The following is a 115,343-nucleotide window of genomic DNA, read 5'->3' as shown; positions in this document are numbered from 1 at the left end:
GCACTGAGAGTACAGTTTGAACCGGGTGTGGTGCTACCGGCACACTACCATACCGGCAATGTGCACTTCTGGACTCTGTCGGGTAAATGGTATTACAAAGAGTACCCGGACCAGCCGCAAACGGCAGGTTGCTACCTGTACGAACCGGGCAGCTCAATTCATCAGTTCATCACACCTGAAACGAATACAGAACTGACCGAAGCACTCATGATTATTCAGGGAGCCAACATCAACTTTGACGATGAAGGAAACTATCTGGGCATGCTGGATGCTAACTTTATCGTTGCCACTCTGGAAAAGCACATCGCTGACAATGGATTGGATCCGGCCAAGTATATCCGTCCACCGCAAACGGATTACTCCACGAAGTAATCTCCCCTCTATCGTTTTGATCAAAGGCCGGTTTTGAGCCGGCCTTGTTGACTCTCCGAGGAATCATCGATGAGCAAAAACATTTTTATTACGGGTGGAGCAAGCGGTATAGGTCTTCAACTGGCGAAGCATTACCTGAAAAGTGGCCATAACGTTGCGTTGTTTGATCTGTCATTTTCAGAATCTGTGCTGGAAGAGCTGTATCCGTATCAGGGGGCTTCGCAAAACCTTGTTAGCTTGCAGGCTGATGTTTGTGACATGGCATCACTGAGTGGGCAGGTGGAAGCTGCGGTTAATACCCTGGGCAGCCCGGATCTGGTTATCAACTGCGCCGGAATCTTACGGGCAGGACGATTTACTGAGCTGCCACAATCTGAATTTGAGCAAGTGGTCGCGATCAATCTGTTCGGCACCCGTAATTTTATCTGTGCGGTATTGCCGTTCATGAAAAAGGGGGCGCATGTCTCCATGATTTCTTCAATGGCAGGCGTTAGCGGGGTGTATACCTATGCGGCGTATTGTGCATCAAAGTTTGGTGTGATGGGGCTGGCGAAAGTGTTGCGACAGGAGTTGAAGCCACGTGGCATCGATGTTTCAGTGATCTGTCCGCCGGAAGTATCCACACCTATGGTGGTAAAAGAGCACCAGACCATTGACCCTATTTGCCTTGAACAAAAAATGGTGGCCGGGGTGCTGACGGTAGAAGAGGCCGTTTCGAAAATTGCCGCGGGCTTAGCCACCCGAAAACACGTGGTGGTTCCGGGGGGCAGGGCGAAGATCATTTACCTGATTAACCGCTTTGCGCCGGACAGCATCATGTTCGGAATTGTTGACAGAATCATTGCGAAAGGGCTGGCTCGACAGTCTCAGACACCTCAAACTGACATTTAACCGGCCTTATTGTCCGACGGGAGGGCGTTAAGCGCTCTCCTGAACCTCGTGACTCTTTGCTGCAACATGCTCAATGCAACATGTTGTTATTCCACTTTTAATCAAAGGGCAATACTGCTGTCACTTTGGCACTTCAGGATTAGCGCGTTTAAAAACAACCACTAAACTAAAGACAGCCAAGGATAGTCAATGAGCAAGGCAATTTTTAACCCGACTCGTTTTAATAAAAGTGACAACGCGACCTTCGATGATGTACTGGATGCATTTGTTTCCCGCCGCAAGATTCTGAAAGGGGGCATGGGCCTCAGCGCTATGGCGGCCATGGGAGCGTTTGGACTGACCGGCTGTAACTCCGATTCCGGCAATACCACAACCGACACGCCGGACGCGCTGACACGCGTATCACTGAAATTTGAGTCGATTCCGGGCTCGCTGACGGATGCCGTCAGTGTCGCAGAAGGCTATACCGCTCAGGTATTGGCGCCTTGGGGAACCCCGTTGAATGCCATTGCTCAGGACTGGAAAAATGATGGCAGCAACACCGCGATTGATCAGGCGAATGCCGTGGGCATGAACCATGACGGGCTACATTTCTTCCCATTGAATGACAGCGCGACTGAAGGCCTGCTTTGCGTCAATCACGAATATATTGAGACCGCTGAGCTGCATCCTGATTTCGATGCGACGTTTAACGCCGAAGGTGACCGTATTGATGTTGACGCGGTACGAAAAGAGATTTTTGCCCATGGTGTCAGCGTTATTCATATCGCACTGGAAAACGGCAACTGGGTGGTGAAAGAGGATGCCCGCAACCGCCGCTATACCGGGGCAACGGCAATGGATATCGCCGGACCGCTGGCGAACAGTTCGCATCTGGTAACTCCTTATTCACCTGACGGCAGCCAGGCGCGCGGTACCCTGAACAACTGTGGCAACGGCTACACCCCATGGGGGACGTACCTGACCTGCGAAGAAAACTGGCCGGGATATTTTGTGAATCAGGGAACGGCGGCGGCCGATCAGGAACGTATCGGTATCACACTTGGTGCGGATGCAACGGGTCGTTATCGTTGGGAAACCCTGGCCGGACACGCGGACGAGCAAATGGACGAATTCCGTCGCTTTGATATCACGCCAACCGGCAGCAGTGCACTGAGCGATTACCGTCATGAAGCCAATGGCCATGGTTACATCGTCGAGATTGATCCGTACACAGCCAACTCCCGCGCGGTAAAACGTACGGCGCTGGGGCGCTTCCGTCACGAAGGTTGTACTTTCGGGAAACTGGAAGAAGGCAAGCCGCTGACGTTTTACTCGGGCCATGACTCGCGATTCGAGTACCTGTACAAATTTGTCTCGAAAGCGGTTTGGGATGCGGCAGATGCAACCCCTGCAGACCGTCTGGCTACCGGTGATAAGTACATGAACGACGGGACGCTGTATGTTGCCCGTTTTGATGCCGACGGTAAGGGCGTATGGCTGCCGCTGACACTGGATGCCTTGACCAAAGACGGCGGTGTGCTGGCCGATCATTTCGCGACGTTGGCGGACATCATCCTGAACACTGCAGGTGCCGCAGATTGGGTGGGGGCAACACCGATGGATCGCCCGGAGTGGTGTGCGGTGGATCCGATCACCGGCTCTGTGTACCTGACACTGACCAACAACACCAAGCGTACAGAAGAGACCGGCACTAACCCGGCCAACCCACGATTGCTGAACAAGTTCGGCCACGTCATTCGCTGGGATGAAACTGAAAACCACACAGATTTCAGCTGGGATATCTTTGTCTTTGGCTCATCTGCCGACGCAACTGCGGATGTGAACCTGTCAGGATTGGATGAAATGAACCAGTTTGCCAGCCCTGATGGCCTGGCTTTCGATCAGCGCGGTATTTTGTGGATTCAGACTGACAACGGCGCCAAAGAAGTCACCAGTTATACCAATGACCAGATGCTGGCTGTGGTTCCATCCAACCTGATGGATGAAGCCGGTAATCAGCAAACTATTGGCAGCGGCAATCAGGGGGAACTCAAACGATTCTTTGTCGGCCCGAATGGCTGCGAAGTCACTGGTTTTACCATCAGCCCTGATTACCGTTCGATGTTTGTATCAATCCAGCATCCAGGCAACTGGCCGTACAGCGACAATGCCGCTGAAGCCGCCCCCGAGGGCACCACAGTCCGTGCTCGCGCATCGATTGTCGTCATTCGTCGTCAGGACGGTGGTGAACTGGCGGTATAACGCTGCGCTTTAAACGTTGAACACCCTTAACCCTCAACGTTTATTCTCAAACTACTAAACTAAAACCCGCCAATGTCTGCGCATTGGCGGGTTTTATTTTTCCGCCTGCAACCTCAGCACCTCTCTTAATAACTCACCGTCAACTTCGGGCAGGGTGTCACTGAGCCGGATGGCTTCGCCAGGGACAAAAGAGAGCATCACGTTTTTCAGGGTGGCATCCGGGTTCTGCTGATTTTGGGTGTGGAAGTTGACCAGTTGTTCGTACAGTTGTCCTTCCATTTTGCGGATTTGCTCGTCGGTCAGTTTAATCCGGGCCATGCAAATGGCGGGGCGTTGCTGATGCCGGTCCTGGCTGGTTTTGAAACGCGCCACAAATAGCTTGTCTAAGGGGCTGTTTTCTTCCGTAATAAAACGTTTTTGAGGGTTAAGTTTTACCCGGGTTTTTTCGATCGTCTCCACATAGCCCATCATTTCCAGCGCCCGCAGGTAGTGGATGATGGACTGTTCTGACAGGGTAAAGTGTGTCTGAATATCCTCGACCGACCAGCCTAACGATGTCAGCAGGTAAATGAAATCGTACAGATACGGGTGTTTTGCGAAGATGGCATTATTATTCGGCGAGATGGCTTTAATGTCCCGTTGCTGAATACGGTTTGCCAGCTCCGACAGTTTCACTAAATCGGTGTCCAGGTAACTGGCATAAAACGTGATTTTATCAATGCCCAGGCTCGGATTATGAAACTGGCGCTTCAGACTGCTGACTGGCACGCTGCAGTATTCTGATAACTGCGCGTAACTGATATTGCGTACCTTCAGTGTTTCCCGCAAAGCCGCCAGTAAATACTGGGCTGATACCGTCATGGTTCCCTCCATGTCTTACATCTTTCATTACCAAATGGTGTCGCTGTCACGAGTCGCTGAGCCATGAGTCGCTGAGAAGACGGCCAGTTTGTTCTCTCAAAGGTGCCTAAGGTACCTAAGTTGTCACGCTGACTCGTTCAGGAAGTATAACGATCAAAATTGTATATTGTATGCGAACTGCATTTGTCGTTGTGGTTTCTTGAGAAACCTCGCACTTCAGAGCGGCGCATGAACAGTCGCCAGTCAGTGAAGAATGGTATAAATAGAGCAATTAATGGCTACGGCAATGAATGGCGTGGCTAGGGCTGGCGGTAAAGATTCTGACAAGGCGATTCGCCAAACGGCGGATGACAGGGGGAAACATGCTCAACCGGTTACGACAATTCTTCCATTTTCTGACAAAAACCAATCCGAATATTGAGCAGGAGGTGGATGACGTAATAGCTGCTCTCGGCGGGCTGGACAATATTCTTCAGTCGGGAGCCTGCGCGACCCGGTTGAGAATGCACCTTAACGATACCGGGCGTGTGGACAGTGAAGCCCTGAAACAGTTGGGCGCATTCGGTGTCGTGCGTCTGGATAAGCAGAATGTACAGGTTATTTTTGGCCTCAAAGCAAACAGCTACTCACAGCTGATCGAGCAAAAGTTGCAGCAGCTAAAATAGGAACAATTGCTTTTCATTCCTGACCTCATTTTTCTGATAGCGGTTGGGATAGGATGGGGCCAGTTGGTAACTTAACAGGCAGGATAGCGTCATGACGACACATGCTGAGACAACATTTCCAAAGCACTTTTTATGGGGCGGCGCCATTGCGGCCAATCAGGTGGAAGGCGCCTACGATCTTGACGGCAAGGGGCTGTCAACGTCAGACATGCTGCCTAAGGGGATTCTGAGCCCGCATCAGCCACGTAATGAACGTACACCGGGGATCAAGGATCTGGCGATCGATTTTTATCATCGTTACCCGGAGGATATTGCGCTGTTCAAGGAAATGGGGTTTACCTGCCTGCGGTTGTCGATCGCCTGGACTCGGATTTTCCCGAATGGCGATGAATCAGAGCCGAATGAAGCGGGGTTGGCGTACTACGATAAGATTTTTGATGAGCTGGTCAAGCATGGTATGCAGCCATTCGTGACCCTCTCGCACTATGAAATGCCGTTTACTCTGACCGAAAAATACGGAGGCTGGGGCAGCCGTAAACTGATCGATTTCTTTGCCCGTTATGCGCGTACGGTGTTCGAGCGCTATAAAGACAAAGTCAAACTGTGGCTGACATTCAATGAAATTAATATGTCGCTTCATGCGCCGTTTACCGGCGTTGGTCTGCCTGAAGAGGCATCGGAGCAGGAAATCTATCAGGCCATCCACCATCAGCTGGTGGCTAATGCCAAGGCCGTAAAACTGTGTCATGAAATTATTCCGGATGCCCGAATCGGTAATATGCTGCTGGGTGCGATGAACTACCCGTATACCTGTCACCCTGATGATGTGTTGGCGGCCATGCATGAAAACAACAAATGGCTGTTTTTCGGCGATGTGCAGACTCGCGGTAAATACCCGGGTTACATGTTGCGTTATTTTCGTGAGAAAGGCATTGAAATAGCCATGGCCGCGGGGGATCTGGAAGAGATTGCCGGTGCCAGCGTTGATTTTGTGTCTTTCAGCTATTATGCCAGCGGGTGTGCCAGTGCAGATCCGAAGCAGAAAGAAGTGGGTAACATCATCGACAGCGTGCCAAACCCGTATCTGGAAAAAAGCCAGTGGGGCTGGCTGATTGATCCGAAGGGGCTGCGTATTTTGCTGAACTTCCTGTATGACCGTTACCAGAAGCCACTTTTCATTGTCGAAAATGGCCTTGGTGCCCGTGATGAGCCGGATGAAAACGGCGAGATTCAGGATGATTATCGCATCGCTTACCTGAATGGTCACCTGGTACAGGCGCATGAAGCGGTCAAAGATGGCGTTGAACTGATGGGGTTCACCAGCTGGGGGCCGATTGATCTGGTGGCAAACTCGACGGCAGAAATGAGCAAGCGTTACGGCTTTATCTATGTGGATCGCCATGATGATGGCAGCGGTACGCTGGCACGTAAGCGCAAGAAGAGCTTTTACTGGTATCAGGATGTGATTCGGACACAGGGGGCATCGTTAACCCGGTAGTGAAGCTGTGTAAATTTACTCTCAACAAAGGGCGCATAGGCGCCCTTTTCTGTTTTTCATGTTCTGCGGATAACGCAATGAACGGATAAAATTTATAAAACCGAATGCACATTAAATCTGTGTAGCGCTGAAACCTCTCGCTTTGTAACTGAATACGGTTCTCATTTCCATCACCGCCTTTTACTTTCCGGGATTGTATGTTTGCATATTGTATACAATATACCAGTATTACCTTCTGTCACCCTGGTGATTGCATTTACACATCCTGTTTGAAGTCGTTGAAGGATGAAAACATTAACTTCAAGAGAAGAAAAAGATGGAACTTAAAGCACTTGCGTTAACGGTATCAGCCCTGCTTGTGGGTCAGTCGGTGTATGCATCTGAGGTGTTTTCTCACCCGGGCATGCCGGTTCAACAAAAGTTGCAGCCAAATTTGCTGCAGCAAAGTACCAGGCTTCAGCCAGAGCAACATATCCACGGGCTTGAACGCACGGATCGGCAATATCGGCCGACAGATGCTACTCAGCAGCCGGAACCGCCAACGTTACTGAAACGTCAGGTATCGGTTCAGCAGGATGCGGTTGAACAGTGTGATCTCAGCCAGTTTCAGACGACCAGCAGTAACCAGTTGATGGCCGCGATTCGCCAGCAGGGCGCCAGTTGTGTCAATGCCTTGTTTAGTGCTGACACGGGAGTACAGGAAGCCGCGTTTTCGTCCAACCACATGTATAACGTCGCACAATATACCCGAACACTGGCGCAGCAATATGCGGGCGGGGGCAGTGATGAGCTGGAAGCCTTGTATCTGTATCTTCGGGCGGGGTATTACGCTGAGTTTTATAACAGCAATATCACGTTTCTGTCGTGGGTGACGCCGGCAGTGAAAGGTGCCGTGGATGCGTTTGTCCAGAATGCCCATTTTTATGACAACGGCGACGCTCATGGCAAGGTGCTGAACGAGGTGATCATCACGATGGACAGTGCTGGGCTACAGCATGCCTATCTCGATGTAGTGACGCAGTGGCTGACCCGTTGGAATGCGCAATATGCCGAGCACTGGTATATGCGAAACGCGGTCAATGGTGTCTTTACTATTTTGTTTGGCGGGCAGTGGAACAATCAGTACACCAGCCTGATTGGCGAGCAGACTGCGTTGGTGACGGCCTTACAGGCATTTGCGCTGGACCGTACGAAAGTGAATTCGCCAACGGAGTTTATGGCGGCCAATGCGGCCAGAGAACTGGGGCGGTTAGCTCGCTACACGGACGCGACCATTGCGCCTAAAGTCACGGAAGGATTAACCGCGATCTTCGGCCAGTATCCGTCCTATGGCGATGGAGATGCTATCTGGCTGGGGGCGGCGGATACGGCCTCTTATTATGCTGATTGCAGCCAGTTCAACATCTGTGGCTTTGAAGACGCGCTGCGTGATGCGGCGCTGAACCAGACTTTTATCTGTAGTGATACGATTAAAATTCGCTCACAGGATATGTCGCAGGCACAGCATCTCGCGGCTTGCGACAAAATGGCTTATGAAGAGTCATTTTTCCACACCACGCTTGAAACCGGTAATCAGCCGGTGGCTGATGATCATAATACGCAGCTGCAGGTGAATATTTTTAATTCCGATACCGATTACGGTAAATATGCCGGTCCGATATTTGGGATTGATACCAACAACGGCGGTATGTACCTCGAGGGGAATCCGGCCAATGTGGGCAATATTCCCAATTTCATCGCGTATGAAGCCAGCTATGCCAACCCGGACCATTTTGTCTGGAATCTTGAGCACGAGTACGTCCACTATTTGGATGGGCGGTTCAATATGTATGGCGATTTTGGTACGCCTACCGAGCTTGTGGTCTGGTGGAGCGAAGGGGTGGCCGAGTATGTGTCGCGGGTAAATGATAATCCTCAGGCGATTGCCACCATTCAGGATGGCAGCACGTACACTCTGGCGCAGGTGTTTGACACGACGTATGACGGTTTTGATGTGGATCGTATTTACCGATGGGGATATCTGGCGGTGCGATTCATGTTTGAGCGTCATCCTGATGAAGTTCAACGTATGCTGAGTGCCACCCGACAGGGACGCTGGGCTGAATACAAGGCGATCATTAGCGGTTGGGCAAATCAGTATCAGTCAGAATTTGCCCAATGGACCGAGGCGCTGGCGAAGGGCGACAGTGGCGCTGGGAACGGTGAGGGGACAGGCTCCGGTAATGAAGGGGGCGGTGAATCTGGTGGTAATACCGGCTTGCCGGAAAACTGCGTAGTACTGCCAAAAATCAGTGATGGGCGTTTAGCACTGGATGAAGCGGCCTGTCTGGCCGACACGGCTTCAGCGTCTGACGTATTGTGGTTCAGTATTCCGGCTGTCAGTGAATATCAGACCACTGCCATTACGGCGGGCAACGGGACTGGCGACCTGACGCTGGAATACAGCAACCTGAATTGGCCAGATGGTACCAATGTGCAGGCATCATCGGCAAATATGGGTAACAGTGAATGCATTATTCTGGAACATCAGGCGAATTATTGGGGATATCTGAAAGTCTCGGGTTCCTTTGAAAATGCAGCGTTATTGGTGGAGGCTGGCAGTAACCAGTGTCGTCAGTAACCCGTTTCAGCGGTGCTTCTCGCAGCCCGGCTTTTGCCGGGCTTTTTTACTACTGAATGCGATGTATGATTCCAGGCCGGTGAAAGAGCGGCGAAAAGTGGCAGGGCTACGGGCTGTCGTGCCGCGTTACCTATGTATACCTCACACAAAACCGATAATGCTCCGAATAATGGAAAAGGTCCGAATAATGGGGCTCGCCACCAAGTTTGTTCGCTATAGATCGTCCTAAAACGAACGTCCTGAAACAAAGTCCTTCAAACTCTGATTGCTTAAAGCCAGGGCACTTGAAATTAGCGACATCAAAGCCATCAACTTGAAAACAAACCATTTCAAGACTAGCCACTTCAAATCCAGTTACTTCAAAACCAGTCACTTCAAAATCAGCTACCTCAATGCCTCCAGAACAATGCCTACAGATCAATGTTAGCCGCGGCATAAAGACCCTGAATATCTTGGCTATAGCGTTAAAAGGTCAGTTGGTTGGCGTCTCAGAAGGGCTCACAGCGTGAACGGCAGCGAGTTTAAGTCTCTGTTTAAGTCACTGATCATGGCATGACATGGTGAGGGGGGAGATTAACATCTTGGGGCGATGAAAAAAAAGCCGGCTCCAGGGCCGGCAAAACATAACAGAAGCAAGGAAAGTGAGGGCCAGCCTTAAACGATGGCAGTGGCTGGTAATGAGGGACACAAAGGATATAGGTAAACGCCATCGCTTCCGGAGACAAACCCGGTGGCTATGCGTTGACTACACTCACCGCGCTTACACCGGTGCGGTCGCCGTTTGAAGCCAGTTTCGTTCTTGCAGCGTCAACGCCTCATTGAGCACGGCATATACCTGTGCGTGATAGGTGTTCAGCCATTGTTTCTCTGTGTTGTCCAGCATCTCCAGGTCCAGAGCCTGCGTGGCAATCGGCGCGAGAGTCAGGGTTTCGAAACCATAAAACGCACCAAATTCTGTTTCTTCACATTCCACAACCTGCATGATGTTTTCGATACGTACGCCGTATTCACCTTCACGATAAACGCCCGGCTCGTTAGTGATCACCATGTTAGGTTCCAGTGCTACTTCTTTGTGAGACTGAGAAAAGTTTTGCGGTCCTTCATGCACGTTCAGGCACAGGCCAACGCCATGGCCGGTACCGCACTTGTAGTCAATACCATGCTGCCAGAGTACCCCTCGCGCCATAATGTCCAGGTTGGCCCCGGTTGAACCCTTCAAAAATCGGGTCTGGGTCAGGCGAATAACCGCTTTTAGCACCAAGGTGTAATCGGTGCGTTGTTGCTCACTGAGCTGACCAAAGCTGAAAGTACGGGTGATGTCGGTCGTGCCGCCAAGGTACTGGCCACCGGAGTCGACCAGGAAAAAGTTAGGTTCATCGACGTTGGCATTGCTTTCGATGTCGGCGGCATAGTGCATTTTGGCTCCGTGTGCGGCAAAACCGGCAATGGTCCGGAAACTGTCGCCGATATATGTCGGTTGTTGGGAGCGAAATGCCTGCAACTGCTGCTCAGCATTCAGCTCGGTCACGCTGCCCCCAGGCACTTGCTGATCCAGCCAGTGCATGAACTTCACCATTGCGATGCCATCCAGACGTAAGCTTTCTTTCATATTGCACAGCTCAGTCTCGTTTTTGATGGCTTTGAGCTCAGTGAAATAACTTAATCGGTGGCTGAGTGTGACGGTGTCAGGCAATTTGCTGACCAGCAGAGCATCCGTGTGAAGGTCACAACAGCGGAAATGGCGACCGGCAGCCAGACCGGAAAGGGCGGTGGCAATCTCCTCATACGGCTGGCATGTCACCCCCTGGGTTTCAAGGTGGGCGGCAACGTCTGTCGGCAGTTTTTGCAGGTCAATAAACAGTGTCGCGTGAGTCTCTGACAGCAGCAGGTACGATTCCGAAATCGGGCTGTACAGGGTATCACCACCACGAATATTGAGTGCCCACATCACATCATCCAGCGTGGAAACCAGCAGTTCGTCGACGCTGTCCTGAGACATCAGTTGGCGTACCTGCGACAGTTTCTGGGCCGTTGTCAGTCCTGCATATTTAAGTGGGTGATTAAATACCGGCGTGGCCGGACGCGCTGGGCGATCAGCCCAGACTGCGCCGATCAAATCGTGAGTGAGGACAATATCGATCCCTTTGCCAGCCACCGCCGCCTGCAGGGACAGATAAAAATGATAGCTGATGGTGCGTCCATCTACCCCAATGCGACTTTGGGACGGCAGGGTATCAGCCAGCCATTGCGGAATACTCGGCGTTTCCGGCAGGCGGGCCTTAAACAGGTCTAGTCCACTGCCGCTTAACTGCTCTTCGGCCTGAATGTAGTAACGGCCATCGGTCCATAAACCGCCGCCTTCCGGCAGAATCACCGCTTCGCCAGCAGAACCGGTGAATCCTGTGATCCACTGGCGGGCCAGCCAGTGAGCAGCTGAATACTCGCTGGCGTGCGGGTCATAGTTGGTCGCAATATAGGCATCTAACCGGTGCTCTGCCATTTGGGACCGCAGCTGAGCAAGGCGTTGCGAAACAGTCGGTTGGTTCATGGGTTTTTCCTTAAACATCAAGTTGTGAACAGAAAATATGGTGGCCGGTTTTACCGGTCAGTGGCGGACGTTGCTCGGCGCAGTCCTCTGTTGCTTGCGGACAGCGGGTACGAAACACGCAGCCCGATGGCGGATTCAGCGGTGACGGTAGGTCGCCCGGCAGCAGCTGAATATCCCGGGTTCTGGCCAATTGTGGGTTGGCAACAGGCACCGCGGACAGCAGCGCCTGAGTGTAAGGGTGACGGGCATCGTCAAACACGTCCCGGAAATGGCCGATTTCCATGGGGCGACCCAAATACATCACCATGACCCGATCGCTGATGTGGCGTACTACGCTCAGGTCGTGGGCAATCATGACCATGGTCAGCCCCATCTCCTTTTGCAGGTCGCTAAGAAGGTTGATGACCTGCGCCTGAATTGACACATCGAGTGCACTGACGGGTTCGTCACACACGATCAGTTTGGGATTGAGGATCAGCGCGCGGGCGATGCCAACCCGCTGGCACTGTCCGCCGGAAAATTCATGGGGATAACGGTTTCTCTGGCTGGGTAGCAGACCCACTTTGTCCATCATCTGGAACACGCGTTGCTCGCGGTCGCGACGGGAAAGCTGGGGTTCATGGGTAAGCAGCGGCTCTGCGATACATTCTGAGATGGTCAGGCGCGGGTTCAGACTCGCGGAGGGATCCTGAAAAATCATCTGAAAGTCACGCCTTTTGCGGGTCAGCGTCGATTTGTTGTACGCCCGCATGTCCTCTCCCTGCCAGTGCAGGCTGCCATCTGTCGGTTCAATCAGACGCAGCAGGGCGCGTGCCAGGGTCGATTTGCCGCAGCCGGACTCACCGACAATCCCCAGGGTTTCTCCCTGATAGATGTCTAAATCAATGCCGTCCACCGCTTTCACCTCGGGACGATGCGACGACAGCCAGCGTGGCAGAATTGTTTGACCTGTGCGGAAATGGACTTTCAATCCGCGTGCCGACAGCAAGGTTGGTTGGTGTTCCATGGTGTTTTCCTCAGGCTGATTTCACGACAGGGTTTTGAACGGCGTTGTACGATGACAGGGATGCCGCACCAGCAAGGTGAGAAGCCTGTTCCTTGAGATGACAAGCGAGTGCTTGCGTCGCAGACAGTCGGGTAAAATCCGGTATTTGCTGGTGGCAGACGGATTCAGCTAGACTGCAGCGATTCTTAAACGGACAGCCCTGATGATTGATCAGCGCGCTGGGCGGGTTACCCGGGATGGTCGGCAACCGATCCATGTCTTCATGAATGGACGGAATCGCTTGCAGCAGTCCTTGCGTATAAGGGTGCGCCGGACGCTCGAACAGCGTGAAGGTCTCTGCTTCTTCCATTTTACGTCCGCCGTACATGACCAGCACCCGGTCACACATTTCGGCGACCACCCCCATGTCGTGGGTGATCAGAATGATGGCGGTGTTAAATTCGGTTTGCAGATCCCGTAGCAGCGCCAGGATCTGCGCCTGTACCGTCACATCGAGAGCGGTAGTCGGTTCATCGGCAATCAGCAGTTCAGGTTTGCACAGCAGGGCCATGGCAATCATCACCCGCTGGCGCATACCGCCGGAGAGCTCATGTGGATACTGGTTCATCCGCGTTGCTGCGGAAGGAATACGCACCGCATCCAGCATGGCAATCGCCGTAAGGTTGGCCTCTTTTCGGCTCATGCCTTTATGGATGCACAGCACTTCAGCCAGCTGTTTACCGATTTTGACGAACGGGTTGAGCGAGGTCATCGGATCCTGAAAGATCATCCCGATTTTTTCCGCGCGGATATGGTTGAGCTCACGAGCAGACAGGCCAAGTAAATTGGTGCCGTGGAAGTTTGCCTGGCCTTCTGTGATGCCGTTGTCTGCGGTCAGCCCCATCAGGGCAAAAACCGACTGGCTTTTGCCTGAGCCGGATTCGCCGACAATGCCCAGGGTTTCGCCGGCGCTGACGGAATACGACAGATCACTGACCGCCTGCACCAGCCCGTCAGGGGTGCGAAAGCGCACATTCATGTTTTCTACAGATAAAATCGTCATTGCTTATCCTTGCGAACTTTTCCTTGTGAGCAGCGCTTTCACGCGCTGCGCGGATTAACGGTCTTTCGGGTCCAGTGCGTCACGCAGGCCGTCGCCGATGAAGTTAAAACAGAACAGCGTGGCAACCAGAAACAGAGACGGAAATAGCAGCTGCCAGATGGCAACATCGATGGTTTTCGCACCTTCTGAGATCAGGACGCCCCAACTGGTATCCGGCGGCTGCACGCCAAGCCCAAGGAAGCTGAGAAACGATTCAAACATGATGAAACCGGGCACCATCAGCGAGGAATACACCATCACAATGCCCAGGACATTCGGCAGAATATGGCGGCGGACAATGGTCAGTCTCGATACCCCGATCGAATGCGCGGCTTCGATGAACTCGCGTTTTTTCAGGCTGAATGTGACGCCCCGTACCACCCGAGCAATACCGAGCCAGGACACCATGCCAATGACAATAAAAATCAGATAGATATTGTTGCCAAACAGGGTCACAAACATGATGACCATGAACATAAAGGGTACCGAGTCCAGCACCTCAATCACCCGCATCATGGCGCTGTCGACGACTCCTCCGACAAAGCCGGATATGCTGCCCCATAGGGTGCCGATTACCACGGCCACCAGTGCGCCGAGGAAGCCAACCATGATCGACAGCCGACCGCCCTGCATGGTGCGGGCAAACAGATCCTGTCCCAGATCGTCGGTGCCGAAATAGTGGCCGGAGCTCAGGGACGGACGGCCCAGCTCATGGGGCTCTGCCACTACGCTCCAGTCAATTTCATCGTGGGCGAACGATGACAGAGATGGGCCAAAGGAGATGCACAGGACGATCAGCAGTAGTACACCTACTGAACCCATGGCTGCTTTGTTCTGCCGGAATCGCCCCCAGGCGTCCTGCCATAGACTGCGGCCTTCTACCGCATCGGGAGTTTGGGTCAGTGATTCAGTGAGTGCCTGCGTGTCGAGTTTTTTCGTTAACATGCTCGGGTTCCTACATACGAATGCGAGGGTCGATGACGGTATAGAGAATGTCGACCACGAGGTTAAACAGGATGGTGAGCGTGGCCACGATAAGGGTAATTCCCATCACCAGGCCGTAATCCCGGTTCAGTGCGCCAGAGACAAAGTGCTGACCCATACCACCGGTACCAAAGAAAATATCAATGATGACTGAGCCCGTAACCACGGCGACAAAACTGGGACCCAGCATGGCAATGATGGGGATCAGTGAGGGGCGTAGCGCATGTTGAATCAGGATATAGCGGGTTGAGAGCCCCTTGGCCTTGGCGGTACGGATGTAAGGCTGGTTCAGGGTTTCGATCATCGCCCCGCGCATGACCCGGGCAATGCTGGCGATGGAGCCGATGGCCAGACTCAGTACCGGCAGCACCAGAAATGCGGGTTTGCCGCCTTCCCAGCCACCGGCAGGCAGCCAGCCCAGGTGTACAGAAAACACCGTTACTAACACCGGAGCCAGTACGAATGCCGGAATCACGATGCCTGTCATCGACAGGGACATCAGCAGGTAATCCAGTCGGCTGTTGCGATTCAGAGCCGCCACCGTGCCGAGAAACATGCCGGTCGGGACAGCAATTACAAACGACAGCAATCCCAGAATGGCGGAAACCGGCCAGGACTGGGCGACCAACTGGGTGACGGTAAAGTCCTGATAAACAAAACTCGGCCCCAGATCACCCTGAACAAAGTTTGAGATATAGATGAAAAACTGCACTAAAAAAGGCTCGTTCAGGTGAAACTTGGCCTCGATATTGGCGCGAACGATCTCCGGCATTGGCCGTTCCATATCAAATGGACCACCGGGTGCAATGTGCATAAGCCAGAACGACACCAGTGCGATAAACAGCAGAGTCGGAATGGCGATTAACATACGACGAAAAATATAGAGAAACATTAGGTCACCTTATTGACCGATTTGAACGATGTCGGCTTCCTTGAAGCGCATAATCAACATCAACCTCTCAACCAGCTGAAGAGCCCAGCCAGTGGAAGTCTGACCATAACGCTTGCAGAAAATGGCATAGCGGGCAGCGCGGTCAGGGTGCCGGCTGCGTCGCCATGCCAAGTTCAATACCGGGTTATAAACCGAGAAACGTGCCGGAATTCAAGCCGGCAGAGGCATTAGTGCGCCTTGACGTAGACGTTCTTGCGATAGAATGCCGACTCTGGATTTGTGCGTTCATAGCCGCCGATATAAGGCTGGCGCAGGTACTGATCATCGCCCGGGCGGAACATCGGAATGACGGCCATATCGGCGATCAACTGTTTTTCAGCCTGCATGTAGATTGCGGCGGGATCGGAAAGGGACTTGGACTCCTGCATCCATTCATCATATTGCGGGTTGTTGTAGCGGGAATCGTTGTACTCGCCGTTGGAAACAAAGATATCCAGCCAGGTTGAGGCTTCGTTGTAATCAGCCGTCCAGCCGCCGCGGCTGATGTTGCCCGGTTCTTTCAACGCATAGAACACCTTGGGTTCCAGCTGTTTGATTTCCACCTGAGCACCCAGCACGCTTTTCCACATGCCGGCCATCGCCGTGGCGATTTTGACGTCAGTAGAGAACGTTGGAATGGTGAAAGTCAGCTTAAGAGGATTTGCTGCGCCGTAACCGGCGTCCGTCAGCAGTTGCTTGGCTTTCTGGTTGCGGACTTTTTGTGTCCAGGTGGCAAAGTCCGGGATAAAACTCTGGAACCCGTCTGTTTGCGGCGGCACCAGGGTATACATTGGCACCCCGCCGTTTTTCACCACAGCTTGGGTCATGATGTCGCGGTCAATGGCGTAGGCCAGAGCCTGACGCACGCGCAAATCCTGGGTCGCACCGGATTGCGTGTTCAGGTAATAGAATGTCGAACCCAGTGACGCACCGGTATTGGCGACCTTCTCCGGGAACTGTTTCAGAATGCGGTTCTTTTGTGCTGCCGGGATCGACAGGGCTTCATCAATCTCACCAGCCAGGAAGCGGTTCAGTGACACGTTGGCATCCCCAATTGGCAGCCAAGTGATTTTATCCAGCACCACCTCATCGGCGTTCCAGTAGTGGGCATTTTTCACCATCACCATTTTTTCATTCACCTTCCATTCGGCAACGGTGAAAGCGCCATTGGTCACGATATGTGCAGGTTGGGTCCAGGCACTGCCATGCTGTTCAACGATTTCACGCGGCACCGGTGCCAGCACCGGATGGCTCAGCAATTTGACGAAAAACGGCACAGGCTTCTCCAGCGTGACCTCAAACGTCAGATCATCAATGGCTTTCACGCCAAGGGTGGCGGGATCAGCTTGGCCGTTCATGATGGCCTTCGAATTAACAATACCGGGAATGGCGGCAAACCAGGCATACGGCGAGGCGGTTTCAGGATTGATCAGACGTTGCCAGCTGTACACGAAATCCTGTGCAGTCAGTGGCTTACCGTTTGACCAACGGGAAGGGCGCAGATGAAAGGTATACACCGTATTGTCGTCGTTAACCTCCCAGCGGGTCGCGATACCCGGAATGGTTTTACCGGTTTTATCCTGCGTAGTGAGCCCTTCAAATAAGTCGCGTCCCAGATTAAATGCCGGCTCAGCAGCTTGCTTGGCCGGATCGATGGACGTGACTTCTGCGCCATTATTAAGGGTAATTTCCTGTTTATTGGCCAGTTGGGTTCCCGCCGGATAGGGGGCGGCCATTACCGCCGGGCTAAGCAAACTCGCTATCAGGGTACTGAGCTGTACGATCTTCTTGGCTTTCATCATATCCGTTTACTTCCGTGTGAGTGGGTCTGATAGAAAATGTATATTGTATACAAAATGCTCACAACAAAAGGTTACATCTCATTAACAAAGGGCCGTTATTTGAGACTGGCAGGATTAAAAAGTGAGACTCTCAGTGTGCTACCCGATTTAGCATACAGGGTTAAATGACGAGTGCTTCAAGGGGCGAGCTGAGAACAGAGGACTGACAGTAGAGAAAAACAATTGAGAAAAGAAGCAGAGAAAAGAAAACAGAGAGGGGAGTGGAGAAACCCCGTACGAACAAGTCACAGTAAGCGGCTCGCATTTCAAACAACGTCCTGTTTTCTTCGAGTGCAAGTGTTACAACAAGGTAGTTGGATGCTCATCGGGTAAGGGCTGGCAACATTGCCAAGCCTTTCCTGTATATAGCTCCAATATCTTCAATCTAGCATCGTAGCTGATCACCGAAATTCTGGTGGGTCATCCTGGTCTTAGCGGGTTGACCAGGTGCGCTGTTTATTTTTCTCTTCTTTCTGGCGAAAGGCATGTTCAAGGTTTATGTCATAGCGGTTTGCCAGTGAGCAGAGGTAAATAAACACATCAGCCAGCTCATCACCAATGTCGCCGACTGTTGAGTGAGGATCGGTGGCGATTCCTTCTGCTTTGCGAATGGCTTTAAACAGTTCGCCGACTTCTTCACCCATTAACAGGCATTTTGCTAGCACCGGTTGCTGGGCAAAATTGCGTTCGATTTCCAATTCCGCGACATAGTGCTGGAAGTCACTCATGGTTGGTTGGGGAGTAAGGGTAGGCATCACGTCTCCTGATTAACTGAATATTCCTGACATCTGACGGTATTATGCGTGAAAAATCGCCGGTAAAATGATCGGAAAGGCGACAAAATCCATGTTATCGCTGCAACATTAATCACTTGGTTCGGTGTGGGTAATTTTGGCCTTTACAAGCTACCGCGGGATTCGTAATATTCACCGTACTTACGGAGAGATGGCTGAGTGGTTGAAAGCACCGGTCTTGAAAACCGGCATACGTTAATAGCGTATCTAGGGTTCAAATCCCTATCTCTCCGCCACATTCTAAACCCCAGCAGAGATGCTGGGGTTTTTCGTATCTGGCGACAGGTAACCACTGCTTGGGATGTAACCAGAGAGGCCAGTGCCGCTCATTTCCCTAAAGCAATCTTCCAGTCCATCCCACTTTCCCCCTGATTTCCTGCTTTCTGGTGGGCAAAAGACAATTTTTGGTTGCTACACCGCCGTGAAAACCTCAGAATGTCGGACTTTTCGTCACTATCGTTGGCGACGAATGTTTATATCAACAACAATTGAGAATCAAATATGGGTTTTACCTCGTTAGGTCTTTCTGCACCAATCCTTAAAGCTGTTCAGGAAAAAGGATACGATACCCCTTCACCTATTCAGGCGCAGGCGATTCCTGCCGTGCTGGAAGGCAAAGATGTCATGGCTGCAGCTCAGACTGGGACAGGTAAAACCGCAGGCTTCACGCTGCCGATTCTGGATCGCCTGGCTAATGGCCCGCGAGTCAAGGGCAATCACATCCGTGCCCTTATCCTGACGCCAACCCGCGAACTGGCGGCTCAGGTACAGGAAAACGTGTACACCTACAGCCGTCACCTGCCGCTGAACAGTGCGGTGGTTTTTGGTGGCGTGAAGATTAATCCGCAAATGTTGCGTCTGCGCAAAGGGGCTGATGTACTGGTGGCTACGCCGGGTCGTTTGATGGATCTGTATCAGCAGAAAGCGGTGAAGTTTGATCAACTGGAAGTGCTGGTTCTGGATGAAGCAGACCGCATGCTGGATATGGGCTTTATTCGCGATATCCGGAAAATTCTTGATTTGCTGCCAGCGAAGCGCCAGAACCTGCTGTTCTCTGCCACGTTTTCTGATGAAATCCGAGCGCTGGCCAAGGGGCTGGTGAACAATCCGGTTGAGATTTCGGTTAACCCGGCAAACTCGACAGCCAGAACGGTTGAGCAGTGCATTTATCCGGCGGACGTGAAAAAGAAAGCGCCGATGCTGGTTAAGCTGATTAAAGACGGTGACTGGCAGCAGGTGTTGGTCTTTACCCGTACCAAGCACGGCGCAAACCGCCTGGCTGCATTCCTGACTGAAGAAGGTCTGGCGGCTGCAGCAATTCACGGCAACAAGAGCCAGGGGGCTCGTACCAAAGCACTGGCCAACTTTAAGTCAGGTGAGCTTCGGGTGCTGGTGGCGACGGATATCGCTGCTCGCGGGATTGATATTCCTCAGTTGCCTCAGGTGGTGAACTTTGAACTGCCAAAAGTGGCGGAAGATTATGTACACCGTATCGGGCGTACCGGCCGTGCGGGAGAAACCGGTAAGGCCATTTCTTTGGTCTCTGCCATAGAAGCGCCAGAACTGTTCGCGATTGAGCGTTTGATTCAGGAACTGCTTCCGCGTGTTGAACTGGACGGCTATAAGGCAACCAATACCGTACCGGAATCGAAACTGGATACGCGTCCAATTAAACCGAAGAAGCCGAAAAAACCAAAAACGCCAGGTGCTGCAAATGCTGAGGGTAAGGAATCTAAAGCCGGACAGCAACCAAAACGTCGCACCAATGGTGGCGCTGGCCGAGGGGCTGCGAAAGGCCCAGTGAAAAACGGTGCCGCTAAAGGCAATAGCAAACCAAAAGGGCAAGCGCGAGATGCCGCTGGTGCCAAACCAGGTTCATCGCGTTCGGGTGCTGCCAAACCGGGTAAACCTGCGGGCAAAAAGCCAGGCGGTAATCCGCAAGCAGCAAAGCGTCGTCAGCCGCGTCCGCAGTCGGCGTAACATTACCTGACGGGCTTGGGCCGGACAGACAGTAACAGAAACAAAAAACCGCTGTGATGACAGCGGTTTTTTTATACCGGCTTTTGTGGTCGGCAGTCATGCTCTTCGAAGTGCTGCCCGCTAGGTTTTTTTGTATTTATGCAAAAGATCAAACGGGATGTGGCAATAGCTGTGATCTTCAGGGTGAAGGGTCAATCTGTCCTGATGCTCATCGTCACTTTTGACATAGTTGTGCAGCGGTAACACCTCTACAGCGATCAAACGCGCATCATCTCGGGCAAGGATGTAATTTTGCACTTTTTCTAAGTGTGCCGGATGGCGACTGTAAACACCGGTGCGGTATTTTTCTCCCACATCCTGTCCTTGTTTGTTCACGCTGTAGGGATCGATGATCTCGAAAAAATAGTCCATCAGCTGCTCAACCGATATCACGCTTGGGTCGAACTGGGTGCGAACACACTCGGCATAGCCGTCATACTCGCCTTGGGTCGTGTTCGTTGTGCCGTTGGCTCGGCCCGCTTCGGTGCTTATGACGCCGGGCAGGTGCTTCATGAACTCCTGAACGCCCCACAAACAGCCACCGGCAAAAAAGATTTCTTCCATTTCAGATGATTAGCATAAACAGAGTCAAAGATAGGAAAAACTGTAACAAACTTGGTTGCAGAGATGAACGCAAAACTGGTTCAACCTCACGGAACCTGGCCGTATCGAAGGATGATCAGCGGTTGATCACAGAAATTTCGCTGGGTTGTTTGATTTCCGTGATCGCTCGCTTTTTATGCCAAAAAGCCGGTTGGGTATCAGGCGGGGACGTAATAGAATCCGTGTTGCTCATTCATGAGCGTATAACGAACAATCACAATTCAGACATGTGGTGTTTTCACCCTGTCATTATTGCAGTCAGGCTTGTCCTGACTTCTTTTTTGCCCTTTTTTGGGAACGGTTCCAATTTGTTCTATTCCCGAAAACGGTGTCACTGGCTTCGTGCATGTATCATGCCCCTGCTTTTAAGCTGGCTGGATATTGGCTAACCAGAGCCCGCTGAATCCCCAAAAACTATTACCCAAAAACTATTACCCAATATCTATCACCCAATATTTATCACCGAATATCTATCACCGAAAATCTAAGACCGACTAATATCTAATGCTTGCTACCAGCTGGCGTCGGGGGCGTCTGCCAGTCTGGTTGCGGATTTACTTCAGGTACTGGGTGACGGTTGCCCGTCCGTTATCGACAGCCACTTCGGCAAGTGCCCCGTTAAACAGGGTCAGGTTCGGTGGCAAGTGACCGATATCTGCATCGTACACTACAGGAATATCGATATCGTCAAGGGCTGACAGCAGGGCTTCTTCTGAGGTCATGGCCTCATTGGCGTCGGCGGCCATAGAATCAGAGATAAACGCGTTGCGGCCAAAGATCACGGCGTTGACTTTGCTGAAGACCCCCCGGTATTTCAGGCTAAGCAGGGCGCGGTATAGATCGGTTGGTGACATCTCTGCATTTTCGAGATAGAGAATAATACCGTCACCTTGAAAGCGCCGATCCAATGCGTTGAGATCCAAATATTCTGTGCCGACAAGGTGGTGCAGGATATCAAAGCACCCTCCAATGAGTCTCCCGCGAAAAGCGGCACTACGCTGTTTGCCAAGCAGTTTCCAATAGGTCGGCTCGCAAGGCTTGAGGATCGTATCCGGATTGACAGCAAACGATTCGCCATGAATCTGATAGGCGGTGGAGGATTGCTGATGCAGGCTGGCCCCGGCTTCTTGTTTCAAATAGGGGATCACGCTGGTTACGAATGCGCAGCCCTCATCAGGATGCATCTCCATCAGGTTGGCCGTGTGAATGGTAGCCCAGCCCAGCTTGGTGGTCATGGCGGTCAATACGGTGCTGACATCGGAAAACCCAACCAGCCATTTGGGACGCACGGTGCGGAGACGGTCGTAATCAAGCAGGGGCAGGATATCCATTGCCAGCTCGCCGCCCCAGGGAGGCATCACGGCATCAATGGAATCGTCACACAGGAACCGCATCAGCTCCTGTGCGCGTTGTGCTTTGCTGGCGCTGGCGTGCTTAATGTTTTGTCGCAGACACTGGCCTTCAATGACGTCAAATCCTTGTGCTTTGAGGTTCGCCAGCACTTTGTTCAACCTCGGATGACACTCTGCTTCTACGCCGGAGGAAAAAGCCGTCACGGCAATTTTGCTGCCAGCCGCTAAGGGGCGGGGGTATAACGTGTGGCGCGGTATGAAGTTTGTCTCTGTCATGCTTATCCCTGAAGCTGTCATTGTCGGATCCATTGAGGCTGCAGCGCACGAGGTGCTACTCAACGATAGATATGATTTGGTTCCGGTCTCGCTCCCGTCAGGCAATTCTGGTTGTGGCCTGTTTAATGGGTGATTTATCCATGTCGTTTTTACTGCGATGCGAACGTTTTTCTGAAGCGGATAGAATGACAATATGCAACGTCTTGTTTTTAAAAGCAACGGCATCAGAATAGGTATAACTGGGTTTGGTAAAATGCAACAGCCCCTTCCATCTTAGGAAGGGGCTGCATGACTAACTCGCCAGAAGTGACGGCGACATTAATCGATAGCCAGAGCGGCTGGGCTGGCTTCCGCCAGGCGCTCTTCTTTCGATAACGTCTTCTCGTACTGGCTGTATTTCCACCACGCGTAGCCAAGGAAAATCACAATCCCACCGACGTTGTAGAAGATGATGGTCATGATGTCGGCACCGGTCGGGAATGTCGATGCCAGGAAACCGACGGTGAAAATACCAATCAGGATAGAGACCGCCACAATCCCGGTCATTCTTGAGCCCATTTTGAAGTCACGTTCCAAATGATCCAGCTTCAGACGCAGGTTCAGGTAGGCCAGCATGATAAACAGTGGTGGCAGCATAGAAGCCGCAGCAGTCATGTTGATCACTGTGTTCATCAGATCCTGTGCAGTGTTGGAACCCAGACTAGGGATAATCATTAGCGGCAGAACAATCAGATACTGGATCCAGGCTGCGCGAGCCGGTACGCCGTTTTCGTTCAGCGCGACAGTTTTCTCACCAAAAATGCCGGACGGGATTTCAGAGAAGAAAATTTTCACGGGTGTAGCTGTCCACATTAATAGCGAGCCAAACATGGCGGTGAAAGAAACCAGTCCGACAAAGCGGTTCATCAGAATTTCAGGCAGGCCAAAATGGGTTGCCAGGCCTTCAAATACCTGAACTGAGCCGCCCGTGAATTTGAGGTCGTCACTGACCACAAACACATTGATCAGCACAGAAGCGACCGAATACAGCACCCCGATAAAGATACCGGCCAGAATGATCACTTTGACGAAAGATTTAGAGCCGCCTTTTACGTCATTGACATACACGGCAACAGATTCTGCGCCACCGGCAGCCATAAAAATCCAGGTTGTAATGCCAAGAAATGCCCAGCTGAAATCAGGGATCATCGCCTCTACCGTAATAGGGTCAGCAGGCTCGACACCACCCAGCAGCGCTGCGCCGGACAGCAGAATGTAAGACAGTGTCAGTAGCAGCATGAGTGAGGAAGTGACCGACGTAATCGGCCCCAGCATTTTGGCTCCGTTGGTTGAAACATAGGTGGCAAAGGCAAAAAGCAGCATGCTGAGGAAAGTGGTCGCAAACGGGGTAAGCACGTACTCGTAGCCAAGGAACGCATAAGAGGCATACGCAATAACGCGCGGCAGCAGCGAGGTAAAAAAGAACAGGTTCACGAACCAATAGGTGTAGGCGGAAATGAATGCCCAGCGTCCGCCTAGAGAGCTTTTGACCCAGGCATACACACCGGCTTCCGAATTTTTGTTCAGGGAAACGAACTCCGCCACGATCAGGCAGAACGGAATAAAGTAAAAAATGGTTGCCAGAAAGAACATCGGCGCCGAAGCCAGACCGATTTCGATGTTGTTGTTAATGACATTGTTAAAGCTGAAAACGGCGGCAAAAGTCATCGACAATAAGCCGAATTTGCCGAGCGTATTACGTTTGGATTCAGACATAGGGTTCTCCAGTGAATCACGTCGGTATTGTAGGGAAGGAGGGACTGGGTAACTGTGATACCTGTCCCTCTCTGTTTTTTTGTTTCGTTCCCGGACCACCGAGGCAGATGCCGCGCCGGGTGCTTTTCGGTTAAATCACTACGGTTAAATCGCTACGGTTCAGGGGCTACAGTTCGGTAGCTATATTTCAGTAGCGATATTCAGTAGCGATATTCAGTAGCGATAGCTTTCGGTGTTGCTGGTATCTCAGAACTTGTTATTTATTCAGGAAATAGCCGTCTTCAATGGTGACTTTGAGGACGACTTTCCGTACCGGATGCCCCTCAGATGCGCCACAGAATCGGTAAGCTTTGGTGTTATCGAAAATGGCGATTTGTCCGGCGCTGACATGGCGCATTTCAGGTTTTTCATCTGTTTCGCCTTTCTCTCCATCACAAGCCAGCCATTCGCGATCGGTTTCATCCTGATAGGCTTCAAGCGTCCTTAACGCTGATTTATCCGCAACTTCAAAGGTTTCACTGCCGCTCAGGTAGTAATGCACATCCAGATAGCGGCGGTGACCCAGAAAAGCGTCTGATACCGGCTCGGCACTTTCCTGAACCATGTACACCAGTGAATCGCCCACCGAGTGCATAACGCCCGGACGAAGCTGGTGGCTGTTGGCGATGGCTTCCAGGCAGCGTTGCCATTTCCGGCCTTTGTGGTAGATGGCCTGAAATTGCGTCAGGTTGTCTAAAACGATCATGGTTATGCCTCCACGGTGGCAGCAGTGAGCTGCGCTTTCTGAACTGAGCGTGTATCGCTGCCGGATTTACCCTGCGGCGGTACATCGATGGCAGTGAAAAAGTCACGGCCGAAGTCGAACGCCGCCAGGGTTTGAGCACGGCAATTGCCGGTATTAACAGGAGCAAGCGTCAGACCGAACCGGAAATCCTCAAGGTAGACCCGGTATGAGTCCAGCACCTCACTGCCCCAGGAGTTCGAGCCTAAACCCAGCACTTTGTGGTCAATATTCAGGGTAATAAAGCCACTTTCCTGCAATTCATGGGTATGCTGTGCCTGATGAAGTTGCTCGCTGGTATACAGCCAGGCGCTGAGGTGAATAGGCTGTTGGGGTTTAACCAGTAATCCGCTGCCATGGCGGTCAGTAAGCGCGGCCCAGCGCACGTCCTGACGGTTACCGTTGTTTTGCGGGAACGGGTAGTTCTCAAATAAACCAGCAACCGTGCTCTGGTACACATCAATCAGGTTTGCCTGGCGGCTGTCGGGATAGTTTTCTTCCGGACCGCGACCGTAATACTGCACCTGATCAAACTGGCGACTGATGCCCAGATCCAAACCGATGGCTGGAATCACATGCGGATAGTCACCGTATTTTTCTCCACTCAGTTCGAGATTGAGCTGACCTGCCGCCGTGATTTGGTAGTGATAGGTACAGCGCATACCGAAATCAAAGACCGGTGGGGCAATAATGCTGGTGACCGCCACGATGACGCTATCATCGTGCTGAACGACATCCAGAGTGCGGAAATGCTCCTGCATGATCTGCAGATGTGCCGGGTGCCACAGCCCTTCGTATTCCTGCTTGTGGTTATCGATCATCGGCTTGAAGAAATGCAGTTTTGGCTCTGCAGCAATAAGCTGCTCCCCATTGACAATCCATGAAGTCAGTTTGCCGTTGAGCTTGGAGAAGCACAGTGTAAAGTGCTGACCGGTGATCTCGACGGTAAGGCGATTGTGCGTAACCTGAAGCCCTGTTTGCGCTGGCTGACAGAGTGTTTTGCGTGGCGCGGTGCTGGCTTTCAGCGGGAACTGGTAAACCGCGACAGGATGGTTGGGCTCGCTGTAGCGGGTGCGGCTGTCTTTACGAATAGTGAAGTTAATGAATGCTTCGCGCTCATCCAGCCAGCTATTCTGTAAATAGGGCTTCTCCCCGGTGCTGTCATTCGAACTGCTGTCAGCCGAATTGCTTACTTGGCCAGTCATCAGCAGGGACTGGCTATTGAGCACAACCATGGCATCTTCTGCCAGTTCCGGCAGGGTAATGTCGCGGCTGCTATTCGCTGCCAAGGCTTCCACTTTGAAACTGAACGTTTTCAGCGTCTCGCCTTCGGCGCGGATTTCGGCCGTGATGGTGTGATCATCCAAAGTTGAGAACCAGAATTTGTTCTCTACCGTAAAGATGCCCCGGCGAATGTCTTTCACGCGGATTTTAACCGGCGCAATAACCTGCTTGTATTCTTTCAGACCCGGCCCCGGTGTCTGATCCGGATACACCAGCCCGTCCATGCAGAAGTTGTAGTTGTTAGGGTAATCCCCATAGTCACCGCCGTAGCGATAGTACTCTTTGCCATTTTCATCACAGGCCAGAATGCCGTGATCGCACCATTCCCAAACGTAGTGCCCTTGAATGTGGTCATGGCGGTAAAACACGTTTTGGTATTCAGCCAGTCCGCCAGGCCCGTTGCCCATAGCATGGGCGTACTCGCAGATAATACGCGGTTTGTGATGCGGGTATTCGCCAAAGTAGTTCATTTGCTGAACCCGGGAGTACATGGTGGAAATCACGTCAACGACCTCGGCATCGCGGTCTTCTTCGTAATGCACCAAACGGGTGTCATCAATGGCTTTAGTGGCATGGTACATGGCGCGGATATTACAGCCATAGCCCGATTCATTGCCCAGTGACCACATGATGATCGACGGGTGGTTCTTTTGGGCATGAACATGACGTACGGCGCGATCCACGAATACAGCTTCCCACTCGGGATCGTCGGTGATCCGGCTGAGATCGCCGATATTGGCAAAGCCGTGCGTTTCCACATCGGTTTCGGCCATCACAAACAGCCCGTAAATATCACACAGTTCATAGAAACGGGGATCGTTCGGGTAGTGCGCGGTTCGGACAGAATTGATGTTGTGTTGTTTCATCAGGATCAGATCTTTCTCGACCCGGTCCATGCCGACAGCACGGCCTTTGCGGTGGTCGTTGTCGTGTCGGTTGACCCCGTGCAGCATCACATAGTGGTTATTGACGTAAAACAGGCCATCACGCACTTTGATATCTCGAAAGCCCACGCGTTGAGGCACGATTTCCAGCACATTGCCCTGAGGATCTTTCAGGGTCAGTAGCAGGTGGTACAGGTAAGGGGTTTCAGCGCTCCAGTGGGTTGGGTTTTCCACTGCGATCTTAAACTGAGCATGGCCATGAGGTGTCGGACACACGTTGTTGAGGTTGCCTTCAGCCAGGCAATGCTGCTGGTCAAACAGGGCATAATTCAGGGTGTAGCCGGTCGTTGGTTCGGCGAGCAGACTTTCAAGCGTCAATGCACAGCTGAGAGTGGCACTGTGGTAATCGTCGGCAAAATCGGTACGAACAAAAAAATCCTGAATATGGACGGGATGTTTACCGATCAGGTAGACATCTCGGAAGATCCCGGCTGTCCACCACATGTCCTGATCTTCAATGTAGGTAGAGTCTGCCCATTGCATGACCCGCACGGACAGCAGGTTGTCACCGATCGTTACAAAGTCAGAAATATCAAACTCGGCGGTCAGGCGGCTGCCTTTACTGAAGCCGACATAGCGACCGTTTACATACACTTCAAAGTAGGTTTCCACCCCATCGAATTTGATAATGGTCTGCTGGCCCTGCCAGTTGCTATCGAGGGTAAAAGTACGCTGGTAGGCACCGGTCGGGTTATCAGACGGGACGAACGGGACATCGATCGGAAACGGGAAGCCTTCATCGGTGTACTGCAGATGTCCGTGGCCTTCCATTTGCCACATGTTAGGAACGGTGATGTGGCCCCAGTTTTCCATCTCCTGAGAATAGAAATCTTCCGGTATCAGCAGCGGGTGGGAGAAATAGCGGAATTGCCACTGACCGCTTAATGAAATAAAGCGCTGACTCAGCTCGCGCTGAAAGGTACGGGCAGTGTCCTGCGAATCATACGAGAAGAAATAGGCGCGAGGTGCTATTCGGTTCTCATGCAGTAAATGGAAGTTTTCCCAGTTGTTCACGTGGCCTCCTGATTATTATGCCTACGGTATGGCTAGGTGTTGTTATTGGTATGGATGTCATTGGGCTGTTAAAAGACAGGCATTCCTGCCGGGAGCTTTGATCAGGCACCCTGGAAAATATATTAGTAAAACTTTTACTAAATAGAATTGGTGAAAACGTTTTACTTTAACTTGATCACGATTTAATGAGTGATTTATCGAGAGGGTGTGATCCGGTTAAAGAAAAACCGGGCTGCTGGTTTTTTGGTGCGGTTGTCCTTCGGTACTGTGCAGACGCCGCCTTGTTTTACGACCCTTGAAAAACCGAAAAACAGGCGCGGCTAAGCGCTCAACGCAACAACAGCTGGTGCAATAAACCGAGTGACGAGCTGGGCGACAAGTTGAGCGACAAGATAAGCAAACAGTAAGTGGAGAGTTGAATGTTAAGGCGAACGGTCAGGTAACGTACCGTGAGGTCAGCAGAAAAAGGGGCATTAAAAGGGCGTGGGAAAGCGTATAAGTACGATTTTTATCAATGCGTTACATGGTGTTTTTGTGGTTTGTTCAGGCGTGTTTAAAGGCGTACAGGGTACGCCTTAATCACTTACCGTATTGGTTTACTGACGTGTTGTATCGCGCAGTTTCAGCTGGCTCGGCACATAGACCTGCAAGGGTAATGTCCGGCCATCACGGTTTTTCTCGACAAGCAGATTGACCCCCTGAATTCCCATCATCTCGGAGTGGATACGCACTGTTGAGAGGGAAGGGTAGGTAAACTTGGCGGTTGGGATATCATTGACGCTAATCAGCGCAATATCGTCGGGAATCGCCAGACCGTGCTCGTGAATTGCACGCAACACGCCGATGGCAATTGAGTCGGAAGCGATAAACAGCGCTTGCGGCCAGTGTCCTTTCTCCAGCATGGTTTTTGCCAGATCGTAACCAGAGGCACTGGAAAAATCACCGCGATAAATATCGTCTGGGCTGACCACCCCTTTCAGCACACCGTACTCAGCAAATGCTATTTCCCGGATATCTGGGGTGTTTGGCGCATCTTCGCCACCAATAAAGCCAATTCGGTCATAGCCTTGTGCGATAAAAAAGTCGGTGATTTCTTTGCTGATACGCGCCAGGTCAATATCGACGGAGTCGTAAATGCAGTCGAGATCCGTGCAATCAATAAAACAGATATTGTCGGTTAGCTTCTTGGCTTGTTTGAGGACGGCAGGTTTGTTTCTGCCGATTAGGAGAACGCCTGACACCTTGTGCGGCGCGTTATCCATTACCCCGTCATAACAGTTTGTCAGGGTGATCCCCAGTTTGTCGCACTGGGTTTCAATACCGTGGCGGATCGACAGGTAGTACGGATCATTCACTTCCGCAGCTTGCGGGTAATGGTAAATGGCCAGAAAGTGGTGCTGCTGGTGTTTGCCTTGCACATTTTTCTTGGCGCTGATGGTTTTGTATTCCAGTTTTTCAGCAATTTCGAAAATACGGTGCTTGGTTTCTGCTTTGACATTCAGGGTGGGATCGTCATTGAGCACCCTGGAAACGGTGGCCAGCGATACCCCCGCCTCAGTCGCAATATCTTTCAGTGTTGCCATTGTTACTCTTTCCTGTTGGCAAGCTTCTTATCGGAAGTCGTCATGAATCTACCGTCCCCATTGTAAACAATCCGATCCCGGATGCACGATTTTTTAGTAAACCGGTGGAAACTGACCGCAAAATGCCGCTGTTTGTGGCCGGAGGTCGTTGCCTGTCGTCGGGTATGGCCTGGTAGTCCTTGTGGTTAGCGTACCGCTTCAGGCGAACGGCTGTTCTGGGGTAATGCACCTCTTTCACTAAAGCGATGATCTCTGATGGCTTAGTGATGACATTTGATTGAATTTGTGGAAACGTTTACACTATGCGTGTTTGATCACGGATCGATCCTATAACGGCTTGCTAGACTTTCGTCATATCGCGAATAAACGGCAATCGGAAGAGGTGAGGCGTGAAAGTATTAGTGACCGGCGGCATGGGGTATATCGGCAGCCACACATGTGTGCAGTTAGCGGAAGCGGGGATAACGCCAGTGATCGTCGATAACCTGAGTAATGCAAAAGCTGAGGTGCTGGCACGGATTGAAGCGCTGACAGGTATCCAACCTGATTTTCATTTGGGTGATATCCGGGACGAGGCTTTTCTGGATTCGGTGTTTGCAGCTCACGACATTCAAGCGGTGATTCACTTTGCCGGACTGAAAGCGGTGGGAGAGTCGGTGGTTAAGCCACTGGAATACTACGACAACAATGTAAACGGCACGTTGGTGCTGGCGCGCAGCATGCGAAAAGCCGGGGTGAAATCGCTGGTCTTCAGCTCATCAGCGACGGTATACGGCGATCCTGACTGTGTTCCGATCACCGAAGATTCACCGACCGGCGCAACCACGAACCCGTATGGCCGCAGTAAATATATGGTCGAGCAGTGCCTGTCGGATCTGTATGACGCTGAAAATGACTGGAGCATTACATTGCTGCGCTATTTCAACCCGGTTGGCGCGCACGCCTCTGGCACGATGGGAGAAGATCCGCAGGGTATCCCCAATAACCTGATGCCGTTTATTGCGCAGGTGGCGGTCGGGCGTCGGGATCACCTTTCAATTTTTGGCAACGACTACCCGACCCCAGACGGAACCGGAGTGCGGGATTACATCCATGTGATGGATCTGGCTGATGGTCATCTCGCCGCACTCAGAGTTGTCGGCAAGCAACCCGGTTTGCATATCTACAACCTTGGCACGGGGAAAGGATCCAGCGTGCTGGAGATGGTCAAGGCATTTCGCCTTGCTTCGCAGCAGCCGATTCCCTACGAAATCTGTCCGCGTCGTCCTGGGGATATCGCAGAGTGCTGGGCAGATACAGGCAAAGCCGAACGTGAACTGGGCTGGAAGGCCACCCGGACGGTAGCCCAGATGGCGGCAGATACCTGGCACTGGCAGTCACAAAACCCACAAGGGTACTGATCGATTTCTTTGCCGTTTTTTCCTGATGAATTGGCTTCCCAGCTCTTTATTGAATCGCCTAGCCTGAGAGAAACCCGAAATGACACACACTGAGTTTAACCCTGTTGATCATCCGCATCGTCGCTATAACCCGCTGACCGGGCAATGGGTGCTGGTCTCCCCTCACCGGGCCAAACGCCCCTGGAGTGGCCAGGATGAAAAACCGTCCACAGAAGCTCTACCGGCTTACGATAGCGGCTGTTTTCTGTGCCCGACCAATACCCGGGTATCGGGGGATGTGAATCCGGACTATGCCGGAACCTATGTGTTTAACAACGACTTTGCCGCCCTGATGACGGACTCGCCGGATGCTCCGCCATCCGACAATCCGCTGTTTAAGACACAAGGGGTACGCGGCCTGAGCCGGGTTATCTGTTTTTCACCCGATCACAGTAAAACCCTGCCGGAACTGTCACTGGAAAGCCTGCGTGGCGTGATTGATACCTGGGATACCCAGATTGAAGAGCTGGGTAAAGAGTATGTTTGGGTACAGGCGTTTGAAAATAAAGGGGAGGCGATGGGCTGCTCTCAACCTCACCCGCACGGTCAAATTTGGGCAAACAGCTTTCTGCCGAACGAAATTGAGCGTAAAGACCATAACCTGAAAACGTACTATCAGGCACACGGCACCAACCTGCTGCTTGATTACGTTCAGGCCGAAATGCAGGACGGCGCCCGGACTGTGGTCGAAACGGAGCACTGGCTGGCGGTGGTACCGTATTGGGCTGCCTGGCCATTTGAAACCCTGTTACTGCCTAAAACGCACATTCGCCGCATGAGTGAGCTGAATGCCGCACAGCGTGATGATCTGGCTCTGGCGCTCAAGAAACTGACCAGCCGTTATGACAACTTATTTCAGTGTGCTTTTCCATATTCCATGGGGTGGCATTATGCCCCGTTTTTTGAAGCCAATGACCCGGAAGGCAAGCCGAATACGCACAACACAGACCACTGGCAGTTGCATGCCCTGTTTTATCCGCCGTTGCTACGCAGTGCAACGATCAGAAAATTTATGGTGGGCTACGAGATGCTGGCTGAAACTCAGCGCGATCTGACGGCTGAGCAGGCCGCCCAGCGATTGCGAGATGTGTCCGATGTGCATTACAAGGCCGTTGACGCGGATAACCGCTGAACGACCGCACTCTTGTTATTCATGCTTTTGATGTAAAGCACTTTTGTTTTTAAGCAATGTTGTTTCAACACATTTTTTGATTTCAGCCCGTCAGATTTTACGACGATGTAGCAGAGAACTTTTGTATGACTGATCTTATTCACACAGTAAATAACGCGTTTTCTCAGGTTCTGGGTTATGCCCCTACACATTGGGTGCAGGCGCCGGGGCGGGTCAACCTGATTGGTGAGCATACTGATTATAATGACGGTTTTGTGCTTCCTTGCGCGATCAATTACCAGACCGTTGTGGCCGCCGCCAAACGCGATGACAACCGGGTTCGGGTGGTGGCGGTTGACTATGGAAACGACACGGATGAATTTGACCTGACTCAGGATATTTCCTTTCAGCCTGAAAAAATGTGGGCGAACTATATCCGTGGCGTAGTCAAATGCCTGCTGGGACGTGGTTTTCAGCTTGGCGGTGTCGATATCGCGGTCAGCGGAAATGTGCCGCAAGGAGCCGGGTTGAGTTCCTCTGCGGCGCTCGAAGTGGTGATCGGCCAGACCTTCAAAGTGCTGTATAACCTTGAGATCAGCCAAGCTGAGATAGCGCTCAATGGCCAGCAGGCTGAAAACGAATTTGTGGGGTGTAACTGCGGCATTATGGATCAGCTGATCTCGGCGGAAGGGCAGGACAATTATGCCCTTCTGATTGACTGTCGCAGCCTGGAAACCACACCGGTTCCAATGCCGGAAGACATGGCGGTGGTGATCATTAACTCCAACAAACAACGCGGACTGGTCGACAGTGAATACAACACTCGCCGGGCACAGTGCGAGGCCGCCGCCAAGATTTTCGGAGTGAAAGCCCTGCGCGATGTTTCTCTTGCGCAGTTTGAGGCGTGGCTTGAGTCTCAGAAAGCGGCGCAGGCAGAGGTGGATCCACTGGTGGTCAAACGGGCGCGACACGTGATCACGGAAAATGCCCGTACGCTCGAAGCGGCGCAGGCTCTGAGTCATGGCGACCGAGTTCGAATGGCGCAGCTGATGGCGGAGTCTCACGCGTCTATGCGTGATGATTTTGAGATCACAGTGAAGGAAATTGACGCCTTGGTCGACATTGTTAAAGCCGTGATTGGTGAAGAGGGCGGTGTGCGTATGACAGGTGGCGGTTTTGGCGGCTGTGTGGTTGCGTTGATGCCGCCGGCGCGGGTGGATGATGTGATAGCTGCAGTTAGCACTCGCTACCCGCAAGAAACCGGCCTGAAGGCTTCCGTGTATGTCTGCCAGGCTAAAAATGGCGCAGGGGAATGTGTGAACCTTGAATCCGCGGCTGATACGGCGCGTGTATCCGCCTCTGATTCAGTGGCAGCGGCACAGGAGTAACGCGATGCAGGTTTCATTATCAACATCTTTATTGACGTCAGGCTCAACTTCCGGCTCGGCCTCTGAATTCACCACGACCTCAAGCTATCTGGTTGCCGTGGAGCAAGCGATGATCCGCTCGCCTGCTGCTGACGGGCAACCTGCCCGGGTGGTTCATCTCACTAACCCAAACGGCATGACCGTATCACTGATGGATATCGGGGCGACTTGGCTGAGCTGCACGCTGCCCGTCAATGGCGAGTGCCGAGAAGTGCTGCTTCGCTCGCCGGACATGGCGGCGCACTTGCAGCAGAGTGCCTACTTTGGTGCGATTGTCGGCCGTTATGCGAACCGTATCGGCGGCAGCCAGTTTCGTCTGAACGGTGTGCTGTTCAGGATCAGCGCCAATGAAGGGGGAAATTCACTGCATGGTGGGCAGCTCGGATTCGATAAGCGGCGTTGGGATATTACCGGGCAGAGCGCGCAAGCCGTGACGTTCCGGTTGTATTCTGAAAACGGTGATCAGGGGTATCCCGGTAATCTTGAGGTCGCCGTTACCTACCGGTTGACCGACGACAATGCAGTAGAGATTTCTTATCAGGCTGAAGGCGATCAGGATTGTCCCGTCAACCTGACCAACCATGCTTATTTCAATTTGGCCGGAGCGGGCTCTGGGGCTAAAAGTCTGGATCATGAACTGCAACTGCACGCCAGCTATTACCTGCCGACACGACCTGATTTGATCCCGACGGGAGCGCATCTGGCGGTTCAGGGAACCAGTTTTGATTTCACGCAGCGAAAAACCATCGGGCGGGATTTTCTCTCAGAGCCGGATCAGGTCACCGCTGGCGGGTATGATCATGCCTGGCTGTTTGATGCCGCGCGCTGCGATGGTCAGGCTGTTGTCGCTACGCTGATTTCACCGGATCAGCGAGTGACTATGCAGATGGCGACGACAAAACCGGCTGTGCAGTTTTACGCTGGCAACTTTTTGGCGGGCACGCCGGGAGCGCTTCCTCAGAACAGCGCGGCGGTGCATGACGCTGCAGCAGCTGATTTAGAGGACGATATTGAGACTGACAAAGAGAAAATGGCCGTTCAGCATTATGAGTATCAGCAACATGACGGGTTGGCGCTGGAAACGCAGTACCTGCCGGACGGACCTAACCATCCGGAATGGGGCAGTTGCAGCGGTATTTTGCTTGCGGGTGAACCTTATCAGCACCGTACCGTTTACCGATTTATCTATTAGTCGTTGCGGTTGAGCCGCTGAAGCTTAGTCGCCGAAGCTTAGCCGCCGATAGTGAGTCGTTACAAAATACAGAAACGCCCGGTGTAAGTAAACGCTTACGCCGGGCGTTTGTTTTACTCAGATTTTGAGGGCATGGCCGTCGGCCGCTGTGAAGAGCGGCGGATGATAAGCTCGCCTTCCACTTTTCGTCTATGCGACAGAATGGGCTGCTGATTGAGCAGCGCCAGCAGCGTTTCCACCGCCTGTTTGCCCATGTCGGCATAAGGGAGTTCGACGGTGGATAACGCCGGAAAACTCTCAGAAGCTATTTGCTGGTTGTCATAACCCACCACTGCAATATCCGTCGGAATTTTCAGTCCTTTTTCTGCAATGGCCTGATAGCACCCCATGGCCATGTAATCACTGCTGCAGAAAATAGCCTCAGGCGGGGTATCCAGCTCAAGCAGCTCGATTGTCTGCTCGTACGCTTCTTTCAACGACCAGTTCGCTTCCCGTATATAACGTGCGTTGGGCATGATGTCAGCATCAATCAGCGCCTGACGGTAGCCGTCGATGCGCTGTATCGCCGCCTGCATCCAACTTTCACCGGCCAGCATCGCGATTTTCCGGTAACCCTGATGGGTCAGGTGTTGCACGGCTTTGTAAGCCCCGATCATATCGGCCGGCAGAATGGCCGGTGTGGTGTCATGATTCTCACTCACGCAGTTCAGCAAGACCGTCGGAATCGTGGCCTGTACCCGCTGGTGTTCAAGGTGCCGGGTCATACTGGAGGCATAGATAAGCCCGGCATAATCGCCACTGTTCACTTCGGATTCGATCTGAGACGCCAGCACTTCATCATGGCTGTAGTTAAAGGTGACCAGTACATAATCATTCTCCCAGGCTTCTTCCCGTGCACCATTAATGGCATCGATGAAAGGGTCGTAGCTGGTGAGCCCGTTGAGGACAAAAGCAATTTTCTTCGGCCGTCCCATTGCGTGGGCAACTTTCTTGTTTTGGTAACCGAGTGTCTTCGCGGCCTGCAACACCCGTTGTTTGGTGGCCTCTGCAATTTTGACTGACTGCGAATGATTGAGTACGAGCGACACGGTTGACTGAGACACGCCCGCCTCGGTCGCAATGTCACTCATGGTGACTTTCTTGTTTCTGTTCATGATGACGGTACTGGGTAATATCTTGACTAAAGATATTAGCTAATTGTGGTACAGATTGCACTCTCTCCCCGCCTTGCTTCCTTACTGTTCTGAATCCTGTCCGACAAGGATCACAGATTGATCTTTATGGTGGCTGATCAATGTGACTGATCGCACAAGCCGCTTCTTTGACACTGGTGGTCAGCGGGTTAATAAATATATTAGCTAATAATATTAGCTAATATATTTATTGGTTGATTCATTCGTTTGATCGCATCGTGAAAGAGGTAATGAAATGCAAAAGTGGTCTGAAGAACGCGCATGGCAATGGCAGGCTCAGCATGGTTGGCTGAGAGGATTTAATTACTTGCCGCGTACGGCCGTGAACTGGACGGAAATGTGGCAAGCCGAGAGTTTCGACCCGGCTGTTATGGAGCAGGAACTGCGTTGGGCATCGGATGTGGGCTACAACACACTGCGTACCAATTTACCTTTTATTGTCTGGCAGGTTGACCAGGATGGACTCCATCAGCGCATTGATCATTTCCTCGATATCTGTGAACGCAACCAGATCAAAGTGATGCTGACCCTGATGGATGACTGCGGTTTTTCCGGAGACCATCCGTATCTGGGAGAACAGAAAGCCCCGGTACCGGAGTTGCACAACAGTCAGGCGGCCGCCAGCCCTGGCCGGAATATTGTGATGGATATGGCACGTTGGGATGAAGTGGAGCACTACGTCCGGGACATTATTTCGGTCTACCAGAACGATTCCCGCATCGTCATTTGGGATCTCTATAACGAGCCAACCAACCGGATGATTTTTACCACCGACGGTGAGGTGGCATTCGATGAAGAAATGGAACGCTTCAGCCATGCGCTGATGGAAAAAGCCTTCGAGTGGGCACGAGATATCAACCCGACTCAACCGCTGACCGTCGGTGCGTGGCATGCCCCGAGTATTTTGGATCGTCACCTGCCGGTCTACGAACATCCGACTGATCGCCGTGCCTTGGAGCTGTCAGACATCATCACGTTTCATGCCTATCTGCCACTGGACCTGTTCCATCGGGCGGTCGATGTCGTGAAAGCGTATCAGCGCCCGATGATGTGCACTGAGTGGCTCGCGCGTCATGCGGAGTCTCACCTGCATGAACAGCTCCCGCTTTTCAAAGACATGGGGATTGGCTGCTATCAGTGGGGGCTGGTGAAAGGGAAAACACAAACGCACCTGCCGTGGCCTGAAATTAAGCGTAATGACAGTAATTATGCCCGTTGCTGGTTCCACGATTTACTGGACGAAAACGGGCAGCCTTATGACGAATCGGAAGTGACATTGATAAAAACACTCGCAGAAGTGGAATAACAGGGTGTGAGCCGGTCCTGCGTAACGGGTCGGCTGACAAAATATAATGCACAAAACAGAGACGTGAAGATGACAACTGTACCCAATACACTGACCCACCGGGAGCTGATGTCCTATTTTGGATATGGCGTCGGTCAATGCTTCAGCTTTGGCCTGGTCGGCTCCTTTATTCTGTATTTTTACACCGATATTCTCGGTATATCGCCGATTGCCGCCAGTACCATTTTCCTGATTGCCCGGGTGTGGGATGCGGTCAATGATCCGCTAATCGCTGGCTACATGGATACGCTGGAATCACGCTTTGGCAAATTCCGCCCCTACATGCTGTTTACGCCTTTCCTGATTGTGTTGGTGACGGTCGCATCGTTTTACAATATTGATGCCGATACCTCGACCAAGGTGATGTATGCCGGTATTACCTATATTTTGTGGGGAACCTTATACACCATCTCGGATGTGCCATTCTGGTCAATGTCCGCAGTCATGACCGATGAACCGCAGGAGCGTGCCAAAGCGGCGACCTGTGCCATGCTGGGGGTGAATGCCGGGATTGGCGCGACACTGGTGATTTTTCCTAAGCTGAGTGCATATTTTGCCGATGGCCGTACTGATCAGGGCTATCTTCCGGCAGTGCTTGTCCTGATGCTGGCGGGGCTGCTGTTTATGCTGAACGGTTTTTACAATACCCGAGAAAGGGTCAAAACATCCGGTTGCGAAAAAGTCACCCTCAAGCAGACTTTCCAGGCGGTTCGCAAGAACAAACCGTTGTTTATCATTTTGGCCGCCTTCTTCATGAACGTGTTCTTTAACATGGTCAACGGGCTGTATGTCTTCTTCTTTACCTACAACCTGGGTGATGCCGGACTGGTTTCCCTGATAGGTACGATCACTCTGGTCAGCGCGATTGCCTGTCTGGCGACGCCGATGCTGACCAAGCGTTTCAGAAAGCGGGATATTTTTATCGCTTTGTGTGTTCTGGAGATTGTGGCGCGGATCGGTTTCTATCTGTCAGGCTACGATAATCCAACGGTCGTGATGGTCTGGCTGTCTGTGATTACCGCCATCTTCATGATGACGAACCCGCTGATCTCCGCCATGATTGCCGACACTGTGGAATATTCTTACTATCACAGCGGGAAGCGCACGGCGGCTATTACTTTCTCGGGACAAACCTTCACCGGTAAGCTGTCGGTGGCGGTAGCAGGCGGGTTAACCGGTATTGTGCTGACGATGATTAACTATGTTCCCAATGCTCAGCAGACGGAGACGGCATTAAACGGCTTGTTCTTCTGTATTGCGCTGTTACCGGCGTTGGGCGCGCTGATACGCATTTTTATCATGTCGCGTTACACCTTCACAGAAGATCAGCATGCCATTTTGCGGGATAAGCTGAGTCGCGGAGAATTTGCTGAAGGGGTAAGGGTTGAATCCCGTCCGATGAAAGAAGTGACCAGCTGATCGCCTGAGTCACAGAGTGAGGGGGATATCGATGATGTTCTCCTCACTGTTTTTGCCACGCGGCTTATTTCCTGCTGTTTAATGATTTACTGCTTAATGATTTACTGTTTAGTGATTTGTTGTTTAATTATTTGCTGTTTATTTCTTGTTTGTCATTCCTCACTAGTCCTCACACCCTTCGCGACTCTAGGCTTCTCTGAGTTTTACACCGCGGTATTTTTTATCGCCCAAAGCTCATTGCCAAAGAGTTCTTTGCACATAAAATTACCCCCCCCAAAAAAAATAAACCAGCCAGCCTGCGATGAACGCTGCTTAGCAGGGCGGCTTGTTTCTGTCTTGGTGATTTCTGTCTTGGTTATTTCTATTTTTGGGGAGGTATCTTCGAAGCCTTAATCGTATGGCCTGTGAGAAGTCCGGTGCGGTGACTTACCCCACCCGGGTAACTGAATCACGCCGTACCACGGTCGGGGTAAACCGCATGGTTGCGCCAGCGGGCTGAGGGGCGTCTTTCGCCAGTTGCAGTGCCAGCGTGGCGGCATGCTCGGCCATCATTTCAATCGGGTAGCGGATGGTGGTCAGGCGAGGGGAGAGATAGCGGGCGATTAAACCGTCATCGAACCCGACAATAGACAGTTTGTCGGGGACCGGTATTCCGTTTTCCTGCGCGACGGAAATGACCCCGGCAGCCATGTTGTCGTTGTATGTTACCAGCCCCGTCATTGTGACTGACTTGGTCAGTAGCTCGGTCATTGCCGCTTCACCCCCTTCACTGTCCGGCGTTCCGCGTGCGATATAGGTTTCAGGCAGATGGATATCATGTGCGAGCAGTGCTGCCCGGTAGCCCTGAATGCGCGCATCGGCATCTTCAATATCATGGTTAGAGCTGATGCAGGCGATGTGGCGGTGGCCGTGGCGGATCAAAAACTCCGTGGCCAGATACGCCCCTTTAAAGTTATCCAGAGAAATACAACGATCGGCGATTTGCTCGATGTGGCGGTTGATCAGTACCAACCCTTTCACTTCCTGCGCATAGCTGCACAGCTCTTCATCCGATAAGCCTTTGGCGTGCACGACCAGTGCATCACAGCGGTTGTTGATCAGCAACTCCAGAGCCTGACATTCATCCTGTGCGTTGTGATAGCCATGGCCAATCAGAATATGTTTGCCGTTTTGCCGGGCGACATTGTCCACGGCTTTGACCATAGTGCCGAAAAAAGGATCGGACACATCACCAACCAGGACGCCGACGGTATTGCTACTTTGGCTGACCAGGGCTCTGGCGGTGGCATTCGGGCGATATCCCAGCTTTTTCATCGCCTTGGTAACCGCTTCAATGGATGATTTGCCCGCTTTAGGGGACTGATTGATCACCCTTGAGACGGTGGCGACTGAAACCCCGGCCTCGCGGGCAACATCTTTGATCGTTGCCATGTTTTACCTCTGCCATGCTGTTGGCAGCAATTAAACACCCTATGTGTAACTATGGCAATGAGGGATCAGAGTAATTGGTATAAATGCGATCTTTACCACTTATGAAATCTACAGTTTCTGCTAATGTAAACGTTATCTTTTACTAAACTTTACTTTTTGTTTTACTTTGTCAGGAGCAAGCCAATGGAAAAGATTGCGTATTCAGATTTTGCCAAACTCGATATCCGTGTCGGTAAGATCATTGAAGTGGCCCGCCATGCCAATGCCGACAAGCTCTATATAGTCCAGATTGATGTGGGTGAGCAAACCCTACAGACCGTTACCAGCCTGGTACCGTACTACACCGAGGACGAGTTAATGGGCAAACAGGTTGTCGTGCTGTGTAATCTGCAAAAAGCCAAGATGCGAGGCGAAACGTCTGAGTGCATGCTGCTGTGTGCAGAAACTGATGATGAATCGGAAAGTGTTTTGCTGACCCCTGAGCGCGCTATGCCTGCCGGTGTGAAAATTGTGTAATGGTAACCTGATGTTGAGGGGTGTTGCTGCTAAGGGCACATGCCCTTAGCAGTTGTGAGTGTTTTATTAACCCTTTTCTATCAACCAGTTATCTATCAACCAGTTTTCTATCAATTAGTGTTTTATAAACTAGGGCTTTTTAAGTCTGCTGATTTTCCTATGTATTGTCGGCATGTCTTTTTCAGTAATGCCCTTTTAAGTCGTCTCTTTTCATTAATTCCCTCAACATCCGTCCCCTGTTCATCATCGGCCTTTTTGACCGTGTTCTTTTTGTGAGTGCTCTGTTAGCACATGATCTTTATGGCCAGCGTTACTCTCGCTAGGCTGTGCTGCTCATCGTGCTCGTAGTACCCATCTTGTCCATTGTACCTAAAGCTTAACGGGTGTTTGATCTCTCCCGCTGACTTGGTTTATGTCTCGACTGTCTTATGGCTCGACTGTTTCATGGCTCCTGCGTTGAGTTCTTTCTCTGGTGATCTCCCGATTTTTTCCTGTATTTGTCCCAAACAGTGTCTGGTTTTGCAAATTAAACTAAAAAATCATACTTTGTGAATTTTTATTCTCATGGGTTGGTGTGCTAGTCTTGTCTTTAATGTGAAAATTTTGTACTGAATGTGATTTATTACTAACCACAATATGCTGATTTGGTATTGGCTTGGTGGGTTCGAGTTGGTGGTTTATTGTTCGATTGTGTTTGAGTTAACGGGATTTTATTTGTTATAACCAAGCAAGTATCAGCGTGATACATTGCAATTGGACTCATAAGAAGGATACAAGGATGTCTGTACGTAAATTTGTAAATGGTATGGTTGCCACTTGTGCATTAATAAGCGCTTCTGCATCGGTTTCGGCCGGCCCGATTCTGGATGATATTGCTAAATCAGGCGAGCTGCGTGTGTGTTTCGATGCCGGTTATATGCCGTTTGAAATGAAGAGTAAAAATGGCTCTTACGTCGGGTTTGATATCGATCTTGGCAAGATGATGGCTCGTCAGATGGGAGTGAAATATGTACCGGTGAACACCGCGTGGGACGGAATTATTCCGACGCTGCTGACTGGCAAGTGCCATATGATCAACGCAGGGATGACCATCAACGCCCAGCGTAACATGCGGGTGAACTTTGCTGATCCGTACATCGTGATTGGTCAGAGCATCCTGCTGAATCCTAAGCTGGAAGGCAAAGTGACCAGCTATAAAGATTTGAATAACGGCCAGTACACCGTGGTGACCAAACTGGGGACGACAGGCGAGCAGGCGACCAAACGTATGCTCAGCAAAGCCAAGCTGAATGTGTTTGAAACGCAGGCCGATGCTGCGCTGGAAGTGGCCAACGGTAAAGCCGATGCACTGATTTATGACATGCCGTTTAACGCCATTTACGCGGCTCAGAATAAGGGCAAAGTGGTGCACCTTGAGCAGCCTTTTACTTATGAGCCTCTCGGCTGGGCAATTGCGCAGGGCGATTCTGACATGCTCAACTTCCTCAATAACTTCCTGCGTCAAATCAAAGGCGACGGTACTTACGACCGTATCTATGACAAGTGGTTTAAAGACGACAGCTGGCTGAGCCAGGTGCAGTAAGACCACGGCGGCTGGCTTTGGTCAGCCGCTCCCCGTCAGTGTTCTGTTCTCCCAACGCCTAAGGAAGATGTATATGATTAGGACGACCAACCGCTGGCTCTGGCACCTTGTTTCAGTAGTCATCGTCGGTGCACTGATGCTCGGTATTTACCAGGCATCACAAAGCATAAATTACAACTGGCAATGGCAACGGGTGCTGCCGTTCATTGTCGATACAACCCCGCAGGAATATCGGGCACAGGGTGACGGCACCGCAGTGATCAACCCGGATAATTCCATCACCATTAATTTTGACTACAGCGACGATGCCCAGCACATCGCAAAATATGATGAGCGGCTGGTTCAGCAGGGGGATCTGGTTTTTGAAGGTGACGTGCTGGCACGCAGTGACCAGTGGACGATTGGCCCGGTCACACTGGGGTTATGGGTCACGCTGAAAATATCGGTGCTGTCGCTGTTTTTTGCCATTATTCTCGGGCTGGTGGCCGGGCTAATGCGCATTTCTCATAATCCAGTGAGCAAAAATCTGGCATTTCTGTACGTCGAAATTATACGGGGTACGCCGCTGCTGGTGCAGATATTCATTGTGTACTTTTTCCTTGGCACCATCTTTGAGCTGGAGCGGTTCACCGCGGGTGTCGTTGCCCTGTCGATTTTCACTGGCGCCTATATCGCCGAGATTATCCGCTCCGGGATCCAATCCATTCCGCCGGGGCAGATGGAAGCCGCCCGCTCGCTGGGGATGAGCTATCCCAAGGCGATGCTGTATGTGATTTTGCCACAGGCTTTTAAGCGGACTCTGCCACCAATGGCCGGCCAGCTTATTACGCTGATTAAGGACTCCTCGCTGGTGTCGGTGATCTCCATTACCGACCTGACGAAAGCCGGGCGGGAAGTGATCAGCGGTAGCTTCGCCACGTTTGAAGTCTGGTTTGTGGTGGCGGGACTGTATCTGGTGCTGACAACCAGTTTGTCGTGGGGTGTTCAACGGATTGAAAAGAGGCTGGCAAGCAGTGACTAGAAATTATCAAGGCGATGACATGATCGTCGCGACGAACGTGAACAAGATTTATCCCAACCAGTGCCATGCTCTGAAAGATGTCAGTGCGACCATCAAGCGCGGTGAAGTCGTGGTCATTATCGGGCCATCCGGCTCAGGGAAATCAACGTTTTTGCGCACACTGAACCAACTGGAAGTGATCTCGTCCGGCGCGATTCAGGTGGATGGGATGGACATGTATGCCAAAACCACCAACATCAATGATCTGCGTGCGAATGTCGGTATGGTGTTCCAGTCGTTCAATTTGTTCCCTCACAAAACGGTGAAAGGCAACGTCATGCTGGCGCCGGAAAAAGTGCTGGGGCGAAAAAAGGCGGAGGTTGAGCTTGAAGCAGAAAAGCTGCTGAAGCGAGTGGGGCTGGGCGATAAAATGAATGTATTTCCGTCACAACTCTCCGGTGGTCAGCAGCAGCGGGTAGCGATTGCCCGGGCGCTGGCAATGAAGCCGGATGTGATGTTGTTTGATGAGCCAACGTCGGCACTCGACCCGGAAATGGTCGGTGAAGTGCTGGATGTGATGAAAGATCTGGCCTCAGACGGGATGACCATGGTGGTCGTTACCCATGAAATGGGCTTCGCCCGTGAAGTGGCTGATCGGGTGTTGTTTATGGAAGACGGCGAACTGCTGGTCGGGGATACCCCGGAGCATATTTTTGATACGCCTAAGCACCCACGCCTACAGCAGTTTTTATCCAAGCTTCTGTAAGCCAGTTTTCTGCTGGCCTGCGAAGCGCTTCAATATGACACCCTCCTGAAAAACCAAGGGCGGACAGCACTGTGTCTGTCCGCCCTTGTCTACTGACTTGTCAGTCATCACCGCTATAAAGAAACGTGAAAAAATTCAGAAAGAAGCGCAGAGCTGTATGAAATTCGTCCGTTTTATTTCCAAGATGCGACTAGATTTGGCAGGCCGCTCTAGATTAGTTTTTACCCCAAAACGTGTTGGCAACTAGTAAGGAATCCATATTGGACTAATTCAGAGCCAAGTAGGCACTTCCTCGGTCTTAACTGACCAAAGGTTCTCCAAGAGAACGTCATTACTGTCTGGTTTGCTGTTATCGCTTAACTCATCCACTTGGATCAGCATAGGCAAATCAAACGAAGTACCAGTGATAATACAAGAGCCTCTTGATAGGTTTGGAATCAATGAGCGAGAAACAGAATCTAATGTACTGATGGTGTTATCCAGCAAGAACAAGTCACGGTCATTAACTAAACGATGGATAAAGAAATTGTGCAACTGAGACATGATTGTTGCTGATATATCCGCAGGTCGTTGGCTTGATAATGTAAGGAAAATACCGAACTTACGACCTTCCTTAATCAATTCCTCAAACAACTCTAAACGATAGTCTTTCCAGTTAGCCTGTTCACGCACTGATTGCTGAGAAAGGATGTTATGTGCTTCATCGATGATTAGGTGCAGCGTCTTTTCTGGTGGGCTTTGCTTAACCTGTTTTTTGTGAGAATTGTAATAGTGCTTCGTGACAAGAAGGGGAATGATTTTCTTGACGTCTTGGTTGCAATTACGCAGTGAAATGACGGTTAGTGCTTTATCATCAGTCGCAACACTTGTTTCCACTTTAATCACCTTAGACAACCCTCCTAGTGAGGATTCAGCACGCTTTAATAGAGGTTGTATGTGATCGAATTGAACGAAGTTGTACATCAAATCATTAATTAACTTCAATTTGCACAGGATTTTAAATTCCTGAAATGCATCAAGGACATTAATCTGAATACTATCAACAGTATTTTTTAGGTGGATGTCGTATTCAGATTCACCATTAAAAAACACTTCATTTCGGTTGTTTAACAAGAGTTTATATTTGCTTCCGTGCCAACATACCTTATCGAGTAATTTTGCATTGTTGGTGTTTTTGAGGACACTTTTTATGAGGTCGAGCACTTCGGGTTTTTGAGATGATGAAGTAAAGCAGAACTTAATAGTGTACTTTAAGTAACTTAGAGCACTCGCCTTACCTGCACCGTACTTTGAACGCCCTTGCAGAACTCGATTAATGAAAGGTTTCTGTGTATTGGTGGTGGCTTGGAAAAGAATTGAAAGCGTCTCTGCATTCCAGAATTCATCTTCTGCCAACGGGAATTGATCGACTGCTGTATTCGTATTCAGATCGATTGCGTTTTTCTTATCCAACGATACGATTTGATCTTTGATGTACTCACCGTTGAAATCAAGTAAAACAAACTTACTGATAGGTTTGATTTGATCATGTTTTTCATCAAATAGGGTAGTGAATAGTTTCGTCAGAGTATTCGATTTACCGCTACCAGTGTTACCGAAAATACCAATATGGGTATTAAAGAGTTTCTGCCAAGGTAGTGATATTTCAATTCCTTCTTTTAACAATGAACCAATGCAGAAATTTGATTCAGCACTAGATGAGTAAACCGTTTTTAAGACTTGCTCAGGCAACAGGAATGCAGGATCACGGATTAACGGTAAGAACTTGATACCTTCGAAGAACTTTCCATTTTCAATGTAGCCAATAGGGCGAACATGCACTTTTCGGACATACTCGATTTTATCTGTGTTCTCTTGGAAGCGTCTTTCATCTAAGTACTCACCCTCAACGATACACACAATGTCACGGAAACCACGCTGAATTGAAACGTATTCTCTGATAGAGATACCTTTGTATCGCTGACCTTCATAGAAAATTGTGTCTTTGTTTGATGTCTCATCAACAGTCAACGTAATTTGAATACCATTTACTGCTGTAACCTCACCAATAAAGATGCTCATGCGTCATCCTCACCAAGTGTTAAGACATGAGAATTGAAGTAAGTGAAATCTAATGCTTCGCCTTCTTCATGGACAACGTACTTGATGTTATTGAAGTCAGAAAAATACTTCTGTAACTCAGGGATTATGGTTTCTCTGTAGCAACAGATGTATACCTGTAGAGTAGGGTTCGTTAGGGAACGCTTAATCAAGTTCCTGATGTGCTCATCTGCAAAAGAGAACCCGAAGGCAATCAATACGCTATTAGGTTTCTCTAACTCGTAACTGAGATGACGCAGCATTTGGTAATAGTGTTCTTCAAATACTGTTTCGTGGAACTTCCATTTTGTAGGGTTCACGATAGGTAACTTTTTATATTCCCTGTAGAAGTTATCTTGTATGCGTTCAAATTCTGCTTCGTTATCGTCATCTATTGTCATTGAACACAATTGCTCCACAGTGTGAGAGCCACTTTCTAGCATCTCTTTAAAATCACCGTAGTACATACTGTCGATTGATGATTCAGAAACGATTTGACCCGCAGAGGAATAATCAACGAGGATAGAATCGTTGTGCTTACGCCAAAAAGCCGAACCATGAAGATGGATAAGATTAATCTGTCGTTGGACTTCTTTGTTTCTGTCGAAAATACCTGATTCAGTAGTCATGCAATCGAAGTTACGAGCCTCAACGATTTTCTTATGGAAACCACGAGAGCCATCATTAATGTTAAATCGAATGGATTTTTCTTCGTAGAGTTTATCTGCTGCATAGGCAAGGCAGGAATCGTAGTTCGTGGTGAAGAAGTTGATCTTTCTATCGTAACTTCGCTTTCGACGAAGTATTTCGAGGTTCAATTTCATGAACTTCTTATAATTATCGATGACGACTTGCTTGCCACCTTCTAAGTTGGTGAAGTCAACAGAACTAACAGGCTTGATGCATTCCTCGTAGTAATACATGAACAGCAAGGCTTTGAGGTGTTTAGCATCAATAGAATCGAACTCAGTAGCCAAAGTTTCAATTGTTTCCCATTTTCCCTCAGTGTGCATGTTCAACGCAAGAGTAGGGAATAGACCTGCTGATGCGCCTGCACCAATCAAATAGTTTATGTTCTTGTCGTGTAGGTCGTTCAGATCGATTTTGGAAGTCGGCATAGGATCGAATGCTCAGATAATTATTAAATTTGTTGATAATCAATTTTTGTACAATTGAGATTATCGGGAAATGAAATGACGGTCAATTCCCGATAAGTAGTGCGGATTTAGTAGGGGAGTGATTAATCATCTACCATTGAAAATGGAGATCTTCATCTGGTGTACTTTAATGATTGACCTAGTCTTATCATTGAAAGGAAAATTGATTACATCTGTATCATTAGTTCGAATCTATTAAAGAGGTCAATACGACTCCTTTAATAGTTGTAGTCGTGTATTCACTAACTCAGAAATGTCCATTAATCTTCTAGGCCACTACAGATTCGCTTGAGAGCGCTGAGCCTATAACCATGCTTTTTGCATTCGCTGATTGGTAAGTTCTGTTTCTCTATGTGCTCAGTATCATATTGGCCGCGGTCACCCAGCTTTCAATGTCTATTAAGATAGTATTTTGCTGGAAAACGCGCATAATCTTGCTATTCAACACCCAAAGAAGAAATTATCTATGACTGATTTTCAATATTACTTTCATCAATTCCCTTGTTTTAGCTGTAAAAAAACCACGGTTAGCACTGATCTTGGTTGGTTAACGCCTGCGATGAAAGAAGATGTCTTAGCGCAAGTGGCGGCGATTCTCGCGCAAGGTAACGTTGAAGCAGATTTTTCGGTGAACGTTACGTGTACGACTAAAGAAGAAGCGCGTGAGTACTTATTGCTGAATTTCTACGGTTACTCGGAAGAAGAACTAGCGGATCAAGTTGAGGCGGATGATGAGCAAGAAGTTGCGGATGAAATTGCTGAGCTGCTGGCTGAAGGTAACGATGTAGCAGTCTTTGAACACGAAATCGCACTACAAAATTGTACTGATTGCGACGTTGGTTAAGAGTTAAACCAAGCGTAATAATCAAACTTAAACATGTGCGTTATACGTAACATGATGCTCTTTTTATGAAAGGCGTTAGCAGAGTAAGGTTTGCTAACGTCTTTTTCGTTTCTGCGGTTTGTCGTCAAGTACAGGGCAGTTGTTGCTTTTTTCCTGTCGCAACCTCCTATACCTGAGATAACCCATGAAAGGCGAATTTCGCCAAAGAACTAACGCGGTTGTGTCCGGTTGTGAGTGACGATACCTGCCAAGTGTGACTCACTGCGAATGGGTAAGATCGAGCCTGAGCGTCTACAGCTAAGCAAGATAAGCTCAGCTGCATTGAGCCAGTTAAGTTGAACGAGGTTAAGTTGAGCGAGAATATGTCTCGGGGGAAATTTGCGGATGAACAGCATGTTATCTGCACCGTATCAGAACTTCAGTCCGATCCGTAGGCTGATAAGATCAAGCTGTGAGAACTGGTAGCTGAAATTGACATTGATGTGGTTGATGAAAACGAAGCGTCCACCGAGTCCGAATACGCCTTGGGTATCGGTCTTGTTTTCTCGAATCAGGCTACATTCGCCGTTAGTACACACTTCTTCGGTCAGTTTGGTGTCGCTGTACACTCCGCCGAACATTACGTAGGGCTTTATCGTCAGTTCATCGTGTAAACGGTACGGCAGCCCGACTTCGAGATTTGCTCCGGTGCCCAGGTAATCTACCGCTAAATCGTCTTTGGCATAGGCAACAGACAGGTTCATGCAGAGGAAGGCATTAAAGTCATACCCGATATTGAGTTCCATGCCGTGTGTCTTAAAGCCATTACCGTTGATGGCAATAACCCCAATGTCGCCATGCGCCCCGGTGAAATAGTCTGAAGACCAGGCGACAGTTGACCATAACGGTGTTGTTGATAGCAGTACGGCAACGCAAACCCGTTTAAACATTATGACATCACTCCAGCTCCCCCATAAAATTGTGACACATTGTCATAAAACTTCTGTGTTTTTCTTAAGATCACCGTAAGGTCGAACCACTTCTTTAGCCGCTGTAGCGGATGGCACTGCTAGGGCTAGTCATCGCTGCGAAGGATGGAATCCGGGCTGACTTTTGCTATAAATGAGAAAATCCTGTTTTTGTTTTGGAGCTCTCATGCGTACCCGATCGGATGATCTGGAAATTTTTCTTGCGGTGGTCGACAGTGGCGGTTTTTCTGCGGCGGCGGAAGTGCTCGATATTCAGATTGCGCGGGTTTCCCGGGCCGTCAGTAAAATTGAATCTCAGCTGGGGGTATCACTGTTGAACCGCACTACACGGCGGGTAGAGCTGACCGATGAAGGCCGCCAGTTTGTCAAAACGGTGCGTGCCGGGCTGCGACAATTGCAACAGGCGGAAGAAGAAATCGTCAGCCGTGGTGAACTGCCCAAAGGCCGGTTGCGGGTGGATGCCGCCAGTCCGTTTCTGTTTCACCAGCTGGTTCCACTGATTCAGCCTTTTCGTGAAGCGTACCCGGATATTCAGCTTGAACTGACCTCGAATGAAGGGTTTGTTGACCTGCTGGAAAAACAAACTGATGTCGCAATTCGGATCGGTCAGCTGACTGATTCCACCCTGCATGCCCGGCCTATTGGTAAAAGCGAACTCTATATCGTCACTTCACCGGAATATGTGTCCCGCCGCGGTTGCCTGCATCATCCCGATGAGCTGGAAGGGCATGACTTAATTGGCTTTAATAGCCCGAAAAATCTGAACCGATGGCCGCTGTCGGGTGGGGTGGAAATTGAGCCGACCATTGCTGTCAGCAACGGTGAACTGGTAAGGCAACTGACACTGGCAGGCAATGGTATTGCCTGTCTGTCGGGGTTTATGGTGAAAAAAGACATTGAGCAAGGGCGGCTGATCCCGTTGTTTGAATCGATCAAAACCGGCAATACCGGGCGCGAGCAAATCAATGCCGTCTATTACAAATCTTCCTCGGTCGCGAGACGCATCTCTGCCTTTATTGAGTTCATTCAGCCACGTCTGTCGCTGTAGCGATTATTGCATTTATCACAAAAATCATTTGTGATAACTGCGCTCAATATCCAGCGTGCCACTTGTTACTATGCCCTCAATTCCTACTGAGGACAGAATCAATGAGCACATCACTCTTCCAACCTATTACGCTCGGTAACCTGACGTTAAAAAACCGCATCGTGATGCCGCCAATGACGCGCTCTCGCGCCAGTCAGCCGGGCGATGTCGCAAATGATCTGATGGCCACTTACTACGCGCAGCGCGCCAGCGCCGGGTTGATTGTTTCAGAAGGCACCCAGATTTCGCCCATGGGGAAAGGCTACGCCTGGACGCCGGGTATTTATAGCCCGGCGCAGATTGCCGGCTGGCAAAAAGTAACGGCTGCAGTTCATCGTGAAGACGGCGTCATTTTTGCTCAGCTCTGGCATGTCGGTCGGGTGACGCACCCAGACAACATTGGTGGGCATCAGCCGATTTCTGCTTCGGCGGTAAAAGCCGAGAACGTCAAAGTGTTTGTCGATAACGGCACTGATGCTCCGGGCTTTGTCGATGTGGTGGAGCCCCGAGCCATGACGAAAGCTGATATTGCGCAGGTCATTGCGGAATACCGTCAGGCGGCGCTCAATGCTATCGAAGCCGGTTTTGATGGCATCGAACTGCATGCGGCCAACGGATACCTGGTCAATCAGTTTATCGATTCTGAATCAAACCACCGCACCGATGAATACGGCGGCAGCCTGGACAATCGCCTGCGTTTTCTCGATGAAGTCTTGGGTGCGCTGGTGGATGCCATTGGCGCTGAGCGTGTGGGGGTGCGTCTGGCGCCGTTTACAACCCTCAATGGCACTGTGGATGCTGATCCCGAAACGACGTATACCGCCGCAGCGGCACTGTTGAATCGTCATCGCATTGTGTACCTGCACATTGCAGAAGTGGACTGGGACGATGCGCCGGATACACCGGTAACGTTCAAACAAGCAGTACGTGAAGTGTTTGACGGGGTACTGATTTATGCCGGTCGTTACTTTACCCCGCGTGATCAGGCTGCAAAAGCCAACACCGCAATCGAACAGGGGATGGCTGACATGATTGGTTTCGGTCGCCCGTTTGTCGCGAACCCGGATCTGCCCGCCCGTCTGCTGCATGGCTACCCGATGGCAGAGCATGACCCGACTACCTTATTCGGCGGTGGTGAAAAAGGGCTGATTGATTACCCGGTTTATGGTGAGTCAGCCAGTCAGTGAGTGAAACGGGAACAAAGGAAAAACAACATGCTATTTGAATCTTTTAATGGCAACGGGTTATCACTGCGCAACCGTATTGTGATGGCACCGATGACTCGCTCCCGTACTACGCAGCCGGGTGACGTGCCGAACGAAATGATGGCCACCTACTATCAACAGCGCGCCGACGCCGGACTGATCATTACCGAAGGCGCGCCGATTTCGCCGGTAGCCCGAGGTTATTCCTTAACGCCGGGTATTTACACCCAGGCGCATATCGACGGCTGGCGGAAAGTGACTCAGGCTGTCCATGACGCAGGCAGCAAAATCTTTATTCAGCTATGGCACGTAGGACGCCGTAGTCATCACGATATTGCAGGCGAGCAGCCGGTTTCAGCATCGGCCATCAAAGAGCCGGATCAGGTCTTCGGCCCATTACCGGAAGGTGGCTTTGGCATGGTGGAAACCAGCGAGCCACGGGCGATGACGCGTGAAGATATCGAGCAGACCATTGATGACTTTGTACAGGCGGCAGAAAACGCCATGGCGGCCGGTTTTGATGGTGTAGAAATTCATGCTGCACACGGGTATTTGTTTGATCAGTTCTTGCGTATAGCCAGCAACCAACGAACCGATGAGTACGGTGGCAGCCAAGACAACCGGATGCGGTTTTTGGTTAATACCCTGCAGGCGGTAAGTGATGCGATTGGCGGCCAGCATGTGGCGGTTCGGGTGTCTCCGCATGTTTATGAAGGCTTCGGTGATGACGATCCGGAAATTGCCGATGTCATCCTCAAAGCGCTGGAAAAAATGGCACCAATGAATCTCGCGTATGTTCACTTTTCGGAAAATATCTCGCGGTACACCGATGTGCCGGAGTCCTACCGGCAGCAAGTGCGTGCCGTTTATCCGAACCCGGTGATGGTGGCAGGTAAACTGAGTAAAGAAAGTGCGCAACAGTTGCTGGTGAAGCAGTACGCTGATCTGGTGGCCTTCGGGACGCCGTTTGTCACCAACCCGGATCTGGTGGCGCGTTTCCGCTATAGCTGGCCGCTGGCGGAGTTTGATGCAGATGCCAGGCTGAGCCTCTATGGCGGCGGTGCAGAGGGATACATCGATTATCCGCGTTACCAGCCTGCTGTTTGTGACGCCGAGTAAGTGCTCACGCTGAAGACGTTTGTAGCGCTGCGTATGCCTTTAACGATGAAGAACGTCAGGCGTACAACCGTTTCAGTCATACATTATTACACCGACAAAGAAGAAGTTAAGGGGAACAACATGTTACAGATGCCAATGCTGGGTGCCGGAACATTTCGTCTGAAAGATGATGTGGCGTATCAGTCAGTACTGACCGCGCTTGAGCTGGGTTATCGCCATATCGATACCGCGCAAATTTATGGCAATGAAGCAGAAGTGGGGCAGGCGATTCAGGATTCCGGCGTTTCCCGTGACGCTATTTTTCTGACCACGAAGGTGTGGATCGACAAGCTGGCAAAAGCCACATTTTCTGCCAGCGTCGAAGAGAGCCTGGAAAAGCTGCAAACAGAGTACATTGACCTGTTGTTGATCCACTGGCCGTTGAAAAATGATGCGGTGCCGATGGCAGAATATCTGGCTGAGCTGAAAGCGGTAAAGGATAAGGGATTAGTTAAACATATTGGTGTCTCGAACTTTACCAATGCCCAGTTGGAGCAGGCGATTGCCATTCTGGGGGAGGGGGAGATCCTGACTAATCAGGTTGAGGTGCATCCTTACCTGCAAAACCGTAAGGTTGTCGCCTGCTGCCGAACGCATGGTGTGATGGTGACCGGCTACATGCCGTTTGCTTATGGTGACGTACTGAAAGATGCCGTGATTCAGGGAATTGCGGCAAAACACACAGCGACCGCTGCGCAAGTTGTGCTGGCCTGGATGCGTCAGAATGACTTTGTCACGATTCCGTCGTCGACCAAAGCGGCTAATCTGGAAAGCAATCTGGCTGCTGCAAACCTGATACTGGATGCGGAGGATATGGCCAGCATTGCGATCTTAGATCGTGACCACCGTCTGGCGAATCCGGACTTTGCGCCTGACTGGGATTGAATGAAATCGGGTCAGTTAGCTGGCGCAAGATGATGTTGGGTGCATAGCGGCGCTGAGTGTCATTTACCTTCAAAACAACCTGCTTGTCGGCAGGTTGTTTTGTCTTTATTGAATAAGCCGTTGCTGGATAATTTCGTCCGCTTCGTCCTGTTTTTGCCTGCATCATCGCTGAATCTGGTGTCATGAAGCCCAACGTGGTTATCTGCGTGGGTTAGTAAGGCTGGTAATAACTAAATCGTATTTATCCTTTTTTGTTAGAAGGGACGAACGGCATCACCCCTATGCTTTATGAAGGCTAAATGAAGCATCAAAATGCGCCTGATTGGCTGAGCCTGCTTTACCCTGCATTTCAAGTTCCCGTTTCATGCCTTTGAAATAGTGATAGGCATGAAGCATCCGGTCAGATCAGACGCTGAAGGAGGTGTCGATCATGGCGACAACCAATACAAATGCTGCCTTTAACCCCCAGAAAGCAGAAGTCTTTGGCGACCAGTTTGTGAATGCACTCAACAATGGTGCAATGTGCCTGATGGTTTCCATTGGTCACCGAACCGGTCTGTTCGATGTGATGAGTCAACTGGATCAACCCGCGTCATCGCAGGCCATTGCGGAACGTGCCGGTTTGAATGAACGCTATGTGCGGGAATGGTTGGGAGCGATGACAACCGCCGGGGTCGTCGAGGTCGATCCGGCGACTAACCGTTTCTGGCTGCCAGCCGAACATGCCTCATTGGTCACCCGTGCCGCCGGTGCTGATAATCTGGCCGTCTTCGCACAGTACATCGGATTACTGGGAGGGGTTGAAGACAATATTGTGGACTGCTTCAAGCAAGGCGGCGGTGTCCCCTATGAAAAATACCCGCGCTTTCATGAAGTGATGGCTGAAGACAGCAATCAGTCGGTGCTGTCTAACCTGGAAACACATATCGTCCCATTGGTACCGGGGCTGGCTGACCAGTTAGCGGGGGGTATTCAGGTACTGGATGTCGGGTGTGGTCGCGGTCGGATCATGAACCGGTTAGCGGAGCTGTATCCAGCCAGCCAGTTTTTGGGGGTCGATCTTTCCCGCGAAGCCATTGATTATGCAAGGGCGGAATCAAAAGCCAGGAATCTGAGCAATATTGAGTTTGAAATCAGCGATCTGAGTAACTTCGATGAACGCGCACAACCTGACGTGTTTGATTTCGTCACTACCTTTGATGCCGTGCATGATCAGGCCAAACCGCTGAATGTGCTTCGGGGGATTTGCCGGACATTGAAACCTAACGGCATTTACCTGATGCAGGACATTAAAGGCTCCAGCCATGTGCACAATAACCTTGATCACCCGATTGGCACTTTCCTGTACACCATTTCCTGCATGCACTGCATGACCGTTTCTTTGGCGCAAGGGGGGGAAGGTCTGGGCGCTATGTGGGGTGAAGAAAAAGCCAGGGAATACCTGGAGCGTGCTGGTTTCAGTTCGGTGGTGAAAAATGAACTGGCGCACGATATCCAAAACAACTGGTACATCGTCCGTAAATAAACAGCGAACCTGAGACCTTGGTTTTTCCTGAGGTCTCAGGCTGTAGTGCCTGCCCCCTATATCAACGCCCCTGACTGGCGCCACTCGTGACGAAAGACCTTGATCCCGTCTTCGTATCCCAGAATCAACATCAACACTGCTATCCCGCCCACCATCAGAATCACAGCAAGGATCGGCCCGACGACATAGCTGAACAGCATTTGAAACGGAAGGTAAATAGTGTAGCGCCCGACAGCAAGCAGCAGGTATTTGAGTGGCTGACGGATGTTCATTAACAGGTTAATCATGCTTTTTCTCCTGGTGCAGGTAAGTTTTTAGGTTCAGGTTTTAACTGATAATTGAGCGCGCTCAATTAATATAAAATGAGCACGCTCATTTTTCAATGGGCCATCTGTGAGGTGTGTTAGGTTTATGACATGCGTGATCTCTGTGAGGAACGAGATGTTATGGGGGGATAACCGTTTACGGGGTGATAACTGTTTATGGGGTGATAACTGTTTATGCGTTAATAGCGATTGGGTTGCACAGGTCTGTGAGCAATTATGGATACTGGCCGCATGGTCGTGACTGATCAGGAGTAAGTTCATGAAATGAGAGGGGACAAGGCTTGAACCAGACGGGGTTTCGTCCTGCCTGTCATCAGGTACAATAATGGCAAAGCAGAGGATCTGACCGTGACGACGAAAAAACAGCAAACCCGCGATAAAATTTTGTCCCAAGCCTGGCAACTGTTTGAACAGCAAAGTTATGCCGAGACAACAACCCGGCAAATTGCCTCCTCCGCTGGTGTGGCGGCCGGAACTGTGTTTTCCCATTTTCCGACCAAGTTCGACCTGCTTAAAGCCGGGGTTGAACGGCAGGTCGACATGGTGATCGCCGAGGCTGCCGCCAGCGACGAACAACAGTTACCGGGAGAGCGATTACTCCATTATGCCCGCTACCTTTATGGCTACTATCTCCGTCATCGTGAGTTCAGCCGAGAAATTTTCAAAGAAGTGATCTGGCATCAAGAGCAGCTCAATCCGCAAATTGAGGAATTCAAACAACGACTGTTTGAAACACAAGAGGGTTATGATGAGACCCGGGCTCAGGTCATGATGGAGCTGTATTTCATGACTCTGATTATGGGGCTCAATGAACCGGAGTCGGATACCGAGTTATTACTTCAAACAATGCTTGCTACTTTGCAAAACAAACTGCAATGCGTCAGCGTATTGACATAGCCATCCTGCCGATAAATCTGGCGAGTAATTTAGCTGTCAGCCAATAAATTAAACGCCTGTTTATATTTTTCTGTTCAGCGCAAGTTCAGCTTTCTATGGTGAGTATTAACAATGTGAAAACAAATAAATTACATTGTTGCAGCTATTCATCCGACGTGAACATAGAAAGGACATCATTATGAGTTTGAAGGAAAAAGTCGCGGTCGTTACTGGCGCTTGTGGCGGTATTGGCTACACCATCGTACAAAAGTTTGTGGCGCAAGGTGCCAACGTGGTGTTGGTCGATATGGATCAGGAAAAGGTCAATCAGGTTGCCGGTGATTTTGGTGCGGCAGTGAGAGGGTTCGCCGCCGATGTGACGGACTATCAACAAGTCGAAGCCATGCTGGACTTTGCCGTTGCCGAATTTGGCACTCTGGATGTGGTGGTCAATAACGCCGGTATCGGGATGGCAAAAAATCTGTTGGAACATGATCCGGAAAAAGATTTTGATTTGATCACCCAGGTGAATCAGAAAGGGGTTTACCACGGGATCCTTGCTGGCGGGCGCAAATTTACTGCGTTATCGAAGCGAGGTGTTATTCTGAATACCTCATCAGTGTATGGCACTATGGCGGCGGAAATGACGTTCACCTACAACGTCAGTAAAGCCGCCGTTGATATGATGACAAAATGTGCGGCACTGGAGCTGGCTCCACACGGTATCCGGGTTGTTGCGGTCGCGCCGGGTCGAGTGGATACGCCAATGTTACGTCAGTACAAAGAGTTTGGTCTGTGGGAACATATCCGCAAAGAACAGATGCGCGACGAATTCACTCAACCTGAAGAAATTGCTGACGTTTTTGCCTTTCTGGCTTCTGATGCGGCTAACTGCATCAATGGCACCACAGTGTTTGCCGATGACGGGTTCGCTAACTTCAAATATCCGCTTAATGCTTAATGCTTAATGCTTAATGCTTAATGCTTAATGCTTAATGCTTAATGCTTAGAGCTTAGAGCTTAGAGCTTAGAGCTTAGATTAGATCATAGAGCTGAACGCGAGCAGTCAGCCTGCGGTAAGTGGGCGCTGACCCGCACTGGTCAGTTCGTGAGAGGATAGGGCGACGAACAAAAAAGCAAACAGGGAACGCAATTTGCGTTCCCTGTTTTTCTGCTTTCAGCGAGTGACTTCCGGAAGCTGGCTGAATGGCGTGCTTACTATTATGCCGCTGAGCGGGCCGGTTTCTCAGGGGTATCCTGACGCTTTGCCCAGTATCCAGCCAACAAAGAGCCTGAGATATTGTGCCAGACAGAGAAAATCGTTCCGGGTACCGCAGAAGCCGGTGTGAAGAACTTCATTGCCAGTGCAGTGGCGAGGCCGGAGTTCTGTAGTCCGACTTCCAGTGCGACGGTGCGACATACCGCACGGTCAAAACGCATCAGACAGCAGCAGAGGTAACCGGCAATGAGGCCAATACTGTTGTGTAAAACAACCGCAACGGCGGCTAACGGCCCAATTTTACTCAGGTTATCGGCATTCAGTGCGACCACAGTAGCGATAATCAGCACAATCGCGACCATGGAAATCAGCGGCAGGACGGCGTGAATTTTTTCGACCTGTTTGCGGGCGAGCGTGTTGATCAGTAGCCCGATGGCAACCGGTAACAGCACAATTTTTACCAGACTCAGCAGCATGGCACCTACAGGTACGTCGACCGTCTGGCCGACCAGCAGCGCGACCAGAAGTGGAGTCAGTACCACGCCAATGAGTGTCGATAATGCTGTCATGGAAATGGACAGAGCCACATCCCCTTTGGCCAGAAATGCCATAACGTTTGACGCGGTGCCGCCGGCAACGCTGCCTACCAGCACCATACCAACGGTCAATTCTGTGCTCAGATCCAGCAAGTAACTGATCAGCAGTGCTGCAAGCGGCATGATGACAAACTGCAACACAACACCAATACCAACGGCGGCTTTTTTCTTCACGACATTGGCAAAATCACGGGGTGCCAGTGTGACCCCCATGGCCAGCATAATGATGGTAAGTAGCGGGACGATCTGACTTTTCAGATCAACAAACAAGGTTGGCTGAAAGAAAGCCAGCGCTGAAAACGCGACGGCCCAGACCGGAAAGAGTTGGGTAATTCTGTCTAACATGGTTATTCCTTTAACGTTGCTAATCAAAGGAATATTTCATATGCAAAATGAAAATCATAGCACCCGTCGGCAATAAGCGATGATGTGCTGAAAATGATGTTTACAGACACACAGCCCGCCGAATCTGCGGCACTCACCGCCCAATCTTTCTGCTAATAATGCTTGTATCAACACATCTTCATGCGTGACGGGCTGCTTTGCGTGCTCTGTGTCTTGTTGTTCTGCCCAGTGACGTGCTGACAATGCCCAATTCAGCTATAGACGCCAGGCTACAGGTTCCTGGCTCCTCATGATGAACGAAATGTTCTACCACCGACTTACTTGAAAATAGGCGTCCAGATAATCAATCAACGCACGGACTGTGGGGGACAGGTGTTTTCTGGACGGGTACAAGGCATAGATGGCCATGTTGTTTGGTTGCCACTCGGGCAACACAGCCGTCAGGTGACCTTGTTGAATCAGACTGTTAGCCAGATAAGTCGGTTGCATGGCAATGCCTGCACCGTGCCGAGCGGCTTCCAGCAGGGTCGTCGCTTCATTGGCCGTTAACTGACACTGCACATTTACTGAAGTGTGTTCATCGCCGCGCTTCAGATGCCAGACATGCTGCTCAAAGTTTTTATAGCCGAGGCAACGCTGTTGGGCGAGATCTTCCGGGCTGACCAATGCTGGTGAAGCCGCCAGATAAGCGGGAGAGGCAACCAATACTGACGCACAGCGGCCAATGGGTTTGCCAATGAGTGACGGATCGGGGTTGGCCGCAATTCGAATCGCCAGATCGATCCGTTCGGCAATCAGATCCGAGGTGGTGTCCTGCAAATCGATGTCAATTTCCACTTTCGGGTGCTCGGCCATAAAGCCGGTAATGGCCGGAATAAGCTGGGAATGGCTGAATGACATACTCGCTGCCAGCCGGATTTTCCCGCTCAGTGCACCAGCGTCGCGGGAAACGAACGTCAGTGACTCGGCAGCCTGTAACCACTGCTCGACCTCTGCCAGGCAGCGCTCCCCGGCGGTCGTGAGCGAAATCTTACGGGTTGTACGGTGCAGCAAGCGGGTCTGCAGCCAGTCTTCCATGGTTTCGATATAACGCGTCACCATGGGACGTGACATCTCCAGCCGGTCAGCGGTCGCGGTAAAACTGCCGGAATAAGCCACGTCGACAAATACTTTGGCGGCGGTGAGTCGGTCCATTTATTTGCTCGTTTTATGAAATAATCTTGCTCATTATTGGGCGTTTTTCCGAACAGATCAAATCTCTATTATCTCCTTCGTACCTTAAAGACAATCTTCATCCTTTATCGAATAACAATCGACAGACTTTTTCGGAGACAGACATGATCAAGCCCACTCTACTTGCTACCTCACTGCTACTGGCGGTTTCTTCTACAGCGAATGCCAGCACGCCACTGACGCTGGATGTGTATAACGCAGATGGCAACAGTTTCCATGTGAACTCAACCCTGGTTTATGGTGAGCACGAAGCCATGGTGGTGGACACTGGGTTTACCAAAGCCGATGCAATGCGTATTGCCGCCAAGGTGCTGGATTCCGGTAAAGAGCTGAAAACGATTTTTATCAGTCAGGCTGATCCGGATTATTACTTCGGAGCTGAAGTGCTGCATGAACTGTTTCCGGAAGCGAAAATCTTGACCACGCCGGGCGTGAAAAAAGCGATTGAAGAAAACCTGGCCGGAAAGCTGGCTTATTGGGGACCGAAGATGGGAGCCAATGCGCCGGTTCATCCGGTGACGCTGACGGCGTTTACCGGTAATACCCTGACGGTAGACGGCTACAAAGTGGAAATTCACAGCCAGAAAGGTGAACTGGACCACCGTCCATACCTGTGGATTCCATCCAGCAAGGCAGTGTTAGGCAATGTGGCCGTTTATGGCAACGTTCACCTATGGATGGCTGATGCACAGACCGATGCCATGCAACGTGCCTGGGCTGAGCAGCTACAAGACATTCAGGCGCTGCAACCGGACATCGTGATTCCGGGTCACATGAAAGCCGGCACCAAGCTAAATGCCGATACTATTGGTTTTTCTCTGCGTTACTTACAAGCTTTTAAAGCGGAAAAACAGGCAAGCAAAAACAGCGACGCGCTGATCAGTAAAATGACAGCACAGTATCCGGATGCCGCGCTGCCGATGGCACTGAGCATTGGTGCCAAAGTGCACATGGGAGAGATGAAATGGTAAAGGCACATTATTTTTATGACCCTATGTGCGGCTGGTGTTACGGTGCCACGCCACTGCTGGAGGTAGTGGCGGCGCATCCGGGCATTGAACTGCACTACCATCCCGGTGGCATGCTCGGCAACCGGCTATTAGAAACCGGCATGCGCCAGCATATTATTCAAAGCGATCAGCGTATTGGTCAGGAAACCGGGCAGGTTTTTGGTGACCGTTATTTAAATCGTCTGCAAAGTACTGAGCCGGTCGTGCTGGATTCCTACTTACCGACCCGAGCGTTGCTGGTGGCAAAAGACATGGGACTGGACACATTTGCGATGCTGAAAGCGATTCAGAGCGCCCATTATCAGCAGGGTCGAAATGTGAATGAACTGGAAACGTTGCTGGCCATTGCCGTTGCGATGGGGGCACCCTCTGACAGTTGGTTACAGCAGATGGCCAGAGCCGATCAGGCCCTAAATTCCGCGATTAGCCAGAGCCACTCCTTGATGCAGACACACCAGGTAGGTGGATTCCCGACTCTGATGATTGAACGTGAACACGGCCGTTGGAAAAAGCTGCCGCTGAACCAATTTTATCGGCGTCCGGCAGACTGGCAGCAGTATCTGACACAAGTGTTGTCAGCCTGAACCCGCGTGCGGTGAGCCTGTCACGAATGGGTGTTGTTAAGGTGGCAGACAACGAAATGCGCGCGTTGTGAATCAGGTTGTGAATCAGGTAATGAAGCCAGCAAATCTGCTGGCTTTGTTATTGTTTATTTTTGCTTGGACAGCAGGCCGATGATGTCTTCGGCAGACACATCAATGTGACGCTTTAGCAAATCGCAGGCGGCAGCAATGTTGCGCTCGCGGCACAGAGTCAATAGTTCGCGGTGCTCTGATTCTGCTTTGGCCACCCCGGCGGTGTGCAGTAGCTGGATGCGGATATAGCGATCTGATTGGGTATTAAGCTGAGTAATCAGCTGCAAGGTTTCCGGGCGGTTTGCCGGGGTGTACAGGGCTTTATGGAAAGCAAAGTTGTAGTTGCTCCAGTGATCAACCCGGCTGCCGGTATTTAAGATTTCTTCATATTCTTGCAAGATCGCTTCAGCGGCATCGAGATCTGCATCTGTCATTAGTGGGATCGCATGCGCCAGCATGTGGCATTCCAGCAGCACCCGCAGTTCAAACAGTTCACGAATCTTGTCTGCTGACAGTTCAGTCGCAAAAGCGCCTTTGTGGGCACGAAACTCAAGAAGACCTTCAGATTCCAGGGTAAGCAGGGCTTCACGTACAGGAATACGGCTTACATCAAATTCTTTTGCCAGTGCGTCCTGACGCAGGGGATCGCCCCCTTTGATTTCACCCCGCAGGATCTTGCCTCGGATCGCATCAGCAACATATTGGGTACGTGTTTTGGGCTGCAAGGTAACTCCTTTTATCATTATTCAGACCGGCCGCCATGACAGCGGCCGGTTTTATTTTACTTTACTTCAAAGCCATACGCATAGGGATCTTCGCTATCGACCCAGATCGTGTTATGGCCGGTTACTCTAGCCCAGCCCTGAATACTTGGCATGATGGCATCGTAATTCCCCACCTTTGTCAGGGATTCTACACGACCCTCAAACAGGCTGCCAATGATGCTCTCATGCACGAAATCATCGCCGACACCCAGGCGGCCACGAGCAACCCATTGAGCCATACGGGCACTGGTACCGGTACCGCAAGGGGAACGGTCAATCGCGCGATCACCGTAGAACACTGCGTTACGGGCATGGGCACCCGGCTGGGTTGGCGTCCCCGTCCACAGCACATGGCTGGCACCGCGCACCGTCGGATCATCCGGGTGCACACAGTCTACAACCTGATTAATGGCATCCCGCACTTTGGGGGAGTAGTGCAGAACCTGATCGGCAGTGAAATGCTCCAGGCCAGGGAAGTTTTTCTGCGGCTCAATAATTGTGTAGTAATTACCGCCGTAGGAAACATCCACCGTCAGCTCACCCAGTCCTTCGACCTCGATCACCACATCACGGTGGGCGAGGTAGCTCGCAATATTGAAGATCCGTACTTTCTCAACTTTATTGCCGTTTTGCTGATACTCGATCCGGATTTGTCCTGCCGGTACATCAAGGATCAAGGTGCCCGGATTTTTGGGTTGGATAACGCCATGCTCGATCGCACTGGTGACCGTGCCGATCGTGCCATGTCCGCACATTGGCAGGCAACCGCTGGTTTCAATGAACAGGACTGACGCATCCGCATTGTCGCTGCACGGCGGGTAGAGAATCGAGCCGGACATCATTGAGTGGCCGCGTGGTTCAAACATCAGGGCGCGGCGAATCCAGTCATGGTGTTCCAGAAAATCCTGCCGCTTCTCACTCATTGTTTTCCCGTTCAGGCTCGGATAGCCACCGGCCACCAAGCGAACCGGATTCCCGCAAGTATGTGCATCAATACAAAAAAACGTTCCTTCACGCATTACTTCTATCTCCTTGAAATTACGCAGTTATCAAGTGTAGCCGAAAGTCGGCGATTCAGCGCCGGATCGATCCCGATCACAAAACAGCTTTAAAGCGCTGGCTGAATTAACAACACCTCTCTAGTGTATATTGTATACAATATACATGCTCGAAAAATTAATGGAATGAGATCACAAATGGAAAAGATGGATCACGACATTGCGATTATCGGGGCTGGCGTTATCGGTTGTGCCTGCGCGTACCGCCTCCAGCAGGCCGGACTGAAGGTGTTACTGCTGGATAAAGAAGCGCCGGGACAAGGGGCGTCATATGGTAATGCCGGGCACATTGCGACCGAGCAAATCATGCCGCTGGCGAACCCGGCGATCCTGACGCAGATCCCGAGCATGTTACTCGACCCAGTTGGCCCGCTCCGGATTGACTGGCGTTATCTGCCGCGTCTGCTTCCCTGGATGCTCCGGCTAATCAGCAATATGCGTGCCGGAGCTCAGGCTCGTAGCCAGCATGGCCTGATACAGCTTAACCAAGCCAGCCTTGATGCGTGGAAAGCGCTGCTTGGTGACATTGACGCGGCTGACCTGATGCATCATCAGGGATCACTGTTGGTCTTTGAACAGGAGAAAACCGGTCAGGCATTGCACCAGTTTGCGAAGACGTTGGCGCAAAACGGTGTGGTCGTGACGCCGCTTTCTCAGGTTGAGGTACATCGAAAAGTACCGGGGCTGGCGAAAACGGTGCTGGGGGCGCTGGAATTTCCGGAAACCAGCCATGTAATTGATCCGCTGAAATTGGTGGAGTCACTGGTGGATGCTGCCGTGGCGCTCGGCACGGAATGTCGTCAGCTCGACGTTCAGGGTGGTTGCCTGACTGAGGATGGCGTTGAGCTGCATACCTCTCGCGGCACTGTGACCGTTCCGCGGGTACTGATTGCCGCTGGTGCGCACAGCCGCTCGCTGGTATTCCAGCTGACTGATACGGATATTCCGCTGGATACCGAGCGCGGCTATCACCTGATGCTGCCTAATGAATCGCACCGTATTCCGGTGGCGGTGACCTCAGCGGAGCGCCGCTTCATTATGACGCCCATGGCCGACGGCTTGCGCCTGGCGGGCACCGTGGAGTTTGCCGGACTGGATCGTCCTGCCAACATGGAACGTGCTCACCGTTTGGCTGAACTGGGTGACAGCTTGTTTGAACACCCGCTGGATCTGGCCGGTTCGACGCCGTGGATGGGGTTTCGGCCGTCACTGCCAGATTCACTGCCAATTATCGATGCTGTCGGGCCCAAACAGCAGGTCATGCTGGCGTTAGGGCACCATCATCTGGGGCTGACACAGGCTGCTGTCACCGCGCAGGCAATCAGAGACTTGGCTCTGAACCAACCTCCGTCTTTGGATCTCAGCCCATACCGGTTGAGCCGATTTCGCACAGCCTGATCTGAATGTGACGCAGTCACGTCCGGATGAGGCAAGCCGAAACCACGCTGTACGACGATAAAACTGAAGCTCCTGATTTCTCTGCAGGCTGATACTGAGCGGCAGTAAGAAATAGTGGCTCATGCAAACACTACTACGACTAACAAAAGGAAGAATGTTATGCGTTCCAACTCTAGTGCTATCCGGCTGCCGACCAGTATGGAGGTGGTCGGTTTGATGGTGGGATTTATTGCCGTCATGTTCCTGTTCCTCAACGTCTTGTCGCTGCCTATTCAGCTTGCGCTATTTGCAACCTGGTTCCTGGTCATGGGGCTCGGCCTGCGGCTCGGGCAATCCTATCATGCGATGCAGACCGGGCTGATTAAAGGGATCCATAACGGTATGGAAGCCGTGCTGATTCTGATCACTGTCGGGGCGTTGATTGGCTCGTGGATTGCCGGTGGCATTGTTCCCAGCATCATTTACTACGGCCTGAGTGTCATGAGCCCGAATATTTTTCTGGCTGCGGCATTTGTGATTTGTGCGATGACATCGCTGTCGACCGGGACATCGTTTGGTACCGCTGGCACGGCTGGGATCGCGATGATGGGGATTGGCCACAGCTTCGGGATACCTTTACCGCTGGTCGCCGGTGCTGTCATCAGTGGCGCCTACGTGGGGGATAAAATGTCGCCGCTGTCTGATACCACGGTGATGACCGCTTCGCTGTGTAAAGTGGATCTGATCGACCACATCAAATCCATGCTGTATGTCAGCGGCCCGGCGTGCCTGATTGCCTTCGTTCTGTTCCTTCTGGTCGGTTTCTTTTATATCGATGGCAATGTTGACACCAGCCGCGCAGACGCCGCAATGGTCGCTCTGGAGCAGCACTTTACGATTTCTCCGTGGTTGTTACTGCCAGCCGCCGTTGTCATCCTGCTGTTGTCGCGCCGGATGCCGTCGATTCCGGTTATCACCTTCGGCGCTGTACTAGGAATTGTCTGTGCCATCGTGGCGCAGGGCATGCCGACGCTGGATGCGGTGCGTACGGTGTATGTCGGCAATGCCATGCATTCAGAAGTCGACTTTCTGAATACGCTGCTTAACCGTGGCGGGATTCTGTCGATGCTGGAAGTGATTGCCCTGATCCTGTTTGCTCTTGGGCTGGGTGGTCTGATGGAGCAAATCGGTGTTCTGCAAGTGATCTGTAACCGTTTCCTGACCTGGGCAAACAATGCCGGACGTCTCACGCTGTCGACCCTGCTGGGTGGCTTCTTCGGTAACTTCTTCGGGGGCGCGGCGTATGTGTCGCTGATTACCGCCAGCACCATCACCGAGAAAAACTATGACCAACAGGGTATTGACCGACGCGTGCTGTCGCGCAATACCGAAGCGGGCGGCACGGTGACCACACCGATGGTGCCATGGTCAGACGGTGGGGTGTTCATGGCAACCACCCTCGGCGTGTCAACACTCGGTTACCTGCCATTCCTTTGGTACCACTTCCTTGTGCTCGCCATCTCTGTGTTCTACGGGTACGCCAATATTGCCATCTGGCGGACTACACCGACTGGTGAAGCTACAAACACCGCGGCTCAGCCTGCCAAGGCTGAACCCGCATCCTGAGACGTTGAACGAGGCTCGGCTTGAGACCCTGAGTGAGGCGCTGAGGTGAGACTCTGAATGTTCAAAACACGATTTAGACGCAACCAAATTACTGATGTTCTGCATCATTTTACTGGGGCCGGCCAGGAGTCCGGCCTGACATTTCAAGGAGATAGTTATGAAACTCGACGGTATTTTTGTTCCTGTAGTGACCCCGTTCACGGAAGAGAATAAGGTTAATTTTGATGCGCTGGGCAAGCTGCTGGACTGGCAGCTGGAGGCCGGTGTAGCCGGGATTGTAGCCTGTGGGACGACCGGGGAATACTACGCTTTCAGTGATGAGGAGCGTACGCAGGTACTCACTTTTATCGCCGAACATGTCGGGGATCGCGCCCTGCTGATCGCCGGAGTGAATGATACCCACACCCAGGGTTCTGTGCGAAAAGCGGAGCAGGCGAAAGCCCTGGGTTATCAGGCGCTGATGCTGGCACCGCCGATTTACTGTTTGCCGCAGCAGCGCGAAATCGTTACTCACTACCAGACAGTGAGCCTGGAAGTCGGCTTGCCGATCATTATGTATAACTTCCCGGCGCGCTCCGGTGTTGAGATTGAGGTCGACACCGTGATTGAACTCAGCCGTGATCCGAATATTGTCGGGATCAAAGAAAGCAGCGGTGATTTTACCCGTGCGTTGTCATTGATTAATGCCAACCTGGATAATTTCTCCGTAGTTTGTGGCTCTGACGATCAGGGCGCGGATTATCTGTTCTGGGGCGTGCGTTCCTGGATCGGTGGTGCGGCTAACTACTTACCTGAAGCACATGTGCAGATGCTGGAATGCGCGCGAATCGGTGATTACAACGCGCTGCGTGCCATTATGACGAAACTGCTGCCGGTGATTCAGAACCAGGAATCGGCCGACTACAACCAGAAAGCCAAATTGGCACTGATTCACCGTGGCCAAGACGTCGGCGCGATCCGTGCGCCTCTGCTGCCAATCAGCGATGAAGATCAAAAAGCCTTTCTTCAACTGCTTGATGCCGCTCTGCAATAGGAGGTTCCGCGATGCCATTAACAAATAAGTCTGTATCTACAGTGCCTTTAACCAAAGAGCAGGTGTTTGCCGCCGCAGAGTGTGGCGAGTTGTTTGCGGGTTGTCTGGTGTCCGGCTTGTCGGGTGAGCGGGCAACCATTGCGACTCTGAGTCCCTACGACGGTAAAACAATCGGCAAGATCGAAGCGGGCAATGAACAGGTGGTTAACGCGGCAGCGACAGCGGCCCGCACCAGTTTCGAATCCGGTGAATGGTCTGCGCTGCCACTGGGCGAGCGTAAGGCCATTTTGCAACGCTGGGTGGCGCTGATGACTGAACACAGCGAAGAGTTGGCAGCATTAGATTGTGTTGATGCCGGTAAGCCGATCAGCGAGTGCCTGAATACCGATATACCGGAGACCATTCACACCTTTGCCTGGTACACCGAAGCCATCGACAAAGTATTTGGCCGAATAGCGCCGACGGATAGCGATACCTTGGGACTGATTGTCAAAGAACCGATTGGTGTGGTTGGGGCTGTGCTGCCGTGGAACTTCCCGGCGCAGATGTTTGCCTGGAAAGTTGCCCCGGCGTTGGCGGCAGGCAATGCCGTGATTGTGAAACCAGCCGAGCAAACCAGCCTGAGTGCTTATCGTATGGTCCAGTTGGCGCATGAGGCGGGTGTTCCGAAAGGGACACTGTCATTGGTGACCGGTCTGGGGGAGGCAGTCGGCCAGCCGTTAGGGCTGCATCCGGATGTGGATGTGGTGTCGTTTACCGGCAGCACAGAAGTTGGTCGGTTGTTCCTGCAATACTCGGCTCAAAGCAACCTGAAAGAGATTGTGCTTGAGTGCGGCGGTAAAAGTCCGCAGATCATATTCCCGGATGTCTACAGTCTGGATGAGATTGTCGGTGATGTGCTCAATGCTGCGTTCTGGAACATGAGTGAGAACTGCAGTTGTGGCTCTCGTCTTCTGGTTCATACCAGCATTAAAGATGCTTTGGTCGAGAAACTTAAAGCTGGTCTGGATAACTGGAAACTGGGTGACCCGCAAGATCCACAGGTCAGCATCGGTCCCATGATTGAGCCGGCGCATTTTGAAAAAGTGCGTGGCTATCTGGCACGGACGAAAGCGGAAGGGGCGACGCTGGTTCATGGTGGTGGCACGCCGGACATCGGTGCCGGATTGTTTGTCGAGCCGACCATTTTCGATAATGTCACGCCGGAGATGGCCCTGTTTCAGGAGGAAGTGTTCGGGCCGATTCTGGCCGTCACCACGTTTGATTCGGAGGAAGAGGCTGTTCGCCTGGCCAATGATGGTCAGTACGGGTTGGCAGCGTCGCTGTATACCGCGGATATCCGCCGTGCGCATCGGGTGTCACGTCAGCTGAAAGCCGGGACCGTTTCGGTGAACTGTTTCAGCGAAGGCAGTATCGCGACCCCGTTCGGCGGGTATAAGCAGTCCGGGTTCGGCGGCCGGGACAACGGGCTGGAGGCCTTTGATCAGTATCTGCAAACCAAGACAATTTGGTTGCAGAACTAGAGCTTGGTCAGACGGTTTGGTATTAATGGATACCAAACCGTTTTTTCATAAGGAAGTGAAGGATGTCGATAGCCGTGACAGATTTGCTGTTGGCTGTGCCACATGGCCGGCTGCAGGTTGATAACTGGCGTATAGAACCTGGTCAGCATTGGATGATTTTCTCAGCGTATTCCCGGTTCGGCTCGTTACTCGGGCAACTTCTTAGTGGTGAACGTGTGCCGGATTCCGGATCGGTAACTGGTATACCTCAGCGAGTGGGCGTGGTGTCGCTGGCTTCTCAGCAGGCATTGCTGGAAGAGGAGTTGGCGCAAGAGGAGACGGATTACATTGATCAGATCGACTTTGGCCACACTGTAGAATATCTGATTGCTGACTGTTGCCATTCGCCGGAGCAACTGGAGACTTTGCTGGCACAGCTGGATTTGCAGCATTTACGCCACAGTGGTTTTCGCCAGTTATCGACCGGGGAAACCCGTCGGCTGATGTTGGCGCGGGCGCTGGCAACTGAACCCGAATTACTGGTGCTGGATGACCCCTATGACGGACTGGATGCCGCTCACCAGACGGCGCTGTCAGCGTTGCTGAATACCTTGTCCGAGCAAATGACGCTGGTCTTGATCAGTGCCCGCGAAATGCACCTTCCTGATTGCATCACCCATGTTGCCATGTTCACTGAACAAACGATGAATGTCCAAGGCAGCAGCAAGCGTGGTCCGGCTGGTGCCCTGAGTACTGTCAGTTTAAGTGAAGGGATGACGGTGGCAGAATTCAGCCATCATCCGGTGCTGCGTCAGCTTGAGGCATTGTCTACGCAACGTAGCGATGAGGTCATGGCTCTGATTCGCCAACGGCATCAGGAGAGACAACAGGTTGTTACCAGAGACGAGCCGCTGGTGGAGCTGCGAAATGGAAAAGTGGAATACTTTGATCGGCAGATTTTCGAGGCGGTGAACTGGCGAATAGAACCGGGTCAGCACTGGCAGATCAGGGGGCCGAATGGCTGCGGAAAAAGCACTTTGCTGGCGTTGATTCTGGGAGACCATCCACAGTGTTATGCCAATGATATGAGCGTGCTGGGGTATCGCCGTGGCAGCGGCGAAAGTATCTGGGATATCAAACGGCGAATCGGGGTAGTCTCCTCAGCGTTGCATCTGCAGTATCGCGTTAGCTGCAGTGCGTTGGAAGTGCTACTGTCAGGCTTTTTCGATTCGATTGGGCTGTATGATTCACCATCGAAAAAACAAATTCAGCAGGCCCATGACTGGCTCGCAATTCTGGCAATGTCAGATGATGCGCACACGGGTTTCCGCGAACTGGACTATGGGCAGCAACGACTGTTGCTGATTGGCCGGGCGCTCATCAAACAGCCTGCCTTGCTGATTTTGGACGAGCCTTATCAGGGGCTGGATTTCGTTAATCGTAAACTGGTCTATCAGGTGCTGAATATGATTGCCCGCGATCAGCTTAGCCAGTTATTGTACGTATCCCACCATGATGAAGATCGGCTACCGGCCATCCGGAATTATGTCGACTTTATTGTTAAATCAGAGAGCTCAGACAGTCCACAAAACGGTACGGATAACGAAATAACAGGCATGACAAAAAGCCGTTATGACGTTGTCATCTCGGCTGTATAGGGTTGTCTGGTATGGAAATTGTCGGAATGTGTTATTCCGGCAATACCTCCATTTACCGTCTAGATTTTTGCTTGGTAAATGTTGTTCTGGCTGTGGGCTTAGGTTCTCATTATCAACCTCAACCTCAACCTCAACCTCAACCTCAACCTCAACCTCAACCTCAACCTCAACAGAAGCCATTGAAGTGCGTGATCAAACACGCCATCTGCCCCCGCTATTTATCACTGATGACCATCATCCGTGAGCAGTAAACAAGCAAAAACACCCACGGGGAAAAGAGATCTCCCCGTAGATGCTATTTGATCCTGGTTACCGCGATAAAGCTCTGGTTATCAGTCTTTGGGCTGGTTGTTGTTTTTAGCCAGGCGAAGTATTCCCTTCTGATCATCTTTCATCATGGTGTTATACATCGCGACCGTTTCTTTAAACTGTCCCATCTCCTTGCTTGGCACCGAAGAGGCCATAGGGATATTGGCAGTCAATGGGTTCACCGGACGGTTACGAATCAGGAACTCATAATGAATGTGAGGGCCGGTAACGCGACCGGTGCTGCCCGCCAGGGCGATACGCTGGCCACGTGAGACTTTCTGTCCTTTCTTGACCAGTATCTTACTGTTATGCAAGTAGCGGGTTTTGTAGTTGGTTCCATGTTGGATGACCACATATTTACCAGCGTACGGGTGACTAACAGTTTGGACAACAACGCCGTCACCGGTTGCCAGTACAGGTGTACCACGCGGGGTGGCGAAGTCGACACCATTGTGTGGCGCAACGCGTCCGGTGACCGGGTGGTGGCGCTTAGGATTAAACTGGGAACTGATTCGCCAGCGCTGGTTGGTGGCGTATGGATAGCGCATGAAGGCACGTTGCAGGCTGTCGCCTTTGGCGTCGTAGAAGTTACCATCACTGTGCAGATAAGCCGAAATGGTCTGGCCACGGCTATGGATACGGATAGCCCGCAATTCATGCTGCCCGGTCAGTTTTTCTTTAACCGACTGACGGGACACCACCACTTCAAATTTATCCCCGGCACGAAGATCGCGAGAAAAATTGAGCTTATCTTTCAGCAAGCTGGTGATTTCATGCACTTCCGTGGCTTTTAGACCGGCTTTTTTGGCTGAGTTAGCAAAACTGCCGTGGATTTCACCATTGGCAATCACATCGCTCCAGTCACCCGGAATAGCGATTTCTTCCACATTGAAGTTTTCATCATCCAGACGTTCATAAATGACTTTTTGCGCCAGCGTAAATTCGAGTTCAAGGCGTTTAAGTTGCCGTTGATCGTCAGCCAGCCAGAAGCGCATGCTGTTACCTGGTTTGAGGGTGTCGATTTTCAGGTGGTTTAAATCGGCTTCCATTAGTTGTTGAACAGTGTTCAATGGGATGTTCAGCCTGGAGAAGATTTCGCTTAGGGTGTCACCTTTCTGAATGGTGTAAGCGTAGCGGGGTGGTTCAATGGTGGTTGTGGTCAGTGCATCTTCATTGGGTGTCCATGGGGACGAACTGACAAGGTTCAGTGGAATTGTACGATTAGTCGTTTGACTGTTATTCAGGAACACCGCCATGGTAATCAATGACAGGCTGGCAATCCCGATGTATTTGGTCGACAACCATCTCCGTGGCAATGTCGCGTTGTGTATTGGCATATCTTAGAACTCGTCGTTTTTATTTGTTGGCAGGCTTTTAATGCGGCAGGTATGGGAAAAAGAAAAAATGGAAGTCGCCATACCTGGCATGAATCACCCTCTTTTGTCTGTATTGACTATTTATTCATTTATTTTTTGTATTAGTTTGCCATATACAGACAAGCAAATTGTCAAATTGTTTCCTTAATGACATAAAATTCAGTTTCACAGTGTAAAAGATACCTAAAGTGTGAGGTATGTTGCACTTTTCCCGCCTTTTGTTCTGAAAACTTGATAAAAGCATTAAAAAGCCATGCCTGACACAGCGCTGACATTTGGCTGACTTTATGCTGACGATATAAGTAAAAACGCGTTTCCATTTTTCATGTTTTTCTGTGAATTACATCCGCTTTGTTTGGTTGAAAATTGAGCGATTTGGTTGTTGGTTGGCTTTTTTGTAATGGATTACTTTTGAAAGTGGCAGCAGTTGGCGGCGTAATGCGTAGTGGATAACGATATGAATGTTAACCAGTAAATACAAAAAAGTGCTGACAGAAAGCAGAAAAAAGACAGGCATAACTATCAGAAAAGTCAGTCAGAAGAATCCGCTCAAGCTGAGCAGGAGATTGCGGGCAGTAATGTAAAAATCGGTAAGGTGGGAGGGAATGAAGGGATATCGGATTGATAATTGTCGGTTGCCAAAAATGAAAAAGGCAAGGTCATTAGTCCTTGCCTCGGTATTGTCACTTTTTATTGGCCTCGTCCAGTTAGCTGGGCGAGTCAGATGAAGCGGATTTTTACCGCTTGCAGAGTATGTTCTGAGTCATCCAGGATGAATGATACCAGACTGCCAGATGCCGGACTGTCTTGTTCAGATACCTGAGCGGCGCTAAAGCGGATGTCGCCACCTAAATCTGAAGTGATCAGGCCAGTTTGGTTAAAAGGGTTGTAGCTACGGATAATGCCGGTTTGTGAAATCATGGTGTTGTCCTTTCTACCCAAGCACTGCATTCGGACTATTTGCCATAGACGTTAATCGTCTGGTCAGGTCACTTGCTTTTGGCTTGTGGTCATTACGTTGAGTAAACGCCGACTGAGCTGACTTTCTTCCTGAATTCGTTTTCTTGTTGAATTCGCGTTCTCCTTAACAAAATGGAGAACACCGAGAGGGTTCAGCGGCGGTAATAGTTTTCAGCATCACGCTGGTTAAGTTACTCATCGACCTTTGGTTTCACCCGTCAGGAGCTCACCTAACTCGCTGACTCATCACTACGAAACACTTGCAACTCAGTGTGTAGTGGGATGTGTGGTGTAATCTTCTGGAGGTGCTTCTTACTTTGGCGAGAAGTGAGGCGTGTTCTTCGAAAATTATGTCTCGGTCTGAGCAACAGACCCGAGCACATTATCTGTAATCTGTCGGGCTGTAAAGCCTTGTTTGAAAAAATTTATGCCAGAAGAACAAGGCCAGTTGATATCAGGCTTGTTATGAACAGCTGACTATACTTAGGTCAGTTTTGTTTCCGCAGGGTGCTGCAGGATGGCTGAGAATACCTTGTTGCAACGTACCAGGGTGCCCGCGATACGGCTGGTGCTTTCTGCCTGGTTCAATATTGATTTTCGTCTGACTAATAACTTTCCTGCTGTCGGCTGATTGCGGCACCGTCGATGTTTTCACCACCTATTTTTCCTTGATCCGATCACCGGATTGTCTGCGTGTTTTCCAAAGCTGGAGAGCCACTATGAGCAAGCGTGTCCCTGAACCTTTTCGCATCAAAATGGTAGAGCGAATTCGCATGACCACAGAAGCGGATCGCCAATTGGCCCTGGAAGCGGCGGGTTATAATCCGTTTATGCTGCGCAGTGAAGATGTGTATATCGATCTGCTGACCGACTCCGGTACCGGTGCAATGAGTGATACTCAGTGGGCCGGGCTGATGTTGGGGGATGAAGCCTATGCCGGTAGCCGGAACTTTTTTAACTTGTGTGATGCCGTTCAGCACTTTTTTCAGTACAAGCTGGTGGTGCCGACCCATCAGGGGCGGGGAGCCGAGCAGATTTTGTTTCCCTGCCTGATTGAACGGATGCGCAAAGTCAGGGGAGGCACAGAGGCGGTTTTTCTGTCCAATTACCATTTTGATACAACGGCCGGACATATTGAAATGTGCGGCGGAAAAGCGATAAACCTAGTAACTGAAAAAGCGTTTTCCACCGAAGTCTACGATGACTGGAAGGGGAACTTTGATCTCGAAAAACTCGAAACCGCCATTCAGCATTACGGCTCTGTGAATATCGCCGCCATTATTACGACAGTGACCTGTAACAGTTCGGGCGGGCAGCCGGTATCCATGGCCAATATGCGCAACGTTTACGCATTGGCTCAGCACTACGATATTCCGGTGGTGATAGATTCCGCCCGTTACTGTGAAAACGCTTATTTCATCAAACAGCGGGAAGAGGGGTATGACGAGAAGCCTTTGCTGGAGATTATCCGTGAGATGTATCGTTATGGCGATATCCTCACAATGTCAGCCAAGAAAGACCCGATGGTGAATATCGGCGGGCTTTGTTGTATCCGGGATCATGAAGAGTTGTTTCAGGCTGTCCGTACCCGCTGCGTTCCGATGGAAGGGTTTGTGACTTACGGCGGCATGGCCGGGCGGGATATGGAGGCACTGGCCCGCGGGCTCTATGAGGCTGCCGACGAAGACTTCCTGCATTACCGTATCAGCCAGGTGAAATACCTGGGCGACAGGCTGCGTGAGGGCGGCGTGCCGATCCAGTATCCGACCGGTGGGCACGCCGTGTTTGTGGATGCGAAAAAGGTGCTCCCACATATTCCGGCAGAGCAGTTTCCGGCACAGGCTTTGTGCAATGCGCTGTATCTTGAGTCGGGGGTGCGGGCTGTTGAAATTGGGTCATTGCTTCTGGGCCGAGATCCGAGCACTGGCCAACAGAAACCGTCGCCATTGGAATTGTTACGATTGACCATTCCGCGCCGGGTATATACCAATGACCACATGGACTATGTCGCCGATGCACTGATTGCAGTCTGTCAGCAGGCAAGCTCAATTCGCGGGCTGGAATTTGACTACGAACCGCCGGTCCTGCGGCATTTTACTGCTCGCTTAAAACCGCTAACTGACTGAATAACAATGTGCTATCTTGTGATTAGCAAGGTGATTTTGAGTGAATATTGAATAGTGTTTTTTGACTGAACATTGACCTTGGGATGACGTTATTCACACAGAGGGCAGTCTACAATGATACCCATCTTAGAAAGATTGCTAATAAGGAACACACAATGAATAAGACCTTACTTGCACTGGTAGTGGCTGGTTTTGTACTGGCGGGATGTGATCAAAAAGCCTCACCAGAATCCGCCGCTCAACCTGCTAGCGAAACCGCTACCGTGGTTGAAGAGCAAGCAGTTCAAACCGAGGGCATGACTCAGGTTGAAAATAAGGCAGAAAGCAATGAAGCTGAAGCTGCGCAACCGGCTGATGTGATGGCCGAGGGCGAACAGGACGAAATGAAAGCCGGCGAAAGCAGTGAACCGGTGGCGGACATGGAACACAACGCGCGTAACTCGCTGGACTGGGCTGGTACGTATACCGGTATTCTGCCATGTGCAGATTGTGAAGGTATTAAGACTGAGCTGGTGATTAAAGACGATGGTACATTTACTCTGACTGAAATGTACCTGGGTAAAGACGGTGGTGCTTTTGAACACGAAGGTACGTTCAACTGGAACACCGCGGGTAACACTATCGCGCTGCCTGGAATTTCTGATTCTGCGGTGCAGTATTTTGTCGGCGAAAATCAATTGTTCCGCCTGGATCTGGAAGGTAACCGCATCACCGGCGATCTGGAAAGCCACTATATCCTGAAAAAGCAGTAAGCGCAGATCAGCGAGTAAAGTGCTTTAACGGAGTCTGAAAAAACAGCCACCTTTTTGGGTGGCTGTTTTTTTATGTGGTTTTTGAACCTGAACCTGAAACGGCTGGCGTGTTAGCTGACCAATTCAACATCACTTAACGGAATACAACAACAGGCCAGTACTTTCCCGGCCTCCTTCTCACCCGGCAGCAAGGCCGGGACGTCCGGCTGGTCAACCGTGCCAGATTCCAGGGTCATTTTGCATGAACCACAGAACCCGGCCCGGCAGCTGTTGGCGATCCCAAGCCCGGCAGATTCAGCCTGATCCAACAAGGTGGCCTGGTTATGGCCCTGAAATAAATGGCCATCAATGCTGATTGTCACAGTGTGTTTCTGTGCGGTCGCTTCGTCGCCACCACGGCTCGTACCGAAGGATTCCTGATGGTAGCGCTCTTCCGCCAGACCGGCGTTCAGCAGCAAGGCTTTGGCATCGTCCATGAAACGGTTAGGACCACAAACGAACACCTGACGCTCTGTAAGATGCGGGATATGATCCAGGTGGATTGCACTGAATCGCCCGGTTATCCCCTGCCAGCTGTTATTTGGCTGACTTAATGCAATGGTTACTTTCAGTGCAGGGTGTTCAGACTGCAGTTTTGCCAGTTCGGCCTGATACGGAATATCCGCTTCGTTGCGGCACTGATGATAAAACACCACATCGTTGATCTGATTATGATCGGCCAGATAACGCAGCATCGCGATCATGGGAGTGATGCCACTCCCGGCAGACAACAACAAAAGCTTGTCGGTATGGGGCCCAAGATGAAAACTGCCGTCCGGTGACTCGGCAACCAGCGTGTCGCCAACCTGCAGATTGTCATGTAACCAGTTTGAAACCCGACCATCGTTGATCCGCTTAACCGAGATGGCATAGCGGCCAAGGCGGGACGGACTGGACGACAGCGTATAGCGGCGAGAAACGTATTCGCCATTGATCTCTACCTGCAGTGGCAGATGCTGGCCGGGCTGATAAGCGGGCAGTGTTTGTTGCTTGGTTGGCTCCAGCCAGAAGGTACAAAAATCCCGGGCAATGTCTTCCCGTTCAACACAAGTGAGTGTCAGCGATGGCGTGCAATTATCGGGGTAAAGCGGTCTGGCCTGGGTCTCCAGAACTTCAATGGTATCACCGGCATGAATGATACCTTCATTCAGCGCCACCAGATTTTGCCCGAAGTACACGTCACCACTGCCGTCAGAGCGAAATTTCAGCAGCGTGTTGAGCGGCTCTTTCTGGGCATTTAATTGTCCGGTTTGCGGATTCACTGTGGTCAGGATACAGCGGGCACACGGCTTGACGGCCTCAAATTCCACCTCACCGATTCGGATTCGTTTCCAGCCATCTTCCGCAAACGGCTCTGTGCCGGAGACGACTAAATTGGTGCGGAACTGATCCATGGTATGACGCTGGGGGCTGCGTGCATTCAGGGCCTCCAGAGATCCCTCGCTGATAATCAACAGCGGATAGCCGTCAGCAAAACTCACGTTATGGCTGACTTTCTGACGGATGCGCTGGGATTGCTCTCCGGTATAGAGCAGTTGCACTGGCTCGCCAATGAGTTCACTGAACCAACGATTCGCTTCTGAGGTAGTTTGGTGGGCCGGAAACGTGTCTTTCCATACGGTGGATGGGGTTTCCACCATCGTGAACTCGGCGTACCTGAGGCGCAGAGGGGCAGTGTCCGGGTAACTGAGTATCAGACCATCCGGTTGTAGGGCTGCGGTGACTTTGACCAGTTGCGGGTATTTGCGTGCGGTAATCATGCCACCATCGGTTTTGGCGACCATAAAACGGCGGTCAAACGCGATTCCCTGTTTCTCGACCCAGGCTTGCGACTGGCTCAGACCACGAATGGATTTGATAGGGTAAACATTGATCTGGCTGAGTACGGCCGACGCTGATTTGCTCACAGATTCGTCCTTGTAATTGTAATGATAAAGGCGGGGCTATGAGCGTCACTCTAGCAAAAGGGCAACCAGTGGCATAGAGAGCAGATAACAAAAAGGTGCCATCAGGCACCTTTTCAGTGAGTGTAAAGCGCTTTAAACGGAAAGCTCTTTAGATCTGCCGCTCTCTTGATGTACAGCACGGTAAATATATGGCGGCTTGTCCGGTTGGTTACTTGGTCAGCGCCTGGTTTAGCCACTGATCAAACTGGCCTTTAGGTAAGGCACCATTGATGGTGTCTGCTAATTGGCCGTTTTTGAAAACCATAATAGTCGGAATACTACGAATACGGTATTGCGCTGCCAGCGCCTGCTGGGATTCCGTATCGATTTTCACAAAGCGCACATCGCCATTCCGCTCTTTTGCCACATCTTCAAAGATTGGCGCGAAGCCGACACACGGGTTACACCATGGTGCCCAGAAATCTACGACTACCGGCTTGTCGCTTTGCAGTAAAGTCAGAAAGTTCTCGGTAGTGCCTTCGACCGGTTTGCCGTCAAGCAGGCGTTCTTTGCAAGAGCCGCAGTTGGCCACGTCATTGACACGTTCAGTTGGGATACGATTCATTGCGTTGCAATGAGGACAACGGGTAGTCATTGTAGTCATTAGTTGCGTTCCATTCGGTGTTTATGCGCCCTAATGTAACGACTACCCAGGTATTAGAAAAGCTGAAATAACAGATTAGTGTGATAGAAAATCTCTATCGTTGTTATGACCGGTCAGGCTGTTTCTGTATTCGGGTGTATATGGCACGTAGTTTCAGGTTAATGGATAAGTCCGAGTTCCTTTGCCTCTTCAATGGTCAGGCCGCTTGCTCGAATATCACGTAGCAGTTCAATTCGGCGACGTGCTTCAGCCTGCTGGCGCTTGGTCTGAGAGATATGGGAAGCCGTTTCATCTTTGAAATCCCATTTTGATGCCACGTCAGACATTTCGCTGTGGTCGATAGAATTGATAGACACAATAACCTCCTAAAGAAACGTTGCGTCAGGATCGAGTTATCTTTATCAAAGGTTTTTCACAGCGTTAAGCCGATAAAATCGACTTTGTGATACATCCCAAAAATGTGCAAAAACAATGAAAACTTGCTTTTCGTTTAGAGAGAACAGGAGTAGTGTTGATGGTTCCCGCCCTCGAATATTTCTCCGCTTGAGATCAAAATTTTCCTGCTATTGCCCGGTGTCGTATTTGGCCTGAAAGCGCATAATATTCCGTGGGTATTCACGGTGTTGATTGCTTTTTGTGCGATCCACCTCTTATTTCCTGACCTTTTGTTTTTTCTTACAGATGCAGCTCGTCACCAGGTTCTGGTTTGGGTGACAGAATTTGCAGGGCGTCAGGACGTACCGCAATCTGCAGGACGTCATCCTGAAACAGTTCGCCGTCAATAACGTAGTTCAGCCCTTCGGGATGATGAATCGTCAGGGAAGTGACCTGGCGGTGTTGGGTCAGCCCACCAAGCTTTTCTGATGTAAGACCGGCAAGCACTAACTCGGTGATCGACAGGACATGGGTGCTCAGGTTATCAGAGGTGGGAATCCAGGTGACGTCAAGCTTTCCATCGTTGATATCCGGTGCTCCGGAACCCTGAGCCAGAACCGTACTGAAAGGGGCGGCATTGGCGATGACCATGCTGCTGGTTTCCAGTACTTGTTCATCTTCGTCATCAAAACGCACCGTCAGGGTCAAAGGCGTTCCTTGAGTTACCGCATTCACGAACCCTTTGAGATAAGCAACTTGTCCTTGCTCATTTTTGGCATCGCGGTTGGCAAATTCGATCATCTGCTGCTCAAAGCCGACGGCGACAATCAACAGCGCAATGCGATCATTACAGGTGGCGACATCCACATGATGGGCCTCGCCGCGAACAATGGCATCGCAGGCCAGGGAGACCGGAGTCAGTTTAGCCCGTATCCCCCATAGTGCATGACACAGGGCATTGGCTGTGCCCAGCGGTAAAATCCCAAATCGTACCTGATTGCCAACTAACACGGCGGCCACTTCGTTCACGGTTCCGTCGCCACCGCCGGCAATAACAATCTCAGGGTTGGCATTGAGCGCTTCTTTTGCCAGCTCAGTAGCGCTCAGGGTCTCCGTGGTTTCACGGACGGTCAGTACAAAGTGTGGGGCCAGAGTGGCAAGAATCTCACCCCGGTATTGCGGCCATTTGCCCCCACCGGAAACCGGGTTGGCGATCAGCCAGGCACTTGGTTTGCTCAGACCGAATTCTTTCTGGTTGGCTGCTGCTTCCAGCGCGTGACGCTGATTGTGGTTCAGGCGGGCATACCGTCGGACTGACTGAATATGGTTTATGATGTCGTCCAGGCTGCTGCCGGGGGTACGGGCAAGAAGATAAGCGGCCATGACCATCACTGACCGGCCACGCCCCAGAGCGCAGTGGACGACAACACGTCGTTGCTGTCGGCGTTGCGAATCTATCCAGCGGATGGCTTGCAGCAGAGAGGCAAAATCAGGATAGGCATGATCAAGTACAGGGACGTTAAGGTATTTGATACCTTCATCCATCGCTGACCAGTTGAGGCTTTCAAACTCTGCCGTGACGTCCAGTACGGCACCAATATTGGCTTCGCGTAACGCGGCCATATCGATAGGAGTCAGTCTGGCGGCCACGTACAGGCCAGGTTCGATTTCTTGCAGGGTTGGGGAGGAAGAGCGGGTACGGATCAAGCGATTATACAGATACACCCCAAGCATAAAGGGCCAGAAAAGTACCCTGACTGGCCAGGGGATCCGGCCATCGCTGCGTTTGTGGAATATCATGCCATTGTTTTTGATATAGGCGATTGCCACCAGTCCCAGCGACAGCGCCACCCATATCAGAATCAGGCTTATCCACCACCAGGGACAGACCATCGCCAGAAATAATGCAACGATACAGCCTGTCATGTAGTACATCGCAATAGGCATCTGAAACTCCTCTGGCAATACCATGCAAGGGTCGCAGCGAGCGAAGACAACAGATATTACGAAAAGCCGGCCGCTTGGTTTACCGTTTCACTCTTTCACCCTTGGGTTCATCAGGGGGCTATCCATAGTGTTAACCACGGTACTGTTAGCAACTGTACTGTGAACCCGAAAAGGCAGGTAACAGAAAGGCTCCCTGGCGCAGGTGGCCAGGGAGCCTGACATGAATTAGAACAGATGAACGGGTTAGCAGTCTGGGTCTTCTGCGTTCATGCTCTCTTTCATCTCTTCACATTTATCTTCGATGGCGTTGCCGGTATCGGTCACTGCTTCATCGACTTTGTCGCCGACATCTTCAGCCGCATCTTCGATGACATTCCCCGCGTCAGTCATGGTTTCATCGACTTTATTGCTGACATCTTCAGCGGTATCTTCGATAGCATTCCCCGCGTCAGTCATGGTTTCGTCGACTTTTTTACCCATTTCTTCGGCGCTTTTTTGTTCGCCGCAAGCGACAATACCTGCACTTAAGATCAGTACCAATAGCGTAGCGAGGGTTTTACGGTTGGTAGGCTGCATGGTGTTTCCTCCGGCTTGGCTGCTTTTTGTTGTTGGCTATTTCATTATTGCTTTTTCTTTTTGTAGCTTCCTCTAGGCATAGCACCTATCGTGGAAGACACAAATTAAAATTATCCCCATTTAAGTCAGATTCAGGTCATAGAGAAGCCAAATATATGTAAATTTCAATCTGTTAGAACTACGAGGAAGCGAGGGGGGATTAAATCAGAGGCAAAGTGAGGTGCCGGGAAACAGGCATAAAAAATCCCCCTTGCGGGGGATCTCAGCGAATATGGTCAGTGTAACAACTGATTATTCTTCGATTTCGGCGTTGTGGTAAACGTTTTGTACGTCGTCACAATCGTTCAGCGCATCCAGGAATTTTTCAAACGCTGCAACATCATCACCAGACAGTGGTGTCATGGTCTGAGGAACAAAAGAGATTTCTTCCACATCCAGCGTAATATCCGGCATGCTTGCTGCCAGTGCATTCTTCACTTTGAAGAATTCAGTGTGAGGAGCAAAAACAGTGATCACACCGTCTTCACACTCAATGTCAGACACGTCAATGTCTTCCATCATCAGGTTTTCCAGCACAACTTCTTCGTCGTCGCCTTTAAACTGGAATACGCACTGGTGTTCAAACATGTGGCCTACAGCGCCTGGGGCACCGATCTTCGCGTTGTTTTTCACGAATGCCTGACGAACGTCCATGTAAGTACGGTTGTTGTTGTCTGTCAGACAGTCAACGATAACCATGCAGTTACCTGGGCCAAAGCCTTCATAACGAGCAGTTGCGAAGTCTTCACCGCCGCCACCTTTAGCTTTGTCTATAGCTTTATCGATAACGTGACCAGGTACCTGATCTTTTTTCGCTTTTTCGATCAGACGACGTAGAGAAAGGTTGCTGTCTGGGTCAATACCGCCGTTTTTCGCAAGGACGTAAATTTCTTTACCGTACTTTGAATAAACTTTGATTTTTGCGCCCTGTGTTTTCGCCATCGAGGCTTTACGGACTTCGAAACTGCGTCCCATAGGAATCACTCTCTTCTAGAATATTGGGATTTCTGTTGGATGGCGGATTTTACCAGTAAGAAAGGCGAATTGGCTAGAAATAATCATCGCGGAATGCGGCTATTTTCAACGAAACCAGGCGGTTTTGAAGGAATGACTGACAGCCCAAAATTCGATTTTTTTGTGCTGGATATCTGAAATGAAAAATACGCCGGAATGCGTAGTTTGATTTTGGTTGTTTCTTCATCATTTGATGCTGTTTTTTCCATCAGATTACGCGGCAGTGTTATGACTGGCTCTTGAGCTTTGCCTGCTCACTGATGAGGATAAAAGGGCTGACTGGCAGCCCTTTGTTTTTGTGGCTTGACGCGAATTACCTTCAGCGAGGGTGAACAATGCCTGTGAGCAGGAAGGCATCTGGCTCAATACTGTGGTTGTGCGCCAAGTCCAGGTGAACAACAGACTTACTCCACTGCGACGTATACTTCGACTTCGGCAGTGTGGCCCTGATTTGTCATCAGCAGATGGATATACCCAGCCTTGTCTGCGGTCAGTTCAAGATACTCCTGACTGCCGGAGTAAGCCGATGCCCGATCATGGGTCTCGGTGGTCGGCCAGTGAGCCTGAGCGGCGTATAGATTAACATCACTTAGTGAAGACGATTCGGTGGCATTGACTGGTGTCACCCAGACGCGGACGGTTTGGCCTGCCTCTGAAACAGGAACGGCCAGGTAACGCTGGGCGTGAACCTTGAATGTTTGCGGCTGATCGGCTTGCAATACCACTGGGGTCAGATCGTCTTCACCCTGCGGTAGTTGCTGGTTACCTTGATCGGCCGGATCATTGATCTCTGCGGACGCAGTCAGGGTAACGGCATGGAATGCTTCCCTTCCAGTGACGCTCACGTAGTAGCGACCCGGTTTGATAAAGCCATTTTCTTCTGCCGTCAGAGATAGCAGTTCATTACTGCCATCAACAAAGGCGGTTTCATCGTAATCATAATAGTGGGCTACACGGTTGTAGCTGACGAACAGGTCGGCATCGCCATCACCGGAGATGGCCAGTTTCATACTGGTGGTGTGCTGTGGAACGTCAATAAAGAACAGGTGCTCGCTGTATCGTTCGCCTGCCAGGGTGATTGGCGTATTGAACGCTAGTGCTGACACGTCCTTGCCACCTGGCTGCTCTGGTTCTCCTGGGTTATCCGGGTTCGAGCCTGTATCTTCAACCGTGAGCAGCCATTGACGGAACTCTTCATTATATTGCTCACCCAGCGCTTTTGCGGTGTCTGCCCATTGGCGGAACTGTCCCTGACGGGAAAGAGCCAAGAGCGAGTTAACTTCACCCGGGTGGTTTTCCATAAAAAAGCGGACAGCCAGATAACCCCAGCGATAGATACGATTGACATCGTGATCGTAAGTGGTAGCCAGTACTTCTGTCAGGCTGTATTTCTGGGACCGACCCAGAGCAATGGCATCGCTGTAACCTTGCTTGTAGTGCATGTACTCCGCAAAACCTTCCAGCCACCAGACTGTATGGCCGTGGCGCAGGACATCACCGAAATCGCCGTGTAAGTTAAAGCGTCCATCCAGATAATGCACATATTCATGCTCCAGGTTAAGGATGCTGTAACCGTCAGCGTATTCGTTGCGGTAGGCAATAAAGCGGGCCTGATTGTCGGCCTCTGCCGGGTTTCCTTCCAGATACTGACCACCATTGTTGGTGGTGTTACCGAACAGGAAATTGGAGTAGCTGACGTAATCTGCATTGCTGTCGAATACCACGACCTCTACCGTGCTGTTCAAATCATCAGCCACCGGCTGATTGCCTGTCGCTGCCACCTGATGAAAATCCGCTTCTTTATCTGCCAGGATATGGCAAACCTCTGCTGCCTGCGCTTCTGTCATCGCCTGAGCGCGAATGATCGCCGGGCCGTCGCAGGCAAAACGCAGCGGCATCATGCTTGCTTCCAGATCGCGCTTAGCATTAGTCAGACCCAGCTCGGCGGCTTTTTCCGGGGCAAAGTAGTTAATCATTTCCGCGATGCCGACCCACATTTTGTCGCTCTTTCCGCCCAGTGGGTAGCGGTGTAGTAAGTCTTCCAGAATAGTCAGAACTTGCTGACGGGTATCAGCATGAGGTGTAACCAGCAAGCGTCCCATTTCACGGGCGGCATTGGTCACAATAAAATCAGCACGAGTCTCCAGCGCCCAATCATTGGTCAGGATAAACTGATGCAACTGAGCCAGGTATTTCGGGTGCGCGGCCAGATCATCGTAAAACGTGGTGATGCTAATGTGCCCGCTCATTGCCCGGAACAGGTTGTTCAGAGCCTCGACAAACTGCAGATTATCTGCAGTTTGACGGGTAAAGTGGTCGAGTAAAGGTAACTGATTGGCCATGGTTAATGGTAACTGACGGATATTATCCACCATGGTTGTCATGCTTTTCAGCGCGCCGATTTGTTGCTCACCGGTCAGAGCGGCGTACGGGGAAAGCAGAAACGTATTGATGGTATGAGCCAGAGACAGGTCCAGAGCCTCAGAATAGTCGCCATATTGGCGCTGATGCTGGTAACGCACATAGTAGGCGGCACGAATGAACTCCCCCAGGTTTTCGATCGCCAGTGCCTGAACATCTTCGCCTCGGTAGCCTTGGACATGGCGATGAAGTTGCTGTTGCGCTTGCTGAATGGTGGCTTCACTGAACAAGCTGTTCAGAGTATCTGGCGGGGCTGAAAACCAGTCGTTACGACATTCGTTGTCTGCCCGCTCAATAACTGCAAACGGTTGTTCGGCCGTATTGATTTTGTTTATCTGGCAGGTCGGTGCGGCGAGAACCGGCTGGGCCAATAATCCTGAAGCGATCAACACAGCCAATGTTGAATGTCTGAATAAATTCTTTTTCATGTTTATAACGTTATGATTTTTAAATAATTTGAAGCGGGGTGTTATACCAGTAGAAAGTTAAAATGCACTCTGGTGAATATGAAACTAAGAGATTGATTCCGAAATAAACAGAATTCGTTAGCAGCAGTAAATTGTGATGAAAAAGCGTCGCATAGATTATCTTAACGCATTGAAAAATAGACTGTTCTATGCGTATGCAATGTGATGGGGGAAGAGGCTGATTGATATAAAATCAGGCGCTTGGAAGGCATGGGAAAGATAAAGGCTTTACAGCTATTCCAGGAGAGATTAGTATACGCCGCACTTACGGAGAGATGGCTGAGTGGTTGAAAGCACCGGTCTTGAAAACCGGCATACGTTAATAGCGTATCTAGGGTTCAAATCCCTATCTCTCCGCCACATTCTAAAAAAGCCGCTGTTTACAGCGGCTTTTTTGCATCTGCCGTTTTAAAGTCATCACGATGTTCAACCGTGATGGCGTGCTCATTCTTGCCGCTATCAGTTATTCCTAGACGATCTCTCTATTGAGAATAACCAATCTATTTATTTTTATTATCGTAAACATTCCTATCTCTTCAGATTTTAAATGTTATTCATACCGGAATATGTCATGGCTAATATTTTGGGAATCGTGGGGACAGTCTGCAATACAGTCATCTATAGTGTAACGGAAAAGTTATAAGGTTGGTGTTAAAAGATAACGTCTGGTTAAAGGTATAAGCATATAATTTCATTTATAAATTACTGCATTCTTTGTTTTAAAAAATCAGGGAAAATGTTCGGGGATTTTATGCAGTTTAAACGAAGGAAAAGACACATTGATAAAGGGGATCAATAAATTTTCAGTGTCGTAGTGTGAACAAATTATCAGAATTTGGCAAAATTGGTCTGATAGCGTAATTGGCTTACTGAGATAATATTCACCTTTGACGAATCATTCGAAAAAAAATGTTTTTTATAGCCAGATTATTTCAGTTTTTGCGGATAATTAGTCGTAAAGTGATTATTTATCCTGATTAAGTGAGCATTGTCGAGAGAAAATACTTTGATGTCTATCACATTTGCCTGAAATTAATTCACTTACTATTGCCTCGCTTTAAACATTTAATCAGATAAATCTAATAAAGATAGATACGAATCTCTGAACCAATAATAAGGATAAATTTCGATATGACTGGCGGTATCATTAAACTATCAAGAAATACTGACAATGCGCCAAAAAGCGCTGTATCTACACAAACAGTTGCTTTTTCTCATTATAATAATATTTCTGCGCAGCTACCGGTTGATCCAAAAACGGGTAACATCGTTGTCGGCAGCGTAAAAGAGCAGGCGAAGCAGTGCCTGGAAAATATTAAAGCTATCGTGGAAAGCATCGATCATGTGATGGACGATGTTGTTAAGATCAATGTCTTCCTGAAAAATATCTCAGATATTGATGCAGTCGATGAAGTGTACGCCACCTTCTTCCAGAATTATTTTCCAACCCGTACCACTGTCGCTGTTGCCGCTTTGCCAATGGGCGATGCATTAGTGCAAATGGATGCACTTATTTCTAACGGTGAAGGGACTGCCCCGCAAGAGCCATGTGACCTTATCAAACTTGCCAGAAACTCAGATGATGCACCAAAAAGTGCAGTTTCAACACATACCGTTGCTTTCTCTCATTACAACAATATCTCAGCTCAGTTGCCTGTCGATCCGAAAACCGGTGAGATTGTTGCTGGTGGTGTGAAAGAACAAGCCGCTCAATGCCTGAGAAATATCAAGGCTATTTTAGAAAGTATCGATGTTCCTTTTGACGACATTGTGAAAGCAACTATTTTCCTGAAAAACCTTGCTGATATCGATGCCGTTAACGAAGTGTACACAACGTTCTTCCCAGATTCGGCGATCGCGAGAACAGTGGCTTATGTTCCTGCCCGTACCATCGTCTCGGCTGCCGCACTGCCAATGGATGCTCTGGTCCAGATTGATGTTGTTGTGTCACATGGTGATGGCACACCACCACAAGAGGTGGAAGACCGACATGGTATCGTTATCAAAGCAAACAATACTGAAAATGCGCCACTAAGCGCACTATATACTCAGACGGTTGCGTTCTCTCATTACAACCATATTGCTGCTCAATTACCGCTTGATCCTAAAACGGGTGAATTTGTTGCTGGTGGTGCTAAAGAGCAGGCAGAACAGTGCCTGAACAACATCAAAGCCATCGTGGAAAGTATTGACCACGTTATGGACGATATTGTTAAAGTTAACATTCAGCTGAAGAATATCGCTGATCTTGAGGCGGTAAATGAAATCTACGCGACGTTCTTTGAGGGCGAACTGCCAGCAAGAACAACTGTTGGTGTCGCTGAAATTGCGATGGATGCGTTGGTACAAATTGATGCCGTGGTTTCTAACGGTGAAGGTACCCCACCTCAGGCATAACGGGGACTTGATCGCTGCTGAGAGAATCTCAGTAGCTGACCTCTGAACTGAGCCTCAATAATTGGGCAGGGTTTTACTTTTGACGGTGCTTGTCATCGTCAAAAGTAAAACCCTGTTTTTTTTATGACTATTTATCATTAGTCAGTCCGATTTCAAAAAACACCTTAAAAGAGAGAAGCCGTATGCTTGCTGTCTTCAAATTGAATTTAAAATATTGATACCAGATAGATAAGGGACTTTTAAAAGCGACATATTATTGAAAATAAAACCAGTGATATTTTATTAATATATTGAAACGTAATAAGTTTTACTTTCTTGGTGGTTTCAGTCTGTTGAATAAAAAACTGATGATATTTAACAGATTTGAATTTTAAAATTCAAATTGTTTATCAAATTTACGTTGCTCCAGGATATCTTCAATACGCCTGCGTGTTTGACGTTGTGATTGTGAATTGTCGGGCGCTTTTTCTGGTTTATCATTTGCTTTGGTTTTTTTAGCCATTTGGATTTTCCAACATTAACAGGGGTGATTGAGTGTGATTAGGAAACGGTAAAAATTCCTACTTTTAAGCCTTTCTCAGACAGAATCGAACCGGATTGCGTTTGTTCGCAGTATTCAAAGTTGAGAAGATAAGCGCTGATAGCAATGAATGGGTGGATATGTCTTTGAAGTATATCACTATTGAGCTGATTTAATTCAGCGGACCAAGATTTGTTGTCGGCGAGTAGATGAAAGTTTACTTTAATGATTTATTTCCTGATTAAAAAGTGTTTTATTGGTACGTGTTAGCTGGTACCAGTGCCGTTGTCGACCTGTACGTCTGGACATGTTTTCCTTTTTTAGTTAATGGTTTAGCCTAAACAATAAGCTAAACCATTTTTAATTAGTTGGTTGCTTACAGAGCAACAACTTGAACGGCTTGCAGACCTTTTTGGCCTTGCTCAACCTGGTAGCTTACCTTCTGGCCTTCCTGCAGAGAGCGGAAACCTTCAGAAACAATTGCTTTAAAGTGTACAAATACGTCTTTGCCGCCATTGTCTTGAGTAATGAAACCAAAACCTTTAGTTTCATCGAACCATTTTACTGAACCAGTCAATTTATCAGACATAGATACCTCTGAGTTTTTATAATTAAATTAGTATGCGGCTGATAGCATAAGCTATTGAATGATCTATGAAGAGAAAGTTGACGCAGGTCTATACGAAGGGTATCGAAAGTTATCTGAGAAGAAACTTGCACTAAATGTGACATTAACAACTCTTTATCTAAGAGCCAAAGCACACTATACAGGTAGATTTTAAAATAGCTAGTTATATTTTCTTTTTTATCATATAGAGATTTTTAATAAAAAAAGATACTTTTGCTGTTCGTTAAGCGTACAGGGCAAAACAGACTAGAGTCTACGTTTCTAGTCTGATGGTTTTCATAGGTGTTGCTTTTGGCGCTGATTTTCTGCACCAAACGGCCTTGTTTATTAATTCGCTACTTTTACCCGAATTGTGCTTTTGGCAAAACTGGTAAGGTTTAGTTTGGCAATAGCGGCTTTAGCTTCATCTTGGTTGGGCATTTCAAGGAAAGCGAATCCTTTTGACTTGCCTGTAACTTGGTCTAGCACCAGATTACATGAAGTAACTTTCCCATGTTCTGAAAATAAAACACGAATTTCTTGCTCTGTGGTGGAACGTGATAGGTTGCGAACTAAAAGTTTCATGATGTTAATGTCTACTAAGGAATGACGATGTCATTTTCGCAGTTAATTTTGTGGGCGTCCAAGCATTATTGCACCTTAGGGCAAAGATTAATCGAAGATGAATGAGGTAAAACCGCTGCATATGCAGCGGTTTTTGTAGGGGGAAGTGAGTTGTTGCAGCGAAAGTGCGCTGAGATTAGTCAGTAATAAACGCCGGACGCTGCAGTTTGGCTTCGTCTTTTCGTAGTTTAAATGGCGCGTAAATCAGGGCGCCGACCAAGAAGAGCCCCAGGTAACCAATCAGTGGGTAGAAGATGGCAACCAACTGGGTAAAGCCTGCGAAGCTGGCAACAAAGCCGACAGCCAGCGTGGCAAAAATAAACTGGTTGGCCTTCTTGGTTTTCATGGATACAAACCGGGCAGCGAAGGCGTAGAACATGCTGACAGCGGTATTAAAGATCATGCCAAACAGGATGAATGTCATGAAAGTAGACAGTGCTGGGGAAATCATATCGATGATTTTCAGTAGTGGCATTGGGTAGTCAGCGATCAGATCAATTTTCGAGAATAGAGCCAGATGGCTCAGGACAATCAGTACACCTACACCGGCCCCACCAACCAGACCACCGAGTTTAGCAATTTTTTCATTCTTTTCTGCACCGCCCATGACCAGTGCCATTGCAGCACCTACGGCCAGGTTGAACGAAACATAGTTAATGGCTGAAACAAACCAGTGTGGCAGGGTGGACTGAACACTCTCTGCAACTGGTGCCAACTCATCAAAGGATTTGTCCATGGTGAGTACGCTGTAAACACAGATGACAATCAGTGCCAGAATCAGGAATGGGGTGATACTGCCAATAATCGCAACGACGCGGTTGACATTCATCATCGCCGTCAAAGCGACCAGTACGGTCAGTGCGACGCTACCGGTAAAAGCGGGTAAACCAAATTGTTGGTTAAGAAGTGAGCCGGCACCTGCAATCATTACCACACCCACACCAAACAAAGTGAAGATGATAACGTAGTCGACAATGATACCCACCACGCGGCCGCTGATTTGATAAATCACTTTCTTATGCGACATTGTTTGAGTACGGGATCCCAGCATTGTCAGCATCATGCCAAGATAAGCAAAGAGTGCTGTCGCGACGACTGCTGCTGCCGTTCCCCAGTGACCGAAGCTGGTAAAGTACTGTAATACTTCCTGCCCTGAAGCAAATCCAGCTCCGACAATAATGCCGATAAATGCACTTGCGATTTTAAGTATGTTCCACATGACCTTCTTGTCTCCTCGTTGGTCGTTAATCAACCAATCTCAGTGTTTATTCTTATTTGTAGTTTCTAGGGTTTCAGAGTTGTTAAGGTTTTAAACAGAATTAAAACAACGGGGAAACAAGTATCATACTTGTTAGTAAAAAGGCAGCATATGGTGAGCTATCTGTGATCGATGGCTGATGGTTACCAAAGAGTTATAAAATCGCTTGAAAATGCATTTTTTTAAGTATATCAATATCGCCTTTTTTTACTTTGACTAAATTATCATTGTTATTTTTGTGGTTATTTTATATATAAGTTCATATAAATCAGTGATTTGGTTGTTTTATTTTAGTTTTTCTTGATTCTGTATTTAGTTTTTCTAAACACGAGATCTGTGATGTTATTCAATATTTATTCATTTTGCGGTGATGCTAATAAACCATGTTTAATCGCTGTCTATCAGGTGGGTAATGCGAGGCAAAGAGCCGGTTGCGTATCTGGTATTTAGATGTGATAAAAGCGTGGTTTTGTTTAACTACCTAATTGATTTACAGTTTTGTCCAGTAATCTGTACTTGTTAAAAAGAGAATATCTGGCTCTTAAAAGGATGGCTTTTTGTTGCGGACGGGCAGTCTGGTTGTGTTATTCGGATAAGATTTATCTAATTCGGTTGCATATTCTGGCCGACATATCCTCTTTAACGCTCTTCTTAATGAGGATGTGGTATTGGAGAAAGTTGGTGTGACACCAGGACTTTCAAAAATGAGGGGTGGGCGATGCGGGTTCCTGTTGTTCTGCTTTGAGGCTCTAACTGAGTTTGCATCTGATTCTGTATTGAGTGTGGACGACTGACCGCATCAGTGTTTGTGCTGAAGCACCGTATTGGGTAGCCGTGCAAGGGATGGTTTGCATTGCGAGGTAGTGAATGAAGAAAATAATAAGTGGTGGCCAGTCGGGGGCAGATATCGGAGCTTTGGATGCGGCCATCGGCAAACAGTTTCCGGTTGGCGGTTTTTGCCCCCAGGGGCGTGAGTCACAGATCAATTTGGATCCTACGGTCTATCCATTGATCGAAGTGGATGGGGGCTATCGGCAACGAACCAAAGCCAATATTCAACATTCTGATGCAACGGTGATTTTCTACGACTCGGATGTCCTCGGTGGCAGTGAGTTAACCTTGTATCTGTGTATAGAAAGCAAAACGCCATACAAGCTAATCGATACGTCGCTGGTCTCGGCCGCCACTGCGGCTAAGGTACTCCACTCCTTTACGCTTCGTCATCACGTGAAGGTGCTGAACGTTGCGGGGCCAAGCCAGTCTCGTTCTCCAGAGATGTACGCCTTTGTCAAAAACACGATCGAATGCCTGATCGACCACTATGTCGTGTGCTGAATAACAGGGCATAAAGGCAGTACTTGCCGTTTCGTGATCGGTGACACGCAAAATAATGCTGTCAGTGGTTTCATTTACCGTAAGTTATGAGATACGGTAGCGTCTTTGTGAGTGTCTATCCAACGTAACGCGGCATTTCCCGCGGGGAAACTGTCGCAGGAGGCTGTGTGTCGCTATTCCTTATTTCTCAGATTCTGGTGGCGGTTGCGATTGTCTTTGACCTGATGTCATTTCAGTTCAAGCAGAGAAAGCATATTGTTGCGTGCCTGTTCTGTGCCGGCGTTTTGATTTCCAGCCATTTTGTGTTACTTGAGCAATGGACAGCCGCTTGCCTGATGGGGATTGCAACGGTTCGCTATTTGGTCAGCATGTTCACTACCTCCTCCGGACTGAAATATTTATTCTGTCTGGCGTCAGTGCTTGCAACTGGCTTCACTTTTTCCGGAATCACCAGCGTGGTTAGCTGCCTGGGTTCGGTGTTTCAGACCGTGGCGGCTTTTAGTCAAGATGATAAACGCCTGCGAGAGTTGATGATTGTTGGCACCAGCTTTTGGTTACTACATAACTATTTAGTTGGCTCACCGACAGCTGTGGTGATGGAAGTCCTCTTTATCAGCAGTAACCTGCTAGGTTACTATCGGTATTATCTGCGCAAACCTGCTGTTGCTTAGTGCTGGGCGAAGTTGGTGCAGGTGTTTCAGTTCAGGTAGCCATGAGCCTGGCGGTTCCTCTTTTTGTATCTCTCTTGTTATACATCTATTTATCTCTATCTTCTTAACTGTGGCTCTTTGCCTATTGTTTTTGCTTGTGCTTGTGCCTAAAGACGTGTGGTTAATAGCCAGCAGTTGATCGCGCTGTGATAGGCACAGGGTGGTGATAACTCCATGCTTATAGTGAACATTATTTATTATCGGAAAGTCGTGAAACTAACCGATAGTGTTTTTGTCAGCGATAAATTTTATAAATATTCGTTTTGCCGATTTTTTGTTATCAATATCTCAATTTAATAACACTGGTAAAGACGTTTTAATAATTTTGTACATAATGGTTGATAAGAAAATTGGATTCTCTTTCATTTGAAATCGTTTATTTCAAATAGGTGTTGTTATGGATACATTAATGATACTGAGTGACTGGTTTACCCTCGACCATAAAATTGCCTTCTTCTTTCCTGCTAAATAAGCCTCTTTAGCGTACGGCCTGTACGCGATTGTTTGTTCTATATCTGTTGTAAAGTCAAAGTGCCTTTGGCTTTTGTGTAACTCATTGTTGTGTCTGTTTTTATAGGCTTCAGCATTGAGGCTGATGCGCCTGATGTTCATTTCTAATATGAATATATGCATCAGTATGTATTTTTTGAAAACTTTACATCCGATATTAAATAAACAGAAATCATACCAAATCATCTATTGGGTATTACGCTATCTATTTTCGTAATCACCCTAAGATTTTATTGAAAATTTTCTCAGTGCTGATTGTTTATTTTTCAGTACAGGGTCACTGTATATTTAAAATAGGAAAACATCATGGAAAACTTTAAACATCTTCCTGAACCATTTCGCATTCGTGTTGTTGAACCAGTAAAGCGTACTACACGTGAATATCGTGATCAGGCTATATTAAAAGCCGGTATGAACCCGTTCCTTCTGGACAGTGAAGATGTATTTATTGACCTGTTGACCGACAGTGGCACTGGCTCCGTCACTCAAAATATGCAAGCGGCGATGCTGCGTGGTGATGAGGCTTACAGTGGTAGCCGTAGCTATTATGCGCTGGCTAATGCTGTGCAGGAAATCTTCGGTTATGACCTGACCATTCCTACACACCAGGGACGAGGTGCTGAGCAGATTTATATCCCGGTCCTGATAAAAAAACGTGAGAAAGAAAAAGGGTTGGATCGCACCAAAATGGTTGCTCTGTCGAACTACTTCTTCGATACCACCCAAGGGCATACTCAGGTTAACTGCTGTGTTGCCAAAAACGTCTACATCAAAGAAGCTTTTGATACGGGTGTTAATGCAGATTTCAAAGGGAATTTTGATCTGGAGAAACTGGAAGCGGCCATTCTGGAAGCAGGCGCAGACAATGTTCCTTACATTGTCAGCACCATCACCTGTAACTCTGCAGGGGGGCAACCGGTGTCGATTGCCAACCTGAAAGGCGTGTACGAAATCGCTCGCAAATACGATATTCCAGTCATTATGGATTCTGCCCGTTTTGCTGAGAATGCGTATTTTATCCAGCAGCGTGAGCCGGGCTATCAGGATTGGAGCATCGAAGCGATCACCCTGGAAAGCTACAAGTATGCAGACGGTTTGGCGATGTCGGCGAAGAAGGATGCCATGGTGCCGATGGGCGGCCTGCTGTGTTTTAAAGATGAATCCATGCTGGATGTGTACAACGAATGCCGCACCCTTTGTGTTGTGCAGGAAGGCTTCCCGACATACGGCGGTTTGGAAGGCGGTGCGATGGAGCGCTTAGCTGTAGGGCTGCATGATGCGATGCGTCAGGACTGGCTGGAATATCGTATTGGTCAGGTGCAGTATCTGGTGGATGGCCTGGAAGCCATTGGTGTCGTATGCCAACAGGCAGGTGGCCATGCGGCATTTGTGGATGCCGGTAAGTTGCTGCCGCATATTCCGGCTGAGCAGTTCCCGGCTCATGCACTGGCGTGTGAACTGTATAAAGTTGCGGGGATTCGTGCGGTTGAAATCGGTTCAATGCTGCAAGGGCGTGATCCGGCGACCGGCAAGCAGTTACCGTGCCCGGCCGAACTGTTACGTTTGACCATTCCTCGTGCCACTTACACGCAAACGCACATGGATTTCATCATTGAAGCGTTTGAAAAGGTCAAAGCCAATGCCGCGAATGTGAAAGGGCTGGAATTTACATATGAACCGCCGGTACTGCGTCACTTTACCGCACGGCTGAAAGAAGTCGAGCCGGTGGGTGTCAGCCAGCAGGTTCCAGCCAGAGAGCTTGAAGAAGTTTAACTGGTCCATACAAGAGCGCGTATCCCGGTGGGATCGCGCTCTTTTTTATCTCTGTTTTTAATCTAATAACAATAAATGCCGACCAGTGTCGGTTATCCATAACGTGTAATTTAAGAGTGACAATAAGATGAATAAGAGTCCGTCTATACTGGGGGGATCCTGCATTATCGCCAGTGTTTGTGTCGGCGCAGGTATGCTGGGGCTGCCAAGTGCTGGCGCCGGTGCCTGGACCTTGTGGTCCGTGTTCGCGATTACCCTCACCATGTTGGTCATGACCATTTCTGGCTGGATGCTGCTGGAAGCCTTTCAACGCTATGATCTGAAAGTATCATTTAATACGGTAACGAAAGATATTTTGGGAGACAGAGTTAATCTGTTTAATAACCTGATGGTGTATTTTGTCGGCGGGATTTTATTGTATGCCTACATTACGTCATCGGGCCTGATTCTCAAAGACATGCTTGGGATCAGCAGCCAACTGGCCTCAATCTTGTTTGTGCTGGTGTTTTCCGCTTTCGTTTGGCACTCGACCCGGGCCGTTGACCGAATTTCTGTGCTGTTGATTATGTTTATGGTACTGAGTTTTGTGTTTGGCGTGTCAGGTCTGGCCCTGAAGGTTGATCTGACTGTGCTGTTTGATTCCGTTGGTGCGGAAACCCAGTACGCCCCGTATGCCATGGCCATGTTACCGGTGGCACTTACCTCATTTGGCTACCATCATTCAGTCTCTTCCATGCGTGCCTATTACGGTGATGAACGTAAAGCGAAAAATGCCATTCTGGGTGGCACTCTGATTGCGCTTGGCTTGTATTTCCTTTGGTTGTTCAGCATTTTTGGCAACTTGCCACGCAGTGAATTTGGTCCGGTGATCGAGCAGGGAGGCAACGTAGATGTACTGCTGTCGGCGTTGGGATCTGTGATTGAATCGGACAATGTTTCCCGTGCCATAAATACCTTCTCTATGGCTGCAATTCTGTCTTCGTTTATTGGCGTAGGGTTGGGGGTCTTTGATTTTCTGGCCGACTTTTTCAATTTTGATGACACCCGAATGGGTCGCGTAAAAACCTGGGGCGTGACATTTCTGCCACCGCTGGTGATGTCTCTGTTGTTTCCGTTCGGTTTTGTCGTTGCGATAGGGTATGCCGGGGCGGCGGCAACGGTCTGGACCTGCATTGTTCCGGCTTTACTGGTGAAAAAATGCCGTGAAGCGGAGGTTTGCGGGGTGGCAGTGGGGGAAATGCCTGTCACTGGCGTTGCCGTGCCATCGGGATTCCGGGCGCCGGGTGGACAGGGTATGATTGCTCTGGTGATGGGCTTTGGCATTATCACTGCACTGTTCCATTTCCTGTCGATGTTCGGATGGCTGCCTGCATTCAGGGGCTGAGGTCGTTGAAGCACGGATGATGACTTTTCATCGCGATTGGGCCTGATTCGGCGCGAGCCAAGGTGGCGGCACTGAAAATGAAAAAAGCCTTTGCAGTGCAAAGGCTTTGTTTTTCGGGAACAGAAAACAGGCTGACCGCCACGCCTCCAGAGGGAGAGGCGTAAAGGGGAAGTGCGGTCTTAGTGTTTAAACTCCTCAGGAACCTCGGCAATATACACCGCCGGGACACCTTCAAAATCACTGGTGAACAGTACGCCGTTGTCATCCGGGGTAAATGATGGGTGTGGATGCGTGATTTGACGGTCGCCATCCAGTACTTCCCAAGAAGAGTTATGTTTTGCCAGTTTAGCAAAGGTCTTTTTCTTGGTGTTCAGGATGTACAGGAACGGATCATTTTCGATGTCGTAACTGTCACCGTCGGCCACATCAACCGGCGCATCGCAGCCGTCACCGACCATCAGTGAGCCGTCAAAGTTGCTCATCAGGTGAGAACAAGGTGGCATCACCATCACTTCTTCGTTTTCCAGTGTATCCGGGTTGGCCTTGTAAATCACACGTTCGGTCTGGCCTTTGAAATAAGATACGTAGGCCATGGCGCTGCCGTCCGGAATCCAGAACTCATGCGTGCATGATTCGCCCTCTTCGTGCTCTTTGATTTTGCGTACGTTACTGCCGTCTTCGTTGACCAGCCACATCCGTGCATCCACCAGATCGTGCGGCCCTTCGTGGCAGAAACCAACTGTGGAATCATCAAACGGGCGGTAGATAGGGTGACCCAGCCAGGCATCATCCTGGTGTACTACCTCCAGCTCGCCGGTTTCAATGTCGACCTTGATCAGACGGCAGGTTGGATTGGTGTGGTAGAAATCGTGAAATTTCTGCCAATCGGTCAGTGGTTTCCAGCAGCTTTTCAGGATTTCGATCCCGACCAGCTTAGTACACTCTGAATTAGCTACCCAGGTGCCGTAGCCTTTCCACTCATCATCCACGGTGTAAATAATGGTTTCTTCCAGCGTCGTCAGGTCGACCTTCATCAGGTTCAGCTCATTTTTGACGTAGAAGAACGTTTGGTCATCATCCGAAATAAAGCCGCCGAATGTGTTGTCGCCTTTCCCTTCGGTCAGCTGAGTCGCTTGTTGGGTCTCTAAGTCCAGCAGGTAGTAGTTGCGGTTGCCGTCAAAATCGCCGGCAAACAAGAGCTTTTTACCGTCCTTGGTGAAGCACTTCTGGTAGAAGTAATTGCGGTGGCAAGTGATGTCGGTAGGGGTCAGGCGGGTTACCTTCACTTGAGTGTCGTCGTCAATGAATGATTCGAACGCCAGTGAAATGATGTCACCTTTGGCCATAGTAAAATCTCCTGTGAACGGCTGCTGACGGAAGTCAGCAGCCTGATGTTGCGTATGTCTGAATTATTGAACGGTTGTGGTGATTGTTGCCGGTGAAGTAGCGTCTTCGTTTAGCCGGGCACTTTTCTTCAGGGCGTAACCGACACCGAAGATAACCGCAGCACAGGCCAGGAAGAGCAGGCGACCCCACAGTGGGTTAGGAATCAGCACCATCAGAGACAAACCAGCCGCCATATACATCACCAGCACGCCAAGCTTGTTGCGTTGCATACGGTCAACGATGTCCTGGCCTTCTTCTGCAATACATTCAGTGTCTAGATCTTTGAAGAATTCATCTGCTTGAGCTTTGTTGGTGTCTTTCTCTTCTTTATAGAACAGTGTGGTCAGACAGAAGAAACCCGCTGTCAGGAACAGGTGCGCAGCAATCGTAATGATAGTGCGTAATTCACCCGCTTCACGACGAGTCAGTTCATCGATACCAAACCAGCTTGCCACGTTCGCTGGGGTGAAGAATTCAACCACAGACCAAGAGACCAGCATACCGAAGACAACCGTTGCCCATGGTGCCCATTTGGGTGTCTTGCGAATCAATACACCCAAGAATAGTGGTACCAGAATCGGTGACTGCAGCAGAGTGGCTACTTGCATCATCAGGTCAAACAGGCTCAGGTGTTTCAGTGAGTTGAAGAACTGTGCCATGAAGATAACCAGCAGACCGTTAACCAGACACGCGATCTGGCCCACACGTAGCTGTTCTTTATCGGTTGCTTGGCCTTTGCGCATAATTGGTGCGTAGAAGCTGCGAACAAAGATGCCTGAGTTACGGTTCAGCGCAGAGTCCATTGAAGACATGGTAGCGGCGAACAGACCGGCCATCAGCAGACCCACAGTCCCCAGAGGCATGGTTTCGCGAGCGAACACCAGGTAAACCGCATCACCCGCTTTCGCACCCAGTGCTGAATACTGCGTTGCTGCATCAGGGTAAAGAATGGCGGAAGCCCAAGGTGGAATGAACCAAATCACGGCACCAACAATCATCATACCCAGCGCCAGCAACGCGGCCTTGCTTGCATTCTTTGAATCTTTTGCATTCAGGAAGCGGTAAGATTCCTGCATGTTGTTGATACTTTGCAGCTGTTTCACTACAAAGAAGATAAAGGTACAAACCAGCAGCAGCGGATAGTTCATATCCGGACCCATGATGAAGCCGCCAGGGAAGTTCTCGATGATTTCGCTCGGGCCACCCACAAAGTACAGTGCTACGGCGGCACAGGCGACAGAAATAACCGCGACCACCAGAGTCTGGATGAAGTCAGAAGCAACCACGCCCCATGCCCCACTCAGCAGAGAGATAGCCAGTACAGCCAGACCCGTGATCCAAATGGTCGTTACGATGTCGGCATCAAATACCGCAGAGGCAAATACACCCAGACCGTTCAGCCACACGCCGGCATTGATCACGCTCAGAGGAATGATTACCCAAGTGAAGAACTGTTCGTTTACGCCACCAAAACGACGTTTGACGCCTTCGGTTGGGGTATCTACTCGCATTTGACGGAAGCGACGCGCAAAGTAGAAGTAAGCTAACGCATACGCCACCATGTTGCCGATAAATACCGCCAGGACAGCAAAGCCATCATTAAAGGCTTTACCGGCCGCACCGGTGAAGGTCCAGGCTGAAAACTGGGTCATGAAAGCGGTTGCGCCTACCATCCACCACAGCATCTTGCCTCCGCCCCGGAAGTAATCACTGGTACTGTTACTGGCCATCTTTTTGAATAGCAAACTAATCGCCACCATCAGGGCAAAATAGCCGGCTATGACTAGATAATCATATTGCATCTTAGAACCTCGAAACGCCGTTTTAATTTACGTGCAGTATAGGTTCAAAAACTCCGTCGTTCTGTGATAAAAATCGAAACAACGGTTCATTTTGTCTTTTTGGTGTAATAGTGTGATCGTTATCACTTGATGATTTTATTCATCGTCATATCCGGCTCGCTTGCCTGCTTCATTAAGAGAAAACTCAATTCTGGCTACTTTTTGCACTATAAATATTGATCAATATCGTTGTTTTGAACAATAACCTGAGTTATTGGCATGAAGTGGCCAATTTGTTAAACAAACAGGAGGTGGATGTTTTTGCATAGGTTCGGGGTTAAGTGCATGTTCATGCACACCTGTGTCGGTAAGCAAGATGAGCAGAATGAACCTGTAAGATGAGTTCGCAGGATGAGATCAAAGGGGGTAGGTATGACGCCTAAAAAGCGAGGCTTGGAAATTCCGCATATAAAAGCAGAGTGTAAGACCGAGAATCTGAGACAGCAGAAAAGATGAGGCAGAGTTAAGAAACCACAGAAAAGCTGCGATCAAGGCGGTGATGCCAGGAAGCCGGTTAAAGCAACAGCCACAGCAAAAGCAAAAGCAAAAGCCACAGCAAAAGCTCCTCATCAAAACGAAAGTCGTATCAAAACTGCCGCAAGGCAAAGCCTGCGATAGAAAAATGCCTGTCTTACGATGGCGCCGTAAGACAGGCAGAGATCATTAATGGTTTGCAGAACCGGTTAGTTATTGCAGCAGGGCTTTCAGGGCCAGTGCTTCTTTTTTACCCGGTATCGCTGAATCATCATCAACAGCCGACGCCTGCTTCAGGGCTTTCAGCCGTGCTACCGGTAATGAGTGCTCTTCGGATGCGGAGTGGCCGTCAACAATGAAGACGTTGTCTTTTGCCAGGTAGCTGTGAATGACATCATCATATTGGCTGGGCACATGGAAGCGGTAAGAGCTGTTTTCAGTAAATGTCCCCTGCGGGATGTCACTGGCATAGGGACTCTTGCGGAACAGGTAATTAAACCGCTTATTATCAATGGCGGTATTGTTGCTGACCTCAAGCGAGCCGGGGTTAAAGTTATCGGTAAAACCATCCATACTGTTGTTGAAGGCCAGGCTGTTACGAATGACATGCGCAACAGGCATTCCTTCGCCCCCGAGCTTAAAGCCGTTCCCCCGGGTGCCGCCTTTGGCTTTCACGCTCAGCGTTTGTCCGTTGTTAAAGGCAATGGAATCCAGAATCGTGACTACGCCATTCGGGCCGTCTTCGACCTTATTAAACAGATCCCAACCATCATCCACGTTGTGATGCGACAGACATCTTACAAAGGTGTTGCCATCACCGATTCGCATTTTTGCGGCAAAGCCGTCGGCGTTGATCTGTGAGGCATCCATGTTGTTATAGCTTTCGCTGTCAGTCACTGTGTTATAGCTGGCCCAGAGCGCGCGGCCGATATTCTCCGGTGAGGTGATCTGGAAACCAGTGTCCGGTGCACTGTGCGTGACGATATGATCAAAGCGGTTATGGCTGCCGTGTACAATCAGGCTGGCTCCGGCAACTTCTATCCCTTTCAACTGCCAGTAGTGGGCCTGGTGCAGCACTTCTCCCGTGAAGCGGGCATTATCGCCACCTGCAACCAGATGTTTTGGCTGCTCTGCCGTGCCACTGGCTGATAGCGGCAGGGTAATGGCCGGGTAATCGCCATCGGCCAGTACAATAGTGCCGCCTGCCGGAAGTACCGTGATCGCGGTGGCTAAATCCAGCGGCTGCGATTCCGAGCCATTTCCGGTCGGCTGACCTTTCGGACTGACATAGAGCGTCATCGGATTGTCCAGTGCAACGTGAGTAACGCTGAAACGCTCTGTTTTAGGCGTGCGGTTTGGCCCTTCCAGCGCAGTAAACTGAACGGCAAACGTATTATCGCCATCAGCAAGAGTCACTGGCTGGCTGAATAGTTCACCCGCTGCGACCTGCTGCTCGGCAACGGTTTTGCCGTTGTGTTGGACTGTGAAAACCCCGGTGTAATTGGCTCGCGCCTGCACCGGGTACAAGCTGGTGGCTGACTGCGCGGAAGAGGCAAGTTCAAAAACCAGTGGTGTGGCTTTGGCCGCAAACTTTGGCGCATCAATGGTGTTGGCTGGTGATAGCGCCAGATCAACATTGCTCACCGTGACTTTAGCGTTGCGGGAGGCAAAGAAGCCGATGAACTGGCTGTCCGGGTTTTGCATCTCAACAATATTGGCGTTGGCCCCTTTGACTTCATAGGACTGTGCCTCCTCGCCTTGGCCATAGCTGACGGTAAACCCATTGTCGGTGCGTGTCAGGCTCATTCGGTAAGTGTGTTCTGCCCCGTACGGCACTCCTTCCAGATAGTCCACCCGGCTGAGGCGATTACCAGCAGTGCCCCACGGCTGATAGACGCCTTCCCGGTATGATCCATTGATGTTTACCATGCCATCATTATCACGGGTATGGGAACGCAGCAGGTTCATGACCATATTGGATGCTGACGGGAATTCTTCATGGCCTTCCGGTTGTGGAACCTGACGTTCAGCCCCGAGAATGTCGCGAACCATTATGCCGGCACCTTCCTGGCGATTGGGTGTCGCGCCGGTTTCCGGGCCAAGCTGCTCGAGAGTAATATCGGCAGACAACGTAAAGTTCACGTCGGTCGGCAGTTCCGTGTAATAGAACGTCAGTCCTTCGTGGGAGTTCGCCAGTTTACCGCCCCGGCTTTCAATGGTCACACTGTCTGCAACCGGGCCAGGCTGTACGGCCTGTCCGTTGATCGTGACCTGATTGACGCCGACTTTATCCGGCAGAATTGTCGAACCGAAGTTCAGATCCGTCGACTGGCCAAATGTGGTTGCTTTCCACACCAGCTGGTTTGCGTCTGGAACCTGTGCGTAAGCCTGAGAAGATAAGGCGGCCGCCAGACACAGGGCTAAAGTTGATGGTTTCATAAGTTGCCCCTGCTTAGAAGTTGTATTTCAGGCCGACACGGTAACGAGGAATGTAATCATCCTTGTAGCCGTCTTTGTCTTTGTCGTAAGTAATGAAGGCTATCTCACCAAAAGGGACCCAGCCGCTTTGCAGCTTGGTGTATTCACCCACGAAGCTGAACAGGTGATCGGTGCCTTTGTCTTTCCATCCGCCGGTATCGCCTTGCAGGTCTTTGTATTCAAGATCTACCCCTAACTTACCCCAGTCGAATTTGTAGTTGGTGTAAAGGTTTACCTGGTTGTAGTGGGAGTTGTCGGTATTTTTGTAACCGTAACGGTAACGCGCTGCGACATCCCACTCTTTGGTTACCTGATAGCCGCCGCGCAGATTGAATTTATAAGTGGAAGACGATGAGTTGGAATCAATCTGAAACGCTGGCTGAAGGCTGAACTTGTCGTTCACTTTGTAGTTGTAACTCACACCCACTTCGTGCCCTTTGGAAACGACATCATCGTTTTCCAAAAATGATCCCCCTTCCTTGGAGCCCCACTTGGCTTCAACGCTGAAACCGATCTGGTTTTCGAACCGATGTGAAATCGCAATACGATCGCGGTGCTCGTCACCATCGCGATCCGGTGCGTATTCATGGCGCAAATTCAGTTGGGCGGCAAACGCAGAAGATGTACCCAGGGCAAAAAGGACAGCAAGAGGAATGATTCTGAACTTCATTTTTAAAACACCATTTTGTTTTGTGGTTAATGGCGTTTTAATTTAATGAAAGCGACGCCGAGGAAAAGGGTCTCTTCGTGGAAATGTGATCATTGAAATGGTGTTTTAATTTTTTTAGGAGAAGAGTGTGACGCAGTTAGACTGGGGTGTCGTGTTTGGCTATTTCGTATTCATTCTGATCGCCGCGATGGCCTTTAAAAAGTTTGCAACCAGTAGCAGTAGCTTCATCCAGGGCGGGGGAAGCATGGTGTGGTGGATGGCAGGTGCAACCGCTTTCATGACTCAGTTCTCGGCCTGGACGTTTACCGGAGCTGCCGCAAAAGCCTACGAAGACGGCCTGAGTGTCATGTTTGTTTTCTGGGGAAATGCCCTGGGATTTTTTGTTTCGGCGGCATTTTTTGCCGGTCGCTATCGCCGTTTGCGGGTCGAGACTGCGATGGAGGTGATCAAGCTGCGGTTCGGCAAAGTATCAGAGCAGGTTTATACCTGGCTGAGCTTTCCGATCACCCTGATTGCCTGTGCCATCTGGCTGAACGGGCTGGGTGCATTTGTATCTGCCACTTTTCAGTTCGACTTGTCTGTCACCATTATCGGTATCAGTACTGTGGTCACGGTGATAGCCCTTAGTGGCGGCGCATGGACTGTGTCAGCCACCAATGTCGTCCAACTGATCCTGTTGGTGGCGATTACCGTTGTAGTCGGGATGACCGCGACGGACAAATTGATCGATGCCCACGGTGGCTTTGCAGCGCTGGGTGAGCATATGACCCGAAATGCTGTGATGGGAGAGGGGATAACGTACTGGCAGGTGTTCGCCTTCTGGGCTTGCGCCATGTTAGTTCAACAAACCATGAGCACCAATAATGCCTTGAGCAGCTATCGCTTTCTGGTGACCGTCAATGAGCGGGAAGCAGAAAAAGCTGCCCGTTTGGCGGGCATGCTATTTCTGATCGCGCCTCTGCTGTGGTTTGCTCCGGCGTGGTTTGTGTCGGCACAGGCGGTGGATTTGCAGGCTAATTACCCGAGTCTGGGGGCGCAGGCTAACAATGCCGCGTACCTGTATTATATCGATAAATACATGCCGCAGGGGCTGCTGGGTATGGTGCTGGTAGCCATGATTGCTGCAACCATTGCTCCAATGACAGCGGCCTTAAACCGCAATGCCGGTATTATCGTTAAAAACGTTTACCTTTCTGTGATACGTCCGGGGGCGCAAGATGCCCAGCAATTGGCCGTCGGGAAATGGTCGACGCTGATGAGCGGGGTGGTTGCCTGTGCAACCGCGATGTTGCTGGCCAATGTCAAAGCTTACAGCCTGTTTGACATTATGATGATGTTCAGTGCATTTGTGCAGATGCCGCTGTCGATTCCTTCGCTGTTGGCCCTTGTCTGTCTCAGAACACCTGGCTGGTCAGGTTGGGCAACTATTCTTGTTGGTATGCTGGTTTCGGCCTTTATGATGTTGGTATTTGACGTGAACCACTTACAGCCTTTATTTGGTGATACACCGTTTACGATACGTGAGCAAAAAGATCTGACGATTGTCAGCACATTATTGGTTCACCTGCTGATTACCGGCGGCTTCTTTATCAGTACCCGGCTGTTTTACCGTGAGCCAGACCATGCTGAGGCATCTGTATTGCCAGACACGCTAATGGCACGCCTTAACCGACCTATGACGAAGTCTGAGCAGGCGATGGTTGATCATCGGCAAGGGCAATACCTTGGTCGGATAGGACTGTCGCTTGGCGTCATAGTTGCGGGTGTCGCATTCATTCAGCCTGTCGTATCAGCGAGGTTGATCTATCTGGGGATAGGGGGATTGATTATGCTGTGTGGCTGGGGGCTAAGTGCGAAAAATCGCCCTAAGGCCGTTTTGCACTGAGCCAAACGAGCAAGTAGCAGCATCGGAAGTGTTCGCCTTCTAAGTTGGGAGAACGAATTCAGGGGCAAACACTTCCGTGACTGTCAGAACCGTTTTTGCGGCTTCTTAGCCGCTATACGCACCGCTCGCGTAATGCAGTTCATAGCTGTGGCTATAGATCTCAAGGATGTTACCAAACGGGTCTTCCATATAGATCATGCGATATGGCTTTTCGCCCGGGTAGTAGTAACGTGGGGCTTTCATGCGTTTCTTGCCACCTGCCGCGACGATTTTTTCCGCCAATTCCTCTACGTTCGGATCCTGCACACAGAAATGGAAGATACCGGTTTTCCAGTACTCGAAGTTATCTTCCGGGTTCTCCTGGTTTTTGAACTCAAACAGTTCAACCCCAATACGGTCACCCGTCGATAAATGCGCAATGCGGAATTTTTCCCATCCGGCACCAAAAACATCGGTACACATTTCACCAATGGCGGAATCATCTTCAACAATTTCAGTTGGTTCCATGATCAAGTACCAACCCAGCACTTCCGTATAAAATTTAACTGCCGCCTCAAGATCCGGGACAGAGATACCAATATGAGAGAAGGTTCTTGGGTATGGCATAGTAGCTGGAGCAGACATAAACACCTCATTAGAATCTGTTTAAGAAAAGACACTCTTTTCGATGGGATAAATATATGCCCGGTAGCCTAGAATTAGAAATTATCATTAATTCTAATTATAATAATTTTTTGTTATCAAAGTGAGTGTCTGTCATGCTCAATCCACTCTGGTTAAACACATTCAAAACCTTGATTGATGTCGGCCACTTCACCCAAACGGCGGAAAAGCTGCACATGACACAGCCTGGGGTCAGTCAGCAGATCAAGAAACTCGAAGCCGCCTGTGGCCATTCACTGATCAAAAGGGAAAATAAAAGCTTTGAGCTGACCGAGCAGGGAAGGCTGGTTTATGAGTACGCGCTGAAAGTGGCCAAGGAAGAAGCAAACCTGATGGAAAACCTGAGCTTTGATAATCCTTACTCGGGCCAATGTAAGCTGTCATGCTCGGGAGCGTTAGCGCTAATGCTGTATCCGCAGCTGTTGTCGTTGCAGCAACAGCATCCCGAATTAAGTATTTATCTTGAAGTGGCACCCAACCATAAAATATTGAACGATGTGCAGTCCGGCGTTATCGATTTAGGCATTGTGACTCACATACCAAATCATGATCTGTACCATAGTCAGGTTATTGGTCATGAAGCCCTCTGTCTGGTACTGCCGGAACACTATCAAGGTGAAGATATCACTCCTGATTTACTGTTTAATTGCGGGTTAATCGGTCATCCGGACGCCAAACATTATTTATCCCTGTACTTTGATTTATGCGGAGATAAAGAGCTTGGAAAAATCAATGTGGATGAGTTACCCAAGGCTGGCTACGTTAATCAGCTCAGCCAGATATTGCTCCCCGTCGCTAAAGGGCTGGGTTTTACGGTATTGCCGGAAACCGCGGTGGAAAATTTCTCCGGTAAAGCACATCTGCATATCGCCACACCCACTGAAACAGTGAAAGAAACGCTATATCTTGTGCAAAAACGTAACCGAGATTTACCCCAACGTTACCAAACTATTTGCCAGTTACTTTTTGAGGTGATCTCGTAATTGATGTTAAAACAGAAGCGGTTAATAAGGTTTTTCACACCATGGGTACTCCTCTTAACGAAGGGGTTCCTACCAGTAGTTTCTTAGGTACCATCGTCAGGTTGCAACAGACTTAGTCATTGGCGCCTTTTATCGTTGGCTAGTCTGCGTTTATGGCTGTGTGATTTTACAGTTCTGTTAAGCAAAGCAAAGCAAAGCAAAGCAAAGCAAAGCAAAGCAAAGCAAAGCAAAGCAAAGGATGGCAGTATGAAAGTGGTGTGGTTACATGGTCCCCCCGCAGCAGGGAAGTTAACGGTTGCGAAAAAACTCAGTGAGGATTTTGGTTATAAACTCTTCCACAACCATTTAACGGTTGATCTGAGCCTTTCCATTTACGATGCATTTGGCGAAAAAGATTTTTGTGAGTTTACAAATCAGATAAGAAGAATTGTTCTGGCAAAAGCGCAAGCGTTGGGCGTCACGCATTTGGTAATGACGTCGATGACATGTTCAGAAAGTGATGCACAAGAAATACAAAAGTACCTGGCCTTTTTCATCAAGCAGGGGATTGACGTTTATCCGATTCACTTAAATCCAGTTCACAAGGCTTTATACAAGCGTGTAATGTCGGAAGAAAGAGCAGACTCACATAAATTGTCTTGTCAGCATTCACTCGAAAAAGTGCTTACCAAAATGGTGTTCAAGGGGATTGAGCATAAAAATACGTTGTCTATCGATAATACCGACTTATCGGAAAATGAGGTGGCGCAATTGATCGTTGAGCATGTTGGGTAAAATGCTTTGGCATCATAGGGGGCGTTGTCATTCATATTTACAGCAAAACGCGTAAGTACTGTGATGCTGTCATTGAGTAGACGTTCTATCAACAAACAGTATGAATAATTGTCATTGATAGATGGGTTACCGATTTGACCGTAGGAATCAATTCCAATCACATCAAAATAGTAACCCAGCCACATTTCAATATATGAGTTAGTACTTCGCCGAGAGTTCCTTGCGGATAATGTCTGCTCCTGCACTTAACGCATTGAGCTTACCTCTTGCGACTTCGCGAGACAAAGGTGCCATACCGCAGTTGGTGCAAGGGTAAAGCTTATCAGCATCGACAAATTGCAGGGCTTTGCGCAGCGTGTCGGCGACTTCTTCCGGGGTTTCGATGGTGTTTGTTGCCACATCAATCGCCCCGACCATCACTTTTTTGCCGCGAACCAGTTCAAGCAGTTCGATTGGCACACGAGAGTTGTGGCACTCCAGTGAGATGATGTCGATGTTCGATTTTTGCAGTTTAGGGAACACTTCTTCGTATTGACGCCACTCAGAGCCTAACGTCTTTTTCCAATCGGTATTGGCTTTGATGCCATAGCCGTAACAAATATGGACAGCCGTTTCACACTTCAGGCCTTCAATCGCGCGTTCCAGCGCCGCGATACCCCACTCGTTGACCTCATCAAAAAACACGTTAAAGGCTGGCTCATCGAACTGGATGATATCCACACCCGCCGCTTCTAGCTCTTTCGCTTCTTCATTAAGAATTTTGGCAAATTCCCAAGCGAGTTTTTCACGGCTCTTGTAGTGATCATCGTACAAGGTGTCGATCATGGTCATAGGCCCAGGTAAGGCCCATTTAATCGGTTTATCGGTTTGCTGGCGCAAGAACTTGGCATCTTCCACAAATACTGATTTCTGACGCGAAACCGGGCCAACCACCGTCGGGACACTCGCTTCGTAGCGATTACGAATTGTCACCGTCTTACGATTTTCAAAATCAACGCCGCTAAGGTGTTCAATAAACGTTGTCACAAAGTGTTGGCGTGTTTGTTCGCCATCGCTCACGATATCAATATCAGCCAGTTGCTGTTCTTGTAATGACACGCGCAACGCATCATGTTTGCCGTCAATTAATTCCTGACCTTGTAATTTCCAAGGTGACCAAAGTGTTTCTGGTTGAGCAAGCCAAGTCGGTTTAGGTAAGCTGCCAGAGGTTGAAGTCGGTAATAGTTTTTTCATAATAAATTCTTTTGTCTATTTGAGTTAATTACAAAGGGTAGTTGGCAGACCACTGCTCAAGAATCGTTTGGTATGGTTTGATAAAGTGCTGCTCAGCAAATTTCCCTTGCTCAACCGCTAACTGGCTACGCTCTGCGCGATCATAAACAATTTGAGTAATTGAATGGTCAAGGTTCTTTAAATTCGGTTGGTAGCATTTCCCAGCCGAAGAATTGGCATTGTAAATCTCAGGTCGGTAAATTTTTTGGAATGTCTCCATCGTACTGATCGTGCTAATCAGCTCCAGATTGGTGTAATCATTCAATAAGTCACCAAAGAAGAAAAAGGCAAAAGGAGCGGCACTGTTTTCTGGCATAAAATAGCGAACTTGTAAGCCCATCTTTTTGAAATATTGTTCAGTCAACGACGACTCATTAGGCTGGTACTCAAAACCCAAAATAGGATGATGATTTTCAGTGCGATGATAGATCTTACTATCCGACACACTTAGACAGATAACCGGTGGCTTACTAAACGCCTCTTTATAAGTGTCTGAATCAACGAAGCATTTAAATAATTTGCCATGCAGTTCGCCAAAGCCTGCTGGAATGCTGAATTTAGGTTGGTTTTTATTATACTCTAGCAGCAAAACGCTGAAGTCGTAGTCTCGCACGTAAGAAGAAAAGTTATTGCCTACGATGCCATCAATGCGTTCGTTAGTTTTTCGATCAAAAATATTTGTCTTCAAGATTTCAATCGATGGAAAAGTTTGACCACTGCCTTCAATATCCAAATCTACTGAAATAATTTCAAGTTCAACGGAATAACGATCGCCGTTGGCATTATCCCAGTTCGCCAAAGCATTAAAGCGATTATCAATCATCTTTAAAGCGTTACGCAAATTCGATTGGCGACTTTCACCTCTCGCCAAGTTCGCAAAATTGGTGGTGATACGCGTGCTATCTGAAGGATGATAATTCTCATCGAAAACAACACTATTAATTGTAAATGTAAAGTCTTTATTCATCGTAATCATCCATCCAATGGCTGAGCTTAAACCTGAGTTACTTTCTTGCTCTCTCTGTACTTTTTCAGTTTTTCGACGTTTTTGGTCTTTTAGAATTTGATTCAAAAGACTGATTCGATATTTAACGTCAATATTATCTAGAGTTATGAGCGATGTGTTTTTTATACTTGGATGGTTAAATTTATAAAAATGGTTTTACTTCATATTGAACATGAGAAATATTCATACTCCAATAAAAAAGCAGTGTTCATTAGTGCTTTTTACTCCATTGTGATACCTCACTGTCGGTGAGTACTTTCGTGAACACCTCACCTGAAAAGTGTGATAACCACAGCGCTGAGAATAAGGCAGAGAGTGGTGTTGATTTGTTTTCGACGTAGGGCGTTTATTGAAGAAGAACACGCCACTGGCTACCGAAAACACGCTGGAGAGGCGGCGAATAGAAGACACATCGGCGACGTTTCCAAGCGCAGCAACTCCGTAGAAGGATGCGAATGTGGCAAAGTGGGATAAGGCTGGTAGCCTGTAGCGTGGAATCTGACGATGGGAAAGGGGGAGGAAAAAACCGCGGTGGATAAGCCGTCCGGCCATATAGCGATGATATCCTGAAGCGGGCAATTCACATCTGGCTAATCTTCGTACTTAAAAAAAAGCGCCTGGAGATGAACACAGGCGCAAAACAGGTACTAATAATCAGGAACCAAAAATCAGGAGTTAATTTAAGGAGGTATGCAAGTCGACCTCTCGTCGCCGACTTGCCACTCATTGGTGAACGGTATAGCCGAGATCAGTCAATAATCTGGGCGACTTCTTTTACCAAAGTTGCCAGTTCATCCCACTGCTCATTGTCGATCAGGTCGTTGGGAACCATCCAGGTGCCACCACAGGCCAGAACCGATGGAATCGCCAGGTAGTCTTTGACGTTTTTCGGGCTGACACCGCCTGTCGGCATGAAATTGACCGGGTAGACAGCCGTCAGGGCTTTTAGCATCGCCGTGCCGCCAGATGGTTCCGCCGGGAAGAATTTCAGAGTGCGCAGGCCCATTTCCATTGCTTGTTCAACCAGGCTAGGGTTGTTTACGCCGGGTACGATGGTGATGTTACGCTGCTGACAGTATTTCACTGTTGTCGGGTTAAAGCCCGGGCTGACGATAAAGTCTACGCCCGCTTCAATAGCCTGATCGACCTGTTCAGTCGTCAGTACAGTACCGGCACCAATCAGCATGTCCGGGTAGGCATCGCGCATGTTTCTGATGGCTGCTGCAGCTTGTTCAGTACGGAAGGTCACCTCAGCACAAGGCAGACCATTTTCAATCAATACCTGAGCCAGCTTCACCGCTTTACCGGCATCTTTGATGGCAATAACAGGGACAACTTTGATGTCACGTAGTTGGCTGTTTAATCCTGAAGTGTCTTGGTTAGACATAATCCTCTCCATATAGTGCTTGTTTTGAAAAGCACTTGTTTTAAATAGTGCTCGTCTGAAATCGTGTTCTTCGTAAAAATGCATTTCATTAACAGGAATAAGATAAAAGTCAGCCTGTTAATCTCACCATGCGTTTTTACGTTTTATGTATTGGGGATATAGGCTCAAATCTGTCGCTGCCAGAATTTTCTCGAGTCAGAGTGTGCCTTTTAAGGCTTGCTACCTTCAAATCTCGGGCATGGCGTCTTTGGGAATAATCGCCCCGCGATGCTGGATGACTCGACCGGCAACAATATGTCCCGCCAGAGCGGCATCTTGCTCGCTGCCGCCAGTCAGGCGCTTAGCCAGATAGCCGGCACTGAATGAATCTCCCGCCGCTGTGGTATCGATGATATTGGCGACAGGGGGTGGCGTGACCGCGATAGAGAGCTGACCGCTAATCACCAAACAATCTTCACCGCCGCGTTTCACCACAATTTCTTTTACGCCAAAGGCCTGAGTACGCGCAATGGCTTGATCTTCCTGCTCATCGCCGTAAAGCATGACTTCGTCGTCGAAGGTCAGGAAAGCGATATCTGTCAGGGCGAGCATCTCGGCGTAACATGCCCGGGCGTGCTCTGCTGAGGACCACAAAGCCGGACGGTAGTTGTTATCAAACGCAATCATGCCACCTTGTTGGCGATAAGCCGTCAACAGTTCAAACAAGGTGCGACGGCCATCGTCAGGCAAAATTGCCAGGCTGATCCCGCTCAGGTACACCATTTGATGCTGACATAAATCTCTCAGCAGATGTTGGGGATCTTGCTCTCGCAGCCAGTATTTAGCCGCAGAGTCATTGCGCCAGTAGTAGAAACTGCGCTCACCGTCATCACGGGTCTGAATGGCATAAATCCCCGGCAGCTTGTCGGAGGATGGATACACCATTGAGGTATCCAGCCCTTCGGTTTGCCACGCCGACAGCATGTCAGCACTGAAAGGATCCTGCCCCAACCCCGTTAGGTAAGACGTCGTAATGCCCTGTTGGTGAGTCAGGCGTGAGAGGTAAACTGCAGTATTGAGGGTATCGCCGCCAAAGCCCTGAGTGATGGTATCACCGACTTTTTTCAGCTCGACCATGCACTCACCGATGATGGCCACTCGACTAATTGGATTCATAGGATGTCTCCTGAACATTTCTTGAGGCTATTATGACCGTTTTGAAAACTAGTGAAAATAAAAATAAAACAATGGTTCAAAAAATTGTGAGCGTGATCGGTTCGCAGCGTTTTGTTTGCCGAAATCTGTTTGCAGCATGACATCGCCGTTGCCCGACCAACAACTAAACGGTATATCGCTGCCCGGCAGACAATTAGGATCAGACAGTGGTCGATTTGGCGATCGCAGAAAACGCGATAATCCTAATTCGATTGGCTGAGCAGAATAAAAAAACCGGCCTGTAAAGGCCGGTTTGTTCGTTATTCCCGTTGTTCAGTATCGCTGGATAGAATGCGATAAATTAGTTCAGCAGAGCGCGAACGTAGGCTTCGATCTCTGCATCCTGGCAGTTTTCAAAGAAGCATTGCTGGAAGCGCTCACCGGAAACGGCGGTTTTCACCAGTTCCTGATCGATAGCACGCAGTGAATCCAAGTAGTTTTCTTTCACCACAGCGGCTTTCACTTCGTTCAGAATACCTGCATTACGTTGCTGAGGTTCAGCACGCTCGATTGGATAGCCTTGACCACGTTCACCAGTCAGGAACGCTTTTTCAAAGATATAACGAACGTTCAGTTCCGCGCCCCAGCCATAGCCTTTGGCAAAGGCCAGAGACAGTGCATTACCGTTGTTGATTTGGTTAAACAGGAATGCATCTGATGGATCTAGGCAGTAACCACACACTACGCCTGGGTGGATGTTCAGAGACATCATTGCGCCCTGACCGGTACCACAGCCGGTAACCACAAAATCAACCGCTTTTGAATTCAGCAGGATGCTGGCCATGATACCCAGGTGGATGTAAGTCAGGTGATGATCATTCTCGTCACTCATACCAACGTTATAGACCGGGTACTCATTCGCTTTTACCACGGTTTGAAGTTCATTCAGCACAGTGGCGTTTTTCGCGGCCTGGCTGTTTTCCATCATTAGTGCAATTTTCATGGTTTCTCCTGCAGTCGTACTGCGATTCAATATTCGGTTATTGATAGCTATTTCCGAAAACCGTTCATTGAGAGCGTTGTAAACAGTGCTTGCTGACACTGTTGTTTTTCACTGTCTATTCTTGCAACCGGCTTTCTTACAAAAGTCTTTTTACACAATTACGTCTTATAAGAAGTCTTTGCGCATTGGTGTGAAGTTATCAATCAGCACACCCGCTTCCAGGCACACACAGCCATGCTCAATATTCGGCTCTTTGTACATGGTGTCACCGGCTTTGACGATCTTCGTTTCGTCGCCGATGGTGAACTCGAACACACCAGAAAGGACATAGGTCAGTTGCTCGTGCGGGTGGCTGTGCATAGTGCCGACAGCGCCTTTGTCGAAGCGCACTTCAACGGCCATCATGTTGTCACTGTGAGCCAGAACCTTACGGGTAATACCGTTGCCGAGGTCTTCCAGTTCAATCTGATCATTAAATACAAACATGTCTTACCTACAATTTAGTTGTTCAGCGCCGGTTGTTGCTGTCGATCTCGGTGAAGCCGGTAAATCGTGATGATATTGACGCTGATAACAGTCATCTCCAGCAGCGATCCACCAATAGAACCGATGGACAGGTTGTTGATCAGCCAGCAAGTTGCCCCAGCCAGAAAGCCCAACCGCATCGCGATGCCTTTCAGCATAAACACAGAATAAGTGCCGATGACAGTGCCCAATATTGGCCAGAGCTCCCAGAGGTTGTCAGCCAGCCAGACGCCACTGATCAGGCTGATGCTGATAAACAGAGCAGCCACTTTGATGGATGAAACATAAATGGCTGTCGCGGTACGCAGTGCCGATAACAGGGCACTGAGCGCCGACACCAGCGAGCCCAGTAACAGGAAGTGCACCAGATGGTTCAGGTTGAAAATCAGCATGACGATTTTCAGTTTTCGATCATCCTTTTGGTAGAAGGTCGAAATACCCAGAGCAAAGCTGACAAAACCCAGTGCCTGTGCGAATGAAATATCCACCGTTATATCCCTGTTACCAGACTTGCTACGGTTTTATCGTGCCAGCCAGCCGCCATCAACCGCGATGGTGTAGCCGTTAATGTAATCAGACGCCTTAGACGCCAGGAACACACATGGGCCCTGCAGGTCTTCCGGTGTACCCCAGCGCTCAGCAGGAATACGCTCCAGAATCGCTTGGTTACGATCTGCATCAGCACGTAGCGCAGCGGTGTTGTTTGTTGCCATGTAGCCCGGTGCAATAGCATTCACGTTGATGTTGTGCTTCGCCCATTCGTTGGCCATCAGACGAGTAATCCCCATCACACCACTTTTTGATGCAGTGTAGGAAGGAACACGGATACCACCCTGGAAGGAAAGCATAGAAGCCACGTTGATGATTTTGCCGCCTTCACCCTGTGCGATGAACTGCTTGGCTACCGCCTGAGACATAAAGAACACAGATTTGATGTTGATGTTCATGACATCATCCCAGTCTTGCTCAGAAAATTCGATGGCATCATTACGGCGGATAATACCGGCGTTGTTTACCAGAATATCGATACGACCCAGCTCAGTGACCGCGTGATCGACAATTGACGGAATGTCATCGAGTTTCATCAGGTTAGCGCGGATATCAACGAACTTACGTCCAGTCTCTGCAATTTTTGCCATTGTTTCAGTGGGTTCGGTGATGTTTACGCCCACGATGTCACAGCCTGCACGCGCCAGTCCCAGTGCCATACCCTGGCCCAGACCTGTATCACAACCCGTTACGATTGCTACTTTTCCCTG

At 49.9% G+C, this 115,343-nt stretch carries 93 protein-coding genes, 2 tRNA genes and 1 pseudogene (2 of these 96 running past the window's edge); 46 read left to right on the top strand and 50 right to left on the bottom strand.

The genetic code is table 11. The annotated features are described in order from the left end of the window. The 3 genes from FH974_RS23890 to FH974_RS23880 form a co-directional block, all read left to right on the top strand. On the top strand, positions 1-372 hold the 3' portion of the coding sequence (locus FH974_RS23890) for a 2,4'-dihydroxyacetophenone dioxygenase family protein (protein ID WP_047886277.1). 135 nt of this gene lie to the left of the window's left edge; only the last 372 of its 507 coding nucleotides appear in the window; its start codon lies beyond the left edge, outside the window; its stop codon occupies positions 370-372. 69 nt (positions 373-441) lie between these two features. Beyond that, positions 442-1,263: an SDR family NAD(P)-dependent oxidoreductase gene (locus tag FH974_RS23885; protein ID WP_047886276.1), complete on the top strand. Its 822-nt coding sequence runs from the start codon at positions 442-444 to the stop codon at positions 1,261-1,263. 189 nt (positions 1,264-1,452) lie between these two features. Beyond that, complete coding sequence (locus FH974_RS23880) at positions 1,453-3,507, top strand: PhoX family protein (RefSeq protein WP_047886275.1); 2,055 nt, start codon at positions 1,453-1,455, stop codon at positions 3,505-3,507. A gap of 93 nt (positions 3,508-3,600) precedes the next feature. On the opposite strand, the gene FH974_RS23875 is transcribed toward FH974_RS23880, so the two are convergent. Then, entirely contained in the window at positions 3,601-4,368 is a 768-nt protein-coding gene (locus FH974_RS23875; RefSeq protein WP_047886274.1) for a hypothetical protein, read from the bottom strand. A gap of 362 nt (positions 4,369-4,730) precedes the next feature. Between FH974_RS23875 and FH974_RS23870 the strand changes: the two genes are divergently transcribed. The 3 genes from FH974_RS23870 (at position 4,731) to FH974_RS23860 (ending at position 9,151) form a co-directional block, all read left to right on the top strand. Beyond that, entirely contained in the window at positions 4,731-5,033 is a 303-nt protein-coding gene (locus FH974_RS23870) for a PTS sugar transporter subunit IIB (RefSeq protein WP_047886273.1), read from the top strand. Between the two features lie 91 nt (positions 5,034-5,124). Next, on the top strand, positions 5,125-6,531 hold the full coding sequence (locus FH974_RS23865) for a glycoside hydrolase family 1 protein (protein ID WP_047886272.1): 1,407 nt from the start codon (positions 5,125-5,127) through the stop codon (positions 6,529-6,531). Positions 6,532-6,847: 316 nt separating this feature from the next. After that, entirely contained in the window at positions 6,848-9,151 is a 2,304-nt protein-coding gene (locus FH974_RS23860; protein ID WP_047886271.1) for a M9 family metallopeptidase, read from the top strand. 760 nt (positions 9,152-9,911) lie between these two features. On the opposite strand, the gene FH974_RS23855 is transcribed toward FH974_RS23860, so the two are convergent. From FH974_RS23855 to FH974_RS23825, 7 genes are all read right to left on the bottom strand, one after another. Continuing rightward, positions 9,912-11,699 carry an aminopeptidase P family protein gene (locus FH974_RS23855; protein ID WP_047886270.1) on the bottom strand — a complete coding sequence of 596 codons (1,788 nt, stop codon included), beginning with the start codon at positions 11,697-11,699 and terminating at the stop codon, positions 9,912-9,914. A 10-nt stretch (positions 11,700-11,709) separates the two neighbouring features. Beyond that, positions 11,710-12,705, bottom strand: coding sequence for an ABC transporter ATP-binding protein (locus FH974_RS23850; RefSeq protein WP_047886269.1), 996 nt, complete (start codon positions 12,703-12,705; stop codon positions 11,710-11,712). A gap of 10 nt (positions 12,706-12,715) precedes the next feature. Next, on the bottom strand, positions 12,716-13,747 hold the full coding sequence (locus FH974_RS23845) for an ABC transporter ATP-binding protein (RefSeq protein ID WP_207103861.1): 1,032 nt from the start codon (positions 13,745-13,747) through the stop codon (positions 12,716-12,718). A gap of 54 nt (positions 13,748-13,801) precedes the next feature. Next, a complete protein-coding gene (locus FH974_RS23840; protein ID WP_047886267.1) occupies positions 13,802-14,731 on the bottom strand; it encodes an ABC transporter permease subunit in 930 nt (309 codons plus the stop codon). Positions 14,732-14,741: 10 nt separating this feature from the next. After that, on the bottom strand, positions 14,742-15,662 hold the full coding sequence (gene oppB / locus FH974_RS23835) for an oligopeptide ABC transporter permease OppB (RefSeq protein ID WP_207103860.1): 921 nt from the start codon (positions 15,660-15,662) through the stop codon (positions 14,742-14,744). A gap of 227 nt (positions 15,663-15,889) precedes the next feature. Then, complete coding sequence (locus FH974_RS23830; protein ID WP_207104267.1) at positions 15,890-17,500, bottom strand: peptide ABC transporter substrate-binding protein; 1,611 nt, start codon at positions 17,498-17,500, stop codon at positions 15,890-15,892. 473 nt (positions 17,501-17,973) lie between these two features. Next, positions 17,974-18,297, bottom strand: a complete 324-nt coding sequence (locus FH974_RS23825) for a MazG nucleotide pyrophosphohydrolase domain-containing protein (RefSeq protein WP_207103859.1) — start codon at positions 18,295-18,297, stop codon at positions 17,974-17,976. Positions 18,298-18,481: 184 nt separating this feature from the next. Here FH974_RS23825 and FH974_RS23820 point away from each other — a divergent pair. Together FH974_RS23820 and FH974_RS23815 are read left to right on the top strand one after the other, a co-directional pair. After that, a tRNA-Ser gene (locus FH974_RS23820) sits at positions 18,482-18,572 on the top strand. A 265-nt stretch (positions 18,573-18,837) separates the two neighbouring features. After that, on the top strand, positions 18,838-20,316 hold the full coding sequence (locus FH974_RS23815) for a DEAD/DEAH box helicase (protein ID WP_207103858.1): 1,479 nt from the start codon (positions 18,838-18,840) through the stop codon (positions 20,314-20,316). A 120-nt stretch (positions 20,317-20,436) separates the two neighbouring features. On the opposite strand, the gene FH974_RS23810 is transcribed toward FH974_RS23815, so the two are convergent. The 6 genes from FH974_RS23810 to ebgR form a co-directional block, all read right to left on the bottom strand. Then, entirely contained in the window at positions 20,437-20,919 is a 483-nt protein-coding gene (locus tag FH974_RS23810) for a peptide-methionine (S)-S-oxide reductase (RefSeq protein ID WP_047886263.1), read from the bottom strand. A 593-nt stretch (positions 20,920-21,512) separates the two neighbouring features. Next, on the bottom strand, positions 21,513-22,586 hold the full coding sequence (locus FH974_RS23805) for a S66 family peptidase (protein ID WP_207103857.1): 1,074 nt from the start codon (positions 22,584-22,586) through the stop codon (positions 21,513-21,515). A gap of 318 nt (positions 22,587-22,904) precedes the next feature. Beyond that, entirely contained in the window at positions 22,905-24,341 is a 1,437-nt protein-coding gene (locus FH974_RS23800) for an amino acid permease (RefSeq protein WP_207103856.1), read from the bottom strand. 256 nt (positions 24,342-24,597) lie between these two features. After that, positions 24,598-25,086, bottom strand: coding sequence for a beta-galactosidase subunit beta (locus tag FH974_RS23795; protein ID WP_207103855.1), 489 nt, complete (start codon positions 25,084-25,086; stop codon positions 24,598-24,600). Positions 25,087-25,088: 2 nt separating this feature from the next. Beyond that, a complete protein-coding gene (locus FH974_RS26285) occupies positions 25,089-28,364 on the bottom strand; it encodes a beta-galactosidase subunit alpha (protein WP_242551923.1) in 3,276 nt (1,091 codons plus the stop codon). Between the two features lie 596 nt (positions 28,365-28,960). Further along, positions 28,961-29,947: a transcriptional regulator EbgR gene (gene ebgR / locus FH974_RS23780; protein ID WP_207103854.1), complete on the bottom strand. Its 987-nt coding sequence runs from the start codon at positions 29,945-29,947 to the stop codon at positions 28,961-28,963. A gap of 389 nt (positions 29,948-30,336) precedes the next feature. Between ebgR and galE the strand changes: the two genes are divergently transcribed. From galE to FH974_RS23760, 4 genes and pseudogenes are all read left to right on the top strand, one after another. Further along, positions 30,337-31,347: a UDP-glucose 4-epimerase GalE gene (gene galE, locus FH974_RS23775; RefSeq protein ID WP_207103853.1), complete on the top strand. Its 1,011-nt coding sequence runs from the start codon at positions 30,337-30,339 to the stop codon at positions 31,345-31,347. A 79-nt stretch (positions 31,348-31,426) separates the two neighbouring features. Continuing rightward, on the top strand, positions 31,427-32,518 hold the full coding sequence (locus FH974_RS23770; RefSeq protein WP_207103852.1) for a UDP-glucose--hexose-1-phosphate uridylyltransferase: 1,092 nt from the start codon (positions 31,427-31,429) through the stop codon (positions 32,516-32,518). Positions 32,519-32,643: 125 nt separating this feature from the next. Then, a pseudogene (gene galK, locus FH974_RS23765) lies at positions 32,644-33,807 on the top strand (galactokinase); the annotation flags it as partial. A gap of 187 nt (positions 33,808-33,994) precedes the next feature. After that, a complete protein-coding gene (locus tag FH974_RS23760; protein ID WP_207104265.1) occupies positions 33,995-35,116 on the top strand; it encodes a galactose-1-epimerase in 1,122 nt (373 codons plus the stop codon). Positions 35,117-35,229: 113 nt separating this feature from the next. Here FH974_RS23760 and FH974_RS23755 read toward each other — a convergent pair whose 3' ends face one another. Beyond that, positions 35,230-36,246: a LacI family DNA-binding transcriptional regulator gene (locus tag FH974_RS23755; RefSeq protein ID WP_207103850.1), complete on the bottom strand. Its 1,017-nt coding sequence runs from the start codon at positions 36,244-36,246 to the stop codon at positions 35,230-35,232. Positions 36,247-36,544: 298 nt separating this feature from the next. Here FH974_RS23755 and FH974_RS23750 point away from each other — a divergent pair, with 298 nt between their 5' ends. Both FH974_RS23750 and FH974_RS23745 read left to right on the top strand, forming a co-directional pair. Beyond that, complete coding sequence (locus tag FH974_RS23750) at positions 36,545-37,615, top strand: cellulase family glycosylhydrolase (protein WP_207103849.1); 1,071 nt, start codon at positions 36,545-36,547, stop codon at positions 37,613-37,615. A gap of 69 nt (positions 37,616-37,684) precedes the next feature. Then, on the top strand, positions 37,685-39,073 hold the full coding sequence (locus tag FH974_RS23745; protein WP_242551922.1) for an MFS transporter: 1,389 nt from the start codon (positions 37,685-37,687) through the stop codon (positions 39,071-39,073). Between the two features lie 426 nt (positions 39,074-39,499). Here FH974_RS23745 and FH974_RS23740 read toward each other — a convergent pair whose 3' ends face one another. Then, complete coding sequence (locus FH974_RS23740; protein ID WP_207103848.1) at positions 39,500-40,504, bottom strand: substrate-binding domain-containing protein; 1,005 nt, start codon at positions 40,502-40,504, stop codon at positions 39,500-39,502. A gap of 183 nt (positions 40,505-40,687) precedes the next feature. On the opposite strand from FH974_RS23740, the gene FH974_RS23735 reads away from it, so the two are divergent. The 4 genes from FH974_RS23735 to FH974_RS23720 all read left to right on the top strand — a co-directional run bounded on the left by FH974_RS23735 (position 40,688) and on the right by FH974_RS23720 (position 44,368). Continuing rightward, positions 40,688-41,020 carry a tRNA-binding protein gene (locus FH974_RS23735; RefSeq protein ID WP_047886253.1) on the top strand — a complete coding sequence of 111 codons (333 nt, stop codon included), beginning with the start codon at positions 40,688-40,690 and terminating at the stop codon, positions 41,018-41,020. An 805-nt stretch (positions 41,021-41,825) separates the two neighbouring features. Further along, positions 41,826-42,602, top strand: a complete 777-nt coding sequence (locus tag FH974_RS23730) for a transporter substrate-binding domain-containing protein (RefSeq protein ID WP_373689514.1) — start codon at positions 41,826-41,828, stop codon at positions 42,600-42,602. Positions 42,603-42,675: 73 nt separating this feature from the next. Continuing rightward, the gene (locus tag FH974_RS23725) at positions 42,676-43,623 is read left to right on the top strand and encodes an amino acid ABC transporter permease (protein WP_047886251.1); all 948 of its coding nucleotides are present in this window, start codon (positions 42,676-42,678) and stop codon (positions 43,621-43,623) included. A 19-nt stretch (positions 43,624-43,642) separates the two neighbouring features. After that, positions 43,643-44,368 carry an amino acid ABC transporter ATP-binding protein gene (locus FH974_RS23720; protein ID WP_157038327.1) on the top strand — a complete coding sequence of 242 codons (726 nt, stop codon included), beginning with the start codon at positions 43,643-43,645 and terminating at the stop codon, positions 44,366-44,368. 270 nt (positions 44,369-44,638) lie between these two features. On the opposite strand, the gene FH974_RS23715 is transcribed toward FH974_RS23720, so the two are convergent. Together FH974_RS23715 and FH974_RS23710 are read right to left on the bottom strand one after the other, a co-directional pair. Continuing rightward, the gene (locus tag FH974_RS23715) at positions 44,639-46,429 is read right to left on the bottom strand and encodes an ATP-binding protein (RefSeq protein ID WP_207103847.1); all 1,791 of its coding nucleotides are present in this window, start codon (positions 46,427-46,429) and stop codon (positions 44,639-44,641) included. Then, positions 46,426-47,565, bottom strand: a complete 1,140-nt coding sequence (locus FH974_RS23710; protein WP_207103846.1) for an SIR2 family protein — start codon at positions 47,563-47,565, stop codon at positions 46,426-46,428. Before FH974_RS23710 ends, FH974_RS23715 begins: the two co-directional genes overlap by 4 nt. A 505-nt stretch (positions 47,566-48,070) precedes the next feature. Between FH974_RS23710 and FH974_RS23705 the strand changes: the two genes are divergently transcribed. Next, the gene (locus tag FH974_RS23705) at positions 48,071-48,448 is read left to right on the top strand and encodes a hypothetical protein (protein WP_207103845.1); all 378 of its coding nucleotides are present in this window, start codon (positions 48,071-48,073) and stop codon (positions 48,446-48,448) included. Between the two features lie 410 nt (positions 48,449-48,858). Here FH974_RS23705 and FH974_RS23700 read toward each other — a convergent pair whose 3' ends face one another. Next, positions 48,859-49,377 carry an outer membrane beta-barrel protein gene (locus FH974_RS23700; protein WP_207103844.1) on the bottom strand — a complete coding sequence of 173 codons (519 nt, stop codon included), beginning with the start codon at positions 49,375-49,377 and terminating at the stop codon, positions 48,859-48,861. Between the two features lie 205 nt (positions 49,378-49,582). Here FH974_RS23700 and FH974_RS23695 point away from each other — a divergent pair, with 205 nt between their 5' ends. From FH974_RS23695 to FH974_RS23675, 5 genes are all read left to right on the top strand, one after another. Beyond that, entirely contained in the window at positions 49,583-50,464 is an 882-nt protein-coding gene (locus tag FH974_RS23695; protein ID WP_207103843.1) for a LysR family transcriptional regulator, read from the top strand. A gap of 101 nt (positions 50,465-50,565) precedes the next feature. Beyond that, a complete protein-coding gene (locus FH974_RS23690) occupies positions 50,566-51,690 on the top strand; it encodes an alkene reductase (protein ID WP_207103842.1) in 1,125 nt (374 codons plus the stop codon). 27 nt (positions 51,691-51,717) lie between these two features. Next, the gene (locus tag FH974_RS23685; RefSeq protein WP_207103841.1) at positions 51,718-52,827 is read left to right on the top strand and encodes an alkene reductase; all 1,110 of its coding nucleotides are present in this window, start codon (positions 51,718-51,720) and stop codon (positions 52,825-52,827) included. 120 nt (positions 52,828-52,947) lie between these two features. Next, complete coding sequence (dkgB, locus tag FH974_RS23680; protein ID WP_207103840.1) at positions 52,948-53,751, top strand: 2,5-didehydrogluconate reductase DkgB; 804 nt, start codon at positions 52,948-52,950, stop codon at positions 53,749-53,751. Positions 53,752-54,181: 430 nt separating this feature from the next. Continuing rightward, entirely contained in the window at positions 54,182-55,276 is a 1,095-nt protein-coding gene (locus tag FH974_RS23675; protein ID WP_207103839.1) for a class I SAM-dependent methyltransferase, read from the top strand. A 56-nt stretch (positions 55,277-55,332) separates the two neighbouring features. Here the strand turns inward: FH974_RS23675 and FH974_RS23670 are convergent, their stop codons facing one another. Then, complete coding sequence (locus tag FH974_RS23670) at positions 55,333-55,563, bottom strand: hypothetical protein (RefSeq protein ID WP_053061895.1); 231 nt, start codon at positions 55,561-55,563, stop codon at positions 55,333-55,335. Between the two features lie 387 nt (positions 55,564-55,950). Between FH974_RS23670 and FH974_RS23665 the strand changes: the two genes are divergently transcribed. Together FH974_RS23665 and FH974_RS23660 are read left to right on the top strand one after the other, a co-directional pair. Further along, positions 55,951-56,499, top strand: a complete 549-nt coding sequence (locus FH974_RS23665) for a TetR/AcrR family transcriptional regulator (RefSeq protein WP_207103838.1) — start codon at positions 55,951-55,953, stop codon at positions 56,497-56,499. 178 nt (positions 56,500-56,677) lie between these two features. Then, complete coding sequence (locus FH974_RS23660; protein ID WP_047886238.1) at positions 56,678-57,439, top strand: SDR family NAD(P)-dependent oxidoreductase; 762 nt, start codon at positions 56,678-56,680, stop codon at positions 57,437-57,439. A 260-nt stretch (positions 57,440-57,699) separates the two neighbouring features. Here FH974_RS23660 and FH974_RS23655 read toward each other — a convergent pair whose 3' ends face one another. Then, positions 57,700-58,638 (bottom strand): bile acid:sodium symporter family protein, encoded by a 939-nt coding sequence (locus tag FH974_RS23655; protein WP_207103837.1) that lies wholly within the window; start codon positions 58,636-58,638, stop codon positions 57,700-57,702. Between the two features lie 306 nt (positions 58,639-58,944). Continuing rightward, positions 58,945-59,832 (bottom strand): LysR family transcriptional regulator, encoded by an 888-nt coding sequence (locus FH974_RS23650; protein ID WP_207103836.1) that lies wholly within the window; start codon positions 59,830-59,832, stop codon positions 58,945-58,947. A 143-nt stretch (positions 59,833-59,975) separates the two neighbouring features. Between FH974_RS23650 and FH974_RS23645 the strand changes: the two genes are divergently transcribed. Both FH974_RS23645 and FH974_RS23640 read left to right on the top strand, forming a co-directional pair. Further along, positions 59,976-60,842, top strand: a complete 867-nt coding sequence (locus tag FH974_RS23645; RefSeq protein WP_207103835.1) for an MBL fold metallo-hydrolase — start codon at positions 59,976-59,978, stop codon at positions 60,840-60,842. Then, the gene (locus tag FH974_RS23640) at positions 60,836-61,465 is read left to right on the top strand and encodes a DsbA family protein (protein ID WP_207103834.1); all 630 of its coding nucleotides are present in this window, start codon (positions 60,836-60,838) and stop codon (positions 61,463-61,465) included. Before FH974_RS23645 ends, FH974_RS23640 begins: the two co-directional genes overlap by 7 nt. A gap of 125 nt (positions 61,466-61,590) precedes the next feature. Here the strand turns inward: FH974_RS23640 and FH974_RS23635 are convergent, their stop codons facing one another. Beyond that, positions 61,591-62,241, bottom strand: coding sequence for a GntR family transcriptional regulator (locus FH974_RS23635; protein WP_107193894.1), 651 nt, complete (start codon positions 62,239-62,241; stop codon positions 61,591-61,593). A 56-nt stretch (positions 62,242-62,297) separates the two neighbouring features. Next, positions 62,298-63,299 (bottom strand): 4-hydroxyproline epimerase, encoded by a 1,002-nt coding sequence (locus FH974_RS23630; protein WP_207103833.1) that lies wholly within the window; start codon positions 63,297-63,299, stop codon positions 62,298-62,300. A 177-nt stretch (positions 63,300-63,476) separates the two neighbouring features. Here FH974_RS23630 and FH974_RS23625 point away from each other — a divergent pair, with 177 nt between their 5' ends. The 5 genes from FH974_RS23625 to FH974_RS23605 all read left to right on the top strand — a co-directional run bounded on the left by FH974_RS23625 (position 63,477) and on the right by FH974_RS23605 (position 70,534). Continuing rightward, complete coding sequence (locus FH974_RS23625; RefSeq protein ID WP_242551921.1) at positions 63,477-64,736, top strand: NAD(P)/FAD-dependent oxidoreductase; 1,260 nt, start codon at positions 63,477-63,479, stop codon at positions 64,734-64,736. A 114-nt stretch (positions 64,737-64,850) separates the two neighbouring features. Continuing rightward, positions 64,851-66,341 carry a Na+/H+ antiporter NhaC gene (gene nhaC / locus FH974_RS23620; protein WP_479724823.1) on the top strand — a complete coding sequence of 497 codons (1,491 nt, stop codon included), beginning with the start codon at positions 64,851-64,853 and terminating at the stop codon, positions 66,339-66,341. A gap of 157 nt (positions 66,342-66,498) precedes the next feature. Continuing rightward, positions 66,499-67,374: a 4-hydroxy-tetrahydrodipicolinate synthase gene (gene dapA, locus FH974_RS23615; RefSeq protein ID WP_047886229.1), complete on the top strand. Its 876-nt coding sequence runs from the start codon at positions 66,499-66,501 to the stop codon at positions 67,372-67,374. Between the two features lie 11 nt (positions 67,375-67,385). Continuing rightward, a complete protein-coding gene (locus FH974_RS23610; protein ID WP_207103832.1) occupies positions 67,386-68,897 on the top strand; it encodes an aldehyde dehydrogenase in 1,512 nt (503 codons plus the stop codon). A 62-nt stretch (positions 68,898-68,959) separates the two neighbouring features. After that, positions 68,960-70,534 (top strand): ATP-binding cassette domain-containing protein, encoded by a 1,575-nt coding sequence (locus FH974_RS23605; RefSeq protein ID WP_084712630.1) that lies wholly within the window; start codon positions 68,960-68,962, stop codon positions 70,532-70,534. A 332-nt stretch (positions 70,535-70,866) separates the two neighbouring features. On the opposite strand, the gene mepM is transcribed toward FH974_RS23605, so the two are convergent. Continuing rightward, entirely contained in the window at positions 70,867-72,180 is a 1,314-nt protein-coding gene (gene mepM / locus FH974_RS23600; protein WP_047886227.1) for a murein DD-endopeptidase MepM, read from the bottom strand. A gap of 759 nt (positions 72,181-72,939) precedes the next feature. Next, positions 72,940-73,140: a hypothetical protein gene (locus FH974_RS23595; RefSeq protein ID WP_047886226.1), complete on the bottom strand. Its 201-nt coding sequence runs from the start codon at positions 73,138-73,140 to the stop codon at positions 72,940-72,942. 758 nt (positions 73,141-73,898) lie between these two features. Here FH974_RS23595 and FH974_RS23590 point away from each other — a divergent pair. Next, positions 73,899-75,305: a tryptophanase gene (locus FH974_RS23590; RefSeq protein ID WP_047886225.1), complete on the top strand. Its 1,407-nt coding sequence runs from the start codon at positions 73,899-73,901 to the stop codon at positions 75,303-75,305. A gap of 155 nt (positions 75,306-75,460) precedes the next feature. Next, entirely contained in the window at positions 75,461-76,057 is a 597-nt protein-coding gene (locus FH974_RS23585; RefSeq protein WP_047886224.1) for a copper resistance protein NlpE, read from the top strand. Positions 76,058-76,167: 110 nt separating this feature from the next. Here the strand turns inward: FH974_RS23585 and FH974_RS23580 are convergent, their stop codons facing one another. From FH974_RS23580 to FH974_RS23555, 6 genes are all read right to left on the bottom strand, one after another. Further along, positions 76,168-78,003: a hybrid-cluster NAD(P)-dependent oxidoreductase gene (locus FH974_RS23580; RefSeq protein WP_207103831.1), complete on the bottom strand. Its 1,836-nt coding sequence runs from the start codon at positions 78,001-78,003 to the stop codon at positions 76,168-76,170. 208 nt (positions 78,004-78,211) lie between these two features. After that, the gene (gene trxC, locus FH974_RS23575; RefSeq protein WP_047886222.1) at positions 78,212-78,646 is read right to left on the bottom strand and encodes a thioredoxin TrxC; all 435 of its coding nucleotides are present in this window, start codon (positions 78,644-78,646) and stop codon (positions 78,212-78,214) included. A gap of 158 nt (positions 78,647-78,804) precedes the next feature. Beyond that, the gene (locus FH974_RS23570) at positions 78,805-79,002 is read right to left on the bottom strand and encodes a hypothetical protein (RefSeq protein ID WP_047886221.1); all 198 of its coding nucleotides are present in this window, start codon (positions 79,000-79,002) and stop codon (positions 78,805-78,807) included. Between the two features lie 319 nt (positions 79,003-79,321). After that, the gene (locus FH974_RS23565) at positions 79,322-80,968 is read right to left on the bottom strand and encodes a diacylglycerol kinase family protein (protein ID WP_207103830.1); all 1,647 of its coding nucleotides are present in this window, start codon (positions 80,966-80,968) and stop codon (positions 79,322-79,324) included. 243 nt (positions 80,969-81,211) lie between these two features. Then, on the bottom strand, positions 81,212-81,544 hold the full coding sequence (locus tag FH974_RS23560) for a hypothetical protein (protein WP_207103829.1): 333 nt from the start codon (positions 81,542-81,544) through the stop codon (positions 81,212-81,214). Positions 81,545-81,835: 291 nt separating this feature from the next. Then, complete coding sequence (locus FH974_RS23555) at positions 81,836-82,558, bottom strand: YebC/PmpR family DNA-binding transcriptional regulator (RefSeq protein ID WP_047886218.1); 723 nt, start codon at positions 82,556-82,558, stop codon at positions 81,836-81,838. A 39-nt stretch (positions 82,559-82,597) separates the two neighbouring features. On the opposite strand from FH974_RS23555, the gene FH974_RS23550 reads away from it, so the two are divergent. Continuing rightward, the gene (locus tag FH974_RS23550; protein WP_157038326.1) at positions 82,598-82,735 is read left to right on the top strand and encodes a hypothetical protein; all 138 of its coding nucleotides are present in this window, start codon (positions 82,598-82,600) and stop codon (positions 82,733-82,735) included. Between the two features lie 266 nt (positions 82,736-83,001). On the opposite strand, the gene FH974_RS23545 is transcribed toward FH974_RS23550, so the two are convergent. Further along, entirely contained in the window at positions 83,002-85,446 is a 2,445-nt protein-coding gene (locus FH974_RS23545) for a M9 family metallopeptidase (protein WP_242551920.1), read from the bottom strand. Positions 85,447-85,754: 308 nt separating this feature from the next. On the opposite strand from FH974_RS23545, the gene FH974_RS23540 reads away from it, so the two are divergent. Both FH974_RS23540 and FH974_RS23535 read left to right on the top strand, forming a co-directional pair. After that, positions 85,755-85,845: transfer RNA gene (locus FH974_RS23540), tRNA-Ser, on the top strand. Positions 85,846-86,616: 771 nt separating this feature from the next. Next, entirely contained in the window at positions 86,617-87,882 is a 1,266-nt protein-coding gene (locus FH974_RS23535) for a RidA family protein (RefSeq protein ID WP_207103828.1), read from the top strand. A gap of 370 nt (positions 87,883-88,252) precedes the next feature. Here FH974_RS23535 and FH974_RS23530 read toward each other — a convergent pair whose 3' ends face one another. The 4 genes from FH974_RS23530 to FH974_RS23515 form a co-directional block, all read right to left on the bottom strand. After that, positions 88,253-88,384 carry a PA3496 family putative envelope integrity protein gene (locus FH974_RS23530; protein WP_107193891.1) on the bottom strand — a complete coding sequence of 44 codons (132 nt, stop codon included), beginning with the start codon at positions 88,382-88,384 and terminating at the stop codon, positions 88,253-88,255. A 394-nt stretch (positions 88,385-88,778) separates the two neighbouring features. Next, positions 88,779-88,991 (bottom strand): transcription antiterminator/RNA stability regulator CspE, encoded by a 213-nt coding sequence (gene cspE, locus FH974_RS23525; protein WP_047886215.1) that lies wholly within the window; start codon positions 88,989-88,991, stop codon positions 88,779-88,781. A gap of 366 nt (positions 88,992-89,357) precedes the next feature. Further along, positions 89,358-89,594 carry an RNA recognition motif domain-containing protein gene (locus tag FH974_RS23520; protein ID WP_047886214.1) on the bottom strand — a complete coding sequence of 79 codons (237 nt, stop codon included), beginning with the start codon at positions 89,592-89,594 and terminating at the stop codon, positions 89,358-89,360. Between the two features lie 175 nt (positions 89,595-89,769). Continuing rightward, complete coding sequence (locus FH974_RS23515; RefSeq protein WP_207103827.1) at positions 89,770-90,852, bottom strand: YkvI family membrane protein; 1,083 nt, start codon at positions 90,850-90,852, stop codon at positions 89,770-89,772. A gap of 906 nt (positions 90,853-91,758) precedes the next feature. Here FH974_RS23515 and FH974_RS23510 point away from each other — a divergent pair. From FH974_RS23510 to FH974_RS23490, 5 genes are all read left to right on the top strand, one after another. Continuing rightward, complete coding sequence (locus FH974_RS23510) at positions 91,759-92,226, top strand: YpsA SLOG family protein (RefSeq protein ID WP_207103826.1); 468 nt, start codon at positions 91,759-91,761, stop codon at positions 92,224-92,226. 167 nt (positions 92,227-92,393) lie between these two features. Further along, the gene (locus FH974_RS23505) at positions 92,394-92,897 is read left to right on the top strand and encodes a YgjV family protein (protein ID WP_207103825.1); all 504 of its coding nucleotides are present in this window, start codon (positions 92,394-92,396) and stop codon (positions 92,895-92,897) included. 436 nt (positions 92,898-93,333) lie between these two features. Continuing rightward, positions 93,334-93,408, top strand: a complete 75-nt coding sequence (gene tnaC, locus FH974_RS26490) for a tryptophanase leader peptide (RefSeq protein ID WP_084712641.1) — start codon at positions 93,334-93,336, stop codon at positions 93,406-93,408. Positions 93,409-93,752: 344 nt separating this feature from the next. Next, positions 93,753-95,219, top strand: a complete 1,467-nt coding sequence (gene tnaA, locus FH974_RS23495) for a tryptophanase (RefSeq protein WP_207103824.1) — start codon at positions 93,753-93,755, stop codon at positions 95,217-95,219. Positions 95,220-95,346: 127 nt separating this feature from the next. Continuing rightward, a complete protein-coding gene (locus FH974_RS23490) occupies positions 95,347-96,603 on the top strand; it encodes an aromatic amino acid transporter (RefSeq protein ID WP_207103823.1) in 1,257 nt (418 codons plus the stop codon). Between the two features lie 179 nt (positions 96,604-96,782). Here the strand turns inward: FH974_RS23490 and FH974_RS23485 are convergent, their stop codons facing one another. The 4 genes from FH974_RS23485 to FH974_RS23470 all read right to left on the bottom strand — a co-directional run bounded on the left by FH974_RS23485 (position 96,783) and on the right by FH974_RS23470 (position 103,452). Further along, the gene (locus FH974_RS23485; RefSeq protein WP_207103822.1) at positions 96,783-97,949 is read right to left on the bottom strand and encodes an oligogalacturonate lyase family protein; all 1,167 of its coding nucleotides are present in this window, start codon (positions 97,947-97,949) and stop codon (positions 96,783-96,785) included. Between the two features lie 63 nt (positions 97,950-98,012). Then, entirely contained in the window at positions 98,013-99,791 is a 1,779-nt protein-coding gene (locus tag FH974_RS23480) for a sodium:solute symporter family protein (protein ID WP_207103821.1), read from the bottom strand. Between the two features lie 726 nt (positions 99,792-100,517). Next, a complete protein-coding gene (locus FH974_RS23475) occupies positions 100,518-102,743 on the bottom strand; it encodes a right-handed parallel beta-helix repeat-containing protein (protein ID WP_207103820.1) in 2,226 nt (741 codons plus the stop codon). 13 nt (positions 102,744-102,756) lie between these two features. Next, complete coding sequence (locus FH974_RS23470; protein ID WP_047886204.1) at positions 102,757-103,452, bottom strand: oligogalacturonate-specific porin KdgM family protein; 696 nt, start codon at positions 103,450-103,452, stop codon at positions 102,757-102,759. A 127-nt stretch (positions 103,453-103,579) separates the two neighbouring features. Here FH974_RS23470 and FH974_RS23465 point away from each other — a divergent pair, with 127 nt between their 5' ends. Next, on the top strand, positions 103,580-105,337 hold the full coding sequence (locus FH974_RS23465) for a sodium:solute symporter family transporter (protein ID WP_242551919.1): 1,758 nt from the start codon (positions 103,580-103,582) through the stop codon (positions 105,335-105,337). 105 nt (positions 105,338-105,442) lie between these two features. Here the strand turns inward: FH974_RS23465 and FH974_RS23460 are convergent, their stop codons facing one another. After that, positions 105,443-105,961, bottom strand: a complete 519-nt coding sequence (locus FH974_RS23460) for a lactoylglutathione lyase family protein (RefSeq protein ID WP_047886203.1) — start codon at positions 105,959-105,961, stop codon at positions 105,443-105,445. A gap of 134 nt (positions 105,962-106,095) precedes the next feature. Between FH974_RS23460 and FH974_RS23455 the strand changes: the two genes are divergently transcribed. Both FH974_RS23455 and FH974_RS23450 read left to right on the top strand, forming a co-directional pair. Further along, positions 106,096-106,983 (top strand): LysR family transcriptional regulator, encoded by an 888-nt coding sequence (locus FH974_RS23455; RefSeq protein ID WP_207103819.1) that lies wholly within the window; start codon positions 106,096-106,098, stop codon positions 106,981-106,983. Between the two features lie 135 nt (positions 106,984-107,118). Next, the gene (locus FH974_RS23450) at positions 107,119-107,757 is read left to right on the top strand and encodes a nucleoside/nucleotide kinase family protein (protein WP_242551918.1); all 639 of its coding nucleotides are present in this window, start codon (positions 107,119-107,121) and stop codon (positions 107,755-107,757) included. Between the two features lie 198 nt (positions 107,758-107,955). Here the strand turns inward: FH974_RS23450 and FH974_RS23445 are convergent, their stop codons facing one another. The 8 genes from FH974_RS23445 to kduD all read right to left on the bottom strand — a co-directional run. Next, positions 107,956-108,990 (bottom strand): methionine synthase, encoded by a 1,035-nt coding sequence (locus tag FH974_RS23445; RefSeq protein WP_047886200.1) that lies wholly within the window; start codon positions 108,988-108,990, stop codon positions 107,956-107,958. Between the two features lie 28 nt (positions 108,991-109,018). Continuing rightward, positions 109,019-109,996 (bottom strand): DUF1852 domain-containing protein, encoded by a 978-nt coding sequence (locus FH974_RS23440; RefSeq protein ID WP_207104260.1) that lies wholly within the window; start codon positions 109,994-109,996, stop codon positions 109,019-109,021. A 787-nt stretch (positions 109,997-110,783) separates the two neighbouring features. Continuing rightward, positions 110,784-111,422, bottom strand: a complete 639-nt coding sequence (locus FH974_RS23435) for a bifunctional 4-hydroxy-2-oxoglutarate aldolase/2-dehydro-3-deoxy-phosphogluconate aldolase (protein WP_207103818.1) — start codon at positions 111,420-111,422, stop codon at positions 110,784-110,786. Positions 111,423-111,647: 225 nt separating this feature from the next. Further along, entirely contained in the window at positions 111,648-112,577 is a 930-nt protein-coding gene (gene kdgK / locus FH974_RS23430; RefSeq protein WP_207103817.1) for a 2-dehydro-3-deoxygluconokinase, read from the bottom strand. A 340-nt stretch (positions 112,578-112,917) separates the two neighbouring features. Next, complete coding sequence (locus tag FH974_RS23425; RefSeq protein ID WP_047886196.1) at positions 112,918-113,559, bottom strand: RpiB/LacA/LacB family sugar-phosphate isomerase; 642 nt, start codon at positions 113,557-113,559, stop codon at positions 112,918-112,920. A gap of 165 nt (positions 113,560-113,724) precedes the next feature. Next, positions 113,725-114,045 carry a cupin domain-containing protein gene (locus FH974_RS23420; RefSeq protein WP_047886195.1) on the bottom strand — a complete coding sequence of 107 codons (321 nt, stop codon included), beginning with the start codon at positions 114,043-114,045 and terminating at the stop codon, positions 113,725-113,727. A gap of 14 nt (positions 114,046-114,059) precedes the next feature. Further along, positions 114,060-114,578 (bottom strand): YgjV family protein, encoded by a 519-nt coding sequence (locus tag FH974_RS23415; protein ID WP_207104259.1) that lies wholly within the window; start codon positions 114,576-114,578, stop codon positions 114,060-114,062. Positions 114,579-114,605: 27 nt separating this feature from the next. Next, positions 114,606-115,343 carry the 3' portion of a 2-dehydro-3-deoxy-D-gluconate 5-dehydrogenase KduD gene (gene kduD, locus FH974_RS23410; RefSeq protein WP_047886193.1) on the bottom strand. Its footprint extends 24 nt past the window's final position, so 738 of the gene's 762 nt are visible here — the last part of the coding sequence; its start codon lies off the right edge, out of view; it ends in the stop codon at positions 114,606-114,608.

It is taken from the genome of Photobacterium ganghwense (genome assembly GCF_017329545.1).
Lineage (GTDB): Bacteria > Pseudomonadota > Gammaproteobacteria > Enterobacterales > Vibrionaceae > Photobacterium > Photobacterium ganghwense.
Note: the sequence above shows the minus strand (reverse complement) of the source record. Positions and strands in the feature narration are given on the sequence as shown.

Excerpts from the sequence above, each read along its gene's own strand:
- FH974_RS23885 (WP_047886276.1), top strand. The coding sequence starts at position 442 with ATGAGCAAAAACATTTTTATTACGGGTGGAGCAAGCGGTATAGGTCTT.
- FH974_RS23880 (WP_047886275.1), top strand. The coding sequence starts at position 1,453 with ATGAGCAAGGCAATTTTTAACCCGACTCGTTTTAATAAAAGTGACAAC.
- FH974_RS23875 (WP_047886274.1), bottom strand. The coding sequence starts at position 4,368 with ATGACGGTATCAGCCCAGTATTTACTGGCGGCTTTGCGGGAAACACTG.
- FH974_RS23870 (WP_047886273.1), top strand. The coding sequence starts at position 4,731 with ATGCTCAACCGGTTACGACAATTCTTCCATTTTCTGACAAAAACCAAT.
- FH974_RS23865 (WP_047886272.1), top strand. The coding sequence starts at position 5,125 with ATGACGACACATGCTGAGACAACATTTCCAAAGCACTTTTTATGGGGC.
- FH974_RS23860 (WP_047886271.1), top strand. The coding sequence starts at position 6,848 with ATGGAACTTAAAGCACTTGCGTTAACGGTATCAGCCCTGCTTGTGGGT.
- FH974_RS23855 (WP_047886270.1), bottom strand. The coding sequence starts at position 11,699 with ATGAACCAACCGACTGTTTCGCAACGCCTTGCTCAGCTGCGGTCCCAA.
- FH974_RS23850 (WP_047886269.1), bottom strand. The coding sequence starts at position 12,705 with ATGGAACACCAACCAACCTTGCTGTCGGCACGCGGATTGAAAGTCCAT.
- FH974_RS23845 (WP_207103861.1), bottom strand. The coding sequence starts at position 13,747 with ATGACGATTTTATCTGTAGAAAACATGAATGTGCGCTTTCGCACCCCT.
- FH974_RS23840 (WP_047886267.1), bottom strand. The coding sequence starts at position 14,731 with ATGTTAACGAAAAAACTCGACACGCAGGCACTCACTGAATCACTGACC.
- oppB (WP_207103860.1), bottom strand. The coding sequence starts at position 15,662 with ATGTTTCTCTATATTTTTCGTCGTATGTTAATCGCCATTCCGACTCTG.
- FH974_RS23830 (WP_207104267.1), bottom strand. The coding sequence starts at position 17,500 with ATGAAAGCCAAGAAGATCGTACAGCTCAGTACCCTGATAGCGAGTTTG.
- FH974_RS23825 (WP_207103859.1), bottom strand. The coding sequence starts at position 18,297 with ATGCCTACCCTTACTCCCCAACCAACCATGAGTGACTTCCAGCACTAT.
- FH974_RS23815 (WP_207103858.1), top strand. The coding sequence starts at position 18,838 with ATGGGTTTTACCTCGTTAGGTCTTTCTGCACCAATCCTTAAAGCTGTT.
- FH974_RS23810 (WP_047886263.1), bottom strand. The coding sequence starts at position 20,919 with ATGGAAGAAATCTTTTTTGCCGGTGGCTGTTTGTGGGGCGTTCAGGAG.
- FH974_RS23805 (WP_207103857.1), bottom strand. The coding sequence starts at position 22,586 with ATGACAGAGACAAACTTCATACCGCGCCACACGTTATACCCCCGCCCC.
- FH974_RS23800 (WP_207103856.1), bottom strand. The coding sequence starts at position 24,341 with ATGTCTGAATCCAAACGTAATACGCTCGGCAAATTCGGCTTATTGTCG.
- FH974_RS23795 (WP_207103855.1), bottom strand. The coding sequence starts at position 25,086 with ATGATCGTTTTAGACAACCTGACGCAATTTCAGGCCATCTACCACAAA.
- ebgR (WP_207103854.1), bottom strand. The coding sequence starts at position 29,947 with ATGGCAACACTGAAAGATATTGCGACTGAGGCGGGGGTATCGCTGGCC.
- FH974_RS23770 (WP_207103852.1), top strand. The coding sequence starts at position 31,427 with ATGACACACACTGAGTTTAACCCTGTTGATCATCCGCATCGTCGCTAT.
- FH974_RS23760 (WP_207104265.1), top strand. The coding sequence starts at position 33,995 with ATGATCCGCTCGCCTGCTGCTGACGGGCAACCTGCCCGGGTGGTTCAT.
- FH974_RS23755 (WP_207103850.1), bottom strand. The coding sequence starts at position 36,246 with ATGAGTGACATTGCGACCGAGGCGGGCGTGTCTCAGTCAACCGTGTCG.
- FH974_RS23750 (WP_207103849.1), top strand. The coding sequence starts at position 36,545 with ATGCAAAAGTGGTCTGAAGAACGCGCATGGCAATGGCAGGCTCAGCAT.
- FH974_RS23745 (WP_242551922.1), top strand. The coding sequence starts at position 37,685 with ATGACAACTGTACCCAATACACTGACCCACCGGGAGCTGATGTCCTAT.
- FH974_RS23740 (WP_207103848.1), bottom strand. The coding sequence starts at position 40,504 with ATGGCAACGATCAAAGATGTTGCCCGCGAGGCCGGGGTTTCAGTCGCC.
- FH974_RS23735 (WP_047886253.1), top strand. The coding sequence starts at position 40,688 with ATGGAAAAGATTGCGTATTCAGATTTTGCCAAACTCGATATCCGTGTC.
- FH974_RS23730 (WP_373689514.1), top strand. The coding sequence starts at position 41,826 with ATGGTTGCCACTTGTGCATTAATAAGCGCTTCTGCATCGGTTTCGGCC.
- FH974_RS23725 (WP_047886251.1), top strand. The coding sequence starts at position 42,676 with ATGATTAGGACGACCAACCGCTGGCTCTGGCACCTTGTTTCAGTAGTC.
- FH974_RS23720 (WP_157038327.1), top strand. The coding sequence starts at position 43,643 with ATGATCGTCGCGACGAACGTGAACAAGATTTATCCCAACCAGTGCCAT.
- FH974_RS23715 (WP_207103847.1), bottom strand. The coding sequence starts at position 46,429 with ATGAGCATCTTTATTGGTGAGGTTACAGCAGTAAATGGTATTCAAATT.
- FH974_RS23710 (WP_207103846.1), bottom strand. The coding sequence starts at position 47,565 with ATGCCGACTTCCAAAATCGATCTGAACGACCTACACGACAAGAACATA.
- FH974_RS23705 (WP_207103845.1), top strand. The coding sequence starts at position 48,071 with ATGACTGATTTTCAATATTACTTTCATCAATTCCCTTGTTTTAGCTGT.
- FH974_RS23700 (WP_207103844.1), bottom strand. The coding sequence starts at position 49,377 with ATGTTTAAACGGGTTTGCGTTGCCGTACTGCTATCAACAACACCGTTA.
- FH974_RS23695 (WP_207103843.1), top strand. The coding sequence starts at position 49,583 with ATGCGTACCCGATCGGATGATCTGGAAATTTTTCTTGCGGTGGTCGAC.
- FH974_RS23690 (WP_207103842.1), top strand. The coding sequence starts at position 50,566 with ATGAGCACATCACTCTTCCAACCTATTACGCTCGGTAACCTGACGTTA.
- FH974_RS23685 (WP_207103841.1), top strand. The coding sequence starts at position 51,718 with ATGCTATTTGAATCTTTTAATGGCAACGGGTTATCACTGCGCAACCGT.
- dkgB (WP_207103840.1), top strand. The coding sequence starts at position 52,948 with ATGTTACAGATGCCAATGCTGGGTGCCGGAACATTTCGTCTGAAAGAT.
- FH974_RS23675 (WP_207103839.1), top strand. The coding sequence starts at position 54,182 with ATGGCGACAACCAATACAAATGCTGCCTTTAACCCCCAGAAAGCAGAA.
- FH974_RS23670 (WP_053061895.1), bottom strand. The coding sequence starts at position 55,563 with ATGATTAACCTGTTAATGAACATCCGTCAGCCACTCAAATACCTGCTG.
- FH974_RS23660 (WP_047886238.1), top strand. The coding sequence starts at position 56,678 with ATGAGTTTGAAGGAAAAAGTCGCGGTCGTTACTGGCGCTTGTGGCGGT.
- FH974_RS23655 (WP_207103837.1), bottom strand. The coding sequence starts at position 58,638 with ATGTTAGACAGAATTACCCAACTCTTTCCGGTCTGGGCCGTCGCGTTT.
- FH974_RS23650 (WP_207103836.1), bottom strand. The coding sequence starts at position 59,832 with ATGGACCGACTCACCGCCGCCAAAGTATTTGTCGACGTGGCTTATTCC.
- FH974_RS23645 (WP_207103835.1), top strand. The coding sequence starts at position 59,976 with ATGATCAAGCCCACTCTACTTGCTACCTCACTGCTACTGGCGGTTTCT.
- FH974_RS23640 (WP_207103834.1), top strand. The coding sequence starts at position 60,836 with ATGGTAAAGGCACATTATTTTTATGACCCTATGTGCGGCTGGTGTTAC.
- FH974_RS23630 (WP_207103833.1), bottom strand. The coding sequence starts at position 63,299 with ATGCGTGAAGGAACGTTTTTTTGTATTGATGCACATACTTGCGGGAAT.
- FH974_RS23625 (WP_242551921.1), top strand. The coding sequence starts at position 63,477 with ATGGAAAAGATGGATCACGACATTGCGATTATCGGGGCTGGCGTTATC.
- dapA (WP_047886229.1), top strand. The coding sequence starts at position 66,499 with ATGAAACTCGACGGTATTTTTGTTCCTGTAGTGACCCCGTTCACGGAA.
- FH974_RS23610 (WP_207103832.1), top strand. The coding sequence starts at position 67,386 with ATGCCATTAACAAATAAGTCTGTATCTACAGTGCCTTTAACCAAAGAG.
- FH974_RS23605 (WP_084712630.1), top strand. The coding sequence starts at position 68,960 with ATGTCGATAGCCGTGACAGATTTGCTGTTGGCTGTGCCACATGGCCGG.
- mepM (WP_047886227.1), bottom strand. The coding sequence starts at position 72,180 with ATGCCAATACACAACGCGACATTGCCACGGAGATGGTTGTCGACCAAA.
- FH974_RS23595 (WP_047886226.1), bottom strand. The coding sequence starts at position 73,140 with ATGATTTCACAAACCGGCATTATCCGTAGCTACAACCCTTTTAACCAA.
- FH974_RS23590 (WP_047886225.1), top strand. The coding sequence starts at position 73,899 with ATGAGCAAGCGTGTCCCTGAACCTTTTCGCATCAAAATGGTAGAGCGA.
- FH974_RS23585 (WP_047886224.1), top strand. The coding sequence starts at position 75,461 with ATGAATAAGACCTTACTTGCACTGGTAGTGGCTGGTTTTGTACTGGCG.
- trxC (WP_047886222.1), bottom strand. The coding sequence starts at position 78,646 with ATGACTACAATGACTACCCGTTGTCCTCATTGCAACGCAATGAATCGT.
- FH974_RS23565 (WP_207103830.1), bottom strand. The coding sequence starts at position 80,968 with ATGCCTATTGCGATGTACTACATGACAGGCTGTATCGTTGCATTATTT.
- FH974_RS23560 (WP_207103829.1), bottom strand. The coding sequence starts at position 81,544 with ATGCAGCCTACCAACCGTAAAACCCTCGCTACGCTATTGGTACTGATC.
- FH974_RS23555 (WP_047886218.1), bottom strand. The coding sequence starts at position 82,558 with ATGGGACGCAGTTTCGAAGTCCGTAAAGCCTCGATGGCGAAAACACAG.
- FH974_RS23550 (WP_157038326.1), top strand. The coding sequence starts at position 82,598 with ATGGCGGATTTTACCAGTAAGAAAGGCGAATTGGCTAGAAATAATCAT.
- FH974_RS23545 (WP_242551920.1), bottom strand. The coding sequence starts at position 85,446 with ATGAAAAAGAATTTATTCAGACATTCAACATTGGCTGTGTTGATCGCT.
- FH974_RS23535 (WP_207103828.1), top strand. The coding sequence starts at position 86,617 with ATGACTGGCGGTATCATTAAACTATCAAGAAATACTGACAATGCGCCA.
- FH974_RS23530 (WP_107193891.1), bottom strand. The coding sequence starts at position 88,384 with ATGGCTAAAAAAACCAAAGCAAATGATAAACCAGAAAAAGCGCCCGAC.
- cspE (WP_047886215.1), bottom strand. The coding sequence starts at position 88,991 with ATGTCTGATAAATTGACTGGTTCAGTAAAATGGTTCGATGAAACTAAA.
- FH974_RS23520 (WP_047886214.1), bottom strand. The coding sequence starts at position 89,594 with ATGAAACTTTTAGTTCGCAACCTATCACGTTCCACCACAGAGCAAGAA.
- FH974_RS23515 (WP_207103827.1), bottom strand. The coding sequence starts at position 90,852 with ATGTGGAACATACTTAAAATCGCAAGTGCATTTATCGGCATTATTGTC.
- FH974_RS23510 (WP_207103826.1), top strand. The coding sequence starts at position 91,759 with ATGAAGAAAATAATAAGTGGTGGCCAGTCGGGGGCAGATATCGGAGCT.
- tnaA (WP_207103824.1), top strand. The coding sequence starts at position 93,753 with ATGGAAAACTTTAAACATCTTCCTGAACCATTTCGCATTCGTGTTGTT.
- FH974_RS23490 (WP_207103823.1), top strand. The coding sequence starts at position 95,347 with ATGAATAAGAGTCCGTCTATACTGGGGGGATCCTGCATTATCGCCAGT.
- FH974_RS23485 (WP_207103822.1), bottom strand. The coding sequence starts at position 97,949 with ATGGCCAAAGGTGACATCATTTCACTGGCGTTCGAATCATTCATTGAC.
- FH974_RS23480 (WP_207103821.1), bottom strand. The coding sequence starts at position 99,791 with ATGCAATATGATTATCTAGTCATAGCCGGCTATTTTGCCCTGATGGTG.
- FH974_RS23475 (WP_207103820.1), bottom strand. The coding sequence starts at position 102,743 with ATGAAACCATCAACTTTAGCCCTGTGTCTGGCGGCCGCCTTATCTTCT.
- FH974_RS23470 (WP_047886204.1), bottom strand. The coding sequence starts at position 103,452 with ATGAAGTTCAGAATCATTCCTCTTGCTGTCCTTTTTGCCCTGGGTACA.
- FH974_RS23460 (WP_047886203.1), bottom strand. The coding sequence starts at position 105,961 with ATGTCTGCTCCAGCTACTATGCCATACCCAAGAACCTTCTCTCATATT.
- FH974_RS23455 (WP_207103819.1), top strand. The coding sequence starts at position 106,096 with ATGCTCAATCCACTCTGGTTAAACACATTCAAAACCTTGATTGATGTC.
- FH974_RS23445 (WP_047886200.1), bottom strand. The coding sequence starts at position 108,990 with ATGAAAAAACTATTACCGACTTCAACCTCTGGCAGCTTACCTAAACCG.
- FH974_RS23440 (WP_207104260.1), bottom strand. The coding sequence starts at position 109,996 with ATGAATAAAGACTTTACATTTACAATTAATAGTGTTGTTTTCGATGAG.
- FH974_RS23435 (WP_207103818.1), bottom strand. The coding sequence starts at position 111,422 with ATGTCTAACCAAGACACTTCAGGATTAAACAGCCAACTACGTGACATC.
- kdgK (WP_207103817.1), bottom strand. The coding sequence starts at position 112,577 with ATGAATCCAATTAGTCGAGTGGCCATCATCGGTGAGTGCATGGTCGAG.
- FH974_RS23425 (WP_047886196.1), bottom strand. The coding sequence starts at position 113,559 with ATGAAAATTGCACTAATGATGGAAAACAGCCAGGCCGCGAAAAACGCC.
- FH974_RS23420 (WP_047886195.1), bottom strand. The coding sequence starts at position 114,045 with ATGTTTGTATTTAATGATCAGATTGAACTGGAAGACCTCGGCAACGGT.